This window comes from Gemmatimonadales bacterium, assembly GCA_019637315.1.
In the GTDB taxonomy this organism is placed as follows: domain Bacteria; phylum Gemmatimonadota; class Gemmatimonadetes; order Gemmatimonadales; family GWC2-71-9; genus SHZU01.
In genome coordinates this window covers 115,344-230,686 of sequence record JAHBVU010000002.1, presented here as the reverse complement: position 1 = coordinate 230,686, position 115,343 = coordinate 115,344, and the positions used below count along the sequence as shown (strand labels likewise).

Annotated in this window: 116 protein-coding genes and 1 tRNA gene (2 of these 117 cut by a window edge); 13 read left to right on the top strand and 104 right to left on the bottom strand. The window is 65.3% G+C overall.

Going from position 1 to position 115,343, the window contains the following annotated elements; genetic code table 11:
* The 40 genes from lptC to KF785_02805 form a co-directional block, all read right to left on the bottom strand.
* On the bottom strand, positions 1–168 hold the beginning of the coding sequence (gene lptC, locus KF785_03000; GenBank protein MBX3145714.1) for an LPS export ABC transporter periplasmic protein LptC. Its footprint begins 441 nt before the window's first position; only the first 168 of its 609 coding nucleotides appear in the window; its start codon is at positions 166–168; its stop codon lies off the left edge, out of view.
* The gene (locus KF785_02995) at positions 165–1,130 is read right to left on the bottom strand and encodes a KpsF/GutQ family sugar-phosphate isomerase (GenBank protein ID MBX3145713.1); all 966 of its coding nucleotides are present in this window, start codon (positions 1,128–1,130) and stop codon (positions 165–167) included. Before KF785_02995 ends, lptC begins: the two co-directional genes overlap by 4 nt.
* A 2-nt stretch (positions 1,131–1,132) precedes the next feature.
* Complete coding sequence (locus KF785_02990) at positions 1,133–1,681, bottom strand: HAD hydrolase family protein (protein MBX3145712.1); 549 nt, start codon at positions 1,679–1,681, stop codon at positions 1,133–1,135.
* A 1-nt stretch (position 1,682) separates the two neighbouring features.
* Complete coding sequence (gene kdsA, locus KF785_02985; protein MBX3145711.1) at positions 1,683–2,501, bottom strand: 3-deoxy-8-phosphooctulonate synthase; 819 nt, start codon at positions 2,499–2,501, stop codon at positions 1,683–1,685.
* On the bottom strand, positions 2,498–4,159 hold the full coding sequence (locus KF785_02980; protein ID MBX3145710.1) for a CTP synthase: 1,662 nt from the start codon (positions 4,157–4,159) through the stop codon (positions 2,498–2,500). Before KF785_02980 ends, kdsA begins: the two co-directional genes overlap by 4 nt.
* Complete coding sequence (gene kdsB, locus KF785_02975) at positions 4,156–4,911, bottom strand: 3-deoxy-manno-octulosonate cytidylyltransferase (GenBank protein ID MBX3145709.1); 756 nt, start codon at positions 4,909–4,911, stop codon at positions 4,156–4,158. Before kdsB ends, KF785_02980 begins: the two co-directional genes overlap by 4 nt.
* A gap of 146 nt (positions 4,912–5,057) precedes the next feature.
* Positions 5,058–5,816: a hypothetical protein gene (locus tag KF785_02970; protein MBX3145708.1), complete on the bottom strand. Its 759-nt coding sequence runs from the start codon at positions 5,814–5,816 to the stop codon at positions 5,058–5,060.
* A 110-nt stretch (positions 5,817–5,926) separates the two neighbouring features.
* Positions 5,927–6,832, bottom strand: coding sequence for a site-specific tyrosine recombinase XerD (xerD, locus tag KF785_02965; GenBank protein MBX3145707.1), 906 nt, complete (start codon positions 6,830–6,832; stop codon positions 5,927–5,929).
* The gene (locus KF785_02960) at positions 6,829–7,446 is read right to left on the bottom strand and encodes a DedA family protein (GenBank protein MBX3145706.1); all 618 of its coding nucleotides are present in this window, start codon (positions 7,444–7,446) and stop codon (positions 6,829–6,831) included. Before KF785_02960 ends, xerD begins: the two co-directional genes overlap by 4 nt.
* The gene (ispF, locus tag KF785_02955) at positions 7,443–7,922 is read right to left on the bottom strand and encodes a 2-C-methyl-D-erythritol 2,4-cyclodiphosphate synthase (GenBank protein MBX3145705.1); all 480 of its coding nucleotides are present in this window, start codon (positions 7,920–7,922) and stop codon (positions 7,443–7,445) included. Before ispF ends, KF785_02960 begins: the two co-directional genes overlap by 4 nt.
* 26 nt (positions 7,923–7,948) lie before the next feature.
* Positions 7,949–9,010 carry a dehypoxanthine futalosine cyclase gene (gene mqnC / locus KF785_02950; GenBank protein ID MBX3145704.1) on the bottom strand — a complete coding sequence of 354 codons (1,062 nt, stop codon included), beginning with the start codon at positions 9,008–9,010 and terminating at the stop codon, positions 7,949–7,951.
* Between the two features lie 39 nt (positions 9,011–9,049).
* Positions 9,050–9,907: a menaquinone biosynthesis protein gene (locus KF785_02945; protein MBX3145703.1), complete on the bottom strand. Its 858-nt coding sequence runs from the start codon at positions 9,905–9,907 to the stop codon at positions 9,050–9,052.
* 6 nt (positions 9,908–9,913) lie between these two features.
* Entirely contained in the window at positions 9,914–11,092 is a 1,179-nt protein-coding gene (mqnE, locus tag KF785_02940; GenBank protein MBX3145702.1) for an aminofutalosine synthase MqnE, read from the bottom strand.
* A gap of 85 nt (positions 11,093–11,177) precedes the next feature.
* On the bottom strand, positions 11,178–12,386 hold the full coding sequence (gene fabF, locus KF785_02935) for a beta-ketoacyl-ACP synthase II (GenBank protein MBX3145701.1): 1,209 nt from the start codon (positions 12,384–12,386) through the stop codon (positions 11,178–11,180).
* A 39-nt stretch (positions 12,387–12,425) separates the two neighbouring features.
* The gene (locus tag KF785_02930; protein MBX3145700.1) at positions 12,426–12,668 is read right to left on the bottom strand and encodes an acyl carrier protein; all 243 of its coding nucleotides are present in this window, start codon (positions 12,666–12,668) and stop codon (positions 12,426–12,428) included.
* A gap of 13 nt (positions 12,669–12,681) precedes the next feature.
* On the bottom strand, positions 12,682–13,425 hold the full coding sequence (fabG, locus tag KF785_02925; protein MBX3145699.1) for a 3-oxoacyl-[acyl-carrier-protein] reductase: 744 nt from the start codon (positions 13,423–13,425) through the stop codon (positions 12,682–12,684).
* Positions 13,422–14,354, bottom strand: coding sequence for an ACP S-malonyltransferase (fabD, locus tag KF785_02920; GenBank protein ID MBX3145698.1), 933 nt, complete (start codon positions 14,352–14,354; stop codon positions 13,422–13,424). Before fabD ends, fabG begins: the two co-directional genes overlap by 4 nt.
* Entirely contained in the window at positions 14,348–15,334 is a 987-nt protein-coding gene (locus KF785_02915; GenBank protein ID MBX3145697.1) for a ketoacyl-ACP synthase III, read from the bottom strand. The genes fabD and KF785_02915 overlap by 7 nt, the downstream gene beginning before the upstream one ends.
* Positions 15,335–16,342, bottom strand: coding sequence for a phosphate acyltransferase PlsX (plsX, locus tag KF785_02910; GenBank protein ID MBX3145696.1), 1,008 nt, complete (start codon positions 16,340–16,342; stop codon positions 15,335–15,337). It abuts the gene before it with no gap.
* Positions 16,343–16,347: 5 nt separating this feature from the next.
* Positions 16,348–16,527, bottom strand: coding sequence for a 50S ribosomal protein L32 (gene rpmF / locus KF785_02905; protein ID MBX3145695.1), 180 nt, complete (start codon positions 16,525–16,527; stop codon positions 16,348–16,350).
* Positions 16,528–16,536: 9 nt separating this feature from the next.
* A complete protein-coding gene (locus KF785_02900; protein ID MBX3145694.1) occupies positions 16,537–17,001 on the bottom strand; it encodes a DUF177 domain-containing protein in 465 nt (154 codons plus the stop codon).
* 62 nt (positions 17,002–17,063) lie between these two features.
* On the bottom strand, positions 17,064–17,495 hold the full coding sequence (gene ndk, locus KF785_02895; GenBank protein ID MBX3145693.1) for a nucleoside-diphosphate kinase: 432 nt from the start codon (positions 17,493–17,495) through the stop codon (positions 17,064–17,066).
* A gap of 42 nt (positions 17,496–17,537) precedes the next feature.
* On the bottom strand, positions 17,538–18,425 hold the full coding sequence (gene sucD, locus KF785_02890) for a succinate--CoA ligase subunit alpha (protein MBX3145692.1): 888 nt from the start codon (positions 18,423–18,425) through the stop codon (positions 17,538–17,540).
* Positions 18,422–19,561, bottom strand: a complete 1,140-nt coding sequence (gene sucC, locus KF785_02885) for an ADP-forming succinate--CoA ligase subunit beta (GenBank protein ID MBX3145691.1) — start codon at positions 19,559–19,561, stop codon at positions 18,422–18,424. The genes sucD and sucC overlap by 4 nt, the downstream gene beginning before the upstream one ends.
* A 105-nt stretch (positions 19,562–19,666) precedes the next feature.
* Positions 19,667–22,075, bottom strand: coding sequence for a UPF0182 family protein (locus tag KF785_02880; GenBank protein ID MBX3145690.1), 2,409 nt, complete (start codon positions 22,073–22,075; stop codon positions 19,667–19,669).
* Between the two features lie 5 nt (positions 22,076–22,080).
* Positions 22,081–23,451, bottom strand: a complete 1,371-nt coding sequence (locus KF785_02875) for a phosphomannomutase/phosphoglucomutase (protein ID MBX3145689.1) — start codon at positions 23,449–23,451, stop codon at positions 22,081–22,083.
* A gap of 87 nt (positions 23,452–23,538) precedes the next feature.
* A complete protein-coding gene (locus KF785_02870) occupies positions 23,539–25,041 on the bottom strand; it encodes an NADH-quinone oxidoreductase subunit N (protein ID MBX3145688.1) in 1,503 nt (500 codons plus the stop codon).
* Positions 25,038–26,603: an NADH-quinone oxidoreductase subunit M gene (locus KF785_02865; GenBank protein MBX3145687.1), complete on the bottom strand. Its 1,566-nt coding sequence runs from the start codon at positions 26,601–26,603 to the stop codon at positions 25,038–25,040. The genes KF785_02870 and KF785_02865 overlap by 4 nt, the downstream gene beginning before the upstream one ends.
* A gap of 9 nt (positions 26,604–26,612) precedes the next feature.
* Complete coding sequence (nuoL, locus tag KF785_02860) at positions 26,613–28,589, bottom strand: NADH-quinone oxidoreductase subunit L (GenBank protein MBX3145686.1); 1,977 nt, start codon at positions 28,587–28,589, stop codon at positions 26,613–26,615.
* Positions 28,589–28,885, bottom strand: coding sequence for an NADH-quinone oxidoreductase subunit NuoK (gene nuoK, locus KF785_02855; GenBank protein MBX3145685.1), 297 nt, complete (start codon positions 28,883–28,885; stop codon positions 28,589–28,591). Before nuoK ends, nuoL begins: the two co-directional genes overlap by 1 nt.
* Positions 28,885–29,445, bottom strand: a complete 561-nt coding sequence (locus KF785_02850; GenBank protein ID MBX3145684.1) for an NADH-quinone oxidoreductase subunit J — start codon at positions 29,443–29,445, stop codon at positions 28,885–28,887. Before KF785_02850 ends, nuoK begins: the two co-directional genes overlap by 1 nt.
* Complete coding sequence (locus KF785_02845; GenBank protein MBX3145683.1) at positions 29,445–29,942, bottom strand: NADH-quinone oxidoreductase subunit I; 498 nt, start codon at positions 29,940–29,942, stop codon at positions 29,445–29,447. The genes KF785_02850 and KF785_02845 overlap by 1 nt, the downstream gene beginning before the upstream one ends.
* Positions 29,943–29,967: 25 nt before the next feature.
* Entirely contained in the window at positions 29,968–31,191 is a 1,224-nt protein-coding gene (gene nuoH / locus KF785_02840) for an NADH-quinone oxidoreductase subunit NuoH (protein ID MBX3145682.1), read from the bottom strand.
* Positions 31,191–32,756, bottom strand: a complete 1,566-nt coding sequence (locus KF785_02835; GenBank protein MBX3145681.1) for a (2Fe-2S)-binding protein — start codon at positions 32,754–32,756, stop codon at positions 31,191–31,193. Before KF785_02835 ends, nuoH begins: the two co-directional genes overlap by 1 nt.
* Entirely contained in the window at positions 32,753–34,060 is a 1,308-nt protein-coding gene (gene nuoF, locus KF785_02830) for an NADH-quinone oxidoreductase subunit NuoF (GenBank protein MBX3145680.1), read from the bottom strand. The genes KF785_02835 and nuoF overlap by 4 nt, the downstream gene beginning before the upstream one ends.
* Positions 34,060–34,626: an NAD(P)H-dependent oxidoreductase subunit E gene (locus tag KF785_02825; protein ID MBX3145679.1), complete on the bottom strand. Its 567-nt coding sequence runs from the start codon at positions 34,624–34,626 to the stop codon at positions 34,060–34,062. The genes nuoF and KF785_02825 overlap by 1 nt, the downstream gene beginning before the upstream one ends.
* Complete coding sequence (gene nuoD, locus KF785_02820; GenBank protein ID MBX3145678.1) at positions 34,623–35,909, bottom strand: NADH dehydrogenase (quinone) subunit D; 1,287 nt, start codon at positions 35,907–35,909, stop codon at positions 34,623–34,625. Before nuoD ends, KF785_02825 begins: the two co-directional genes overlap by 4 nt.
* Entirely contained in the window at positions 35,906–36,532 is a 627-nt protein-coding gene (locus KF785_02815; GenBank protein MBX3145677.1) for an NADH-quinone oxidoreductase subunit C, read from the bottom strand. The genes nuoD and KF785_02815 overlap by 4 nt, the downstream gene beginning before the upstream one ends.
* Positions 36,529–37,146, bottom strand: a complete 618-nt coding sequence (gene nuoB, locus KF785_02810) for an NADH-quinone oxidoreductase subunit NuoB (GenBank protein ID MBX3145676.1) — start codon at positions 37,144–37,146, stop codon at positions 36,529–36,531. Before nuoB ends, KF785_02815 begins: the two co-directional genes overlap by 4 nt.
* Positions 37,137–37,502 (bottom strand): NADH-quinone oxidoreductase subunit A, encoded by a 366-nt coding sequence (locus KF785_02805; GenBank protein MBX3145675.1) that lies wholly within the window; start codon positions 37,500–37,502, stop codon positions 37,137–37,139. Before KF785_02805 ends, nuoB begins: the two co-directional genes overlap by 10 nt.
* A 354-nt stretch (positions 37,503–37,856) precedes the next feature.
* Here KF785_02805 and KF785_02800 point away from each other — a divergent pair, with 354 nt between their 5' ends.
* On the top strand, positions 37,857–38,435 hold the full coding sequence (locus tag KF785_02800) for a dCTP deaminase (protein ID MBX3145674.1): 579 nt from the start codon (positions 37,857–37,859) through the stop codon (positions 38,433–38,435).
* A gap of 14 nt (positions 38,436–38,449) precedes the next feature.
* Positions 38,450–39,202 (top strand): hypothetical protein, encoded by a 753-nt coding sequence (locus KF785_02795; protein MBX3145673.1) that lies wholly within the window; start codon positions 38,450–38,452, stop codon positions 39,200–39,202.
* 6 nt (positions 39,203–39,208) lie between these two features.
* On the opposite strand, the gene KF785_02790 is transcribed toward KF785_02795, so the two are convergent.
* A complete protein-coding gene (locus KF785_02790; protein MBX3145672.1) occupies positions 39,209–41,185 on the bottom strand; it encodes a hypothetical protein in 1,977 nt (658 codons plus the stop codon).
* Positions 41,186–41,298: 113 nt separating this feature from the next.
* On the opposite strand from KF785_02790, the gene KF785_02785 reads away from it, so the two are divergent.
* Positions 41,299–42,300, top strand: coding sequence for a toll/interleukin-1 receptor domain-containing protein (locus KF785_02785; protein ID MBX3145671.1), 1,002 nt, complete (start codon positions 41,299–41,301; stop codon positions 42,298–42,300).
* A gap of 6 nt (positions 42,301–42,306) precedes the next feature.
* Here the strand turns inward: KF785_02785 and KF785_02780 are convergent, their stop codons facing one another.
* The 32 genes from KF785_02780 to KF785_02625 form a co-directional block, all read right to left on the bottom strand.
* Positions 42,307–43,485, bottom strand: coding sequence for a hypothetical protein (locus tag KF785_02780; protein MBX3145670.1), 1,179 nt, complete (start codon positions 43,483–43,485; stop codon positions 42,307–42,309).
* A 5-nt stretch (positions 43,486–43,490) separates the two neighbouring features.
* On the bottom strand, positions 43,491–44,267 hold the full coding sequence (locus tag KF785_02775) for a succinate dehydrogenase/fumarate reductase iron-sulfur subunit (protein MBX3145669.1): 777 nt from the start codon (positions 44,265–44,267) through the stop codon (positions 43,491–43,493).
* 3 nt (positions 44,268–44,270) lie between these two features.
* Positions 44,271–46,184, bottom strand: a complete 1,914-nt coding sequence (locus tag KF785_02770) for a fumarate reductase/succinate dehydrogenase flavoprotein subunit (GenBank protein ID MBX3145668.1) — start codon at positions 46,182–46,184, stop codon at positions 44,271–44,273.
* Positions 46,185–46,189: 5 nt separating this feature from the next.
* Positions 46,190–46,798: a succinate dehydrogenase cytochrome b subunit gene (locus KF785_02765; GenBank protein ID MBX3145667.1), complete on the bottom strand. Its 609-nt coding sequence runs from the start codon at positions 46,796–46,798 to the stop codon at positions 46,190–46,192.
* Between the two features lie 80 nt (positions 46,799–46,878).
* Entirely contained in the window at positions 46,879–47,808 is a 930-nt protein-coding gene (gene mdh, locus KF785_02760) for a malate dehydrogenase (protein ID MBX3145666.1), read from the bottom strand.
* Positions 47,809–47,927: 119 nt separating this feature from the next.
* Positions 47,928–48,431 (bottom strand): tRNA (cytidine(34)-2'-O)-methyltransferase, encoded by a 504-nt coding sequence (locus KF785_02755; GenBank protein ID MBX3145665.1) that lies wholly within the window; start codon positions 48,429–48,431, stop codon positions 47,928–47,930.
* Positions 48,432–48,440: 9 nt separating this feature from the next.
* Positions 48,441–49,460 (bottom strand): GTP 3',8-cyclase MoaA, encoded by a 1,020-nt coding sequence (moaA, locus tag KF785_02750; protein ID MBX3145664.1) that lies wholly within the window; start codon positions 49,458–49,460, stop codon positions 48,441–48,443.
* Positions 49,457–49,909, bottom strand: coding sequence for a molybdenum cofactor biosynthesis protein MoaE (locus KF785_02745; GenBank protein ID MBX3145663.1), 453 nt, complete (start codon positions 49,907–49,909; stop codon positions 49,457–49,459). Before KF785_02745 ends, moaA begins: the two co-directional genes overlap by 4 nt.
* A 3-nt stretch (positions 49,910–49,912) precedes the next feature.
* Positions 49,913–50,161, bottom strand: a complete 249-nt coding sequence (locus KF785_02740; GenBank protein MBX3145662.1) for a MoaD/ThiS family protein — start codon at positions 50,159–50,161, stop codon at positions 49,913–49,915.
* Between the two features lie 118 nt (positions 50,162–50,279).
* Entirely contained in the window at positions 50,280–50,615 is a 336-nt protein-coding gene (locus tag KF785_02735; protein ID MBX3145661.1) for an integration host factor subunit beta, read from the bottom strand.
* A 75-nt stretch (positions 50,616–50,690) separates the two neighbouring features.
* On the bottom strand, positions 50,691–51,815 hold the full coding sequence (carA, locus tag KF785_02730) for a glutamine-hydrolyzing carbamoyl-phosphate synthase small subunit (protein ID MBX3145660.1): 1,125 nt from the start codon (positions 51,813–51,815) through the stop codon (positions 50,691–50,693).
* A gap of 40 nt (positions 51,816–51,855) precedes the next feature.
* Complete coding sequence (secG, locus tag KF785_02725) at positions 51,856–52,209, bottom strand: preprotein translocase subunit SecG (protein MBX3145659.1); 354 nt, start codon at positions 52,207–52,209, stop codon at positions 51,856–51,858.
* Between the two features lie 454 nt (positions 52,210–52,663).
* Entirely contained in the window at positions 52,664–54,613 is a 1,950-nt protein-coding gene (locus KF785_02720; protein MBX3145658.1) for an Ig-like domain-containing protein, read from the bottom strand.
* Positions 54,614–54,745: 132 nt separating this feature from the next.
* Positions 54,746–55,495, bottom strand: coding sequence for a triose-phosphate isomerase (tpiA, locus tag KF785_02715; GenBank protein ID MBX3145657.1), 750 nt, complete (start codon positions 55,493–55,495; stop codon positions 54,746–54,748).
* Positions 55,492–56,685, bottom strand: coding sequence for a phosphoglycerate kinase (locus KF785_02710; GenBank protein ID MBX3145656.1), 1,194 nt, complete (start codon positions 56,683–56,685; stop codon positions 55,492–55,494). Before KF785_02710 ends, tpiA begins: the two co-directional genes overlap by 4 nt.
* Entirely contained in the window at positions 56,682–57,698 is a 1,017-nt protein-coding gene (gene gap, locus KF785_02705) for a type I glyceraldehyde-3-phosphate dehydrogenase (protein ID MBX3145655.1), read from the bottom strand. Before gap ends, KF785_02710 begins: the two co-directional genes overlap by 4 nt.
* A 49-nt stretch (positions 57,699–57,747) precedes the next feature.
* Entirely contained in the window at positions 57,748–58,488 is a 741-nt protein-coding gene (locus tag KF785_02700) for a ComF family protein (protein ID MBX3145654.1), read from the bottom strand.
* Positions 58,460–59,254: a hypothetical protein gene (locus tag KF785_02695; protein MBX3145653.1), complete on the bottom strand. Its 795-nt coding sequence runs from the start codon at positions 59,252–59,254 to the stop codon at positions 58,460–58,462. The genes KF785_02700 and KF785_02695 overlap by 29 nt, the downstream gene beginning before the upstream one ends.
* Entirely contained in the window at positions 59,251–59,712 is a 462-nt protein-coding gene (locus tag KF785_02690) for a low molecular weight protein arginine phosphatase (protein MBX3145652.1), read from the bottom strand. Before KF785_02690 ends, KF785_02695 begins: the two co-directional genes overlap by 4 nt.
* Positions 59,712–60,362, bottom strand: coding sequence for an L-threonylcarbamoyladenylate synthase (locus KF785_02685; GenBank protein ID MBX3145651.1), 651 nt, complete (start codon positions 60,360–60,362; stop codon positions 59,712–59,714). The genes KF785_02690 and KF785_02685 overlap by 1 nt, the downstream gene beginning before the upstream one ends.
* Positions 60,359–61,066, bottom strand: coding sequence for a 2-C-methyl-D-erythritol 4-phosphate cytidylyltransferase (ispD, locus tag KF785_02680; GenBank protein MBX3145650.1), 708 nt, complete (start codon positions 61,064–61,066; stop codon positions 60,359–60,361). Before ispD ends, KF785_02685 begins: the two co-directional genes overlap by 4 nt.
* On the bottom strand, positions 61,050–62,408 hold the full coding sequence (gene radA, locus KF785_02675) for a DNA repair protein RadA (GenBank protein MBX3145649.1): 1,359 nt from the start codon (positions 62,406–62,408) through the stop codon (positions 61,050–61,052). Before radA ends, ispD begins: the two co-directional genes overlap by 17 nt.
* A 4-nt stretch (positions 62,409–62,412) precedes the next feature.
* Complete coding sequence (gene dnaB, locus KF785_02670) at positions 62,413–63,795, bottom strand: replicative DNA helicase (protein MBX3145648.1); 1,383 nt, start codon at positions 63,793–63,795, stop codon at positions 62,413–62,415.
* Positions 63,758–64,624, bottom strand: coding sequence for a uracil-DNA glycosylase (locus KF785_02665; GenBank protein MBX3145647.1), 867 nt, complete (start codon positions 64,622–64,624; stop codon positions 63,758–63,760). Before KF785_02665 ends, dnaB begins: the two co-directional genes overlap by 38 nt.
* Positions 64,617–65,810 carry a bifunctional phosphopantothenoylcysteine decarboxylase/phosphopantothenate--cysteine ligase CoaBC gene (gene coaBC, locus KF785_02660; protein MBX3145646.1) on the bottom strand — a complete coding sequence of 398 codons (1,194 nt, stop codon included), beginning with the start codon at positions 65,808–65,810 and terminating at the stop codon, positions 64,617–64,619. The genes KF785_02665 and coaBC overlap by 8 nt, the downstream gene beginning before the upstream one ends.
* Before the next feature lie 4 nt (positions 65,811–65,814).
* On the bottom strand, positions 65,815–66,042 hold the full coding sequence (locus tag KF785_02655; protein ID MBX3145645.1) for a hypothetical protein: 228 nt from the start codon (positions 66,040–66,042) through the stop codon (positions 65,815–65,817).
* Complete coding sequence (gene gmk / locus KF785_02650) at positions 66,042–66,713, bottom strand: guanylate kinase (protein MBX3145644.1); 672 nt, start codon at positions 66,711–66,713, stop codon at positions 66,042–66,044. Before gmk ends, KF785_02655 begins: the two co-directional genes overlap by 1 nt.
* Positions 66,683–67,546, bottom strand: coding sequence for a YicC family protein (locus KF785_02645; protein MBX3145643.1), 864 nt, complete (start codon positions 67,544–67,546; stop codon positions 66,683–66,685). The genes gmk and KF785_02645 overlap by 31 nt, the downstream gene beginning before the upstream one ends.
* A gap of 145 nt (positions 67,547–67,691) precedes the next feature.
* Entirely contained in the window at positions 67,692–69,548 is a 1,857-nt protein-coding gene (locus KF785_02640; GenBank protein MBX3145642.1) for a TonB-dependent receptor plug domain-containing protein, read from the bottom strand.
* Positions 69,545–70,153, bottom strand: coding sequence for a hypothetical protein (locus tag KF785_02635; protein ID MBX3145641.1), 609 nt, complete (start codon positions 70,151–70,153; stop codon positions 69,545–69,547). Before KF785_02635 ends, KF785_02640 begins: the two co-directional genes overlap by 4 nt.
* Positions 70,154–70,155: 2 nt before the next feature.
* A complete protein-coding gene (locus tag KF785_02630) occupies positions 70,156–71,640 on the bottom strand; it encodes a leucyl aminopeptidase (GenBank protein ID MBX3145640.1) in 1,485 nt (494 codons plus the stop codon).
* A gap of 51 nt (positions 71,641–71,691) precedes the next feature.
* A tRNA-Leu gene (locus KF785_02625) sits at positions 71,692–71,774 on the bottom strand.
* A gap of 122 nt (positions 71,775–71,896) precedes the next feature.
* Between KF785_02625 and KF785_02620 the strand changes: the two genes are divergently transcribed.
* Together KF785_02620 and KF785_02615 are read left to right on the top strand one after the other, a co-directional pair.
* Positions 71,897–72,457 (top strand): inorganic diphosphatase, encoded by a 561-nt coding sequence (locus tag KF785_02620; GenBank protein MBX3145639.1) that lies wholly within the window; start codon positions 71,897–71,899, stop codon positions 72,455–72,457.
* 115 nt (positions 72,458–72,572) lie between these two features.
* Positions 72,573–73,433 carry a carboxypeptidase regulatory-like domain-containing protein gene (locus KF785_02615; protein ID MBX3145638.1) on the top strand — a complete coding sequence of 287 codons (861 nt, stop codon included), beginning with the start codon at positions 72,573–72,575 and terminating at the stop codon, positions 73,431–73,433.
* A gap of 10 nt (positions 73,434–73,443) precedes the next feature.
* Here the strand turns inward: KF785_02615 and KF785_02610 are convergent, their stop codons facing one another.
* The 6 genes from KF785_02610 to KF785_02585 form a co-directional block, all read right to left on the bottom strand.
* Positions 73,444–74,019, bottom strand: coding sequence for a hypothetical protein (locus tag KF785_02610; protein ID MBX3145637.1), 576 nt, complete (start codon positions 74,017–74,019; stop codon positions 73,444–73,446).
* Entirely contained in the window at positions 74,019–74,993 is a 975-nt protein-coding gene (gene floA, locus KF785_02605) for a flotillin-like protein FloA (protein ID MBX3145636.1), read from the bottom strand. Before floA ends, KF785_02610 begins: the two co-directional genes overlap by 1 nt.
* Before the next feature lie 99 nt (positions 74,994–75,092).
* The gene (locus tag KF785_02600) at positions 75,093–76,421 is read right to left on the bottom strand and encodes an ATP-dependent Clp protease proteolytic subunit (protein MBX3145635.1); all 1,329 of its coding nucleotides are present in this window, start codon (positions 76,419–76,421) and stop codon (positions 75,093–75,095) included.
* Positions 76,422–76,471: 50 nt separating this feature from the next.
* Positions 76,472–77,005 (bottom strand): Spy/CpxP family protein refolding chaperone, encoded by a 534-nt coding sequence (locus KF785_02595; protein MBX3145634.1) that lies wholly within the window; start codon positions 77,003–77,005, stop codon positions 76,472–76,474.
* 10 nt (positions 77,006–77,015) lie between these two features.
* The gene (locus KF785_02590) at positions 77,016–77,546 is read right to left on the bottom strand and encodes a hypothetical protein (protein ID MBX3145633.1); all 531 of its coding nucleotides are present in this window, start codon (positions 77,544–77,546) and stop codon (positions 77,016–77,018) included.
* Positions 77,543–78,073 (bottom strand): RNA polymerase sigma factor, encoded by a 531-nt coding sequence (locus KF785_02585; GenBank protein MBX3145632.1) that lies wholly within the window; start codon positions 78,071–78,073, stop codon positions 77,543–77,545. The genes KF785_02590 and KF785_02585 overlap by 4 nt, the downstream gene beginning before the upstream one ends.
* 274 nt (positions 78,074–78,347) lie before the next feature.
* On the opposite strand from KF785_02585, the gene KF785_02580 reads away from it, so the two are divergent.
* The 4 genes from KF785_02580 (at position 78,348) to KF785_02565 (ending at position 82,757) form a co-directional block, all read left to right on the top strand.
* Positions 78,348–79,043: a hypothetical protein gene (locus KF785_02580; GenBank protein ID MBX3145631.1), complete on the top strand. Its 696-nt coding sequence runs from the start codon at positions 78,348–78,350 to the stop codon at positions 79,041–79,043.
* A gap of 98 nt (positions 79,044–79,141) precedes the next feature.
* Complete coding sequence (locus KF785_02575) at positions 79,142–80,542, top strand: amidohydrolase family protein (GenBank protein MBX3145630.1); 1,401 nt, start codon at positions 79,142–79,144, stop codon at positions 80,540–80,542.
* Entirely contained in the window at positions 80,539–81,780 is a 1,242-nt protein-coding gene (locus KF785_02570; GenBank protein MBX3145629.1) for an amidohydrolase family protein, read from the top strand. The genes KF785_02575 and KF785_02570 overlap by 4 nt, the downstream gene beginning before the upstream one ends.
* Positions 81,781–81,971: 191 nt before the next feature.
* A complete protein-coding gene (locus tag KF785_02565) occupies positions 81,972–82,757 on the top strand; it encodes an Ig-like domain-containing protein (protein MBX3145628.1) in 786 nt (261 codons plus the stop codon).
* 103 nt (positions 82,758–82,860) lie between these two features.
* Here the strand turns inward: KF785_02565 and KF785_02560 are convergent, their stop codons facing one another.
* The 5 genes from KF785_02560 to KF785_02540 all read right to left on the bottom strand — a co-directional run bounded on the left by KF785_02560 (position 82,861) and on the right by KF785_02540 (position 87,322).
* A complete protein-coding gene (locus tag KF785_02560; protein MBX3145627.1) occupies positions 82,861–83,217 on the bottom strand; it encodes a hypothetical protein in 357 nt (118 codons plus the stop codon).
* Positions 83,218–83,346: 129 nt separating this feature from the next.
* Positions 83,347–83,610 carry a 50S ribosomal protein L27 gene (gene rpmA, locus KF785_02555; protein ID MBX3145626.1) on the bottom strand — a complete coding sequence of 88 codons (264 nt, stop codon included), beginning with the start codon at positions 83,608–83,610 and terminating at the stop codon, positions 83,347–83,349.
* A gap of 2 nt (positions 83,611–83,612) precedes the next feature.
* Positions 83,613–83,927: a 50S ribosomal protein L21 gene (gene rplU, locus KF785_02550; protein ID MBX3145625.1), complete on the bottom strand. Its 315-nt coding sequence runs from the start codon at positions 83,925–83,927 to the stop codon at positions 83,613–83,615.
* 72 nt (positions 83,928–83,999) lie between these two features.
* Positions 84,000–85,571 carry an Rne/Rng family ribonuclease gene (locus tag KF785_02545; GenBank protein ID MBX3145624.1) on the bottom strand — a complete coding sequence of 524 codons (1,572 nt, stop codon included), beginning with the start codon at positions 85,569–85,571 and terminating at the stop codon, positions 84,000–84,002.
* 530 nt (positions 85,572–86,101) lie between these two features.
* Entirely contained in the window at positions 86,102–87,322 is a 1,221-nt protein-coding gene (locus KF785_02540) for an acyl-CoA dehydrogenase family protein (protein MBX3145623.1), read from the bottom strand.
* 166 nt (positions 87,323–87,488) lie between these two features.
* On the opposite strand from KF785_02540, the gene KF785_02535 reads away from it, so the two are divergent.
* The gene (locus tag KF785_02535; GenBank protein MBX3145622.1) at positions 87,489–87,971 is read left to right on the top strand and encodes a hypothetical protein; all 483 of its coding nucleotides are present in this window, start codon (positions 87,489–87,491) and stop codon (positions 87,969–87,971) included.
* A gap of 5 nt (positions 87,972–87,976) precedes the next feature.
* Here the strand turns inward: KF785_02535 and KF785_02530 are convergent, their stop codons facing one another.
* The 13 genes from KF785_02530 to aspS form a co-directional block, all read right to left on the bottom strand.
* Positions 87,977–89,359 carry an ATP-dependent DNA helicase RecQ gene (locus tag KF785_02530; GenBank protein ID MBX3145621.1) on the bottom strand — a complete coding sequence of 461 codons (1,383 nt, stop codon included), beginning with the start codon at positions 89,357–89,359 and terminating at the stop codon, positions 87,977–87,979.
* Between the two features lie 112 nt (positions 89,360–89,471).
* Positions 89,472–89,630: a hypothetical protein gene (locus KF785_02525; GenBank protein ID MBX3145620.1), complete on the bottom strand. Its 159-nt coding sequence runs from the start codon at positions 89,628–89,630 to the stop codon at positions 89,472–89,474.
* Positions 89,627–92,434, bottom strand: a complete 2,808-nt coding sequence (locus KF785_02520; GenBank protein MBX3145619.1) for a S8 family serine peptidase — start codon at positions 92,432–92,434, stop codon at positions 89,627–89,629. The genes KF785_02525 and KF785_02520 overlap by 4 nt, the downstream gene beginning before the upstream one ends.
* Entirely contained in the window at positions 92,421–93,950 is a 1,530-nt protein-coding gene (locus KF785_02515; GenBank protein ID MBX3145618.1) for an acyl-CoA carboxylase subunit beta, read from the bottom strand. Before KF785_02515 ends, KF785_02520 begins: the two co-directional genes overlap by 14 nt.
* Positions 93,951–94,124: 174 nt before the next feature.
* Entirely contained in the window at positions 94,125–94,532 is a 408-nt protein-coding gene (locus KF785_02510; GenBank protein ID MBX3145617.1) for a cobalamin B12-binding domain-containing protein, read from the bottom strand.
* A gap of 28 nt (positions 94,533–94,560) precedes the next feature.
* Entirely contained in the window at positions 94,561–96,276 is a 1,716-nt protein-coding gene (locus tag KF785_02505; protein MBX3145616.1) for a methylmalonyl-CoA mutase, read from the bottom strand.
* Positions 96,273–97,310, bottom strand: a complete 1,038-nt coding sequence (gene meaB / locus KF785_02500) for a methylmalonyl Co-A mutase-associated GTPase MeaB (GenBank protein MBX3145615.1) — start codon at positions 97,308–97,310, stop codon at positions 96,273–96,275. The genes KF785_02505 and meaB overlap by 4 nt, the downstream gene beginning before the upstream one ends.
* A 108-nt stretch (positions 97,311–97,418) precedes the next feature.
* On the bottom strand, positions 97,419–98,756 hold the full coding sequence (mgtE, locus tag KF785_02495; protein MBX3145614.1) for a magnesium transporter: 1,338 nt from the start codon (positions 98,754–98,756) through the stop codon (positions 97,419–97,421).
* Positions 98,753–99,958, bottom strand: coding sequence for an HlyC/CorC family transporter (locus KF785_02490; GenBank protein MBX3145613.1), 1,206 nt, complete (start codon positions 99,956–99,958; stop codon positions 98,753–98,755). The genes mgtE and KF785_02490 overlap by 4 nt, the downstream gene beginning before the upstream one ends.
* The gene (locus KF785_02485) at positions 99,955–101,163 is read right to left on the bottom strand and encodes an HlyC/CorC family transporter (GenBank protein MBX3145612.1); all 1,209 of its coding nucleotides are present in this window, start codon (positions 101,161–101,163) and stop codon (positions 99,955–99,957) included. The genes KF785_02490 and KF785_02485 overlap by 4 nt, the downstream gene beginning before the upstream one ends.
* Complete coding sequence (gene ybeY, locus KF785_02480) at positions 101,151–101,600, bottom strand: rRNA maturation RNase YbeY (GenBank protein MBX3145611.1); 450 nt, start codon at positions 101,598–101,600, stop codon at positions 101,151–101,153. Before ybeY ends, KF785_02485 begins: the two co-directional genes overlap by 13 nt.
* Complete coding sequence (locus KF785_02475; GenBank protein MBX3145610.1) at positions 101,572–102,525, bottom strand: PhoH family protein; 954 nt, start codon at positions 102,523–102,525, stop codon at positions 101,572–101,574. Before KF785_02475 ends, ybeY begins: the two co-directional genes overlap by 29 nt.
* A gap of 23 nt (positions 102,526–102,548) precedes the next feature.
* Positions 102,549–104,342 carry an aspartate--tRNA ligase gene (gene aspS, locus KF785_02470; protein ID MBX3145609.1) on the bottom strand — a complete coding sequence of 598 codons (1,794 nt, stop codon included), beginning with the start codon at positions 104,340–104,342 and terminating at the stop codon, positions 102,549–102,551.
* Positions 104,343–104,450: 108 nt separating this feature from the next.
* On the opposite strand from aspS, the gene rlmN reads away from it, so the two are divergent.
* The gene (gene rlmN, locus KF785_02465; protein ID MBX3145608.1) at positions 104,451–105,521 is read left to right on the top strand and encodes a 23S rRNA (adenine(2503)-C(2))-methyltransferase RlmN; all 1,071 of its coding nucleotides are present in this window, start codon (positions 104,451–104,453) and stop codon (positions 105,519–105,521) included.
* A 3-nt stretch (positions 105,522–105,524) separates the two neighbouring features.
* On the top strand, positions 105,525–106,889 hold the full coding sequence (locus tag KF785_02460) for a 1-acyl-sn-glycerol-3-phosphate acyltransferase (protein ID MBX3145607.1): 1,365 nt from the start codon (positions 105,525–105,527) through the stop codon (positions 106,887–106,889).
* Positions 106,890–106,894: 5 nt separating this feature from the next.
* Here KF785_02460 and KF785_02455 read toward each other — a convergent pair whose 3' ends face one another.
* Positions 106,895–107,866 (bottom strand): D-glycerate dehydrogenase, encoded by a 972-nt coding sequence (locus KF785_02455; protein MBX3145606.1) that lies wholly within the window; start codon positions 107,864–107,866, stop codon positions 106,895–106,897.
* A 47-nt stretch (positions 107,867–107,913) separates the two neighbouring features.
* Here KF785_02455 and KF785_02450 point away from each other — a divergent pair, with 47 nt between their 5' ends.
* A complete protein-coding gene (locus tag KF785_02450; GenBank protein ID MBX3145605.1) occupies positions 107,914–109,281 on the top strand; it encodes a DUF4147 domain-containing protein in 1,368 nt (455 codons plus the stop codon).
* On the opposite strand, the gene KF785_02445 is transcribed toward KF785_02450, so the two are convergent.
* From KF785_02445 to KF785_02420, 6 genes are all read right to left on the bottom strand, one after another.
* Positions 109,226–109,678, bottom strand: a complete 453-nt coding sequence (locus KF785_02445) for a LytR C-terminal domain-containing protein (GenBank protein MBX3145604.1) — start codon at positions 109,676–109,678, stop codon at positions 109,226–109,228. The genes KF785_02450 and KF785_02445 overlap by 56 nt on opposite strands.
* A 96-nt stretch (positions 109,679–109,774) precedes the next feature.
* Positions 109,775–110,743 (bottom strand): hypothetical protein, encoded by a 969-nt coding sequence (locus KF785_02440; GenBank protein ID MBX3145603.1) that lies wholly within the window; start codon positions 110,741–110,743, stop codon positions 109,775–109,777.
* A 195-nt stretch (positions 110,744–110,938) separates the two neighbouring features.
* Positions 110,939–111,502, bottom strand: a complete 564-nt coding sequence (locus KF785_02435; GenBank protein MBX3145602.1) for a hypothetical protein — start codon at positions 111,500–111,502, stop codon at positions 110,939–110,941.
* Complete coding sequence (panC, locus tag KF785_02430; GenBank protein MBX3145601.1) at positions 111,502–112,362, bottom strand: pantoate--beta-alanine ligase; 861 nt, start codon at positions 112,360–112,362, stop codon at positions 111,502–111,504. Before panC ends, KF785_02435 begins: the two co-directional genes overlap by 1 nt.
* A gap of 2 nt (positions 112,363–112,364) precedes the next feature.
* Positions 112,365–114,440, bottom strand: a complete 2,076-nt coding sequence (locus KF785_02425) for a GAF domain-containing protein (GenBank protein MBX3145600.1) — start codon at positions 114,438–114,440, stop codon at positions 112,365–112,367.
* Between the two features lie 8 nt (positions 114,441–114,448).
* Positions 114,449–115,343 carry the 3' portion of an HD domain-containing protein gene (locus KF785_02420; protein MBX3145599.1) on the bottom strand. Its footprint extends 575 nt past the window's final position, so 895 of the gene's 1,470 nt are visible here — the last part of the coding sequence; its start codon lies beyond the right edge, outside the window; its stop codon occupies positions 114,449–114,451.

Sequence of the window (115,343 nt, the reverse complement as noted above, 5' to 3'; positions counted from 1 at the left end):
CGTCATCTTGGTCATGAACTGATCCGAGCTGTCGACAACCTGCACCGTCTGGGTTGCCCGGATGCCCGTCGACTGGCAGGCCGCGGCTCCAAACGCGACCAATGCCGCCGTAGCCCATCCAGGAATCCCGATGCGCACCTGAGGTTTGTTGTTGCGACCTGGCATCATACGGCGCCTGCCCTCATCAGATCGTGCAGATGAACCATGCCCCTCAGTCCACCGGCCTCATCAACCACCGGCAGCGCCATGATGCCGTACCGCTCCATGACACCCACGGCCGCCGCACCCAACTCGACCGCCGTCGTCGTCTTTGGGTCCGCGGTCATGACGCCGCCAACGGTCCGCTCCCAATAGTGATCATCGCTTCCCGCCAGGCGGGACAGATCACCGGCTGTGAGCACACCTACGAGCCGCCCCTCGTCGAGCACGGCCGCAATACCGCGCTGGTGCGCCAGCAGCTCCGCGGCCCGCCCCATCCGATCCGTCGGCCGAAGTGAGGCCCCCGGTGGCAGCATCACGTCGCCAACCCGCAGGAGGAGCTTTCGCCCGAGCCGCCCACCGGGATGGAGCGATGCGAAGGCATCGCGCGAAAATCCCTTGGCCTCGAGCAGCGCGACCGCCAGAGCATCGCCCAGCGCCAGTGCCACCGTCGTACTGGCGGTCGGCGCCAGATCATGGGGGCAGGCCTCCTCGGACACGCCGCCATCGAGCACGACGCTTGAGGCACGGGCCAGGGTCGACTCGGCTCCGCCGGTAATCGCCACGATCGGAACCGCCCGCCGCTCCAGCACCTCGAGGAGTCCGAACAGCTCCTCCGTTTCCCCGCTCTTGCTGAGCAGGATAGCCGCATCCTTGGGGCCGACGATCCCCAGGTCGCCGTGCAGGCTGTCGGTCGGGTGCAGATAGTGCGCCGGTGTTCCGGTCGAGGTCAGAGTCGCCGCGATCTTCCGGCCGACCAACCCCGACTTGCCGACACCCGACACAATGACCCGTCCCTCGGTGGCGAGCAGCAACGCGACCGCAGCAGCAAAACGCTGATCCAGCCGCTCAGCGACCCGGCGGACCGCATCCGCTTCCAGCAGCAGCACACGTTTGCCGCCGGCAACGCTCTGCGCCGTGCGGTCCGTCACCGTCACTCCGCCTCCCGCGCTGCGCGATATCGGGCCAGCACCGCGTCCCACTCCCCACGGGCCCGCAACAGGGCCTCCACCACTTCGCGCACCGCACCACGTCCGCCCGGACGGCTCGTTACCCAAAGCGCGGTCTGCTTGATCTCGTCGACGGCGTTGGCCACCGCGATCGGCAGCCCGACCCGCTCCATCACGCCCAGGTCCGCCAGGTCGTCACCGACGAAGGCGGTGTGCGACCAGTCGAGCCCGAGCTCCGCCAGCATGGTCTTGAGGGCCGGCACTTTGCGGGCCCCGGAATCCTGCACCAGGATCGGAATCTTGAGTTCCTGGGCACGCAATGTCGTCGCCTCCGATTGGCGACCACTCAACCACGCCACCGCAATGTCCGTTTCCCGCAACAACACGAGCCCGAGCCCGTCCTGCACGTCGAACTGCTTGAGCTCGGCCCGCCGGCCATCGACCGGGCCGAGGTAGATCGCGTTGTCGGTCAGCACGCCATCGACATCGAGCACGAGGAGGCGAATCTGCCGAGCCAGCGAAGAATCGATCACCCTAGGCGCCCCGCGCCGCATGCCAGACGGCCACTGCGCGTCGAAGTAACGGCTCGAGCTGGTCGAGCGGCCACTGCGTCGCCGCATCGCTCAAGGCCCTTTCGGGGTCCGGATGCGTTTCAATGAAGAAACCGTCCGCACCAGCCGCCGCAGCTCCCAGAAGAAGCGCGGGAATCGACTCGCGGGCCCCACCGCTGGTACCCTGCGGTCCCTGGCCGGGGCGCTGTACCGCGTGGGTCGCATCAAACACGACTGGTACGCCGGCGGCCTCCCGCATCCGCTCAAAGCTGCGCATGTCGACCACCAGATCACCGTAACCGAAGAAGCTGCCCCGTTCGGTGACTGCAACCTCGGCCGCGCCCCCTGCGCCCCGCTGCACCTTGGCGACCGCTCCGGCCATGCCCGCCGGATCCATCCACTGCCCCTTCTTGACGTTGACCGGCTTGCCCGATTGCCCGCAGGCAACGAGCAGATCAGTCTGCCGACTCAAGAAGGCCGGAACCTGGAGCAGATCGACTCCCTCGGCGACCGTGGCAACCTGCGCAGTCTCATGCACGTCGGTCAGGACCGGCAGCCCCGTGGCGCGCTTCACTCGGACGAGGGACTCCAGCCCTTCTGCCATCCCGGGACCGCGTGCCGCATCGACACCCGAGCGGTTGGCCTTGTCGAAACTGGCCTTGAAGCAGACCGCGAGACCGAGCGATTGGCCTATCCGCACCAGACGATCCGCCACGGCGAGCATCACGGCGTCCGACTCGACCGCGCATGGCCCGGCAATCACGAAAGGTTGCCCGTGGCCGCCGAAGCGCCAGCTGCTCACGTGGCGCCGTGGGCGACCCGCGTTTCCGGCGTCCGCTCGGGAACGCCGAACGCCCGCAGCTTGGCCGCCCCGATGAACGCAGCAAAGAGCGGGTGCGGTCGCGTCGGACGCGACTTGAGCTCCGGATGAAACTGGCAGCCAACGAACCACGGGTGGTCTCGCAACTCGATGATCTCGACAAGACCACCATCGGGCGAAACCCCGGACAGCCGCATCCCATACTCCGCCAGCACGTCGCGGTAGGAGTTGCTCACCTCCCACCGATGCCGGTGACGCTCGCTGATCTCGGTGGCACCGTACGCCTGCGCCGCAAGGCTCTCGGGCCGCAGGCGGGCCGGGTACGCACCGAGCCGCATGGTCCCACCGAGGTCGCTCACATCACGCTGCGAGGCCATCAGCGAAATCACCGGCGCCTCGCACTCGGGCTCGAACTCGGTACTGTTGGCGTTCAGGTGACAGACGTTGCGGGCAAACTCGATGATGGCAACCTGCAGGCCCAGGCAGATACCGAAGAACGGCAACTGGTTTTCCCGCGCCCATCGAACGGCCTCTACCATGCCTTCGACGCCCCGGACGCCGAACCCGCCCGGCACCAGCAGTCCATCGAGGCCCGCCAGGGCACGAGCGGCGGACTGCTGATCGGTGAAGCGATCGCTCGAGAGCCAGTGAATGTCGACGCCGACGCCGTTGGGAATGCCGCCGTGGAGCAACGCCTCCTGAACCGACTTGTAGGCATCGTGCAAGTCGGTATACTTGCCGACCACACCGATTTTGACCCGCGCCGGCGGATGGATGATCGCGTCAACCATGGCCCGCCACTCGGTCAGGTCGGGCTCGTGGGTTTCGAGATGCAGACGATCGCAGACCTCACGATCGAGGCCCTGATCGAAGAAGGTGATCGGAATCTGATAAATCGAGGCCACATCCGGGCTCTCGATGACACAGCCGAAATCGACGTTGCAGAACAACGCAATCTTGCGTTTGATATCCGCACCGAGCGCGTGGTCGCTGCGGCAGATCAAGATGTCGGGCTGAATTCCGATCTGCATCAAGTCACGAACCGAGTGTTGGGTCGGTTTGGTCTTGAGTTCGCCGGCCGCGGCAATCCACGGCACCAGCGTCAGATGGATAAAGAGAGCGTTTTCACGGCCGACTTCCTGCCGGAACTGCCGAATGGCCTCGAGGAACGGAAGCGACTCGATGTCACCGACGGTGCCGCCAATCTCGGTGATGACGACGTCGTGTCCTGGCGCGCTCCGCCGAACCGCCGCCTTGATCTGATCCGTGATGTGCGGAATGACCTGGACCGTCGACCCGAGGTATTCGCCGCGCCGTTCTTTGGTGATGACAGTCTGGTAAATCCGCCCGGTCGTAATGTTGTTCTGCTGCGAAAGCGAGCGGTCGATGAACCGCTCGTAGTGGCCCAGGTCGAGATCCGTCTCCGCGCCGTCGTCGGTCACGTAGACCTCGCCGTGCTGGAACGGTGACATCGTGCCCGGGTCAACGTTGATGTACGGATCGAACTTCTGGAGGGTCACCGATAGTCCCCGTTGGACCAGCAGGCGACCGAGCGAAGCAGCAGCGATTCCCTTGCCGAGCGAGGAGACCACGCCGCCCGTGACAAAGATGTACTTCGTATTGCGTGGCGTTCCGGTCATCGCGTGGTACCCTCGGTTGCAAGTGCGTTGATCCAATGTTGTTCGGCCCTGGCCAGGTCTTCCGGCGTATCGACCCCGGGCTGGCATGCGTCCGCAAGCTGTGCAACACCGACCCGGAGCCCGGCTGCCAGGGCGCGAAGCTGCTCCAGCCGTTCGACCTGCTCGAGCATGACCGGCGGCGATGTGACCCAACGAACCAGGGCATCGCGGGTATACCCGTAGATCCCAACGTGCTGCCAGTAGCGCGCAAGCTCCGCATCGACGGGATCCCGAACGGCAGGAATCCGTGCCCGGGAGAAGTACAGCGCCCGCCCCCGGTCGTCCATGACGACTTTGACGCGGCTCGGATCGTCTGCATCGTCCGCAGCGAGCGGTGAGGCTGCCGTACCGACGTCGTCGCCCTGCGCGAGCCGAGCCAGCGCGCCACGCACCGCGAGCGGCGACAGGAACGGTTCGTCACCCTGGAGGTTGAGGATCAAATCGAATCGGGCAAAATCCGGGCGGCGGGCGATCTCGGCCACCCGCTCGGTGCCCGATTCGTGAAGTGGGGAGGTCAGCGCGGCACGCCCCCCGGCCCGCTCCACCACTGCATGAACCTCCGGGGCGTCGGTGGCCACAACCACCTCGTCGAGCAGAGCCAGACCGCAGACCCGCTCCCACACCCGAACGACGAGGGGCTTGCCTCCCAGGGGCTGGAGCGGCTTCCGCGGCAAGCGGGAAGAGCCCAACCGAGCCGGGATGACGCCAAGCACGGGCATGGCTCACAAAGTAAGAGCGCGGCCGACCGTTGTCAAAAGTCGTGCCGCGCCAGAATTCTACTGGTGAAAATTCGCTAAAATATAGCGAATCAACAGGTTAGAAGCAAGATGCCGGGTCGAAAAACCTCCCGATCCGGCCGCTACGGGGTCGGGCCGCTGACCTTGGTCTGGACCTGAACGCGGACCTTGGCCGCCGCCTCACCTGCCCGGGCCGTGGCTTCCTCCATGGCCGCCTCGGTAATGGCCGTGGTCAACTCTGCCATTTCCGTCTGGAGTGCCTCGATCCGCGCCGAGAGAGCCGCCCGATCGGCCGCGTCCTCGGTGCGACCCAGCTCACGACCGAGAATCCGCATGCTGTCGCCGAGCTGACGCATCCGGCGCGCGTCGTAGCGGGCGGCAGATCTGGTGTTGATCTGCTGGTTCCGAATGTCCTCGGCAACCTGGCGAGGCAGTACCAGGGGAACAGCCCGCGACTCGACCCACTTGCCGTCGTCCCCGCGCGTCTGGACAATGATCTTGCCAAACTCCTGCATCGTGCTGTCGAGAGAAACGCAGCGGAAACTGCTGCGCTCGTTCAGTCGAGTCGGATCGTCAACGGTGGCGTGGCACCCGTCCAGCCGGCTCAAGACCGCGAGGTCCGAAAGCCGGACCGTGACATCGACACCTTCGAGTCGATTGGGCGCACTTCGATGGAAGACGGCATTCCGGAACGTACCAGCACGAGCGCCATCGAACGTAAATGGCACGAACGGCAGCGGAACGGTCACGTCGGATGCCGATTCGACCACCCGGACGACCTCCCGTTTCCCGGCTCGCACGATGCTGATGGCCGCGAAGCCGATCACGAAAATGACCAGCGCCTTGCCGGCAATCTTGAGCCAGTATCCTTGCATGTTCATACGGCCGAACCTCCCTGTCCTCATGGACCGGATGGCGAGGGGTTGCTGTTGCTATATGTAACGTAGTACCACACCGGGAAGTTTCACAGCCTCGGACCCCGCCCGATCCATCATCCCCGGGGATGAAACTGTCGGTGCACGGTCCGAAGGTACTCCCTGTCCACATGGGTGTAGATCTGCGTCGTCGTCAGATCGGCGTGTCCGAGCATCTCCTGGACTGCCCGAAGATCAGCTCCTCCTTCGAGCAGGTGGGTGGCAAAGCTGTGGCGGAGGATGTGAGGGGTGACCCGCTCGGTGATGCCGGCCCGGGTCGCCGCCTGCTTGACAACCCCCCAGGCCCCCACCCGGCTGAGCGGCTGCCCTCGCGCATTGAGCAGGACCCGCCCCTCGGTCCGGCCCCGATCGAGACTGGGCCGGAGTGCGTTGAGGTAGACGGACACCGCGGCAACCGTCTTCCGGCCGATCGGGATCAGGCGCTGTTTGTTGCCCTTGCCAACCACCCGAATCAGCTGATCGGAAAGCAGCAAGTCCTCGAGGCCGAGCCCGACGAGTTCAGAGACCCGTGCGCCCGCTCCGTATCCCAGTTCCAGCAGGGCCCGATCGCGCCATCCCATCGGATCATCGAGACCGGGCGCGGCCAGCAACGCCTCGATCTGGCTGACGGACAGGACGGTCGGGAGCTTGCGCCCACGCCGCGGCGTCTCGAGACGATCGCTGGGATCCTCGGTGACGGTTCCCTCGCCGAGCAGGAAGCCGTAGTAGGTGTGAATCGCCGAAACGTGACGACGGATCGTGGCGGGACTCGCGCCGGTGTCCTTGAGGGCAAAGACGAAATCGCGGAGATGGACCCGAGTCACCGCTGCCAGGGTAACAACATCCTGCCCAGCCAGAAACCGGACCATATGCCGGAGGTCGCGCAGATAGTTGTCGATCGTATGCGGGCTGGCCCCGGCCTCCAGCGCCAGGTAGTCGCGAAAACCCTCGAGCCCGAAGCTCCGCTCGAGGGTGTCGTTCATGCCGCTTTTCGCCGACGGCGCCAGAGAACGAAACCGACGGCGAGTATCGCCGCAATCAGTATGGCGACAACGCCAAGCGTCTGGATCAGGCGATTGATGACCCGGACAACCGTTTCCCATTCGTTGCCGATCCGGGTGCCGATCCAGGTGATCAGTGCGTACCAGACGGCGTGGGCCAGCGCAACTGGAACCAGAACGACCCGAACGGGGAGGCGGTTGAGTCCTCCAAACGGCGCCACCACCGAGCGGAAGCCCGGCAGCAGACGCGTAATGAAGAGGCCGACCATGCCGTAGCGACCGTACTCCTTGAGGAGGAAGGCCATTGCGTCCGGCGGCAGCAGGATCCTCCCGATCCGCGATTCGACGAACCGGTCGCCAAACTTGCGAACCAGGTAGTACACGGCCGTCGTCCCGGCCATGCCTCCAGCCCAGGCGGTCAGAAATATCGTGATCGGGTCGTAGTTGCCATCGAAAGAGAGAAACCCCGCCAGGGCGACCAAAAGATCGGACGGCGCGGGGGGAAAGAAGTTCTCGACGAAACAGGACAGCGCCACGAGCCCATACACGACAAGCGGCGGCCAGCCGGCAATCGACTGCAGGATTGACTCGATCATCGGCCTCGGGCCACCGTTGCGACGGCCATGACGGCCACGCCTTCTCCACGTCCGATGAACCCCATCCCCTCGTTGGTCTTGGCCTTGACCCCGACCCGTTCAACCGGAATCCCAAGCCGCCGGGCAAGTGCCTCCGCTATTGCGGCCTTGAACGGACCGAGTTTGGGAGTCTCGAGCACCACCGTAACGTCGAGGTTGCCGGGGACCCACCCGGCCGCGTGCAGCCGTCCGACGACCTGGTCGAGCAGCGCCATCGAATCGGCGTCACGCCATGCGGGATCAGTATCGGGGAAGAGCGTTCCAATGTCCCCGAGGCCTGCGGCCCCAAGCAACGCATCGATGACGGCGTGCGCAACGGCATCGGCATCGGAATGACCGGCCAGACCGTACCGGAACGGAATCCGTTGCCCGGCAAGCAGCAGCGGTCGTCCTTCGACGAAGCGATGGGAGTCGTACCCGAACCCGACACGCACCATGGTGTCCTGCTGTGACTCCGTTCGGCTCAGGCCGCGGTTCCAACCAGCTCGGCGGGCGGAATGATCGAGTAATCCTGTCGCCGTCGATGCGCCCGGTAGCCAGCATCCGTGATGGCGCGCTCCATTTCCCGCAAGGTCGCGCGGTAGGTCGTACCGGCAGAGGAAACCACGTTCTCTTCCATCATCAGACTGCCAAAGTCGTTGGCGCCGAACCGCAGCGCTACCTGCCCCACCTTGAGCCCCATGGTCACCCACGACGACTGCAGGTTGGGAACGTTGTCGAGAATGATTCGCCCCATGGCAAGGGTGCGGAGGTACGACACCGCGTCGGTCTTGACCAGATGCGCAAGCTCCGTTCCATCTGGCTGCAGCGGCCAGCAGATGAACGCCGTAAACCCTCCGGTTCGCCGCTGCACCTCGCGAACCCGAAAGAGATGCTCGATTCGATCGGCGGCGGTTTCCCCCAGCCCATACATCATGGTGACCGACGTCTTCATGCCCTGTCGGTGCGCCTCTTCCTGCACACCGAGCCATTCGTCCGTCTGGGCCTTCTTCTTGGCAACCTGCTGGCGAATCTCGTCGACGAGGATCTCACCGCCTCCGCCGGGAATACTGTCGAGTCCGGCAGCTTTGAGTTCCCGGACGACATCGGCAACCGGCATCCGGAACCGCTCGCTGAAGAAGACGACTTCCGACGGCGAGAAGCCGTGAATGTGAATCGGGTGATGGCGCTTGATATAGCGCATCAGCTCGAGGTACCACTCGAACGGGATGTACGGATTGTGGCCGCCCTGCAGCAGGATCTGCACGCCGCCGATTGCTTTGCACTCCTCGATCTTCTCCCCGATCTTTTCGAACGGGAGAACGTACCCCTCGTTGTCCTTGGGCCGGCGGTAAAACGCGCAGAACTTGCAGTCGGCGACGCAGACGTTGGTGTAGTTGATGTTGCGATCGACGATGTAGGTCACCACCTCATCGGGATGGTGCCGATAGCGCTCGGCATCGGCCAGGCGACCGAGCTCGAGCAGCGGAGCCCGCTCATAGAGATCGAGGTAACTCTTGAACTCGGCTGAATTGCGATCGACCATTACCGCGAGCATCCTTTCGCACCGGCCGCCCGGGTCGGGCTAGGCCGCACTGATGAACGAGAGCGAGCCATCCGGAACCAGCCCGTCCTGTGCCAGCCGACGAAAGAAGTCGGTCAGGCCGGCCAAATGACGGTACGAGAGCGCGTAGTCCAAGTCCCCCAGGTAGTCCCGAGTCACGCGGCGATCGATCCCGGTTGCATCCGCGGCCAAGTCGGCCAACTCATCGAGTCGGGCCAGCCCCCAGGCCCGAGATGCCAGCAGGCTCTCGTGGACCCGCTGCACTGCGCCACGATCCGCTTCGCGGCGCGCGGCCCAGACCGCAAAGACAAAGGGTAACCCGGTCCAGTCTTTCCAGGCCTGTCCCAAGTCGGTCATGTAAGGATAGCGACCCTGGTTGGCCAGCATCAGACAGGCGTCACCGATAACCAGAACGGCTTCATGGGGGAACCCCGCCAGCACATCGAGATCATTGGGCTCGGCGCGCACGGTCGCGAACTTGGGCCGAACTCGCCAACGGTGACGGCAGAGGATCTCGAGCAGCAGCGAGGAGGTCCGGGACGAGGCGGTGCGCAGCACCGTCGCGCCATCGAGTTCATGCACCGGCCGACGACTGAACAGGGCGACGCTGCGCACCGGGCCATCGCAGCTGATCGCCAGATCCGGCAGCAGATGATACGCCGCCGCGTCCCGGGCGTACTCGACCGCCGAAATGACGCTGACCTGCAACTCGGCGGCCGCGAGCAGGTCGTTCAACTCGGCCGCGGTCGCGGTGACGAGTTCGGCGTCGATCGGCACGACGCCGCGATCGATGCCGGTGTAGATCGGATAACAGTTGATCCAGGGAATCCGTCCGAGGCGGATGCTCGACCGCGCCGACGTCAGAGGAAGATCCGTCATCGGCCGTCAGGCTGCGTGGGTTGCCGGCGCTGCACCGGGCACCGGAAGATCGTCGAACGTCTCCCGAACCGGCTGGTAGAAGCTGTCACGCTCGACCGGGCGCTTGCCCGCCCCGCGAATCAACTCGACCAGCCCGTGATACGGCAGATGCATTTGGGTCCGGGCCCCCGCCTCGTGATAGACCCGCTCATACACGACGGTACCTTCGACATCGTCGCACCCGAAATCAAGCACCACCTGCGACATGAACGGCGTCACCATCGGCCAGTGCGTCTTGATATGGTCGATGTTGTCGAAGAAGAGCCGCCCCACGGCGATATTCTTGAGGTCTTCATACCCGGTCGTCGCCGATCCGGTCCGGTCGAGTTCTTCGCCGAGATCGTTGTGATCGGGGTGGTACGCGAGCGGGATGAAAGTCAGGAAACCACCGGTCTCGTCCTGCAGTGTGCGCAGCATTTCGAGGTGCTCGACCCGATCGGCCGCAGTTTCGACGTGCCCGTACAACATGGTGCAGTTCGACCGGATCCCCAGCCGGTGAGCCGCCCGGTGCACCTCGACCCACTCGCGACCGGTCAGCTTGCGTTCGGCAATGGTGGCCCGGACCGCCGAACTGAAGACCTCCGCCCCGCCACCTGGCATGGTGTCGAGACCGGCCTCTTTGAGACGGACGAGCACGTCGTCGATCGATGTCTTCTCGATCCGGGCAAGGTGCGCAATCTCGACCGCCGTCAGCCCCTTGATATGTACCTGCGGGTGCCGCTCCTTGAGCCCCCGAAACATCTCGGCGTAGTACTCGAGCTTGAGTTTGGGATGGAGGCCGCCGACGATGTGGAACTCACGAGTGGGCGGCACCGTCGGCTGCGCAGCTTCGTGATAAACCTCGTCGAGCGTCCTGGTGTAGGCCCCGTCCTCTTTCGGTAGCCGCGCAAAGGAGCAGAAGACGCAGGTCTTGCGCAGCACGCAGACGTTGGTCGGATTGATGTGCTGATTGGCCGAGAAGAAGACCCGGTCGCCATTCTTGCGACGATTGGCCCAATCGGCCAGGGCGCCGAGACTCAGGATGTCGCTCGTCTCATAGAGCGCAACGCCATCAGCGGGCGAGAGTCGCTGGCCGGCAAAGACCTTCTCCGCGATGGGCCGGAGTGCCGGATCGCGAAATCGGGCTGGGTTGGGGGCATCGGCCATGCTATCTCCTGTCACCAAAAACACTTAGGCGGCGCAGCCAGTAATCTAGCTACGCCGCCAGGCCGGGGCGAGTTGAGCCCTTCCGCTACTCCCGATAAGCGCTGACGGCCAGGGTCACGTTGTGGCCCCCGAACCCGAAGGAGTTGGATAGCGCCACGTCGATCGGGCGCTCGACCATTTGGTTCGGCGCCGAGAACAGGTCGCAGTCCGGGTCGGCGTCCGTCTGGTTGATGGTGGGCGGAATCTGCCCGGTGGTTGCCGCCAGCAAGGCAACCCCGAACTCCACCGCCCCAGCCGCCCCCAGCAGGTGGCCGGTCATCGATTTCGACGATCCGAAGATCAGATTTCTGGCATGGTCACCGAACACCTGTTTGACGGCAGATGTTTCGGCGACGTCGCCGAGCGGTGTGGACGTTCCGTGCGCATTGACGTAGCCCACGCGGGCGGGATCGACGGCGTTGTCGGCCAGGCAGAGTTGCATGGCGCGGCGGGCCCCTTCCCCATCGGGCGACGGGGCGGTCATGTGGTGGGCATCGCCGCTCAGCCCGTAGCCGAGCACTTCACCGATGATGGTGGCCCCCCGCTTGACCGCGTGATCCAGACTCTCCAGCACCACCATGGCGCTGCCGTCGCCCAGAACGAAACCGTCGCGACCGCGATCGAAGGGTCGGCTCGCCAGCTCCGGCGCGTCGTTCCGGGTGGACAGTGCCTTCATGTTCTGGAAGCCCGCAATGGCTAACCCGGTGATGGCTGCTTCCGAGCCACCGGCCACAATGCAGTCGGCTCGACCGAGCCGGATCTGGTCGTACGCCTCACCGATGGCGTGCGCCGACGAAGCACAGGCCGACACGGTCGCGAAATTCGGCCCCTTGAGGCCATACCGGATCGACACGATTCCCGCCGCGATGTCCGGAATGAACATCGGAACGAAGAAGGGCGAGACCCGATCCGGCCCCTTCTGGAGGTAGGTCAGGCACTGCTCCTCGAACGTCATCATTCCGCCGATGCCACTGCCGATGATGACGCCGCTCCGCAGCGGATCGGGGAACTTGCCCTCGAGCCCAGCCTGCGTCACCGCCTGGTGCGCTGCAGCGAGCGCCAGCTGCAAAAAGAGGTCGTACCTTCGGGCCTCTTTCCTGTCCATGTACTGCAGCGGGTCGAAGCCTTTGACTTCGCAGGCAAATCGTACCTGCAGCGGACTCGGGTCGAACTTGGTGATCGGCGCAGCGCCGGACTTCCCGGCCAGCAGGTTGCTCCAGCTCTCCTCGGTCGAGAGGCCCACCGGCGTGAGCATGCCCAAGCCGGTGACCACCACACGGGTCGGCGCCGCCACCTATTTGTTCCCCAGCTTCTCCCGGAGATACCGCAGGGCATCGCCGACCGTCTTGAGCTTCTCGGCTTCCTCGTCCGGAATGTCGATGTCGAACTCTTTCTCGAACGCCATGACCAACTCGACCGTGTCGAGGGAGTCGGCGCCGAGGTCCTCCATGAAGCTCGCCGTTTCGGTAAGCTTTTCGCGTTCGACGCCCAACTCTTCGGCGATGATGTCTTTGACCTTTTCTTCCATGTCGCTCATGTCATCCTCAGAGTTAAATGACCATGCCCCCGTCGACCACCAGGACCTGTCCGGTCACATAGCGGGCAAGATCGGAAGCGAGGAAGAGCACCGCACCGGCAATATCGGCGGGCTGCCCTAACCGACCCAACGCGATTTGGGATAATAACGCGGCTTGCGCCTCGGCTGGCAAGGCAGCCGTCATGTCTGTCTCGATGAATCCGGGTGCGATACAGTTGACCAGCACACCCCGACTGGCATACTCCTTGGCCACCGACTTGCTGAAGCCGATCAATCCGGCCTTGCTGGCGGCGTAATTGGCCTGGCCCTTGTTTCCGGTCAGCCCGACCACGCTGGTGATGTTGATAATCCGGCCCGCCCGGCGCTTCATCATGCCCTTGATGACCGCCTTGGTGGTGTGAAAGGCACCCTTGAGGTTGGCGTCGAGCACTTGATCCCACTCCTCGCCGCTGAGGCGGAGGAGCAGATTGTCGCGGGTGAGCCCCGCGTTATTGATCAGGATGGAAATCGGCCCGAGCGCCTGTTCGGCCTGGGCAATGGCCGCCTCGACCTGTGCCGCATCACTGACATCGCAGCCGACACCAACCGCGCCGTCCCCAAGCGTTGCCGCAACCGCGCGAGCCTGCTCGGCATTACGGCCGACCACCGCGACCCTGGCACCGGCGCTGCGCAGCGTCCGAGCCAGCTCGAGACCAATGCCACGAGTACTGCCCGTGACGAACGCCACCTGGCCGGTCAGATCGATTGCGATACTCATGCGAGGAACTTCTCCACTTCTGCCGCGGTTCCCAGGGTCACACACTGGGCTCCGGGCACGATCCGCTTGACCAGTCCGCTGAGGACCGTACCGGGCCCGAGTTCGACGAAACGAACCGCCGGGGCGAGGCCCGCGAGCACCTGAGCGGACTCGACCCAGCGAACCGGCGCGGTGAGTTGCTCGACCAGCAGCCGGCGCGCTTCGGCGGCGGTCGTGACAGGACCGGCAACGGCGTTCGCCACCACCGGATACGCCGGATCCGCCATGGCGACGTCCGCCAAGGCTCGGGCCAAGCCTTCCGCCGCAGGCGCCATCAACGGCGAATGGAAGGCGCCGCTCACGTTGAGGGGCAGCACTCGCTTGGCGCCCGAGGCCTTGGCGGCGTCGCCGGCACGAGCGACCGCCTCCGGATCGCCGGAGATCACGGTCTGCTCCGGGGCGTTCAGGTTCGCGGCAACCACGACGCCACCGCCCGCCGCAGAAGCCTCGGCACACAGGGCCTGGACCTGGGCACCGTCGAGGCCGAGCACGGCCGCCATCGCCCCGGGACGGGCTTGTCCGGCCTGGTGCATCAACTCACCCCGCCGGCGAACCAGGCGGGCCGCATCGACCGCGCTCAGGGCTCCAGCGGCGTGATAGGCACTGTACTCGCCCAGGCTGTGACCGGCGGCGCCGACGACGGGCCCCAACCGCCCGGCTACCACGGCAAGGACGGCCGCGGAGTGGGCCAGAATGGCCGGCTGCGTATTCCGGGTCTCGAGCAACTCCGCCTCGGGGCCGTCCCACATGATCCGCGTCAGGGGAATCCCGAGCGCCTCTTCGATTTCCAGCAGCACGGACCGAGCGGCAGGAAACCGTTCGGCCAGGTCGCGCGCCATGCCGATTTTCTGGGCCCCTTGGCCCGGGAAGATCAGAACGTCAGCTACCATCGGATCACCACGGCTCCCCAGGTAAAGCCGGCTCCGAACGTCACCAGCAGGACAATCATGCCGGGCTTGAGCCGCCCTTCCTGCTCAGCTTGCGCCAGCGCCAGCGGAATCGACCCCGACGAGGTGTTCCCGTAGCGATCGATATTGATCATCACTTTGTCGAGCGGAACGCCTGCTTCGGCGGCGGTGGCGTGAATGATCCGGATGTTCGCCTGGTGCGGGACCAGCAGGTCGATGTCTTCCGGTCGCACCCCCGCTTTGCCCAGCGCCTGATGGCATGCCTGCGCCATCCGGCGGACCGCCACTTTGAACACCTCGCGTCCGGCCATCCGGATCGTGTACAACCCTTCGCGGACGCCGGCTTCGGTCGGCGGCTGCGACGAACCGCCCTCTGGAATGTATAGCAGATTCGCCAGCGAGCCATCCGCACCAATCGAGGTCGCGAGAATCCCGCGCTCGTCGGTGGCCGGCACCAGCACGGCAGCGCCAGCGCCATCGCCGAAGAGAACGGCCGTGTTGCGGTCGGCAAAGTTGGTAATCGAACTGAGCCGATCGCCGCCGAGTGCCAGAACGTTCCTGCTTGCTCCGCTTGCGATCAGCCCCTCGGCGACCGTCAGCGTATAGAGCCAGCCGGGACATGCCGCGACGATGTCGAAGGCCGCGGCGGTCCCGCCGCCCAGCTTGGCCTGCACCTCGCACGCGGTCGAGGGGAGCCGGCGATCCGGCGTCACCGTGCCGCAGGCGATGGTGTCGATTGCCGAAAACGGCAAACCGGCGCGGCCGAGAGCCGTCAGCGAAGCCTCGACGAAGAGGTCCGACAACGCTCGGTCCGCAGGAAGGCGTCGCCGCTCACGAATGCCGGTGCGCTCGACGATCCACGCATCGCTGGTATCCAGGGTCCGCTCGAGATCGGCGTTGGTGACCACCTCGATCGGCGCCGCGGCGCCGACCCCGGCAATCCGGGCGATCGGCTGGCGCATCTAGGCTTGGCCCAACGCCTCGTGACCCGCGAACTCGAGACCGATATGCTGATTCAGGCCGCGTTCGACCGCATGGACCGCAACTCGAATCGCATTCATGATGGCGTTGGAGTTGGAACTCCCGTGACAGATCACCGAGAGCCCTTTGACGCCCAGGAGCGGGGCGCCCCCATATTGAGAATAGTCGAGCGACCGGAAGGCCCGCTGCGCAGCAGGCAGTTCCCAGAGGCCCTCTCCGTCTGCCAGATGACGAATCAAGCCGAGCACCGATTCATAAAACTTGAGTACCACGTTGCCGACGAAGCCGTCGCAGACGACGACATCGACTCGGCCCCGTTTCGAGTGTCCGGCCAGAATGTCCCGGCCTTCGATGTTGCCAAGGTAGGTGAAACCGCTGGCATGTTTGAGCAGCTCATGCGCCTCTTTGACGATGGCCGTTCCCTTGCCTTCCTCTTCGCCCACGTTGAGCAGGCCGACGGTCGGGGAGCGCCGGTTCAGAACGTCGCGCATGTAGATCGAGCCGAGGCTGGCAAAGCCAAGTAGCTCACGAGCCGAGCAATCGAGATTGGCGCCCGCATCCAGCATCAGAACGGGGCCGTCGACGCTGGGCAGCAGGGTTCCGACGGTGGCCCGCTCGACCCCCGGATGGAGGCCAAGCACGATCGTGGACGCGGCCAGGACCGCACCGGTATTCCCGGCGGAAACGAAGGCATCGCTCTGGCCAGCCGCTTGAACACCCAGTCCGACCACGATGCTGCTTTTCCGCTTCTTGCGCACCGCCTCGAGGGGCTTCTCACCCATCCCGATGACCTCAGGCGCATCGACGACGAGAAGCCGGCTCCGATCGACGTCGGGATGACTGGCAAGGGCTGCCTCCAGCTGGTCGGCGGGGCCAACCAGCTGAACGACGAATGTGGGGGGCAATTCCGCCAACGCGCGAACCGCGCCTTCGACTTCCGTCAAAGGGGCGTGATCGCTGCCCATCGCGTCGACGACGACGCGAACCACGTTCGTCAATCCTCGACCGGGAGACGCTTCTTACCGGCGTAGTACCCGCACGATCCGCAGACCCGATGCGGGAGGCGCGGCGAACCACACCGGGAGCATGCCTGCAGCGCCGTGGAGGCGGCGGAATGGTGACTGCGGCGCATCCGCTTGCGCGACTTCGAGGTCTTTCTCTTCGGTACTGCCATGGGATTCCCCTAGGGTGACACGGGCCCGCACCGGCAGGGGCCCTGGTTCAAGTCTGCTCCACAGTGCGGACACAACCCCGCACAATTCTCGCGGCACAGCGGGTACGCCGTGAGCGCGAGACCCAGCTCCTCGCGGACCGCCTTGGAGACGTCGACGTGCGTTACCGGCTCCTCGAGCAGGTAGACTGTCGGATCGTCTTCCAGGTCCGGATTGGCCGAAAACAGCGCCTCGATGGGCGTATCGACCGCCTGGATGAACTCCGTCAAACACCGGCGACAGGTTGCCTTCACCTCGCCACGGATCCGGCCCCGCCATCGGTAATCATCCCGACCGCTGGCCTCGAGCCGACCGGAAACCGCCACGGGCCCGGCAAACTCGAGCCCCAGCCCTTCCCAGAGCGGCGCCGTCGGCGCGAGCGACCCGACGGTCTCGACCGGCCCCCGATGGAGCTCCCGAATATCGATTCGGAGCATAGCCCTTAAAGCTATTCCAGGTGCGGGGTTACGGCAAGCCGAACCGAGGTACCAACCTCCCCCTACCCCCAGAGCCCCGCGCGCTCGGATTCGGAGAAGAAAAAGGCAATCTCGCGCGCGGCGTTCTCATCGCTATCCGAACCGTGCACGGCGTTCTTACCCTTGGACTCCGCGTAGAGCTTGCGGATCGTTCCGGCCGCCGCTTCGGCTGGGTCCGTGGCGCCGATCGCGGCTCGGAACGCGGCAACCGCATCATCGCGTTCGAGCGCCATGGGGAAGCACGGCCCGCTGGACATGAAGTCGACCAGCTCACCGTAGAACGGCCGTCCTCGGTGTACCTCATAGAACGCCTCGGCCTGAGCCCGGGAGAGGCGCACCAGGCGACCGGCGCGAATCGTGAAGCCACGCTGCTCGAGATTGGCCACGATGTTGCCCAGGTTGCCAGCCGCAACGGCGTCCGGCTTCACGATTCCCAACGTCTGACGACCTGCCATGTCTTCTCCCTGACGATACTGTCGATCGGATGCCGACCGGGCTTAGCGCCCGGCCTTGGCTCCCAGCTTTTCGTTGACGAGACGAACCACGTCGACCGGGCGTTCCATCACCCCGATCCCGGCAGCCTTGAACGCTTCGATCTTTTCCGCCGCCGTGCCTGACGACCCCGAGACGATGGCACCGGCATGACCCATCCGCCGACCCGGCGGCGCGGTCTGCCCGGCAATGAAGCCGATGACCGGCTTGGTCAGATTGGCTTTGACGAAGGCGGCCGCATTCTGCTCGTCGGTTCCCCCGATTTCGCCCATCATGACGATCAGATCGGTATCCGGATCGTCCTGGAAGGCGCCCAGCACATCGATGAAGTTGGTGCCGATGATCGGATCGCCGCCGATGCCAACGCAGGTGCTCTGGCCGATGCCGTTCTTGGTGAGCTGGTTGACGACCTCATACGTCAGCGTACCGCTACGCGACACGAGCCCCACCCTGCCAGGGGCGCAAATCTGCCCAGGAATGATGCCGACCTTGGCCACGCCCGGCGTGATCAGGCCAGGACAGTTCGGCCCGATCAGCCGGGCACCCCGCTCGCGAACGAAGGGCATGATCCGGGTCATATCGAGGACCGGCACGCCTTCAGTGATACAGACGATAAGCTTGATCCCGGCGTCCGCCGCCTCGGCAATGGCGCCTGCGGCCATCATCGGCGGCACGTAAATCACGGAGGTGTTGGCCCCCGCATCGCGGACCGCTTCCGCGACGGTATTGAACACCGGCACCGAGCCCTCGAACGTCTGGCCGCCCTTGCCCGGAGTGACACCGGCGACGAGGTTGGTTCCATACGCCAGCATCTGCTTGCTGTGAAACGAGCCGTCGCGCCCCGTAATGCCCTGCACCACGAGGCGAGTCGCCTGATTGACAAAGATGCTCATCGTGCCTCCTGCGCCAGCGCGACGGCCTGCTTGACGGCTTCGTCCATATCGTTGAGTGCCGTCATGCCGGCGCCGGTCAGAATCTGCACGGCCTCTCTCTCGTTGGTCCCGGTCAATCGAATCACGATCGGCACGTTGACGGCAAACTGCTTGGTTGCCGTCACGATGCCGTTGGCAACGTCGTCGGTCCGGGTAATGCCGCCGAAGATGTTGAAGAGGATGACTTTGACGGCCGGATCGCTGGTGATGATGCGCAGCGCGTTGACGACCTTTTCCGGATTCGAACTTCCGCCAATGTCGAGGAAGTTGGCCGGATCGCCGCCGTAGTACTTGACCAGATCCATCGTGGCCATGGCCAGACCAGCACCGTTGACGACACATCCGACGTTGCCGTCGAGCTTGATGAAGGTCAGACTGGCTTGCCGTGCAGCTACCTCGCTCGGCTCCTCGGCGCTCTCATCGCGCAACGCCGCCAAGTCGGGACGCCGATCGAGCTCGTTGTCGTCGATCGACACCTTGGCATCGAGGGCCAGCACCTGACCGTCCGGTGTCGTCACCAGCGGATTGATTTCGGCAAGCGAGGCGCCCGACTGCATGAACACCTGATACAGCTGTTCGATGATGCGAGCGGCCGCGCGGACCTGCTTGAAATCAGAGTAGAGCGAGAGGGCGAGCGCGAGCGACTGGTGCGGAAGGACACCGTAGCGCGGATCGATGGCCAGACGGTGGATCTTTTCCGGCGTTTGTGCCGCGACTTCCTCGATGTCGATGCCGCCCGCCGAGCTGACCATGAACAGCGGGCGCTGGGATTCGCGATCGAGCAGCAGACCAACGTAGCTCTCGGATGCGATTTCGGCCGCCGGCACGACGAGCACACGCTCGACCACCAGCCCCTTGATCGTCATTCCCAGAATCTTCTCGGCGTGGGCCCGCGCTTCATCGGCACCCTTGGCGAGCTTGACACCCCCCGCTTTGCCCCGGCCGCCGGCATGGACCTGGGCCTTGACGACGACCGTTCCTCCCAAGCGTGCCGCAATGGCCGCAACTTCGTCCGGCGTGGTCGCGACGCCGCCGTCGGGCATCGGAATGCCAGCCGCTCTGAATAAGTCGCGACCCTGATATTCGTGAAGGTTCACGTTCCGCTCATCTCATGTGACAATGGACCGTCGGAGGTCGAGCCCCCTGGGCCCGACATGCGGCCCAAAAGTAGCTCATCGGGTAAGCCTAAACAATACCAACACTTACGGCGTAGTCTGCAGGCTCCGAGCGGCCCGGATCAACTCCCGAAGTGCGGCGAAGGCACGACCGAATTCCTGGAGGTCGCCCCGGGCCAGCGCGGCGTCGGCCCGCTCGAGCCAGTAGCGGGCCCGGTCGAGCCGGGCGATCGGATCGCTGACCAACGCATCAGGGCCGAGCTCGCCTCGTAAGTTGCGCCAGGCTTCCTCGTACGTCCGCTGCCCACCGAGCCGTTGTCCCATTGCCACGTTGACAAGGACGATACCGCCCCGCGCATCGGGACCCAAGGCATACCCCGGCTGATAGGCGATCAGGGTATCGCCGATGGCGCCGAAGCGGATGGCAGAGAAGGTCAGCTCGGAACCCGCAGCCCGGACCGAATCGCGAAGCTGCTGAAAGAACGGGAAGCGCTCCCAGCGGGCCTGAAGGTCACGTGGCGCACCAACCGCCAGCGCGCTGTCGACGTTCAGAAACGCTGCTGCTCCAGTCGAATCCGGAATCTGGAGGAGGCCCGCCAGGCGCTGCCCGTTGCTGCGAACCAGCGGAACGAGAAAGGGATGATCGATCGTTCCCTGCATCTGCGGAGCAACCAGAGGATATGATTCCCGATTCCCGGACGCGACTGCAAGGTCGAGCCAGGCCGGTCCCGAGAGCACCTGCGCCTGCGCAGCGGCGGCAAGTGGCGGAACCCCGATCAGCGAGGCCAGCGCGTGAGGCACCTGCTCGGCCGGCTCGACCAGCGGCGCCGCCACGCGAGCCCAGGCCAGGGCTAGCGGATCGGCATCGCGACGAAGGTGCACGCGAGCCTGCCCGCCGTCGGCCCGAACCACACCGACAAAGGCCGCTTTGAGGTAGCCGACTTGCCCTGAGCGCCAGCGGACCAGCCGGCTGACGGGAAAGCGCGGCACGGCGAGATATCCGTCGACGATCCAAATCAGTCCGCCGTCGACGAGAACGGCCCGGGGGCTCTCCCATTCGGCAAACGGCGCCACCCCTGCCAACCGAATCAGAGGATCCAGTTTCCAGGCGACCCGATCCGACGTTTGCGCGCCAAGCAGTTCGCCGGCCTGTAATGACCAGGCCAGTGCCAGACGTCGCGGCGCGCTCGACAGAGCCACTCCGGAGGCATTGGGAGACACCACATACTCGGGTGCCCCGGGGCGAACATCGTGTCGCGCAATCGTCTCCAGTGGGTACGCACCTGGGGTGACTTCATCGCTGCCCGGGCGCAGCGAGACAATGCCGCCTGAGGGGCCGATTCCGTCATCGGGTACGGCCAGCAACTCAGGCTCGACCGCAGTGCTCCGCGTCCGGATCACCACCCAGGCTGGCCAGACCGAATCGGACCGGACGATGGCGCCCGGCCAGGCGTCAACGGTGCCGCCGGTGTCGGCACGAGCCAGGCTTGCCAGCGACGCGCGATCCCAGAGGGACGGAGCGACCGCAGGGATCGTGGCCGGCCGAAACCGGGCAAGGCGGACCCCGACTGCTACCGAATCGACCCGTCGAAGCACCTGCAATTCAGCTGCGGCGAGCGGTGTGTCGGTCGTTCGGGAGCGGACCAGAATGCTCCCCCCTAGCGTGGCGAGGGTCAGACCGACCCACCCGCCAACCGCCACGATCGGACGGAGGCGAATCGCCCAAAGCAGCGTCAGCAGCGCGGCGAGCATCGCGAGACCGGCGATGACCTGGCTGACCGTAGTGCGCAGCAGGTACTCCGCCGGTCCCATCCGGGCGCTGTCGACGGCGGCGAGCCTGAAGGGCTCGAGGGCATAGCCCCACGCGATCAGCAGGGCGGCCAGAACGAGCAGTGAGGCGATCTGGCGGCGCGCCCCGGACAGCAGCCTGATCCGGCGCGCCTCCAGGCGCAGCAATCCGCCAGCCGTAGCCAGCAGCACAACACCAATCAACGCAGGAACCACCAACCCAACGGCCCTGGTATAGAGCAACTCCCAGAGCGGCAGCCCAGCCGCAAACACGCCGAGATCGACGCCGAGCAGCGGATCCGCGACACCAAGTGTCAGGTCCTGCCCGCTGAGGAGTACGATATGGAGCCACTGCCCCGTTCCGCCGCCGACACCGACGCCGACGACGGCCCCGAGCGCGATGACGAGTTGATAGAGAAGCCGTTCAGACAGGTGAGCAAACGGGCGCGGAACCGCGCCACCCTGCTTGACGATGGATCGAGCGATCCAGGCGAAATGCCCCGCAAACCAGCCGACCGCGACCGCAAGGCCGATCAACTCCAGCCCGGCTCGGTACAGCGCGAACCGGGTACCGACCAGGGCGGCGGCCTCCGAGACGCTGGCTTCCCAAAGGCGCTCCGTGGCAAACACCGCCATCCAGCGTCCGAGGACGAGTACGACCACAGCAACCGCACCGGCCCACACCAGGCGGCGCCGACCGGACGGCATCAAGACTACCCCTCAATCCCTCGTTGCCTGAGCCAGCTGCGCATCTCGTCCTGGTAGCGATCGCGAGCGGCTTCGCTGGTCGCTTCGAAGCGCATCACCAGCACCGGCTGAGTATTGGACGCCCGCAAGAGCGCCCACCCGTCCGGGTAGGCAATCCGAACGCCATCAATGGTGTTGACATCGTACCGCGACCCGAAATATGCCGCAGCCTCCTCGACGAGGCCGAACTTGACATCGTCGGGGCAATCGACCCGAATCTCCGGAGTCGCATACGTCGTGGGCAGGTCCGCAAGGTGACGATGCAGCCCGGGGGCGCCGGCGGCCACGATCTCGAGCAGGCGGGCCGCGGCAAACAACGCATCGTCGAAGCCGAGATAGTCGCCGCCGAAAAAGATGTGGCCGCTCATCTCGCCTGCGAGTGGCGCGGCAAGCTCTTTCATCCGCGCTTTGATGAGCGAGTGACCGGTCTTCCACATCTCCGGACGCGCCCCCGCGTCCCGGAGCGCCTGGGGCAGCACCTCGGAACATTTGACGTCGAAGATGACCGGGACGTCTCGGCCAAAGCGACGGACTGCATCCCGACCCAGCACAACCAGCAGCTGGTCGCCGTAGATAATGGTGCCGTGCTCATCGACCGCGCCGATCCGATCGCCGTCGCCATCGAAGGCCACGCCCAGTTCTGCCCCGGTCCGGCGGACCGCCAGCACGAGATCCTCGAGGTTCTCCGGTACGGTCGGGTCGGGATGGTGGTTCGGAAAGGTCCCATCGGACTCGCAGAACAGCGGCGTGACCTCGCAGCCGAGCGCCGTCAACACTTTCTCGGCAATCAGGCTGGCAACGCCGTTACCGCAGTCGACCACGACGTTGACCGGCCGTGCCAGAGTATGTCGACTGACAATGGCATGAGCATAGGCATCGAGGATCGAGCCGTCGACCCGCTCACCGCCCTCCCCTGTCCTCCATGTCTCGGCGACAATGACGTCGTGCAGGTCGAGGATGGCCTCACCGTGGATCGCCTCACCGGCGAGCACCATCTTGAACCCGTTGAATTCCGGCGGATTGTGCGAACCGGTCACTTGGAGCCCACCATCCGCTTTGAGGTGATGGACCGCGTAGTACAGCGCGGGGGTGGGCAGCATCCCGACATCGATCGCCGTTCCGCCAGCTGCGGCAATACCTGCTCGAACGCCGCGCGCGAGCGCATCGCCGGACGGGCGGTTGTCCCGACCAACCGCGACGACCGGAGCGCGACCGAGCTTGGACCAGCCCGCTGACGCAAAGGCGCGCCCGAGGGCGCGCGCAAAATCCGGAGTCAGCTCGCGATCGACCAGACCGCGGACGTCATACTGGCGAAAGATGTTCTTCGGTATCTGCATGGAACGGTGCTCACCCCCGCAAGTAACAGGTCGTGCGGGAGGTCGGGGCGTGGGGCGGGCCTGATGCCCGCCCCATCCGGCCCTCCGCTATTTGCTGACGCGATCCAAGGCCGTACCGGCAAACGACTTGGCGCTGGTATCCGAGCTCTGAATCACCGAGCCAGGCAGCACACCGAAGAGCAAGACCAGGACCACGCCAACGGCGACCGTCCAGCGAACCGGGGCCGGCAGCCTGACATGATCGTGCTGATCGGTCGTGACCGGCGACTTCATGTAGATCGCCCGCACCACCGGAAGGTAATAGCCGACCGACACGATACTGGTGAGCACCAGAATGACGGCCAGGAAATACTGATGTTCCGCCACCACGGCTGACAGAATTGCCCACTTCCCGATAAAGCCGAAGGTACCGGGAAAACCGAGCAGAGAGAACATCGCCACGCTGAGCGCAAAAGCGACCCCCGGCCGCTGCGCCGCCAGACCGGCAATCGAGTCAAGCGTGACTTCGCGCTCGCCCCCGCGGCCCAGCACGCTCAGGATCCCGAAGGTGACGAGGCTGGTGATGACATACGCCGCAAGATAGAGCAACGTGGCGCTTGCACCAGCCTGGCTGCCGGTCCAGATCGCGGCAAGGATGTAGCCCGCATGTGCAATGGAGCTGTAGGCGAGCATGCGCTTGAGTGACCGCTGCGCCAGCGCCACCAGGTTGCCCAGGATCATCGACGCGGCCGCCAGCCCGCCAACCAGCGGCTGCCAGCTGTCGATTTCGGTGCCGAAGCCGACCATCAGGAGGCGAACCAACGCAATGAAGGCCGCGGCCTTGACCGCAGTGGCCATATAGGCGGTGACCGGCGTGGGCGCCCCGTCATAGACGTCCGGGGCCCACATGTGGAAGGGAACCGAGGCGACTTTGAAGCCCATCCCGACCAGGGCCAGCGCGATGCCAATCGCAGCAAGCGGCGTTACACCGTGTGTGGCGATACTGGCCCCGATGGCGGTCAAGGCCGTCGATCCGGTCGCCCCGTAGATCAGGGCGATGCCGTACAAAAGGAAGGCCGATGCGATGGCTCCGACGAGGAAGTACTTGAGGCCGGACTCTGCGGAGACCACGCTGCGCCGATTGAATGCCGCCAGGACATACACCGGAATCGACATCACCTCGAGCCCGAGGAAGAAGACGATCAGGTCCTCGGCGCCGGCCAGGAACATCATCCCTGCCGTTGCCATCAGCAGGAGGGCATAGTACTCCGGCGCGATCAGCGACTCGCGCTCGTTGTAGTCGAGCGAGAGCAGAATGGTCCCGGCGCTGGCCACGAGAATGATGGCCAGAGCGGCAAAGCGATACCCATCCAGCGCAATCATATGGGGCGGACCGATCGGGGTCGCTCCCGACTGCCAGAGCGCCGCCAGGGCCGCTAGGGCCGCCACGATCCCGGTCAGGGAGATCCAGCCTGCCAATCGCGAGTCGGCAGCCGTCTGATGCCGCCAGGCGTTGACGAGCAGCACGACCAGGCTTGCAGCAATGACGACGAGTTCCGGCAACAGCGCCAGCATCACACCGGCGGGCGTCGCGAGGTCGAGGCCGTTCATCGGTTTACGCTCCCAACGGTAATCGGCTGCGCGCCGTCGATCGGGGCACCGCCCTTGGCGCGCATAATGTACTGCTTCGCCGCGGGTTCCATCCGGTCGAGCACGGGCTTCGGATAGAGGCCCATCCAGATAATGCCGAGGATGAGGGGTGCGAGAACCAGCAGTTCGCGCCGATCGAGATCCCGAATCGATTGATTGGCCGGCTTGTCGAGCGGATTGAAGATCATCCGCTGCAGCGCCCACAACAGATACGCCGCAGCGAAAATGACGCCCGTCGTGGCCAGACCTGTGGCGATCGGAAACGCCTTGAACGAGCCGACCAGAACGAGGAACTCGCCAACGAAGCCGTTGAGTCCAGGCAGTCCGATCGACGCCAGCGCAACCAGGGTCAGCAGGATACTGAAGACTGGCACCACCTTGGCAATGCCGCCGTAGTCGCTGATTTCCCGCGTGTGCCTGCGCTCGTACAGCATGCCGATCAGGAAGAAGAGCGCGCCTGTCGAGAAACCATGACCGATCATGACCATCAAGGCGCCCTGGACGCCCTGCACCGACGCAGCCCAGATCCCGAGCATGACGAAGCCGAGATGACTGACTGAGGAGTAGGCCACCAGTTTCTTGATGTCGGGTTGGACCATGGCGACGAGCGCGCCGTAGATGATCCCTATGACCGCAAGCGTGACGACCGTCGAAGTCACGAAGTCACTGAAGGCCACGCTCGGGAAGAACGGAATCGCAAAGCGCAGGAATCCGTAGGTTCCCATCTTGAGCAGGACGCTGGCCAGAATGACCGACCCGGCGGTTGGCGCCTCGACGTGCGCATCAGGCAGCCAGGTGTGAAACGGGAAGATCGGCACCTTGATGGCAAACGCCAGGAAGAACGCCAGGAACAACAGCGGCGCCGCCCGGGTCATGGCCGCCCCGGTCGAGTACTGCAGGAGATGGAAGTATGAGAACGAGACGGTGCCACTCGAGACGGCCGCGATCCGGACCATCACGATGATCGCCACCAGCATGAGCAGCGAGCCCGCCATGGTGTAGATGAAAAACTTGAGGGTGGCGTAGAGCCGGTTCTTGCCGCCCCAGATCCCGATCAGGAAGTACATCGGGATCAGCATGACTTCCCAGAACACATAGAACAGGAACATGTCGGTGGCGACGAACACACCGATCATTCCCGTGGTGAGGATCAGCAGCAGCGCGTAATACGCGGGCTCGCGCTGGGTGATGTAGTTGTAGCTGCCCAGCACACAGAGCGGCATCAGGAGGGTGCTCAACAGCACCATCATGAGGGAGATGCCGTCGATCCCGACGGCGTAGGAAATCCCCCACTGTGGAATCCACGACACGGTGGACACGAGTTCCATGGTTCCGGTGCTGGTGTCGACGGACCACCAGAGGCCGAGCGACAGCACCAGTTCCACGACCGTGACCAGCAACGCGAGCCGCTTGGCCAGTGCCGGAGTGCTCAGGAAGACGGGAATCGCGGCCAGCGCCGGAACCAGCAGCAGCGCGTGCAGGATCCAGGTGTTGTACCCGATCGAGTCGAGAAAGTTTTCCATGGCGCGGCCTTACCGGTTCACGGCGTGGAGGAGCCAGACGGCGCCGACCACAAATACAAGGACGTAGAAGCCGAGCTGGCCGGTCTGCAGCCGACTGCCCAGCCAGCCGATCCCGCGGGCCAACCCGCCGGAACCATTGACACCCAGGCCGTCGATGACGCCCTGATCGAAGAACTTCCAGAGCAGATACCGTGAGCCGCCCACGAGAGGCCGAACGATGAGCGCCTGGTAGATCTCGTCGACGTAATACTTGTTGAAGAGGACCTTGGCAAAGCCGACTTCTTCCGGGGCCTCTTTCGCCACCGGAATCGGCTTCGCAAGCGTCGTCCGATAGCCCGCGTAGAGTCCGGCCGCCGCGATCACGATGGCCAAACCGATCAGGATGTACTCGACCGCGCCATGCGGATGCTGCGCCTGCATGAACACGGTGGCGGGCGCCAGGACCGGCTCGAGCCAGCTCTCGAGCACGTGGTGCGGACCCGTCGGCCAGAAGGCCGGCAGGTTGAGCACACCGCCGATGACCGCCAGGATCGCCAGCACGACCAGGGGACCGGTCATGACCCCCGGCGCCTCGTGCAGATGCTCACGCTCCTTCGCGCCAGTGCGGTTGTCGCCCAGGAACGTCATCGCGACAAGCCGCATCATGTAGAACGCTGTGAGCAGTGCCGCCAGCGCACCCATGGCCCAGAACACATAGTAGATCGGATTCTCGGCCGCGCGACCGAAGGCAGTCGCGAGGATCTCGTCCTTGGAGAAGAAGCCTGAGAAGGGCGGAACGCCGGCAATCGCCAGCGTTGCCAGCAGCATCAGGATGAAGGTGGCCGGCATGTACTTCTTGAGACCGCCCATGTTCCGCATGTCCTGCGCATCATCGTGACTGTGGGTCGCATGATACGCATGGTGCATGGCGTAGATCACGCTGCCCGATCCGAGGAAGAGAAGCGCCTTGAAGAATGCGTGGGTCACCAGATGGAACACGCCGGCCGTATACGCGGCCGACCCGACTCCCATGAACATGTAGCCCAGCTGGGAGACCGTCGAATAGGCCAGGACTTTCTTGATGTCGTACTGCCGCAACGCAATCGACGCCGCAAAGAGGGCGGTCAGCGCACCGACACCAGCCACCACGGTGCTCGACAACGGAGCCATCGCGAACAGAACACTGGTCCGGGCAATCAGGTACACACCGGCCGTGACCATCGTGGCCGCATGGATCAGCGCGGAGACCGGGGTCGGACCCGCCATGGCGTCCGGCAGCCAGGTAAAGAGCGGAATCTGCGCCGACTTGCCGGTGCAGCCCAGGAACAGAAAGAGCGTAATCGCAGTGACCACGCCGCCGCCGACCAGCAGGCCACCCGGCGCCCGCTCGGCGATTTCGCGGAACTCCAGGGTACCCAGCGACCAGAAAATCAGGAACATCGCAATCAGAACGCCCAGGTCGCCAATCCGGTTGACGATGAACGCCTTCTTGCCCGCGTCTGCGTTGGCCTTGTCCTGGTACCAGAAGCCGATCAGCAGGTAGGAACAGAGGCCGACGCCCTCCCAGCCGATAAACAGCACCGGCAGACTCGACCCCAGCACCAGCACCAGCATGAACACGACGAACAGATTGAGGTACGCGAAGAACTTGGCGTACCCGGGATCCGACGACATGTAGCCGACGCTGAAGATGTGGATCAGACTGCCGACGCCCGTGATGACCAGCAGCATCACGAGTGAGAGCTGGTCGACCTGCAGAGAGAGGCCAAGATCGAGGGCGCCGGTTGCGATCCAGGTCCACAGCGTCACGATCACCGGGCCTTGAGCCGGCTGTCCGGCGTAGCCGACGAACACTGATGCCGCGACGGCAAACGCCGCCAGCAGCACACCGGGGCCGACGAGCGTGACCAGCCGCTTCGCGTCAGGCTTGACCAGGGCGAGCGTGCCATTCACCAGGAACCCGGCGAACGGAAGCGCGATGGTCAGCCAAATCCAGGAGGGATTCATCAGCCTTGCAGCAGGTTCATGGTCTTGAGGTCAACCGACCGGGTATGCCGGAAGATCGCGAGAATAATGGCCAGTCCAACAGCCGCCTCGGCAGCCGCGACCGTCATGACGAAGAAGACCATGACCTGACCGGTAAAGCCGTGCGCGTTCGACAGCGCCACAAACGAGAGATTCACCGCGTTGAGCATCAGCTCGACGCACATGAACAGCACGATCGCATTGCGGCGGATCATGACTCCCACGACACCAATCGTGAAGAGGATCGCCGAGAGGATGAGTGAGTGTTCCAGGAGCATCAGAGCTTCCGTTTCGCGAGCACGACCGCTCCCACCGCCGCGGCCAGCAACAGCACGGACGTGAGCTCGAACGGCACGAGATAGGTTCGGAACATCGGCGAAGCCACCGCCGCAACCGCATTGGTGAACGACTCAACCGCATGGACCTCAGCCGCGCCCGGCAGTGCGGCGGCCGGCCCTGACGCGCCGGGAACGGTGCCGAGAGCGGCAGCGAGGCTGGCAGCGGAGGTGCCCCGCACCGCAACGAGCGCAGCAATCAACACAACCCCGAGCAGCGCGGCCACGCCGACGATCGGCCCCTTCTTGAGATCCGACTCCTCGCCACGCCCGAGGTTGAGCAGCATGATCACGAACAGAAAGAGCACCATGATGGCGCCGGCATACACCAGGACTTGCATTGCCGCGATGAACTGCGCGTTGAGCAGGACGTAGATCCCGGCCAGCGCAAACATCGTGGAGACGAGCCATAGCGCCGCCGGCACCGGACTCTTCCTGGTAATACACAGGAGCGCCGAGGAGACGGCGAGAACGGCCAGCGTGTAGAAGACGAATTGGACCATTACTGCCCCCGCGGATCAGCGGGATCCCAAAGCGACGACACCGGATGCGTCTGCGATGTCAGCCGCTCGAGATCATAGACGAACCGGTCCCGGCTGTACTCGGCATTCTCGTAATGAACCCCGACGTGAATCGCCTCTTCGGGACAGACTTCCTGGCAGTAGCCGCAGAAAACGCAGCGGAACTCGTCGATCTCGTAGATCAGCGGGTAGCGGTTGCCCTCTTCGTCCTCGCCGGGCACCAGCTTGATGCAGTTGGCCGGGCAGATCTGCGGACAGAGGCCGCAAGCCACGCATTTGGACCGCCCTTGCTCGTCCGCCAGCATCCGGTGCGTACCCCGCCACCGCGGAGAGAGCGTGTAGCTGCCGCGCTCATCTGCCGTACTCCGCTCTTCCGGGTACTGCATGGTGACTTTCGTGCGGAACATGCTCTTGAAGGTCAATGCCAGCCCCTTGAGCGTCGCGCGGACGTAGCTCGTCTCACGCTCCGGGCGCTTCATGACCTTGACGCCAATCGCCATATGCTCAGCCCCTCGCCGTGCCGATGGAACGGCGGAACGATCCCGACACCAGCGTACCACGGTCGAGAATGAAGAAGATCACGTAACACGCGACCACGTTGACACCCAGGAAGACGAGCGACTTGACCAGCGGGCTGGTAATCCCGGCCACACTTTCGACGCCCCAGATCAGCAAAGCGACGGCAATGATGTATACCAGCGCGAGCGGGATCATGAACTTCCAGCCGAGCGACATCAGCTGATCATAGCGGAATCGCGGCAGCGTCCACCGGATCCACATGAAGAAGAACACAAAGAAGGTCGTCTTGAGGAACATCATTGCGGCCGTCGCCACCGTTGCGGCCACCGATCCGCCCTGATCCCAGCTTGTAAACGGGATATCCCAGCCGCCGAAGAACAGCGTTGCCATCATCGCCGACATCGTCAGGATGTTGGCATACTCGGCGATGAAGAACATCGAGAACTTCATCGCAGAATACTCGGTGTGATACCCGGCAATCAGCTCGGACTCCGCTTCGGGCATGTCGAACGGCAGCCGGTTCGTCTCGGCAAACGCCGCGACCATGAAGACGAAGAAGGCGACGGTGAGCTGGAGCGCAAACCAGGAAAACGGCCCGGACTGCTGGGAACTGATGACCTGGGAGAAGGTCGGGTTGCCGGCCACGAGCAGCACCGGCACCAGGCTCAACCCGAGTGCCACCTCGTAGGAAATCATTTGGGCCGTGGCCCGGAGGCCGCCCAGCATGCTGTACTTGCTGTTCGATGCCCACCCCGCCAACACGATGCCGTAGACACCCAGCGACCCGATCGCAAAGACGAACAGGAAGCCGATCGGGAGATCGATCACCGACAGCGGCATCAAGCCGTGGTACGAAACAGCACCGATCAACGGGAGCTGCCAATCGAAGTCGACCTGAATCGGCGCACCCCACGGAATGACCGACCCGAGCAGCAGCGCGGGAATGAAGGCCATGGCCGGCGCGAGGATAAAGAGAAAGCGATTGGCCTCCTCCGGATAGGTCTCTTCCTTGACGATGTTTTTCAGGCCATCGGCCGCAGGCTGCAGCAAACCGGCCCAGCCGACCCGGTTGGGCCCGCGCCGATTCTGCATCCACGAGCAGACCTTGCGCTCCATCCAGGTCATCATCGCCACGCCGACCATTGTGACCGTGAAGACCACGAGCATCTTGAGGGACGACAGGATCAGCAGCCCCTTGGTTTCGGGCATCATCGTGCAGCCTCCGCCGTCCGGCCGACGACTCGGCCGACAAAGCCGAGATCCTGATAGGTGAGGTCATCGAAGGTAGTCACGGCCTGCGTCAGCTCGGCAAAGGCATCGGCGGCCGTGGCGGGCAGCGAACCGCCGTCCAGCTCGGCCGCGGCGCTCGCGCCGATCCACCAGGTCGGCCGCGCCATGCCCGGAGCACCCTTGGCCTGGAAATACCGCTGCACCCGCTGATCCCGATTGACGTAAGTGCCGTTCTCTTCAACCATGGTGGTCGTCGGCAAGACGAGACTGGCCCGCTCGAGACGGTCGTCGTCGACCGTGCCGATCAGCACGACGGCCCGAGCACCGGCCACGACGGCCAGTTCCTGCTCATCGAGTTCCGCATCGAGCACGAGCACCAGATCGGCTCGCTGCGCAGATGCCACTCCGGCGGCCCACGCTGTCGTGTACCCCAGCAACTGGGCGCCGTTGAGATTGGGAACCCGTTCGGCGCGGAGCGACAGGTCGGGCACGCCGGCGAGCGGCGCTTCCGGGCCCGTCGGCACTTTGACCACTGCCGTCACATCGGCCCGGCGGACCAGCCGCGCCACGGTGCCGAGCGCCTCGGTGGAGGCCCGTCCCGACGCGAGCACGGTAATCGATTTGGCATCCCGAACCAGCCCGGCCAGCCGCGCGATCGCCCCGTCCCAATCGATTGGGGCCAACCGGGCCCCGTCGCGCACCAAGGGAACCTCGATCCGATCGCCGCGGTTCATCCAGCGGTAGTCGAGGCGTCCCGTATCGCACATGAAATGGCGATTGACCTCGAGGTTGGGCCGTGGCCGCAAGCGCACCACCACTTCGTCCCGGGTGTCGACCATGATGTTGCAACCCTGAGTACACCCCGGGCAAATGCTCGCCGTCTTGTCGAGATCCCAGGCCCGGGCTTTGTGCAGGAAGTCCTTCGAAATCAGCGAGCCGACCGGACAGAGGTCGACCACGTTACCCGACCAGGGATGACTCAAGACATGGTCGGGGTCGATCCCGATGAAGGCGCGATCGCCCCGCTCCGAGACGTTGAGCACCGGATCATCGGCGACATTCTCCATGAAACGGACGCAACGGGTGCAGAGGATGCAGCGGTTCGGCACATACAGCACATCGGGGCCGAAATCCTCGACCGGATTGAACCGCTTGGCGTAATCGGCGTAGCGGGTACCCGGCCGTCCTTCCTGGAAGACGTAGTTCTGGAGCTCGCATTCGCCGGCCTGATCGCAGATCGGGCAATCGAGCGGATGATTGATCAGCAGAAACTCGAGCACCGCCTCGCGCGCCTTTTTGGCCGCGGCGCTGTTGACGTGAATTACGTTGCCGTCGGCCACCGTGGTAACACATGCCGGCAGCAGCTTGGGGGCCTTCTCGACCTCGACCAGGCACATGCGGCACACCGCCGGCGAGGGCAGCGACGGATGGTAGCAGTAGTGCGGGACCAGCACGCCCGCCTGCTTGGCAGCTTCGATGATCGAGGTGCCTTTCGGCACGGACACCGACACACCGTCGATCGTGACGTTGACGAGTTCGCTCATACGCCCGCCAGGGCCGGCGCCTTGGCCCGACTCAGGTACGCTTCAAATTCTTCAGGGAACTTCTTGATGCCACTGACGATCGGCGCCGCGCACGAGTCGCTCAGCACGCAGATCGTCTTGCCCGTCATCTGGTCCGACAGGTCGAGCAGCAGGTCGAGATCGGCTGGTTTGCCCTCGCCCTTGAGGATTCGCTCCAGAATCTTGGTCGTCCAGGCCGTGCCCTCACGGCACTGGGTGCACTGCGCACACGACTCGTGCGCATAGAACTTGGCAAGTCGGTAGATCTCATAGACGAGATCGGCCGAATCGTCCATCACGATGAAACCGGCCGAACCGAGCATCGACCCCTGCTCGATGATTCCCTCATAATCGCAGAGGGCGGCTTCGGCTTCGGTGGCCGTCATGATCGGGACCGACGAACCGCCGGGAATGACAGCCTTGAGCCGGCGTCCCGGCCGCATGCCCCCGGCCAGATCGTGAATCAGATCCTTCATCGGGAAGCCCATGGTGATCTCGAAATTGCCAGGCTTCATGACGTGCCCGCAAACCGAGAACAGCTTGGTGCCGGTGCTCTTCGGATTGCTGAGGCACAGCCCCTTGTACCAGGCAGCGCCGCGATTCAGAATATGGCTCACCGCCGTCAGGGTCTCGACGTTATTGATCGTCGTCGGCATTCCGAAGAGGCCCGATTGGGCGGGAAACGGTGGCTTGATCCGCGGATTGCCGCGTCGCCCCTCGATCGAGTTCATCATCGCGGTCTCTTCACCGCAGATATACGCGCCCGCTCCGCGATGCAGCACGATGTCGATCCGCTTACCGGAGCCGAAGACGTTTTCACCGAGCGCGCCTTTCGCATAGGCTTCGGCAACGGCGGCCCTCATGATGTGCCACGGCTCGGTGAACTCGCCCCGGATGTAGATGTAGCAGCGCTCCGCACCAATCGCGTACGCCCCGATGGCGCACCCTTCGATCAGCTGGTGCGGAGTCCACCGCATGATCTCCCGGTCTTTGAAGGTGCCGGGTTCGGACTCGTCGGCGTTGCACACCAGGTAGTGGGGCTTGCCGTCGCCCTTCGGCATGAAGCTCCACTTGAGTCCGGTCGGAAACCCGGCCCCGCCTCGACCGCGCAGCCCCGAGGCTTTGACCTCCTCGATGATCGCGTCGGGCGTCATGCCGAGCGCTTTCTTGAGCGCCTGATAACCGCCCCGCTTGATCCAGCCGTCGTAGGTCCGTGCCTCGGCGTCGCCGAAGTACTCGGACAGCACGACCGTTTCCTTGGGGTGCGGACGATGCGGAAAACCCATTAGGAATACCTCGCCAGCAGGCCGGGGACCTGCTCCGGCGTGACGCTGTCGTGGAAGTCGTCGTCGATCAGAACCGGCGTCGCAAAACCGCAGGCGCCCAGGCATTCGACCTCGACGACCGTGAAGCGGCCGTCGGGACTGGTCGCTCCGACTTCACCGCAGCCCGTTTCGCGAACGATGGCCTCGAGCACCTGGTCGGACCCGCAGAGATGGCACGGCGAGGTACCGCAGACCTGGATGAAGTGTCGACCGACCGGATGCAGGTGATACATCGTGTAGAAGGTCGCCACACCGCGAATGTACGCGGGCGACAGCTCGAGTACGGCGCCAATCTCGTCGATGGCGTCCGGCGAAATCCACCCTCGCCGCTCCTGCACGATCCAGAGCGCCGGCAGCAGGCAAGCCCGCTTGGTGGGATACTTCGGGAAGAGGGCCTGGAGTTCAGCCAGCGCCTCTCCAACGAAAACCGGCTCATACGGTTGCTCCGCATGAGCATGTCCGTGTCCATGCCCCGACGCCACACCACCCAACTGGTGCAGCACCGGCCGAGAACCGGGAGCGCTCATCGGTCGATCTCTCCCATCACGATATCGACACTCGCGTTGATGGCAATGACGTCCGCCAGGAGCGACCCTTCGCAGAGCCGCGGCAGACAGGCCAGGTTGATGAACGACGGCGGCCGGATTCGCCAGCGCACCGGCTTGGCGGTTCCGTCCGAGACGAAGTAGTACCCCAGCTCGCCCTTCGGGTTCTCGATGCCCATGTAGCACTCGCCCGGAGGCGCGGCAACCCCTTCCATCACCTGCTTGAAGTGATGGATCATGGCTTCCATGTCGCTCATGGCGGCCGACTTGGGCGGCAGAATGACCCGATGGTCCTCCGCGTTGAGGGGCGCCCCCTTGAGGCGAGCGAGCTTGTCGAGCGCCTGCGAGAGAATCCGGGTCGACTGATACATCTCTTCGAGCCGAAGCATGTACCGATCGTAGATATCACCGTGCTCACCGACCGGTACGTCGAAATCGTAGTCCTCATACCCGAGGTACGGGCGATCTTTGCGGACATCGTACGCAACGCCGCTGGCCCGGAGCATCGGGCCGGAGAGGGAGTAGTTGATCGCCTCTTCGGCCCCGATCACGCCGACGCCCTGGGTCCGACCGCACCAGATCGAGTTGCGGCTGAACACCGCATCGACCTCGTCGAGCGTCTTCGGGAAGGTGTCGCAGAACTGCCGGAGCCCGGCTTCCCAGCCCTCGGGCACATCGGCCATCATGCCACCGACACGGGTCAGACTGGTCGTCAGCCGTGCACCGGTCCAGGCCTCCTGCAGGTTGTAAATCCGCTCGCGCTGGTAGAAGAGCCACAGGAAGGGCGTGAAAGCGCCCAGGTCGATGCCGGTGGTTCCCAGCCAGACGATATGGGAGATGATTCGGCTCATCTCGCACGCGATCACACGGAGCACCTGACACCGCTCCGTGATCTGAATCCCCATCAGTTTCTCGGCCGCCAGCGCGAGGCAGACATTGTTCGCCATCGGCGACAAGTAGTCGGTCCGATCGGTCAGTGGGATGATCTGGTTGTAATGGCGGTACTCACCGAGCTTCTCGAAGCCGGAATGGAGATAGCCGACATGCGGAATACACCGGATCACCGTTTCGCCGTCGAGCTCGAGCACCAGGCGCAAGACGCCGTGCGTGGCCGGATGCTGCGGCCCGATGTTGACCAGCATGTGCTCGGCGCCGAGGTCATCGCCGGAAGGCTGTCGTGAGACACCGAGCGGCAGCTGGGTCGGGCGGCCCTGCGGGTCGATGCTGGGAGTCGAAAGGGCGACTTCGAGCGTACGCGTCGTCATCGGACTTCCCCCCGCTTCCCGGCCGCGAGCCGGCGCTTCATATCATCCGGCAGTTCGTCGAAGGCGTCGACGATCGAAAGTTCTTCCAGCGAATAGTGCGCTTCCGGGTTGGCCGCCAGCGCCTGCCGAGTCTGCTCCGCCCTGGTGAAGTTCCCGCGGAGCGGAAAGTCTTTGCGCAGCGGGTGCCCCTCGGCGTAGGTATCCCACATCAGGATCCGACGAAGGTCGGGATGACCCTCGAAGCGGATGCCGAACATGTCGTACACTTCGCGCTCGAGCCAGTTGCAGCCCTTCCAGAGGTCCCAGACCGACGGCACCGTCAGCGCGCCGTCCTTGTCGAGCGGAACCTTGACCCGGAGATCCAGCTTGCGACCCAGCGAGCGGAGCTGATACACCAGTTCGAGCGGATGCTCGGGATCGCGGTAATCGACCGCGGTGATGTCGGTCAGATAGTTGAAATCCTGCCCCGGCGTCTCTTTGAGCCAGGCCAGCACCGCGTGCAATCGAGACGCATCGACGCCTACGATGGTATCACCGCAGCTCACGGTATCGTACAGAATGGCCGAGCCGAACTCGGCACGCAGCGCGTCGATCGTGGACGCGAGGGTTTGGGCAGCCGTCATGCGGAGCGGGTTTGGTGGACCGAGTTGCCGAACGGCTCCGAGACCTCGTCGATCTTGGCCGGCGGGATATAGAAGCCCTTGTCGTTGACCAGGAACTCCTGCCGCAGCGAGGGATCTTTCATCGCCTCGCCCATGATCTTTTTCTGGAGCAGCATGATTCCGTAAAGCAGCCCTTCAGGACGGGGCGGGCAACCCGGAACATAGACGTCGACCGGAATGATCGTATCGATCCCCTGCACCATCGAATAGGTATCGAAGATACCGCCGCTCGACGCGCAGGCACCCATCGAAATCGACCACTTGGGCTGAGGCATCTGATCCCAAACCCGCCGAATGATCGGGGCGAGCTTGAACGGCAAGCGCCCCGCACAGATCAGCACGTCGGCCTGGCGCGGCGAGAAACTCTGCCGCTCCATACCGAAGCGCGCCAGATCGAACCGCCCGGCCGCCGTCGCCATGAACTCGATGGCACAACAGGCCGTGCCGAACGGCATCGGCCACAACGAATTCGACCGGGCCCAGTTGACCAGAAAATCAAGCCGGGTCGCGACGTAATTCGGGGATTCGCCCGGCAGCTCCGTGCTGTCGTGACCAGCGGGAAGTGTCAATCCCATTGCAAGGCACCTCGCTTCCACACGTACACATAGCCGACACCGAGAATCCCGACGAAGATGAGAATCTCGATCAGCAGCAGCCCTGTGATGTCCTTGAACTGGCTGAACGCCACAGCCCAGGGAATCAGGAACACGGCCTCGATGTCGAAGATGATGAACAGCATCGCGACCAGATAGAACTTGACCGAGAACCGCTCGCGCGTGTCGCCCAAGGCCGGAATGCCGGACTCATACGGCGCCACCTTCACGGCGGTTCGACGGTACGTCGAGAAGATGTGCGACACTCCGAGCATCATGATCGCGTTTGCTGCCACGAAGGCGATCAAAATGAGGAGGGGAGAATACGACCGAAGCATAGGCGTCCGAGCTAGATGGTCTTCTCGATGCGATCACGCGGCCGGAAAACATCGTGAAAAGATTCACGATGTAGCCTGGGAATCTAACCGGGCGGCCGGACGACTTCAACCCGAACTCGGGGCTTATAACTCATGATACAGAGCGGATTTACACGATCAATTCCGACTGAACTTCTAGTCTTTCCCGAGGAAGCCCTTCACCCGGTTCCCGGCGCGGATCCCGGGCCCCCGAAGCGCGCACGATCAGGACGGGTCGCGAGACCATCGCTCATCGCTATATTCCCCCCCTCGGCGACTGCGATCAGCGAAACCTGCAGGGCGCCCAATCCCCCTTTTAACACGGAATCGCTACGGATGTCCATCAAGTCAGACCGGTGGATTCGCCGGATGGCCGCCGAGTACCACATGATCGAGCCTTTCGTCGAGAACCAGGTCCGCCAGGTCGACGCGCAGGGTCGGAAGGTCATCTCCTACGGCGTCTCGTCCTACGGCTACGACATGCGGGTCGCCCCGGAGTTCAAGATCTTCACCAACGTGTTGTCGGCCATCGTCGACCCCAAAGAGTTCGACTCGCGAAGCTTCGTCGAGTTCGAGGGTGACGTCTGCATCGTCCCGCCCAACAGCTTTGCGCTGGCCCGGTCGGTAGAGTACTTCCGGATTCCCCGAAACGTACTGACCATTTGTGTCGGCAAGTCGACCTATGCCCGCTGCGGAATCATTACGAACGTGACCCCGTTCGAGCCGGAATGGGAAGGGCACGTGACCCTCGAAATCTCCAACACTACCCCCTTGCCCGCCCGGGTCTATGCCAACGAAGGCATCTGCCAGGTGCTCTTCTTCGAGGCGGACGAGGACGATATCTGCGAAACCAGCTATCGAGACAAAGCCGGGAAATACCAGGGACAGAAGGGCGTCACCCTACCCCGACTCTGAGCGAGTACCCGGCCATGAGCTACCAGTACGTCGATCCTGCAATGCCACGAGCCCTCGTCTCGTGGCACAGCCCCGCGCTGGGCATCGAGATGCCACTGGTTTCGTACGGCAACCGTGGCCAGCCCGTGCTGCTCTTTCCGACCGCGGCCGCCGATTACCTCGAGTGCGAGCGGTTCTTTCTCATCAAGTCCGTCGAGCCGGCCATCATGGCTGGACGAATCCGGGTGATCTCGATCGAGAGCATCAATCGGTATGCCTGGATGGATCGCGCCCTGCCGGTCAAGGAACAGGCTCGACGGCAGGCGCTCTACTCCCGGTATGTCGAGGACGAAGTGGTTCCCTGGATTCGGCACGCGGCCGGCGATCCCGGGGTTCGACTGATTGCCTCGGGAGCGAGCTTCGGCGCGTTCCACGCGGCAAACGCGGTCTTTCGTCGGCCCGATCTGTTTTCCGGCCTGATTGCGATGAGCGGATTCTACGACCTGGCACCCGACTACCTGCGCGGCTATTCAGACGACAACTGCTACTTCAACAATCCGTCCTGGTTTCTGACCGACCTCGGTGGTGAGAGCTTGGGCCGGCTGCAAACGGATTGCCGTATCGTGCTCGTTACCGGTCAAGGTGCCTACGAGGCGCCGGACTGCTCCCGCCGATTTTCCGCCCTGCTGCATCAGAAGGGGATTCCGCACACCCTCGACCTCTGGGGCCATGACGTCGATCACGACTGGCCCTGGTGGCGCAAGATGCTGCCCCACTACCTGAGCTGAGAGTCCTCAAACCCGCTGCAACGGTCGGCTCACGGACGCCGTCCGCCAGTTTCCGAGTTCACTCTCCATGATCCGGCTGGCGCGAAGAGCCGCGATACGCAGCGATCGGCTGTCCGTTGCGACGGCAGCATCCATCGCCCGCTCGACTTCGCCTAATCGAATCGCGATGTCGGCTGACCGAAGCGCCGCGGCGGACAAGTCCGATTGACCGACCCAGCCGTGTAAGGCCGCCGCCCGGGCCGGAAAGAACACCGAGAGAACCGCCAGGACGGCGGCGAGGGCCAGCTCGCGCGAAGCCAGGGCTTCCGCACTCCCTCCGAGCCCGCCTGCCAGCCAGTGCGGAGCCCCGACGACGTGAAGCAGTGCAACGACGGCTGCCGCTCCGAACAGCCAGTCCGTCCGAACATGTACCGCGTGCGAGACGCGGCGATACCGAGCAGCGAGCCGTGCGTGATAGGCCCGTTGTGCCGGGATTTCTTCGCTGCGGAGGAAACGCCTGCATGCCTCCGCGTGCGCCGCGGAGTACTGCCCGAAGCCTAAGCCGAGGTCCCGAACCAGCGCCCGGTAGAGCCACCCGGTCCAGCAGGCACGCGGGTCGCCGGGCGCGAGCTCGACCGGCAGACGCGCCGCCGATGAGGTTGCCCCGATCGGCCACAGGAAAGCGAGGTGACGAACTTGCTCAGCAAGCAGGCGATAGTCGATCCATTTCTCGTGAAACCGGCGCCGCTTGCCCCAGAAGGTAAGGCCAAGGATGCCCAGAATGACGCCCAACTCGAGCCAGGCAAAGACGAGGGCCAGCGGCGAGTGTGCGCCATGAGCAATCAGCCCAGCCACTGCGGCAACGGCGGCAACCCACGCCAAGCTGAATATCACAGTATAGGCCGAGCGGTACCGATCGGCGTAGTACTGGCCGAGCAAATCGAGGCGGCCGTGCAGGGGCGCGAGTCGCTCCACCACGCGGGACACCAGCTCGGATGGGGCCAGCTGGCCGCCGAAACGTGCGTACCAGGCACTCCGTGCCGCTGCGGTATAATCGGCTGGCAACTGCGGGCGCCCCCAGAAACGAATCACCCGGAACCATAGGGGCATCGTCGGCTTGAATGCGGCCGCCGCCCGGCTCTGCAACTGCTCGAAATGCTCGACGAACAGTTGAAACGCTTTTCCGAGATATCCGCGGACCGGCCGCTCCGCCCAAAACGCCTCGCGTGCCTCGGCGTCTGCCTGGCCGCTCAGTCCCGACTGGTCGGGTGCCTTGATGAGACGATCGATCCGAGCCCAGAGGCCTTGAAGCCCGAGGGAAACCCCCTCGTCCGGCTGACTGCCCTCCTCGAGCCAGACCCGCTCCGGCCGGCTCGGATCGATCCGAACGATGGGGATTTCCTCGCGGCGTGCCTCGGCGAGCAGATTGGCCGTCCCCCCCGGTCCGCGCCCGCCTTGCCCGTTCCAGATCACGATGAGGATGTCGCTCTGAGAGAGCACGGCGTGACCGAGCGGCTCGTAGGCGTCGTACCGACCCGGCGCACCGTCCGTTTCGATCACTGCCGTCGCCAGACCGAGCAACTCGTCAAACTCAGTATCCGCCCCAGGTCGAGACCAGGAAGGCGCCGTCCAGCTGCCGTCAAAGTCCTTGCGGTACTCCTCGCGGGCATACGGTAGAACGGCTGTCAGCTGGTACCCTTGCCGCAGCCCGCTTCTCGCCACGATCCGATCGGCTCCTTCGGCCAGCCCGGACACGACAGACAGGCGTGCCGCGGCGCCAACCTGGTAGCCGTTGCGCGGGTCCTCGGCAAGAGCCCGAAGGTACGAAGCAAGCGATGCCAGGACGGGCTGCACGGCATTGACGAGCCCAGCTTCGAGCGATCCTGCGGCAGCCAGACCGGCCACCCCGGCGGCCGGCCCGGCCGGCTGCAGCCGGTCCCACCGATGCCCGATGACGCCGATCCGGAAAGCCAGAACCGGACGGCCTGGAGGGGCTGATGGCATATCGAGTACGCCTCCCGAGAGTGCCCAGAGAATTGGAGGCTCCCGGACCGAGCCGTCAAGACCCACCCCTCTCGACGCTCGAATGCGGCGGCGGTATTGTAGGAGACCTCACTATGTCACACGCGGTCTTCGTTTCGTATTCCAGCCACGATCAGGCAACGGCTGCTCAAGTCGTCGCCGAGCTCGAGGCGGCTGGGATCCGATGCTGGATTGCCCCGCGCGACATCAAGGCGGGCGACGTCTGGGCTCACGCCATCGTCGACGCGATTGCCGCTGCGCGCGTCTTCGTTCTGGTATTCTCAGCCCACGCCAACCGGTCGGGGCATGTGCTCAATGAACTCGACGCCGCCGTCCGCCGTGGTGCCACCGTCATCCCGGTTCGGATCGAGAACGTGATGCCCGATCGCGCCATGGAGTATCATCTCCAAAGCCGCCACTGGCTCGACGTCCTGGAACCGAATCGCCCGCAGGGGTTGGCCAACCTCAAGCAGGCCATCTCGACCGTTCTGGGCGACGGGAGCCGTCGGGTCGACGAGCTGACCAGAATTGGACCGCTGCCCCCTCCTCCCCAGCCCCCCCCGCGATCGGTACGGCGGAGTCGGCTTCCCTTGCTGGCGGCACTTGGTGTTGCGTTGCTTGCGATGGCCGGGTTCGGGTTCTGGCGCCTGGCCGCGGCGCGGGCCGGTCCGGTCTTCACACCGTTCGATTTCCGCGCGAGCACGGCGGGGTCGGAATTCCGCACCACGATTCGTCCGACCCGGCTTCGCTTCTTCGAAGGTCCGCAGCAAACGCCCGTGTTCAATCAGCGACGGTACGGACTGCGCTTCACCGCTGCCCAGACTCGCTACATCTATACCGAGGTGACGCTCGAGCTCGATCCGCCCGGTCGACCGATCTATGTCCCCCTCGCCTGCACCATTTACGGACCGACGGCCGACAACATCGAAGCCACCTTTACGCTCGGAAACCGGATCGCTGGTGACGCCTCGAGCTGGTACAACAGCTACGGCTGGGGTCGCGACCCGGCTGGCGCCTGGAAACCGGGATCATACCGGGCGGAGTGCCTCTACGGCCAAAAGGTCGTCGCACGCGCCGGCTTCGAGGTCTTGGAATAGCTCGAGTCAGGGGGTAAGGCGGTAGATCAGCAGCGCGGGGTCAGGCGGGTTCTTCGCCGCAAAAAGGTAGAGCTGGCCGCCGATCCGGGCGAGCGAACCGGTATGGAGACCCGCCGCGACAGACACGCTGGCTTGGAGGGCCGGCTTGGACGGATCGGCGAGATCGTAGACCTGAAAGCCCGCGCCTGGCAATCGCTCGGTTGTCACGACTAGTGTCCGTCCATCGTCACTCACTTCGAGATCACTGACCGTCCGGACATCCGCAACGCGAACCGAGTCGACCAGCACGGGCGCGCCTGCTCCGGCAACGCGCCAGACATTGATGACGTCGCCGAAGCCGGTACCATTCCGGGCCGTTCCGCCCCAGGTCCCGGTATAGGCGTACTGGCCTCGAACCCAGAGATCCGACCCCCAACGATTGGGCAGGTTTCGCCCACCGCCCTGCGGCTGGAGCGTCACCGGATCGAGTCGCCAGAAGCCATCAACCATGTCGTTGACCCAGAGCGACCCGTTAGCGAGCATCACCCCCCATACGTAGCTGCCGAAGGCAGCACCACTCGGCGTTCGGGCAATGATTCGGCTGGTGAGATCGCCTGCCAGCGTTCCTGAGACATCGATGGCAACGACACCCGCGTTGTACCAGGCGGCGTAGAGCACCTGACGAGCTTCGTCCATCCAGAAGTTGTGCACCCCGGCACCCGGAATGCGCAGCGAAGCCACCTCTCGCGGCTGGGCAAGGTCGGCAACGTCAATGACGTAGAGATCGCCCGAAGCAGAAGAGAAGAGCGTTCCGGGCCCTTCCTGTCCGACGAAGACATAGCGCTTCTCCCCGGACACGGGGTTGTGGAACCACCAGGCATTGTGAACCGCCGGACCGCCGGGAACACCGTTGCCGCTGGGCACGATTCGGCTGATCTCGACCGGGCTGGATGGCGATCCGCCACGCCGACCATCGCCGACGTCGAAGATGATGAGGCCGGTGTTCCACGCCGAGACGAAGGCCAGACCGTCGCGCACGAAAGTGTCGTGAATGCCGTACTCGGGAGGAATCGGAACCGTCGCGACCAGTTCCGGATTGCGGGAAATACCAGGATCAGGATCCGGATCGGTAGGCGAACGAGCGCATCCCACGGGGGCCGCTGCGATCGCCAGGAGGGTGACGATCGCCAGCGGGCGGCTCGGCACGGCGCCTATGCGCCGTCGCTGCCGTTCCGCGCGTCGTTGCGGGCCAACGCCGACCCTTTGACGAAGTCCGCGTTCATCCGGGCAATCGCCCATACCCCGATCTCCTTCGGGCAGGCGGCTTCGCATTCACCATAGTTGCTGCAGCCACCGAACTCTTCGATATCCATCTGCGTGACCATTGCAAGGGTCCGCCGATACCGCTCCGGCTGCCCCTGCGGCAGCAGCCCGAGATGGCTGACCTTGGCGCCGACGAACAGCATCGCACTGGCGTTGGGACAGGCCGCCACGCACGCTCCGCAGCCGATGCACTGAGCCACGTCCATCGCTCGATCGGCCGCCTCTTTCGAGATCGGCACCGAGTTGGCGTCCGGTGCGTTGCCGGTCGCGACGCTGACATAGCCGCCCGCCTGAATGATCCGATCGAGCGCCGAGCGGTCGACCGCGAGGTCCCGCACGATCGGGAAGCCGCGCGCACGGAACGGCTCGACCGTGACCGTGTCACCGTCGGAGAAGGACCGCATATGGAGCTGGCAGGTGGTGGTCGCTTTGTGCGGACCATGCGGCACCCCGTCGATCACCATGCTGCACATACCGCAGATACCTTCGCGGCAATCGTGATCGAACGCAATCGGATCACGCCCCTCCTCGATCAGCCCTTCGTTGACGACGTCCATCATCTCGAGAAACGACATGTCGGGACTGACATCGTTGGCGATATGGGTCTCGAATCGGCCCCCGCTGTTCGGGCCTTCCTGGCGCCAGACTTTCAGAGTAATTCGCATCGGCTACTTGTAGCTGCGGGTTGCAAGCTTGACGTTTTCGAACTCGAGCGGCTCCCGATGCAGCGCTGGAGCCTGGTTGTCGCCCCGATACTCCCAGGCGGCAACGTAGCAGAAGTTCTCATCGTCCCGCTCGGCCTCGCCGTCGGGGGTCTGATGTTCGGTTCGGAAATGGCCGCCGCACGACTCCTCCCGGTGGTGAGCATCGCGGCACATCAGCTCCGCAAACTCCAGGAAATCAGCCACCCGGCCGGCCTTTTCGAGCGCCTGATTGAACTCCTCGCCCCGCCCGGTGACCCGAACCGAACGCCAGAACTCCTCGCGGAGCCGGGGAATCTCCGCCAGCGCATGCTGCAGGCTTCCGGCGGAGCGTGCCATCCCGCAGTCCTCCCACATGATCCGGCCGAGTTCGCGGTGAAATGAGTCGACCGTGCGGTTGCCGTTGACGTCGAGCAACCGACTGATTCGCGCCGCAGCATCCCGCTCCGCAGCCCGCGCCTCGGCGCCATCCGCGCGCCAGGATCCGGGTTTGACCCCCGCGAGGTAGTTGCCGATGGTGTACGGGATGATGAAGTAGCCATCGGCGAGTCCCTGCATCAGCGCGCTGGCACCGAGGCGATTCGCCCCGTGATCCGAGAAGTTGGCCTCGCCCAGAACGAAGAGTCCGGGCACGCTGCTCATCAGGTTGTAGTCGACCCACAACCCGCCCATGGTGTAGTGAACAGCCGGGTAGATTCGCATCGGGACCCGATACGGATTCTCACCGGTGATCCGTTCATACATGTCGAACAGGTTGCCGTAGCGCTCGCGAATCTTGTCTTCACCGAGTCGACGAATCGCATCGGCAAAGTCGAGGTAGACACCGAGTCCGGTCTCTCCGACACCGCGGCCCTCGTCACAGACTTCCTTGGCCGCGCGCGACGCGATGTCCCGGGGGCAGAGGTTCCCGTAGCTCGGATACTTGCGCTCGAGGTAGTAGTCGCGCTCGGACTCCGGGATGTCGCTGGCCGCCCGCTTGTCGCCGTGGGCCTTGGGAACCCAGACCCGACCGTCGTTACGAAGCGACTCACTCATCAGGGTGAGCTTCGACTGATAGTCGCCGCTCATCGGAATGCAGGTCGGGTGGATCTGGGTATAGCACGGATTGCCGAACGCTGCGCCACGCTTGTAGGCCCGGAAACTGGCCGTGACGTTGGAGCCCTTCGCGTTGGTCGAGAGATAGAACACGTTGCCATACCCGCCGGTGGCGAGCACCACGGCGTCGGCAAAGACCGACTCGACGTTGCCCGTCACCAGATTGCGGGTCACGATTCCGACGGCCCGGCCGTCCTCGACGATCAGGTCGAGCATTTCGGTCCGGTCGTGCATGGTGACCGTACCGGCCGCAACCTGACGCTCGAGCGCACTGTACGCACCGAGCAGGAGCTGCTGGCCGGTCTGCCCGCGGGCGTAGAAGGTCCGGGAAACCTGCGCACCACCAAACGACCGATTGGCAAGCAAGCCACCGTACTCGCGGGCAAATGGCACGCCTTGCGCCACACACTGATCGATGATGTCGACACTGACCTGGGCCAGACGGTAGACATTGGCCTCGCGGGCCCGGAAGTCGCCGCCCTTGACCGTGTCGTAGAACAGCCGGTAGATGCTGTCACCGTCGTTCTGGTAGTTCTTGGCTGCGTTGATCCCGCCCTGCGCCGCGATGCTGTGAGCCCGCCGCGGCGAGTCCTGAATGCAGAAGCAGCGAACCCGATAGCCCAGCTCGCCAAGCGAGGCGGCGGCCGCCCCGCCCGCGAGGCCGGAGCCGACGACGATGATCGAGTATTTCCGTTTGTTGGCCGGGTTGACCAGCTTGAGGTCGAACTTGTGCCGATCCCATTTCTGCTCGATCGGCCCGCTCGGGATCCGTGCGTTCAATTCCATGTCAGTTACCGAACCATCCCGAAGACGATCGCCAGCGGCACCGCCGCAAACCCAACGGGAACCACAACCGACAGCAGCCAGGCGAGCTTCCGCCGAGTCGGATTCAGATTGGGGTGGTTGGCTCCCACGGTCTGGAAGAGGCTCCAGATGCCGTGATGGAGGTGAAAGGCCAGCGCAAGCATGGCGACCACATAAAACACCGCAACCCAGACAATGGAGAAGCTGCGTACCACGTTCTGGTACACGTCGCCGCGCACGAATTGCGCAGCAAGAACATCTCCAGTGGTGAGGTGAAGAATATGAAAGACGATGAAGACGACGAGCAGCACGCCACCGATGCGCATCCCGCGTGCCGACCAGGTCGAGGCCTGGGCTTTGAGCCCGGCATACCGCTCCGGACGCGCCGCTCGAGCCAGCCGCGAGAGCGTGTAGGCTGCGTGAATGTGGAAGATTGCGGCTACCAGCAGGATGACCCGCACGGTCCAGACCAACGGCAGGTTGCTCTGGAGCATGTGGGCGTAGTCGTTCATGGCCTGCTGGCCCCGGAAGACCAGCAGGTTACCGACCATGTGAACGACGATGTACCCGACCAGGATGATCCCGGTTACCGCCATGACGATCTTGCGGCCGATCGTCGAAGCGTAGAATCGAAGCAGCCAGTTCCCCGCTGGCGCAGGTCTCGCGCCCGCGACCGTCAAAGGCCGACGACGGTCTGGAGCGATCGAACCTGCTCAGCCGAGGCGTGCAGGTCCTTTCGCTCCTGCTCGGTCAGCGTCACATCGATGATCTGCTCCAAGCCACCCCTCCCCAGCTTGCACGGCACGCCGCAGTAGACGTCGGTGAGCCCGTACTCGCCCTGCAACCAGGCCGCACTCGGCAGAATCCGCTTCTTGTCGAGCACGATGGCCTCGACCATCTGAACCGCGGCCGCACTCGGTGCGTAGTAGGCCGAACCCGTCTTCAGGTGCTTGACGATCTCGGCGCCCCCATTCCGGGTCCGGTCGACGATCTTCCCCAGGGTATCGGCATCGAGCAACTGGGTGATCGGAATGCCCGACACGGTGGTGTAGGAAATCAGGGGGACCATGGTATCGCCGTGACCGCCCAGCACCATCGCCTGGATGTCCTCGACGGACACATTGGCCGCTTCGGCCAGGAACATGCGGTACCGAGCCGTGTCCAGCACACCCGCCATGCCGAGCACCCGCTCGCGCGGGAAGCCGCTGGCCTTCATGGCGACGTAACACATTACGTCGAGCGGATTCGACACCACGATGATGATCGAGTTGGGTGCCACCCGCGCAATCTCGGCCGAGACGGACTTGACGATTCCCGCGTTGGTCTTGACCAAATCGTCCCGGCTCATCCCGGGCTTCCGAGCTATGCCCGCGGTGACGACAAAGAGCTCGGAGTCGCGCGCGGCCTCGTAATCGTTGGCCCCATAGATCCGCGCGTCGTAGCCTTCGATCGGGCCCGACTGCCACTGATCCAGCGCCTTGCCCTGCGGCACGCCCTCGACCACGTCAACCATCACGATGGTCCGAGCGAGGTTCTTCTCTGCCAAACGTTGAGCGGCAGTGGCACCTACGTTGCCAGCGCCGACGACAGTAATCTTGTTGAACATAGGCCTGTAATTTTCTGTGAGGTCGGTCGGCAAGTCAGCAATCGGCCTCGGCAGGCCGATCGGTCCGACACGGCGGAAACATAGTAATACGAATAGGTTGGTCCAAGGGACCGAGGCGCTTACTTCGCTCGCCGCGAAGATCGAGAAGGACCGGCCGGAGCGACCCCTTCCACCCCCAGCTGACGAATCCCTTCGTAGAGCACGATACCCACCGCGGTTGCCAGATTGAGGCTCCGAACGCCCCGGCCCGGCATTGGGATGGTATAGCAGCGATCCGGGTGCTTGGCCAAAATCCGATCAGGCATGCCGCCAGTCTCGTTCCCGAACACGAGACAGCTGTTGGTCCGGTACGGCGCCTCCCAGAAGGGCCGTTCCGCCCGGGCCGAGAAATAGAGGCAGCGCTCCCGACTGATCGCGTCGCGGAACCCGAACCAGTTCGCGTGAACCCAGAGGTCCACATGGGGCCAGTAGTCGAGCCCGGCCCGGCGAACCTGCGCGTCGTCGACGGAAAACCCGAGCGGCCCGATCAAATGGAGCGCGACATCGGTGGCGGCGCACAGACGTGCGATGTTCCCGGTGTTGGGCGGGATCTCCGGCTCGATCAACGCGACGTGCAGGGTCACGGGCGGCCGCTAGCCTCCGCGCGTGTGCATTTCGCGTCGCGGATCGGCGCGCAGGCCATCCAGCGCGTAGAGCGCGCCCCGACGCGGCTCGGCCAGCCGGTTCTCCGCGCCGCGATCCATCCGAGCCTGCCAGACTCCGGTGATCAGCAGCCGGAGGTCGCCGTCGGTTGCCCCATCGCGAAGCGGTGTCCTCAGGTCGAGTCCGTCGTCGGCGTAGAGGCACCGGAACCAGGTGCCGTCCGCCGTGATTCGGCTCCGGTCACACTTGCCGCAGAAGGGGGCCGTGGTCGACGCAATGATTCCGAAGACGCTCCCATCCTCCAGCCGGAACTGCTCGGCCGGCGCACCGCCGCGGCCGTCGAGCGCCACCACCGGACCGAACGCCTCGGCAACGACCCGAAGAATCTCCTCGCGGGGCACGACCGCCCCTTCGCGCCAGCCGGTCGCGCCGCCCACATCCATGTATTCGATGAACCGCAATTCCAGGCCCCGTTCGCGCGCGTAGCTGAGCAGCGGCACCACCTCATCATCATTGTAGCCGCGAATCACCACCGTATTGAGTTTGACGCTGAATCCGGCTTCGACAGCTGCGGCGATGCCCTCGAGAATGGCGCTATGACGGTCGGATCGGGCAAAGAGCTTGAGACGGGCCGGATCCAGCGTGTCGAGGCTCACGGTAATGCGGCCGAGACCGGCTGCCGCCAGTGCCCCAACCTGTTCCGCCAGCAGAATCCCATTGGTGGTGAGCGCGATGTCCTGGATCTCAGGGCGCGCCGACAGCAGCGCGACCAGCCGGTCCAGATGCTGCCTGAGCAAGGGTTCGCCGCCCGTCAGCCGGACCTTGCGCGCGCCCAGACCGGCAAAGACGCCAGCGAGACGATCGAGTTCCTCGAACGTCAGGATCGAGGCGCGGGGCAACCAGACATAGTGATCGTTAGGCATGCAGTAACCGCACCGCATGTTGCAGCGGTCGGTTACCGACAACCTGAGACTGCCAAGCGGCCGCCCCAGCGCGTCAAGCAGGCTCATTCGTGCGGCAATTGGGTCAATACCGGGTACGCACCACTCGATGATGTCGGATCGACCCATACCTCGGCGCCATCGTCGTACCGTTCACGTTTCCAGATCGGAAGCCGGGACTTGATTTCCTCGATCACGAATCGGCACGCGACAAAGGCGTCATTGCGATGCCCGCTGGCCACGGCAATGGCCACGGCCGCATCGCCGACCGAGAGCAAGCCAAGACGGTGAGTTGCGGCGACGCGAACGGACCAGAGTCCCTCTGCCTCCGCCACGATCGACCGCAAACGTTCCGCAGCCATTGGCTCGTACGCGGTGTACTCGAGTTCCGTGACGGTGCGTCCGTCATGATGGTTCCGAACGATACCGAGGAAGGTGGCAACCGCGCCGCGATCGGGGCCCTCGACGTTGCTGATGAGCGCGTTCAGGTCGATCGGCTCACGGGTTAAGGGGTCCATGGTTTACCCTCCGGCCATAGGTGGAAGGAACGCGATCTCGTCACCTGGCTTCGGCGCGTAGTCCATCTCGACCTGCGCCAGGTTGACTGCGACGAAAGGACGGAATGGAAGGGTAGCGCCTCCCGGAAGGCCCCGAACGTAAGTGACGAGATCACCGATAGTTGCGGCAGCCGACATCGGCACCTCGAGTCGATCGGCTCCGAGGACGTCTGCATACCGCGCAAACATGAGTACGGTGAGTGAAGAGTTCATAGTCAGATAATGTGCGTCATGGGGTCGGACGGCAAGGCGTCAGGCCGCAGGGCATGAAAATGGGGTCGGCGTGCCATGACGCCGACCCCGCAATCGATCGAAGGGCGACACTCGAGCGTCAGCCGAGGTCCTCGCTGCGAAGGTTCGGACTTTCGTCGCTTTCCTCCGCGACCAAGGCCCGTAACTCCTTGCTGGGCTTGAACACAGGCACGGGCCGCGCAGCCACTTCAACCGGATCGCCGGTGCGCGGATTGCGCGCCATACGCGTCTTCCGACGACGGATCTTGAAGGTCCCAAAGCCGCGGACTTCGATGTTGTGCTGTTCTTTGAGCGCCAGCTTGATCGAGTCGAGAAACGCATCGACGACGCGAGCGCAGTCCTTCTTGGAAATGAGCGGTCCTGCCGTGCGAGCCATCGCCGCAGTGACCTGCTCCACTAGATCGGCCTTCGTCATGCTCCCCCCTTCAGGGTCACAACGAGCGTCGACCCCCGACAGAATCGACGCTGCTTGGCGACCGATACTATGGCCTTAACCCTTGTGTGTCAAGGGGTTAACGGTTTGTGAAGCCATCAGGGTCAGAAATTCCTGGAAGTGCGGGAACGCGTCATGCGGGCCCGGAGCAGCCTCCGGATGGTACTGAACGGCAAAGATTGGGAGCTTGCGATGGCGCAGTCCCTCGACGGTGCCGTCGTTCAGGTTGATGTGCGTCACGGCAACATCTGGCGCCCCCGGAACCCCGTCAGCGCCCCCCTCGACCGCGAACCCGTGGTTCTGGGAGGTGATCAGCACCCGCCCGGTTGCGAGATCCTGCACCGGGTGATTGCCGCCCCGGTGACCATAGGGAAGCTTGACGGTACGACCTCCGAACGCCCAGCCCAGGAGCTGGTGCCCCAGGCAGATGCCAAACGTCGGAACACCGGTGCCCGTCAGCGCACGGATGTTCTCGATTGCCTGGTTCAGGGCTCCCGGATCGCCGGGGCCGTTGGAGAGAAACAGCCCGTCCGGCTTCTGAGCCAGCACATCTTCCGGGGGCGTATTTCCGGGCATGACCGTTACCCTGCAGCCGGCTTCCACGAGCATCCGGACGATGTTGCGCTTCATGCCGAAATCGAGCGCCACGACATGGGGGCGCTTGTCGCTCCCCTCCTGGTAGACCTCGCGAGTGCCCGCCGTGGACGCAAGGTCAAGTCCGGCCATGCCCGGCGAGCCCAGGAGTGCCGCGCGCAGATCGTCGGTTGGTTCGAGTCCGGCCGCAATGACACCCCGCATCGCTCCGCGCTCCCGCAGGTGCCGGGTCAGCCGCCGGGTGTCCACGCCTTCCAGAACCGGAATGTCGGACTCAGCCAGCCAGTCCGAGAGGCCTTTGGTCGCACGCCAATTCGAGTGGGTCTGCGACAGTTCGCGGACCACGACACCGGCAATCTGGGGCCGGGCCGACTCCAAGTCGATCTCGTTGACACCGTAGTTCCCGATCATGGGCGCCGTCATCACGACGATCTGACCGATGAAACTCGGGTCGGTAAACGTCTCCTGATACCCGGTGTGGTTGGTGGTAAAGACCACCTCCCCGTAGGCCGGGCCAAGGTCATATCGGGTGGTGCCGGCGAACCAGGCGCCATCCTCGAGCAACACAAACGCGGGGCGCTCGGTCATCCGAGCGCCCCGGTCATAACAAACAAGTTCACCATCTCGCCTAGTTCGTGGCCGGAGGAGTGATAGGAGCGGGCGTCGTCGCCGGCGCTTCGCCAATGGGCGGGGCCGTGATCGGTGCCGGCGCATTCCTGAGCTGCTGCTGCACCGCGGAGGTCCCAACGGTGTTGCCGCCTGCCATGAAGGACAGAACCAGCGCGAGGAACATGAAGATGCCCCCGGTCCACCAGGACAGCGTATGCAGCAACGTGACCGCTTGGCGGCCGCCCATCACGAGATCGGTCCCTCCACCGCCAAGTGAGGCGAGACCGCCGCCCTGGCCAGCCTGGAGGAGCACGACGACGCCGAGCAGAATGCCGTCGATGACGAGGAGTGTGAGAATCAGTCCGTAGAGCATCGTTCGTCTTGGAAAAAGCCCTCTAACATAATGCCCGGAATAGAGTTCCGTCAACCGGACCCGATGCCGCCCGACACCGGGTCTGTCCGGAACCCTGGCGGGCCCGCCATCGACCCGGCCCACAGGCGTGCGGCCAACCGCCAGTCGGTCGTCAACTCGGGTACAACCACTCGAGCAGCGGAGGTCACCATGGCTGTCTGTGAAGTATGCGGCAACGACTATGCCCGATCATTCGAAGTAACGGATGAAAGCGGAGACCGCCACGTCTTCGACTCGTTCGAATGCGCCATCCACCGTTTGGCACCCGTTTGTGCCCATTGCGAGTGCCGGATCATCGGACACGGGCAGGAAGCGGATGGCGTGATCTACTGCTGCTCGCACTGCGCCCGACAAGCCGGTGTCCAGGGCGTTTCGGACAACACTGAAACACCAACTCCCCGCTGAGACACGACCGTCAGGGCACCGGCCGCTGCGGAGTGAGCCGACCGACCCAGAGCCCGCTGTTCATGTCCGTCGCGTAGACCACGCCTCGGTGCGGCGTTGCACCCCACGTCATGGGGATGTTGGGCCGGAAACCATCAGGCGACGCGGCCCAGATCGAGCCGATCTCACGGCCCTGCCGCCGTAAGTTGCCGCGCAGTTCCCCACTCATGTCGACGACCCGGACGCCAGCCTCGAAGTTGCCGACATACATCACGTCGTTCTCGACCCAGACATTGTGGCTGCCGTTCTCGGGAACGTGATACTCCGCCACTTTCCGTGGATTCAGAATGTCACTGACATCGAGGATGTGGAGCCGCCCCAGCGTCCGGATCCGATCTCGGGCATCGCTGTCGAAGAACTGCGGGAAGACCTCGTCTCCCACGACGAGATAGTCGCGGAATCGGAAGACGGTATGCGTTCCCGCCAGCATGTCGGGCGGGTAGTAATCGGTGGTACTGTAGGTGTAGCGACTGACGAACTGCGGCTTGTCCGGGCTCCCTCCTCGGATCCCGTTACCGACGTCGAGGATGATGGCTCCGTCCTTGAAGTAGGCCAGGTACGCAAGGCCGTCCTTGACCTGGAGGTCGTGCAGGTAGCGGCCGACCGTCGTGCCGGTCGACTGATCGACCGCGAGGTGGCTGTTCTCGACGGACCAGCGGCTGACCTCCCGTGGATGCTTCGGATCGCGGAAATCGACCACGATCATTCCGCGCGAACCATCATCGGTGAGATAAACGTAGTGACCATCGACATAGGCACTGTGCACACCTGACGTGACCGTCGCGGTGTACTCGGAGAGTACCTTGGGGCGAAGCGGATCGGCCAGGTCGAGAAAGACGATTCCGTTCTTGCGCGACGAGGCTCCCTGCCTGGTAATCACGCCGATGGTGCCATCGGCGTTGGTGGACACATCGTTGACGATGCGCGCATCGACCATGACCGAGTCGACCAGTCTGGGCGAAGCCGGATCACGGATGTCGAAGCTGTAGACCCGGTCGGCAATGGTGCTGACATACAGCACGTCGTTGATCGCCCAGTGTTCCGCGGCTTGCAACTCGCTGAAGACGACCGAACCGACCGTCTCGAATGTGACATCATGCTCACGCTGCCGCACCACGATCGACGCCGCCGACGCGACGGTGCCCGCCACCGCCGTGACGACATAGGTGCCTGACTCCTCGGCAACGAACCCTCCGTCCGGATCGACGCGGGCTCCTCCGCCGCCGCTCACACTCCAGAGAACCGGGACCTCGCCCGCACTGCGTCCGTCGCGAGCAGTCGCCTCGGCCCGGAAGCGCACGACGTCTCCGGTTCGGGCCATGCGTGGTCCGGTCACCGCGACCGCCGCGACCGGATTGGGCAGGACCCGGATGCTGATCTCGCCCCGCGCGCCATCTGCCTGACCCGTGATGACCGCCGTGCCGGGCGCCACACCACGGACGACACCACCCGCATCGACCGTTGCGATTCGCGGGTCGGACGACCGAAAGGAGACCGACACGTCATGCCGGGGCTCCCCATCCTCGGTCGCGGCAACACCCCGAACGAGCGTGACGCCCCCGGCCAGGACGTCGCTCGACCCGCTACTCATCACCACGTTGGCAGGCCGCTTGGGCAGGATCACGAGCTCGGCCGAACCGACCTTGTTCCCGACCCGGGCCAGCACCCGTGCCGTTCCCTGTCGGAAGGTGCGCACCGTGCCGTTCTGATCGACCGCAGCGACTTCAAAAGGGCCGACCATCCAGAGCGCCGAGGCGCCGGGAACCACCCGACCGGCCGAGTCGGTGACTGTCAGGGCAAGTTGAAGCGAATCACCGGCGCGCGCCGTGACACGGCCCGGAGTGATCTCGACCGTCGCCACTTGCGCGACAAGCGCGAATGGCGTGACGGCCACCAGACTGGTGAGAAGAACACGACGCATCGGGAGGGCTCCAGTCGTGCGGATCGGGGTGCAGTGACGTTCGAACGAGCGAGTATACGTCTCGCCGACCCGGCTCGACAAGGGCGAGAATCGGGCGCGACTCGAGCGGTCAGCGACCTCCCCTTCGGCACCTCAGAGGCCAACCCCGACGATGACCCGCCACCCCGCGGCATCGAGGCTCGCCCCGCCAACCAGGACGCCGTCCAGCTCGGCCTCGGCAAGCAGGGCCACGGCATTGGAAGCGTTGACGCTTCCTCCGTAGAGAATCCTGGGTGCTGCGTGGCCAGCCGAAACCAACTCGGCTCGCAACACAGCGTGAACCCGGGCCGCATCCTCAGGCGTCGCATTCCGTCCGGTGCCAATGGCCCAGACCGGCTCGTACGCCAGCACGACCTGACTGACGTGAGCAGGTGCCAAGCCGCGAAGCGCGGAGCGTAGCTGGCGCAGCACGACGGCATCGGTCTGGCCGGCTTCACGTTCCGCCAGCGTCTCGCCGACACACAGCAGCGGTACCAGTCCGCCTGTCAGTGCCGCTCCCACTTTCCGGGCCGTGTCGTCCTCGGACTCCCCGAAGACATGCCGCCGCTCCGAGTGGCCGATCAGCGTCAGCCGTGCGCCCGCTCCCTGGGCCAGCCGGACCGAGGTCGCCCCGGTGTAGGCGCCTTTCGGCTCCCAATAGATATCCTGCGCGCCTACCACAATTTCCGGCCGACCCTCGAACGCCTTGGCGGTGGCTTCGAGACTCACCGCACTGGGGAAAAACCAGTATGACCGGCCCTGCACCGGCGCAAAACCCTCCAAGAACGTTCTGGCAAACCCGCGGGCCTCATCGGGCGTCAGGTGCATCTTCCAGTTGGCCGCAAAGACGAGTGGGCGACTCATGCGACCTCGTCCAGCGCGGCCACGCCCGGCAGCACCTTACCCTCGAGAAACTCGAGTGAGGCTCCCCCGCCAGTCGAAACGTGGGTGACCTGGTCGGTCAGCCCCGCCTGAGCAACGGCAGCCGCCGAGTCACCCCCGCCGATGACCGTGACCGCGCCGCGGCTCGTCGCGGCGGCGACGGCGTGGGCAATGGCCAGGGTTCCCTGATCGAAGGGCTTCGTCTCGAAAACTCCCATCGGACCGTTCCACACCACGGTACCGGCGCCGACGATCCGCTCCGCAAAGCTTCGCGCCGTCGCGGGGTCGATGTCGAAAACTGCGAAGCCAGGCGGTACCGATTCGCGCGGCACCGTGAGCGTGGTAATGCCTTCCCTCAGATCAGGCGCGATCACCCCGCCCTTCGGCAGCACCAGCTTGTCGCCGGCGCGGTCGATCAGCGCACGGGCCAGTTCGACCCGATCGGCCTCAACCAGCGAATTGCCGGTTTCCAGGCCCATGGCGCGGAAAAAGGTGCAGGCCATGGCGCCACCGATCAGGATCTCATCGACCTTGGGCAGCAGTGCATCGATCAGATCGATCTTCCCGGAGATCTTGGCACCGCCGAGCACGGCGACGAACGGACGTTTCGGTTGATCGAGGGCGTCACCGAGATATTTGAGCTCGGTTTCCATCAGAAAACCGGACACCGCGGGCTTGAGCAAATGCGCGACAGCCTCGGTCGACGCATGCGCCCGGTGGGCCGCACCGAACGCATCGTTGACATAGAAATCACCCAGCGCAGCAAAACGCTTTGCCAGCTCCGGATCGTTCTTTTCCTCGCCGGCATAGAACCGCGTGTTCTCGGCCAGTGCCACACCGCCCCGCGGCAACCGGCGCGAGGCCTGCGCTGCTGCCTCGGAGGTCGGATCCTCGAGCAGACTGACCGGCACGCCCAGCAGCCGCTCGAGCGGCCGGATAATCGGCCTGATCGAGAAGGCGGGGTCCACCTTGCCCTTGGGCCGCCCGAAATGGGTCAGCAGCACCACCCGAGCACCCTTCTCCCGCAAGTACCGGATGGTCGGCAGGGCGGCACGAATCCGGGTCTCGTCCGTGACGGCGCCATCCTTGACCGGGCAATTGAAATCGACCCGGACCAGCGCCCGCTGCCCGTCCAGCCACGCCGGATCGAGCGATGCGAGAGTCCGCTTCATGCGCCGTGCGTTCCGATGTACTGCAACAGGTCGACGCAGCGGGCCGAATACCCCATCTCGTTGTCGTACCACGAGGAGACATGGACCATGGTGCCGTCGAGCACCTGCGTCGAAAGCATGTCGATGGTGCTCGAGGCCAGGTTGCCGGTGTAGTCGACCGACACGAGCGGCTCATCGCTGACGGCCAGCACGCCCTTGAGCGGGCCCGACTCCGCGGCAGCCTGGAACGCGGCATTCACCTCGGCCACTGAGGTCGGCTTCTCGACGATGCAGGTCAGATCGACCAGCGATACATCGGCCGTCGGAACCCGGAGTGCAATCCCGTCGATCTTGCCCTTGACCTCGGGAATCACCAGCGCGGTTGCCTTCGCGGCACCCGTGGTCGTCGGAATGATCGACAGCGCGGCCGCCCGGGCCCGCCGCAGATCCTTGTGCGGCAGGTCGAGAATCTGCTGGTCGTTGGTGTAGGCGTGCACCGTCGTCATGTAGCCGCGCTGAAATCCGAAGGTATCACGGATCGTCTTGACGACCGGCACCAGGCAGTTGGTGGTGCAACTCGCATTCGAGATGACAAAATGTTTGGCCGGATCGAACGCGGTGTGGTTGACTCCGTACACGACCGTGATGTCTTCGTTCTTGCCCGGAGCCGAGATCACGACGCGACGTGCACCGGCCGCGAGATGCTTGGCCGCGCCGTCCCGATCGGTAAAGTGACCGGTCGACTCCAGCACGACGTCGATCCCGAGCTCTTTCCACGGCAGCTTTGCGGGATCCCGTTCGGACAGCACCCGCATCAGCTTGCCATTGACGACGATGCCGTTCTCGGCGGTCTCGACGGTGCCCGGGAACTTGCGGTGCACCGAGTCGTACTTGAGCAGGTGGGCCAGCGTCTTGGTATCGGTCAAGTCATTGACCGCCACGATCTCGAGTTCAGGGGTTCCCTCTACCGTCGCCGCCCGCACCACATTGCGGCCAATCCGGCCGAACCCGTTGATTGCCACTCGAATCGCCATGTCGTCTCCTCGAACTTCCGCTAAATGATCGTCAGATACCTGCTCGGTCTCACACCATCCTGCTCACGGCGGCCAGTGGCAGTTCCGCGCGCCCGAAGGTCACGGCCGACACCTCCACCGCCCCACCCTCCAACAAAGCATGCGCAGCTTCAACCAGCGTCGCACCCGTCGTGAATACGTCATCCACCAGCACGACACGCGACGGCACCGCGCCGGTCGTGGCGAAGGCGCCCGCCAGGTTGGCAGCGCGCTCTTCCGGCGTCAGCGTGGTCTGGGTCCGCGTATGCCGAGTCCGCACCAGGCAGGAACTGACCCGCCCTCCTCGGCGCCCGAGCAGCGCGGCGGCCAGCTCGGCGCTCTGATTATAACCGCGCGCCCGAAGCCGTGTGGCCGACAGGGGAATCGGCACCAGCGTCGGTCGGTCGGCGAGGGGCTCGAGCGACAGCATGGCCTCGGCGAGCGACACCGCGATCCGGCGCCACCCCTCGTACTTGAGCAAATGCACCGCCCGACGCGCGCTGGCTTCCAACCAGACAGCGCTCTGCACCCCTCGGAACCCGTCGGGCCAGTCCCGGCAGATCCGGCAATCCGCATCGAGGTCGATCGGCTGTCCGCACCGAACGCACCGCGGCTCCGGCAGTCGGCGCCACCGCAACCGGCATACCGCGCAGACGAGCGGGTCGGCAATCGGGCTGCCGACCGGGTCCTGACACAGCAGGCACGCGCCGGGAAGCACCCAGCGTTCGAGGGCAATCAGCCCCTCAGACCAGGTGGCGGTCCAGGGCGGCACGCATGACCTCGACTGGGGCCGGAACTTCAGGATACCAGCGTTCGAACGCCCGAACCCCTTGCCCAAGCAACACGTCACGCCCGTCGCACGCAGCGATCCCGCTGCTCTGCAAGGCGCGAACCCAAACCGTGTACCCCGGGCGATAGACCAGATCGAGCGCGACCGCTCCGGGCGGAACCTCCGCCGGCGCCAGCGGCATCGCATCGGGTTCGGCCAGACCCAGCGGGGTGCAGTTGACCACGAGACCGATCCGTCCATTAGCGCGCCGGGTACCCCGCTCCTCCAGCTCCTGCGCGAACCGAGCCGCACGCTCGGGTGACCGCGATCGAACCCTGACGCCAACGCCGAGCTCGCGGGCAGCCTGCGCGGCACCCGACGCGCTGCCGCCGGTACCCAGCACCAGCCAGTCGCCCGACGGAGCACCAAGCCGCTCCCAGGCATACCGAATCCCGGCCGAGTCGGTTTCGTCTCCCACGACGCGGCCCTGCTCACCCCAGAAAGTATTGCACGCCTCCAAGGACCGCCCGTCGGCACCCCGTGCTACCTGCGCAGCGACTGGCTTGTGCGGCACTGTCACATTGCCACCGCCCCCGGCCAGGGCCAGGCCCCGCATCAGCCCGGCCACGTCCTCCGCAGCGCAGCAGAGCGCGACATAGACCGCATCAAGACCGAGCGCGCGGAACGCCGCGTTGTGCATCGCCGGCGACAGGGAGTGCTGCACCGGATTGCCAAGCAACGCAAAGGTTCGGGTCCGCGCCGAGATCATGACCCGACAGAACCAACGATCCGGGCCAAGATGGCCGGCATCATGACCTCGAGCTCCCGCAAGGTCGCCCGATACTCTTCGACCGCGCCGCCGAACGGGTCGCCAACTTCTGCCTGAGCCCCTGCAAGGCCGGCATACTCTCCCAGCAAGTGAGCCCGACTGCCGCCGCCGAGTTCCCTGACCCGACCGAGATGCGGACGGGACATAGTGAGCACGAGATCGGCCTGATCGACCAGCTCCTTGGTCAGGAGCCTGGCCCGATGGGCCGACAGGTCGAGGCCACTTTCCAGCGCCACCAGGTAGGCACCTTCGGAGGCCGGCGCGCCATCCCACGCCCCGGTCCCCGCCGATTCGACCTCGACGCCGCTGTGGCCAGTCAGCAACAGGCCCTGTCGGATCAGCGCCGCAGCCAGCGGGCTGCGACAGGTGTTGCCCGTACAGACGATGAGAACCCGCATCAGGGTGCCAGCCTTCCTACCGCGCGACGGAGCTCGTCCCGGGGAATCGCGCCTTCGCGAATCAGGGTCGGCACCGATGTGGTACAGTCGACCAGGGTCGACGGCGGCACGTTGCCGAGGACGCCACCGTCCAAAACGATGAGCTGACCGCCCAGGACGGCCGGCGCAAACAACTCGGCCAGCTTGGCGGCGCCCGGAGCAGGCGGACCGCCAGAGCGATTCGCGGACGTCGAAGTGATCGGCTGGTCGAGACGGGCAATCAGGCGTGCCATGCCCTGATGGGAGGTATGCCGCACGGCCACGCCGCCTTCGGCGCCACGCAGTCGCTCCGGCAAGCGACCCTCGCCGCCCTTGAGCACCAGCGTCAACGGTCCGGGCCAGAAATGGTCCGCCAAGGCCCGTGCCGACGCAGTAAAGACGAGGCCCGCCCGCTCCGCCATGAGGCGGCTCCCGATCAGCAGCAGAAACGGCTTCCGCTCGGGACGTCCCTTGAGTCGCGCGAGGGCATCGAGCCCGTCATCGGTCGCGAACGAACCGAGTCCATAGACCGTCTCGGTCGGGTAGCCGAGCAAGCCACCCCCAGCCAGGTGCGGACCAACGACCGCAGCGGCGGCATCAACCTCGTCGTCGTCGTGAAACGGCAGGATCACCTTTCCCCCCGAAGCAACGCTTCCGCCAGCGCAAAATCATCCGGCGTGGTCAGCTTGAAATTGGTGGGGCGGTCGGGAACGAGCACGACGGCGAGTCCTTGGGACTCCACCGCCTGCGCATCATCGGTCACCGTAACCCCCGCCGCCCGCGCCGCCGCGAGCCCGCGGCGCAGCACCTCTGTGGGAAACGCCTGAGGGGTCTGCGCCCGCCACAACCCCTCGCGCGACACCGTTTCAACGATGGCCGGCTGCCCGGCCGGTCCGACCCCAGACCGCTTGATCGTATCCGACACCGGCACAGCCGCGACTGCCCCCCGCCCGGCCCTTGCTTCGAGGATGACCGCATCGATCACCGCGGCATCGACGAACGGTCGTGCGCCGTCATGAACGACGACAACCGCCATTGTCGCCGTCAGCTGCGAAAGCCCCTGCTCGACCGACGCCATTCGTTCCGCCCCTCCAGCCACGAGCGTCAGGCGGTCGCCAACCAGTGGAGCCAGCCACTCCGGCGGCGCAGACACATCCGCGTGCGGCAAAACCGCGACGATCCGGTCGACCGCCGGATGAGCCAGAAACGGCCGGAGCGCCCGCAGCAGGACGGGCACCTTGCCCAGCAGTCGATACTGCTTCGGGTCGCCGGCGCCGGCGCGGACGCCACGGCCCCCCGCCACGACGATGACGCCGACGTCACGCCGCGAGGACATGCACCAGCTCATCGATGTGATCGAGCGAAACACACTTGATACCCGGCGACTCGCCGTGACGACCTGACCCGTAGGCCCGACGGAAACCGAGTCGGCCGGCCTCGGCGAGCCGCCGATCGATCCCGCCGACCGGGCGGACCTCCCCGGCGAGGCCGATCTCGCCGAGAAAGAGCGCATCGGCAGGCGTCGGTTGATTCAGGAGGCTCGAGACCAACGCTGCGGCAACCGCCAGGTCCGCACCCGGTTCGGTGAGTCGCACTCCGGCGCTCACCTGCACGAAGACATCGAGCGCGCCGAAGTTGTGTCCGCCCCGACGCTCGAGCACCGCAAGCAGCACCGCCAGACGTTTCGGGTCGAGCCCGGTGGCCACCCGCTGCGGGGTCCCGTATCCCGAAGGCGCAGCCAGCGCCTGGACTTCGACCAGCACCGGCCGCGTACCCTCCATCAGGGCCGTGACGGCGCTACCGCTCGTCGTGGTCGAACGGGCCTCCAGAAACAGCGCCGACGGATTCGGCACGCCGGTCAGCCCCCGATCCGACATGGCAAAGACGCCCAGCTCATCGACGGAACCGAAGCGGTTCTTCGTCGCGCGCAGCAGGCGATAGTTGAGCGACGTCTCACCTTCGAAGTAGAGCACGGTGTCAACGATGTGCTCGAGGGTCTTGGGGCCGGCGAGCATGCCGCCCTTGGTGACGTGACCGACGACCACCACGCTGACGCCGGACTCCTTGGCAAAGCGCATCAGCCTCGCGGCCGATTCCCGGACCTGCCCCACGCTGCCGGGCGCACTCTCCAGCGCGTCGGTAAAGACCGTCTGGATCGAATCGAGGATGAGCAGATCGGCGGCAACCTCACGGGTCGCTGCCAGAATGGTTTCCAGATGAGTCTCGCCGAGCACCAGCACCCCGCGAGCGTCTTCCGCGAGCCGATCGGCACGGAGCCGGATCTGCTCAGCAGATTCCTCGCCGCTGGCGTAGAGAACCCGCCGCCCGCTCTCCACCAGCCGGGCAGCAGCCTGGAGCAGCAGGGTGGACTTGCCGACGCCCGGCTCCCCGCCGATCAGCGACATCGATCCGGGAACGACGCCACCACCGAAAACGAAATCGAGTTCCGGGATCCCGAGCGACCATCGTTCGAGGCGCTCTCCTGCCACGTCGCCGAGCGGACGAGGGCGCCGGTCGTCCGGCAGCGCACGCTTCGCCACTGACCGTCGGACCGGGCGAGCCTCGGTCGGCTCTTCCGCTACCGAGTTCCAAGCGCCGCATGCTTCGCATCGCCCGGCCCATTTCGCGTGCTCGTGTCCGCATTCAGCGCAGCGGTACACCGATCGGGGCTTGGCCATTGCGCTAATACCCCGACGACGCCGGTTCCCGGTTGGAGAAGTCCTCGAACCGGGTAAACTCCCGATGGAACCGCAAGTTGATGTCTCCCGTCGGACCGTTACGATGCTTGGCCAGAATAATCTCAGCCAGGCCGCGCTTCGATTCGTCCTCGCGATCGTAGTACTCAGGTCGATGAATGAAGATCACGACGTCGGCGTCCTGCTCGATGGCGCCCGAGTCGCGCAGGTCGGAGAGCTGCGGACGCCGATCGCCGCCCCGCTGTTCCGACGCGCGCGACAGCTGCGACAGCGCCACGACCGGCACCGACAGCTCACGCGAAAGCGCCTTGAGCGACCGCGAAATGTCCGAAACTTCCTGAACCCGGTTCTCGGCGTACTCCGGGCTGCGCATCAACTGGAGATAGTCGACAATGATCATGCCCAGATCCGACTCGGCCTTCAGTCGCCGGGCCTTGGAACGCATCTCGAGCAGCGTGATGGCCGGCGTGTCATCGATCCAGATCGGGCACTGCTGCAGAATCCCGGCGGCGCGGGCCAGGTTGGTGAAGTCCCGATCCTTGAGCATGCCGCGCCGCACAGCCTGGCTGTCGACCCGGGCTTCGGCGCACAACATGCGCTGCACCAGCGAGTCCTTCGACATTTCCAGCGAAAAGATGGCGACCCCGCTGCCGTGATGCCCGGCCTCCGTGGCGACGTTCAAACAGAATGCGGTCTTACCCATCGACGGACGCGCAGCCACGATGATGAGCTCCGAGGGTTGAAACCCCGAGGTCAGCTCGTCCAAATCTGTGAAGCCGCTCGGCACCCCGGTAATCTTTTTGCCGCTCTTCTGGAGCGTTTCGATGCGCTCCATCGTCGGCCACAACATCTCTTTGATCCGGGTGAACCCGTCCTGCTTGCGCTCCTGAGAAATCTTGAAGATCCGTCCTTCGGCCTGATCGACCAGTTCGCCGGAGGACAGCTTGGCATCGTACGCTTCGGTGATCGTCTGCGTCGACGCCTCGATCAGGCGCCGCAGAATTGCCTTGTCTTTGACGATCCGGACGTGGTGGTCGAGGTTCGCAGCCGTCGCCACCGCGTCGACCACCTCGGCCAGGTACTCCATCCCGCCGACGGCTTCGAGATCCCCGCGCCGCACCAGCTCGTCCCGCAGCGTGATGTGGTCGACGACGACCCGCTGCTCCGTCAGCGCCACCAGGGCACGGAACAGCCGGCGATGCGACTCACGATAGAACATCGAGTGGTCGAGCGATTCGACCGCGCGAAGCGCCGCGTCCTGATCGAGGATCATGGCGCCCAACACCGCTTGCTCAGCTTCCTGACTCCAGGGCGCGCCCCGGAGGGTCTGTTCAACGGTCAACAAGTTGTCGGGCGATGCGGACGTCATCCCAGGTGGGTTTCTTCCAATTCGGGTTCCTGAGGAGCGCGGCCGGGTGGTACGTCACCACCAGCGGTGTCCCCTGATACGAGTGCACCTGGCCGCGCAAATCGGTCAGTGAGCGTTTGACCTTGAGCAATGCTTCGGCGGCCGTGCTCCCGAGAGCAAGAATAACCTTCGGTCGGACCAGCCGTAACTGGGCGTCGAGGTAGGAGGAGCAGGCCGACATTTCGTCGGGCAGCGGCTTGCGATTCTGCGGCGGTCGACACTTGACCACGTTGCAAATGAACACTTCCTCGCGCTCGAAACCGATCGCCGCCAGAATACCGTTGAGCAACTCCCCGGCACGACCAACGAATGGCCGTCCGGTTGCGTCTTCCGTCTGGCCCGGCCCCTCGCCCACGAGCATGAGCTGGGCTTTCGAGTTCCCCTCTCCTGGAACCGTCTGGGTTCGCGTCTGCGCCAGGGCGCACTTGGTACAGCCGGCAACGACGCGCGCCACGGCGTCGAGCGTGGTCCAATCGGCAGGAGTCGTCCCCAGCAGCGGTGGCTCGATGACGAGCCCCGGTCCAGGAATCGGCGGGGCGCCAACGCGCCAGTCGCGAACCCCCGCTGCTCCGGCAGGCGCTGCGGCGCCCGCCGGCGTCTCGGCCCCGGTACCCGCCGGGAGCGCGGGAGCGGCCGGGCGGGTTCGCCCCTCTTCCGGCGAGGACGGCAGCGACGGCTGCACCCCTCGTGCTGGCCTGGCCAAGAGGTCGGACAGGGGCATGCTGGCAACCAAATCCGGTCCACCGAGCTCGACCTGTTGCCGGAGATACCGGCGCCGCAGCTCATCCAAGCCGCACCTCGATTGCATCCAGGATTGCCTCCGCCACAGCACCCTTCGACTGCAGCGGAACAGACTGTTGCCCCCCGTCGCGGTCGACCAGGGTGACCCGGTTCGTATCCACCTCAAAGCCGGCCCCCGGCTCCGTGGCATCGTTGGCCACGATCAGATCGAGTCCCTTGCGCGCCAGCTTGGCAGCTGCCTTCGCGACCGCATCGCCGGTTTCCAGCGCAAACCCCACGATCAGCGCCCCCGGCTTTCGCACCGCCTTGGTGCCCAGGAGGATATCCGCCGTCGGCTCGAACTCGAGGGTCAGCGTTCCCTGTTCACGCGGACGCTTCTGATCGGTCGGCGCAACCGGCCGGTAGTCAGCCGGCGCCGCCGCCATGACGAGCACGTCCGCCGCAGGCAGATGGCGACGCACCGCCGCATCGAGCTCGGCCGTCGACTCGATCCGCTCGACCGTGACGCCGTCGGGATCGGGCTCGGCGCCCGGCCCCGCAAGCAGCGTCACCTCCGCCCCGCGAAACCAAGCCGCCTCGGCGATGCGGTACCCCATCTTCCCGCTCGATCGATTGGTCACCACCCGCACCGGGTCGATCGCCTCCCGGGTCGGGCCGGCGGTGACCACGACGCGGCGACCCGACCAGGCAGCGCTCTTGCGCATCAGGCGGGCAGCATGGCGCACGATCACGTCCGGCTCGGTCATCCGTCCGGGGCGATCAGCGGGCCCCTCTGCCAGCGGCCCCGTGTCCGGTCCGACGATCGTCATGCCGCGATCGATCAGGCGCCGGAGATTGTCCTGGGTGGGCGCGGCGGCGTACATGGCGTCGTTCATGGCCGGCGCCAACAGCACCGGTTTGGTCGTCGCCAGCACGAGGGCCGTCAGGAAGTCGTCGGCCATGCCATGGGCCAGCCGCGCAAGCGCATGCGCGGTGGCTGGAGCAACGATGATCAGGTCGGCATCACGCCCGAGTTGGATATGGGCAAGGGCGCGGTCCGGCTCCCAGAGCGAACTGAGCACCGGTCGGCCGGAGAGGGCTTCGAAAGTGAGCGGCCGAACGAACTCCGCCGCTCCCCGGGTGAGCACCACATCGACCTGCGCCCCGGATTCGACGAGGTGGCGAACGAGGTGGCAGCTTTTGTAGCATGCAATGCCACCCGTCACGCCGACCACGACGTGACGGTCGGCCCACATGGCGTCAGACCTCGGTCCGACGGCGGCGAAGCTCACGGAAGGTCAGTTCACCGGAGGCCAGCTTCCGCAGTGCCAGCGTGGTCAGCTTCTTGTAGGAATGCACGGTTTCGAGCTGTGCCTGCTTCTCCTTCGGCAACTCGTTCACCATGCGCGCAAAGCGCGCGGCAACCAGAATGCTCCGGTACTTGGTTCCGGCGTGCCTGGCCGCTTCGGTCGGGGTAACGATCTCCATCAGCTCCTCTTTTCCTCTAGAAAGACTGGCGCCAGCTCCTGGCGCAACTGCTCGATCACACTCGTCAGGTTGAGCAGCCGTTCGGGACGGCGGGCCTCGAGATCGAGAATTGCCGCCACCTGCGCCACGGCCTCCACCAGATCGTCGTTGACGACGACGAAGTCATATTTGTCCGCCTGCCCCAGCTCTTCAGAGGCCACCGCAAGGCGCCGCTGCACCATTGCCTCCGATTCGGTATTCCGGCTGCGCAAGCGCTGCACCAGCGCACCTGCCGATGGCGGCAGAATGAAGACATGCACCGCGTTCGGAAAGCGCCCCCGAAGCTGCTCGGCTCCCTGGACGTCGATGTCGAGCACGACGTGCCGGTCCGACGCCAACCCACGCTCGATCTCCGCGCGAAGGGTCCCGTAGCGGTACCCGCCGTACTCGGCCCACTCGAGAAACTCGTCGTCCGCAACCCGGCGAGCGAATTCGTCCGGGGAAAGGAAGTAGTAGTGCTCGCCTTCCGTTTCACCCTCCCGGACCGGTCGCGTCGTCGCGGAAATCGAGTAGACGAGATCGTCCCGACCGGCCAGCAGGTGCCGCGCAATCGTCGACTTGCCGCCTCCCGAGGGAGACGAGAGCACCAGGAGAAAGCGTCTTACTCTAAGTTCTCGAGCTGTTCCCGGAATCGCTCCAACTCCCCTTTCATCTCCACCACGAGGTGCTGGATCGCGGCGTCGTTGGCCTTCGATCCGATGGTGTTGACCTCGCGACCCATTTCCTGGGCCAGAAATCCGAGCTGTTTACCGGCTGGTTTCTCGCCGCTAAGCACCGCTCGACAGGCGCTGCAATGCGCGTCGAGCCGGACCAACTCCTCCGTGATGTCGAGCCGTTCCGCCAGAAATGCGAGCTCCTGACTCAGCCGCTGGTCATCGACGGCGCGGCCATCGAGCAGCGTCTGCACCGCATTCCGCAATCGGTCTCGCTCCCGAACCAGCCGCTCCGGCGCCAGCCGGCGGACCGCGTCCGCTTGCGCAGCAAGAGCAGCGACCCGCGTCTCGAGCTCCGCCAGCAGGGCCGCCCCTTCCCGAACCCGGGTTTCCCGAAGCGCTGCAATGGCCCGCGCAAGCACGGCCTCCACGGCCGCCCACTCGATGGCGGGCGCCTCGTCGGCTGCGGCGTACAGATCGGGCTGCCGCGCCACCAAGTCGAGGGTGATCTCGCTGCGGGGTCGCCCCGCGGCGTCGGCAATGCTCGCCAGCCGAGCGACCGCCGCCGCGACTCGGGCCGGATCAGCGGCCTGCGCACGCTCGGAAACCGTAGCCTCGAGCCAGCGAATCGAAACGGTGACGTGCCCGCGCTCAAAGTCGCGGCGCAGCCGCTCGCGTACCTCAGTCTCGAACGCGCTGACGTCGCCCGGGGCCTTGAACGACATGCTCAGGTACCGGTGGTTGACCGACTTGAGTTCGATGCGGATTGCCCCGCCACCGACCGAACCCTCTGCGGCACCGAAGCCGGTCATGCTTTGCGCCAACGGACCTCCTGAAATCACGTGCCAGGCCTAGCCCTGAAATCTACCGGATTACGACCGCCGAAGGTAGGCCGCCGGTCCGGCCCCGGGGATCGAGCTATCCGACGCTATGGCAAGCGGTTACAGGCGGAGGGGATCAGTTTGAGAACTCCCAGCGAACCCCAAAGGTACTGGCAATCCGGAGCATCGCGAGATCGGGAACGTAGCCCAGCCGGCTCGCCTGGGAGTTGGCCTGGTCATAGTAGGCAACGAAGTCGCCAATCTTGAGCTGAATGTGGGCCCGAAAGAAGGTGGCGCCCTTGAGGGTGATGAGATCACCGTCGGCCGTGCGACCGGCGGTACCGGTGCCCCACGACTCCATGCTGCCCTGCAGTTTGAGGGCAAAGATGCCGCTCCGGAATGTCGGCAGAAACCGGCTCTGCAGCGTGGCATTGACGATCGAGTGGGTCGGAGGTTGCGCCTCCGGGCGGCCGTTGATCGGATTGCTGTACCAGCCGTCGATGCTGAACCACTGAAACGGGGCGATCCGCCCCGATACTGTCAGCCAGTTGGTCTCAGCACTGGGGCCGATCGACCGGATGCCAGGGTAAAGCGGGAATGCCGACGGCGCGTACCCGCTGGTACGCCAGTAGCCCGCTTCGGCCCAGAGACGCGAGCCACCCAGCGCCACCAGCCCGCCCAGATCGGTCAGGTCCTGCGCCGCTTCGTCCAACCGGGCCGGCGAGGCCACAACCTTCCCGCTGCGCACCTGGCCGGTGGCGCGAAAGCCGAGTGGCAACGCAATGCCGGCACGACCAGTCACCCACTGGCTGACCCGGTCCTGCTCGTGCTGGCGGTAGACACCTTCCGCGCTGAGCGTAATGGGCCCGACTGGATTGACCCCCAGGCTGGCCCGCACGTCGATCGGCGTCCACCGGGTCCGGTGCCAGGCGGTCGCATCGAAGCTCGCAGTTCGGCTTCGCAGCCCCAGTTGCGCACCAAACTGCCAGAGCGCCTGATCGATCCACCGGATATGACCGTCGGGTGAACCAAGCGATAACGCCGTCGAATCCTCGGACCAGCTGCTGTAGCCCGCCAGCAACGCAGCTCGCAGCCCCAGTCCGTCGTTGCGAGGCTGAAAGACCAGGCTGGCCTGGGCATCGGTGCGGCTGCCGTCGATGCCAAGCGACAGCGAGTCACCCAGCGTCTGCCCTCCGGGACTGACCGCCCGAATGACGTCCCGGGTGAACCCGCCGCGGATCACCTGCGCCATCGCTTTCCACGGTCGCCGCTCGGGCGCATAGCTCAGCTGCAGCCAGAGCTGGGTACTGCTGTAGGCCCCCTGATCACCGGTGCGCAAGGGAATCGCAAGGTGGTCCGCAGCTACTACGAACCCAAATCCGCCCCGACTCCGCCGCTCGAGCGAGCCCAGGTAGCGAGCAATGTCGTAGTCGCCGCTGCCGACCCCAACCCGGGTGCGGGGCGGCAAGCGATCGTACTGTCGGGTGAACAGATGGATCCGCAACTGCCCCGGCAACCGTTCGATCTCGACCCGGTCGAAGAAGCTGAGCGGAAGCAGCGACGGATCGATGCTGATACTGTCCGCGCCAAGCGGCACCAGAGGAAAGCCGTCGATCAGGTACTCCGCCGAGGCCATCCCGCGCCCCTGGTAGTACAGCGGCTCCGGCCGGCCGACCCAACCGCCCCTGGCGAGGTAGACACCGGGAATCTTGGTGATCAGGTCCGACACCGTCTGCGCCGCGTGCCACTCGACGGAATCCCGCTCGATCACACGCCGCGCCAGCGCCGGAAGGAGCCCGGCTCGGCCCAGCCGGGGATAAACGGGCACCCGGACCCGACTCTCCTCGTGGGCGCGGAGAAACATCGCCGAGTAGTCGGTGGTATCCGCTGCGGCCAGGCTGTCGGCCGGAAGTGAGTCGGGCACCTGCGCAGAGAGCGGCCCGACAACGAGCCACACCCCAAGCGCCAGGATCAGGCCGCAGTAACGGCTCATGGCGCCTCCTCGCCCGGCGGCTCCAGCCGGTACCGGGCATCGCCGTCCGGTCCGCGGTCTGTCAGCGGCACCCGGTTGCGTGCCCCGACCCGGACCAGAAGATCGAGCCGGTTGTCCGTATCCGTCGGGATCTGGAGGGACCGTCGGGGCACCACGACCTCGAAACGGTTGCCTTCGAAGGTGGCATCGAGCACGGTAATCGTTCGGGCCGTGACGGCCACCAGGCCGACCTTGCCGAAGCCATTGTCGCGGAGGTCGAGATAGAACTCCCCACCCAGCGCGAACGGGTTGACCGGGGTTGCCGGATTCTGATCGACATCGAAATGGATGAACCCGTCGAGACCGTTGGCCAGGCCGTCACTCCAGCGGGAAATCGGATCGGCAAACTCGAGGGTGACACGAACCGACGACGCCTCGACCCGTCCGGACACGCCAATCAGATCGATGGCGGGCACGTTGTCCGGGTTGGAGGTTGCGGCGGTCGTGTCGCCCACGGCATCCTCGAAAGCAAAGTCGAAGGCGACTTCGGTTGTGGCGCCAGTTGGGTTCGAACCGCACCCTGAGGCAAGGCCGACCAGCAGCGCACCGACCAGCAGACGATACACCGTTAGGCACCTGCCCGACGGAAGAGCAGTTCCGTAAAAAGGCGAACCCCGAAGCCCGTGGGGCCCTTGGCCAGAGCGGCATCATCACGATCGGTGTACGCGGTGGCCGCAATATCGAGGTGCGCCCAGGGATAGCCCTCGACGAACTCGCGAAGGAACCAGCCGGCGGTAATGCTGCCAGCCAAGCGGCCGCCGGAATTCTTGACATCGGCAATGTCCGACTTGATCAGCTCACGATACTCATCCCAGAGCGGCAGTTCCCAGGCCCGCTCGTGCGCATCCCGCCCGGCGGCCAGCACGTCCTGAACCAGGCCGGCGTCGGAGCCCATGACACCGGCAGCCGTCTGACCCAGCGCAATCCCAATCGCGCCCGTCAGCGTGGCGATGTCGACCACCCACGCCGGCTGGTACCGCCGGGCGTAGGACAGCGCGTCCGCCAGCAGCAGCCGTCCCTCGGCGTCGGTGTTCACGACCTCGATCGTCTTGCCGAAGTGCGCGGTGACGACATCCGCCGGCCGATACGCAGTAGCCGACGGCATGTTCTCGGCGGAGGGAATCAGACCGATAACGTTGAACGGAGGTTTGAGGCGGCCCAACACCTCGAAAGTACCCAGCACGGCCGCCGCACCGGACATGTCGTACTTCATGTCCTCCATGCTTTGTGCGGGTTTGATCGAGATGCCACCGGTATCGAAGGTAATGCCCTTGCCCACCAGGACGGCCGGCGCCCCGGTGCCACCCTGATACTCGAGCACGATGAATCGCGGCTCGTTGGCCGAGCCCTGGCCGACCGCCAGCAAGGCACGCAAGCCCTCGGCGGCCGCTTGAGCGGCATCCAGGACCGTCACGCCGAACCCGTGACGACCGGCCAGGATCCTTGCCTCTTCCGCCATGCGCTCAGGCGTCAGAACATTCGGCGGCAGAATCTGAACCCCGCGGGCCAGTCGGTGGCCAGCGCCAACAGCCTCACCCAGACGCACCCCGGCCGCCGCCGCGTCCCGATCGGCCGAGGGGGCCAACAACTCAACTTTCGTGAGTGGGGCCTTCGGCTGTTCGGGTGGACGCTTCAGGTCAGGGTAGTGCCAGGATCCCTGCGCTGCGCCCTCGGCGAGCGCCTGGTAGAGCTGCGCGGTGGGCAAGGCTCCCTGATGCTCGGCCGCGACTGCAATTGCTGCGGTTCCAGCACCCAGAATCCGCGCCCGTTTGGCACCGACGGCCGCCCCGCGGCGCCAGGCCGCCCGCCCCGGTGCCTTACCGAGGCCGACCAGCAGGACGCGGTTCAGCTCGCCATTGGGGTAGACCGCTGCCGTCTCATCCTTCTTGCCGGTAAAATCCCCGCTGCCGAAGACGCGTCCCAACGCCCCACCCAGCCGGTCGTCGAGAGCACTCAGCGACCCGGGCAGGCCGCCCTCGCCGGTCAGGACGATAAGTAACGGGCCACGGTACTCGTGGGGGAGTGTATCAGTCAGGATAGTGGTCAAAGACATGCGGGGGGGTCACCGGTGGCTGAGATGAGGACGACCGTTGGAGACCTGCAGTGCCCGAGGCGAGAGTCGAACTCGCACGGGGTTGCCCCCGGTGGATTTTGAGTCCACTGCGTCTGCCATTCCGCCACTCGGGCAAGGCCGGCAAATATGCCAAGGCCCCCAGCTTCGGGCAAGCGATTCCCATGGCCAGGAGTCCTGCCCGACCCGCCATGAGCTTAGATTCGGAGCTCACTCTCTGCGAAGCCATCACGTGCCGATCAATCCCCGAAGCCCCGTCCATCTCTGGCACGATGTTCCGACTGGCCCAAACCCGCCGGAAATCGTCAACGCCCTGATCGAGATTCCCAAGAACGATCAGAACAAATACGAACTGGACAAGGAGCTGGGCATCTTCCGTCTGGATCGGGTGCTCCACAGCGCGATGCACTACCCCGGCGACTACGGGTTCCTGCCCCGCACCCTGGCCGAGGACAACGACCCGCTGGACGTCCTCGTCGCGATGACGGAACCGGTCTTTCCCGGCTGTCTCATCGAGGTCCGCCCCGTCGGCGTGTTCAAGCTGGTAGACAAGGGCGAAAACGACGAAAAAATTCTGGCCGTACCGCTGGCCGACCCCTGGACCCGCGAAATCCACGACCTCGACGATCTGGCCCCACACACCCTTCGCGAGATCGAGCATTTCTTTCTTGTCTACAAGGAGCTCGAAGGGAGCGGACACCGCCGCCAGGAGAGCCTCGGCTTCGGCAACGCGGCAGTCGCTCGCCAGATCATCCTCGACTGCATGCAGCGCTACGAAGGCCAGTACGGTACCAGATAGCCCAGCTGGCGCGCGGAGGGCTCGGGCCTGGCGCGCCGGGGCCGGCGTGCTAACTTGATCATGGTGCAAATGGCCAGCCCCTCCGACCGTCACGGTCCGAACCTGGGAGCTTTCCATGCCGGCATTGAACGACCTGGCAGCGTCCGTTTGTAGCGGAACGGTTTGCTGCCGCACCAAGGGCCACACCACGAGGACCTGGCTCGCAGGTGCGGTTGCCGTGCTCCTTGCGATGGGGGTTCACGATCTTTCGGCCCAGGCCGTGCTCAAGGGCCGGATCAGAGCCGCGCAGTCGGAAACGCCGCTGGCGCTGGTCGAAGTCCTGATCGAAAATCTGCAGAAACGGGTATGGACCAACGATTCCGGCGATTTCCGGATCACCGGAATTCCGATTGGTTCGCATCAGCTGCGGGTGCGGCGGGTCGGTTTCGAGGGCGCGGTCGCTACGCTCACGGTCAAGAGTACGGACAGTCTCGACATCGACCTGGCTCTGAATGCCTGGGTGCCGGAACTGGAGCCGATCTATGTCCGAGCACCCCGCCGGTCTCGAAGGGCCGCTGAGATCGAGGCGAAACAACGGTCAGGATTCGGACGATTCCTGGCCCCGGACGACCTGCGCAACAATGAGCATCGACAACTGTTCGACCTGGTTCGCCAGCTCGGCATCGAGGTTCTTACCAGTCCGTCAGGCAACAATGCGTACGCCATCGGCAATCGCACGCCCACCTTTGCCAATCCCTCCACGAGGTGCCGGATGTCGCTCTGGATCAACGATGTCCGGGTGGAAGACCCGGATCTCACCAGGTATCGTGTCTCGGAACTCGAGGCAGTCGAGATCTACCGCCGCGCCTCGGAAACTCCGGTCCGTTACAGCGTCACAGCGACCGAGTCGATGACGCCGCCGATTTCTCCCGATGCTGCCCCAACGCCGGGCGGCGAGGGGGTCTGCGGCGTCATCGTCCTCTGGACCCGCGAGTAGCAACCGCTCGCTAGGCCTCGTCGCGGTTTCTGAGCGCCAGCGGCTTGCTCAGGATCTCGTGCCAGATGAGCAGGTGTCGAAGGTTGGGTCGAGCCGCCGGCACGGCCGAAGGTGCGGGCACCGGCTCGGCCCGAATCCGCCGATCAAAGGCCTTGTGGTCTTCGGGCCGGTGGGCTCGCGCCCGCGCCTCGGCCCACTCGACCCGACGCTGCACGACCGATTCCGCCTCTGCGTCGTAGTCGAGGACGACGCGCTCGGGTCGAGCAGTAACAGTTTCGAGACTCCGAATGGTAGGAGTCACCTCGAGCGACTCGTCCTCTTCATCGAAGCTGTCATCGTCAGGGACGGGCCGCGGCAGACGGCCCTGCTGGTGCCCGGAGGGTGCCGTCGTCCGCCCCTCCCGCTGCTGTCGCATCCCCTCCATGGCGCGACGGATCTCCTCCATGAGATCGTCGCGACTCTCCGTCTCGAACGCCTCGTCTTGCAGGTCGAGTTCGCGTTGGGCCTGTTCTCGCTGTTTGCGCTCGGAGGCCGATTTCATCAGGCTGCCGACCGCAAACAGCACGAGAAGGAGCAGGACTTCCATCAGTTACCGAGCGGTCCTGCGGACGACGAGGTGCCCGTCTCGGTCTGACCCGCGATGGCCTGACGCATCTGGGTATCGGCCTCGACATTGCGAATCCGCTGATAGTCCATCACGCCCAGCACACCCCGCCGAAACGCCTCCGCCATAGCAAGCGGGATCTCGGCTTCCGCAGCAACCAGCTTCGCCCGTTCCTTCTGCACCAAGGCTTTGTACTCCTGCTCCATCGCGACAGCCAGCGCGCGACGCTCCTCAGCCTTGGCCTGCGCAATCCGCTTGTCGGCCTCGGCCTGGTCCGTCTGCAATTCGGCACCGATGTTCTTGCCGACGTCAACGTCGGCAATGTCGATCGAGAGGATCTCGTAGGCAGTGCCCGCGTCGAGCCCCTTGGCCAGCACCGTCTTGGAAATCATATCGGGATTCTCGAGCACGGCCTTGTGCCCGGCTGCCGAACCGATCGTGCTCACGATGCCCTCGCCCACGCGAGCCAGAATGGTTTCCTCGCCGGAACCGCCGACCAGCCGGTTGATATTGGCGCGCACCGTAACCCGCGCCAGCGCCAGCAACTGGATTCCGTCCTTGGCCATGGCAGCGACTTTCGGGGTCGTAATGACCTTCGGATTGACGCTCACCTGCACCGCCTCGAAGACGTCACGCCCGGCCAGGTCGATTGCCGTTGCCTGCTTGAAGTCCAGGGCGATACCGGCCTTGCCGGCCGAGATCAGCGCATTAACCACGCGCGCAACGTTGCCGCCGGACAGGTAGTGGGACTCGAGCTGATCGGCGGTGAGGGACAACCCCGCCTTATGCGAGTTGACCAGCGAATTGACGATCGAGGCCGGATCCACCCGTCGAAACCGCATGAAGAAGAGTTGGAGAAATGACACTTTGACGCCAGACACCAGGGCCTGGAACCAGAGTCCGATCGGCACGAAGCGAAAGAAGACCGACAGCAGCACCAGGCCGCCAACGATCATTGCGACCAGCAATCCAAGTCCGACAGCGTCCTGATCCACGCGTTCCCCCTATCAATTCGAGTATTCCACTGGGCGACACAACGGCCGCCCGGCCTGCTGCTACGGCGCGACCGGATCCTGTGCCGCCCGAACAATGTGCCGATACGACTCGGCCCTGATCACGGCCACGGTCGTGCCAGCGGCGACGAACTCACCCTCAGTCACAACATCGATTCGCTCTTCGTCGATCGCGACGACACCTGACGGACGCAGGTCGGTTACAGCTCGCCCGGTTCGCCCGATCAAATCCGGACGTGGCGGTGCCGCAATGTAGCCGCTCTGACTGCTCAGATGCTCGCCGTCGAGTGCCTTGCCAAACCACCGGCTGTTGGGCAGGTGCCGAATCCACGCGAACGCCACCGCAATCGTGATGACCAGCGCGGCAACCAGAATGGCAATTGCCTGAATCAGGTCGGCCCCGGTGGGAATACCGCTCACCATGGCCATGACGATCGAGGTACCGACCAGCCCCATGCCAAGTAAGCCGGCCACACCGAATCCCGGGAGCAGAAAGACCTCCACGCCTATGGCGGCCAGACCCAACACGAGCAGGATGACCTCTTCCCAGCCGGCCAGACCGAGCAGGGCGCCGGAGCCGAAGAACAGCCCAAGCGCGCCGAGACTGACGACGCCGCCGAGTCCGAAAGCGCCCGACTTGATCTCGAAGACCAGACCGAGCATGCCGAGCGACAGCAAGAGGGGTGACACGACGGGATGGGTCAGGAAGCGCACTAATCGCTCAGCCCAGTTAATCCCCACCTCCTCGACGACCGGGTTCGCGGCGCCGATGGCTGCGGCGACGGCGTCGAGCGACCGCGCCGTGTCCTGGGCGAAGCCATGCTGCAGCGCCTCACCCGCCGTGAGCGTGAGCAGCACGCCAGCCGGTTTGACGCCGGGCACTTCGATCGACTCGTCGACCATGCCTTCCGCCAGACGCGGATCGACGCCGCGCGACTCGGCGAGCGCACGGAACGCGGCGCGCATGGCGCTGACCATCTTCTCGGACGCCTTGGTCCCTTCACCGTCGACCGGCGTTGCCGCGCCGACCACGCCGGTGGGCTGCATGTAGATGCCTTTCGCGGCAAGCGCGATCATGGCGCCGGCGCTGTAGGCTCGGGGATTGATGAAGGCATAGACCGGAATCGATGCCCCCTGGACGGCATCGACGATCCGCTCGGCCGCGTCGACCCGCCCACCCGGCGTGTCGATGTCGAGCACGACTGCCGAGGCCTTGGCCGCCTCGGCCGTCTTGATGGCGCGCGCCACATAGGGCGCGAGACCGTTTTCGATGACCCCGGTGATGGGAACTCGATAGATCACCGGACTCTGGGCCGACGCCACGGCTGGCATGACGCCGGCCAGACAGACCGCAAGGGCAAAGACTCGCACGGTTCACCTCTCCTCTGGTGAGAGGTGAAATCTACACCCGTGGGGCCCTTTCAGGGACGATTTCGCATCCGCTGATGAGCCGCTGGTCCACCCCGCGCGCCGCGAACATCCCGCACACCCTGGACCAGCCGCTCACGCAGAAGGAGGTAGCGGGCCCGTTGCACCGGTGAAAGCACCCCGGCGAGCGCCTGCTGCTCCTCCTCGAACGACTGCGCCTGCGCCGAGCGGTTTCGGACCAGATTGTCGATCAGACGGCTGACCGCCTGGTCGTCTGCTGCGACGCCCGGCTGCATCTGTCGCTGCAGCTCGACTCGGGTCTGGCGGCCTTCCTGAAGCAGGGTCCGCCGCCTGGACGCCGTGGCAGCGAGGATCTCACGCACCTTGCCTGCCTGGGCGGAGTCGAGCTGCAACTCCGTGCTCAGCCGGCGAAAGAATCGGGCTTCGATTTGCTGGCGCGCGCGCTCGATCCGCTCAGGATCGGGTCGGGTCCACCCGGAATCCGGCCGGTTCGGACGATTGGGCCGGTCCTGCGCAACCATCGGAACGGCAAACAGGGTCCCGGCCAATACCAACCAAAGCATCATTCGCATTCAGTCATCCCTCCCAGGAGCGCAGCAAGCGATCCAGTTCTTCGTTAGTGAGATCGGCCAACCCGGGGTCTCCCCCGCTCCCGATGTCGTCAACCTCCAGTTGTACCATGATTTCTTCGAGCTCGGCACCAGTAAGTCCTTCCAACTCGGTCAGCAGCATCTCCGCCTGAGGCAGCGACAGGCCCCGATTCGGGGCGCCGTCGTCTCTCCCCACGCCGATGGCCAGGGCCAGGGCCGCGGCAGCCGCCAGCCCCGCCGCCAACCAGCGAACCGACCGCGACCGGGGCTGGCGCCGTTCGGTGACGGAACCGGAAACCGGTGTCCCCTCGGCCCGAAGCCGCTCCAGGACGCGGCTCGCCACCACCTTCGGATCCAATCGTGGTGCCTGACCGCCCAGCCGCCCGACCGCCACGACCACGAGCCATTCACTGGTACAGGCTGGACAGGTGCCCAGATGGCTGGACTCCGGCGCGGTCCATTCGGCTCCAGCCGCCAACGCCGGCATCCGTTCCGACAAGTCCTCGCAGCGCATCATGTCACGGCTCCCTTCAGTCGCCGCACCGCGTGGTGGTAATGCACCCGGGCCGCACCCGGGGTCGTGCTCAGCGCCAGCGCGATCTCGTCGTAGCCCAGCGCCTGCTGGGCCCTGAGCAGGAACACCTCGCGCTGCAGTCGCGGCAGCTCAGCCAGCATACCCTCGATCCGCCCGGCCAGTTCACGCGCTCTCATCTCGCCCTCGGGATCGGCTGCCGCCGCAAGCTCCTCGTCCTCGATCGGGACCAGCGTGAGGCGCCGGTTGGCCCGGGCCCGATCCCGCGCCAGATTGACTCCGATCCGAAACACCCAGGCCCGAAACGACCCGTGCCCCTTCCAGCCTTGCGCCGATCGGAACGCCCGAAACAGGCTTTCCTGAACCAGATCCTCAACCTCGCCCGGGTCAGCCCCGACGGTCGCCAGGTATCGGGCCAGCGGCGGGGACAGTCGCGCCACCAGCTCGGTTGCGGCCGCCTCGTTTCCCGCCAGGAACTCGCGGATCAGGTCATCGTCAGTGAGCACCGTCATCGGTCGCACCAGGAAAGACGGAACTGCAAGGCGATTGTTAAGACGGAGGCGAAACGAGTCATATTCCTTTGCTTTGCTGCGACTTACAGCGCCACAGACAAGGTGATTCCTCGGGTAGGACCAGGAGATGTGACAGATCTATCCCTCCGGTGCCCCCGCCTGTGCCGCACGATCGGACATCCCTGGCCTCAGACCGGCACTGCCGGTCATCAGCGCTTTCGATTCCGAGTGGCTAGATTGAACCGCCTTCGGCCCCCATCGAGGTCTCCTCAGGATGCGTATCCTCATTGCGCTGGCGCTTGCGGCCCCGATTGGTGGCAGCGCAGCGGCTCAGGCCCTCCCCGTCCGCATTGCCCAGCTGACTACCTCCAGAGACAGCTTTGCGATCCTGGCCAACGGTATTCCGCTCGGCACGCTGGTGACGGCCGTTGAGGCCACCGCATCCGGGGTTCGCCTTCGCGAGCGGAGTCGCATCGATGGCTTGGTCGAGCAGGAGACGACGGTGGATCTGGACCGCCACGGCACCGTGGTTCGGGTCCGGCAGGCCGGTACGGTCCAGGGCGAGCCTACCACCATCGAACTCGACTACCATGCGACCGGCGTCAAAGGGCGCGCCAACACCGTCGGCCCCAACGGCCCGGTCAGCATCACCATCGATACCACGTTGGCCGATCCGGTTGTCGATGACAATGCGATTCAGGGCCTGATCCCTGCTCTGCCTTGGACAGCCAGCAGCCGCTGGACCTTTCGGGTCTTCAGCGGTGGGCAGAACGAGGCTGCCGTGAGGACACTGCAGGTTACCGGGACCGAGCCGGTAACCCTTGGATCCGGCCGCAATGTCGAGGCCTTCCGGGTTGATCTGGCGGGAGGACCGCAAACAGCCAACTTCTGGGTGTCACAGCAAGCGCCTTTCCGCCTGCTCAAGATCGCCATTGCGGGCACCCCCATCGAGATCGTTCGGGTCGAGTAGGAACGCCCGTACGTCCGCGAGCCACTCCCGCGTCGCCGGATGCGGTCGGTTCGACCATTCCAACACCAGGATTGAAGAGAAAGAGGAGGATGATGGGTGTGAGACCTTATCTCGTTGCGTCAGCGCTCGTGTTTGCCCTTGGCGCGCACGAGGCCGTCGCCCAGGCCGCGTCGAGCCCGAGCGCGGAAACGTTCCGCGATACCTTGAGCATCGACCGCAGCCAGTATCCCTCGACCTACCAGCGGCGGCCCAACCCGGCCGTGGTGATCCGGAACGCGACCATCATGACCGCGACCGGCCGGGAACTCACCAACGCATCGATCCTCTTCCAGGACGGCAAGATCGTCGCCGTCGGCGACGTCGGCACCGTGCCGGCCGGAGCACAGGTCATCGACGCTCAGGGCAAATACGTGACGCCCGGCATCATCGATACCCACAGCCATATCGGTGTGTACGCCGCCCCCGGCACCGCGGCGGAGAGCGACGGCAACGAGATGACCAATCCGAACACGGCGGAGGTCTGGGCGGAGCATTCGTTTTGGCCGCACGATCCGCAGATTCCCCTGGCCGTCGCTGGCGGAGTGACCGTTGCACAAATTCTCCCCGGATCGGCCAACCTGATCGGGGGTCGCTCGGTTACCGTTCGGTTCGTACCGGCGCGGACCGCGCAGGAAATGAAGTATCCCGGCGCTCCCTACGGCGTGAAGATGGCCTGCGGTGAGAATCCGAAGCGGGTGTACGCCAGCCGCGGTCCCTCGACCCGGATGGGCAATGTCGCGGGATACCGAACCGCCTTCATCCAGGCGGAGCAGTACCGGCAGCGTTGGGACAAGTGGCTCAAGGACCGTAAGGGCGATCCGCCGGCGCGGGACCTCCGACTCGAAACGCTGGCTGGCGTGCTGCGCGGCGAGATCTCGGTGCAGAATCACTGCTACCGGGGCGATGAGATCGCCCAGATGCTCGATGTCGCGCGCGAGTTCGGATTCACCATTCGCTCGATTCACCACGGCGTCGAGGCCTATAAGGTGGCCGATCTGCTCGCCACGGCGGGAACGGCCGCCTCGGTCTGGTACGACTGGGGCGGTTTCAAGATGGAAGCCTTCGACCGCGTCACCGAAAACCTCGCGCTCCTGACCAAGGCTGGCGTTCGGGCGGTGCTGCACACCGACAGCCCGGACGGGATTCAACGGATGAACCAGGATGCGGCCAAGGCGATGTACGCCGGGAACCGCGCCGGCATTCCGGTCAGCCGCGACCAGGCCCTCCGCTGGATCACCGCCAACCCCGCCTGGGTGCTCGGCATCGACCGGGAAACCGGTACGCTCGAGGCCGGCAAGCTCGCCGACGTAGTCCTCTGGTCCGGCGATCCGTTCTCCGTCTACACCAAGGCGGAGAAAGTATGGAACGAGGGCTGGCTCGTCTTCGACCGCTCGGATAAGAACCGTCAGTACCAGACCGACTTCAACTTGGGGCAGACGGCTCCGGGAGTGGGACGATGATGCGCCGCTCAACACTTTCGCTTGCCGCGCTGGTGGCCCTCGGGGGTACGGCAGCCGCGCAGACCGTAGCCATTACCAATGGCACCGTGTTTCCGGTGTCGGGGCCCAAGATCGAACGCGGCACGGTTGTGATCACCAATGGCCGAGTTACCGCCGTGGGCGCCAATGCTGCGGTACCGGCGGGGGCGACGATCGTCGATGCTGCCGGTAAGTGGGTCACACCCGGCCTGATTCATTCGGACGCCGCTGCAGGTACCGGGATCGGCAGCCTGCAGGGATTCGGTGAGGCCGCGAAGCAGGGACAGATCAACCCGTCGTTCGATCTGACACTGGGCATCGACCCCGAGGCCATCTCGATTCCGCTCGCCCGAACCGGAGGTATTACCACGGGCATCCTGCTGCCGAACGGTTCCTTCCTGCCAGGGGTCGCCGTTACGGTCGACTATGCGGGGAGCCGAGTCGACGACATGATCGTGAAAGCTCCATCGGCGCTGCTGATCAACCTGACGACCGGCAGCCGAGGCGCGGGCGGCGGCACCCGCGCCGGAACGATCGCGGCGCTCAAGGCCCTCTTCCGCGACGCGCTCGAGTACGACCGGCGGCGACTCGAGTACAACCGCGCGGCGACACAACAGTTCAGCGCACCTGTCGAAGAACTGGCCGCGCTCCTGCCCGCGCTTCGTGGCGAGGTTCCGGTCGTGATCGCGGCGAACCGTCGGATCGACATCGAGAACGCACTCCGGCTCGCCCGCGAACATCGGCTCCGGCTCGTCCTGCTTGGTGCGGTCGAAGGATGGAAGGTGGCGGAGGCGATTGCGGCCGCGAAGGTTCCGGTCATCGTCGGACCGACACAAGACATCCCGAGCTTCGACGGTCTGGGCGCGCGGCTCGACAACATCGTCTTGCTTCGCGAGGCCGGTGTCGCCGTCATCATCGCTGGCAGCGATCCCGGTGGTGAGCGGGGCCTTCGCTATGCCGCCGGCAACGCCGTACGCAACGGGCTCTCCTGGGATGACGCGCTCCGGGCCGTGACCCAGGCGCCCGCGCAGGCGCTCGGCCTGCCCCAGTACGGCACGCTTGCGGTTGGCAGCATCGGCAACGTCGTGGTCTGGTCTGGCGATCCGTTCGAGCTTTCGTCGGCGGCGGAAAAGGTGTTCATTCGCGGCACAGAAACGTCCCTCCGAACCCGCGAACACGAACTCCGCGACCGCTACATGACGGTGCCGCCGGTTCGCTAACCTCTGCCTCACCCTTCGTGGTCGTCGAAGGGGCTCGAACCCAGGTTCGGGCCCCTTCTGCCACCAGCCCTTCCGGCTGATCCGAAATGGAGGGATATTTCGGGTGGTACTGTTGACCCGTCCCGGCGTCAGGTACTCCCGCCTGACGCCCGCAGTTCGCACAGCGGCACTCTCAGAGAGGCGGCTTGACCATGCGTGATTGCGATCGCCGTACCAGTGGCCGTGATTCGGTCCGTTCAACCCCGGCTACCATCATCCTTACTGCCACCATCCTGACCGGGTGCGGCGGTGGCGGTACCGGGCCCACGCCTCCCCCACCGCCTCCGGCACCCGTTGCTGTGGCCAGCATCGTGATTGCACCCGACACGACGGTTCTGGTACCCGGAGGGACCCGACAGTTCATCGCCACCACGCTCGATGAAGCGGGAAACGCCTTGACCGATCGAACGGTCATCTGGGCAGCGACAACCCGCGCCGCCACGGCCAGCACATCAGGACTCGTAACGGCACTGTCCCCAGGGACCGGCTATATCACCGCGACCTCCTCTGAAGGACTGGAGACTCAGGCCATGTTTACCGTGCTCGATGGAGCAGTGATCGGTGCCAACGGTGGCGCCGTCACCGCGGCGTCCGGGGCGGTCGCACTCTCTGTACCGGAAGGGGCCCTGACGCAATCGACTACCATCACGATCAAACCCGAAGGGACACCGCCGGCCAGCAAACGCCTGGTCCCCGGAACAGCCTACGAATTCGGACCCGATGGCGCCACGTTCATGCAGCCAGTTACGATCAAGCTGCGGTATGGTGTACTGGCTGCAGCCAACAAAGACCAGAATCGACTCCGCCTCCATCGATACGTGAATTCGGGGTGGGTCGAGGTACCTGGAAGCACCGTCAATGTGGTGGAACGCACGGTGACGGGACAGGCTTCGGCGTTCAGCACCTACGCGATCCTGGAACTGCCGCCCGCACCTTAGCCCCGTCTCCAGCTGTATCGACAAACCGGCCAGTAAGCGAACTGCCTCCAGGATGAGCGTAGCTGCTCAGCCCGGAGGCAGCTCGGGTCCCGATGATCAGTCACTAGGTGCGCTGGGAGTCCGGCGGGATGATCTCAGCCTCGGCCGTTTCCGCAGCCGGCGCCGGCTGCTCGTCGACCCGGACGTTGTCATCGTCCAGCCCGTCGAGTTCGCGGTCAATCGTGGCAATCTTGGCGCTAACGTCGTCCATCTGGGCAAAGAGCGCGTCGATCTCACCCTGATTGACTTCGCCACCACGGTCCTTCCGGTACACCAGCATGCCGAGCTTGTAGGCCACTTTGCTCCGAACCGCCACCAGGCTCGAGCGCTCGACGTGGAGCTTGCTCGACGCCACCGCATCTTTCACCCGGTCACCGAGCTGGTCCAGCTCGGTCCGAAACCGATCGAACACTGACGACATACGGTGCCTCCCTTGGCGATCCTGAAACCTTCGAACCCAGCCCCACAACGAAGGAAGCTACGGCACGGTTTCAAAACGAAAAAGGGGTGACCGAATGGTCACCCCTGGCAGTTCCGGAGCGGAAGCGGCTCAGTTCGCGAGGGCCGGGTAGACCGACACCTGCTGCTTGCCCTTGGCCTTCCACTCGAAGGTGACGACGCCGTCCGCGACTGCGAAGAGGGTGTCATCGTTGGCCCGGCGGACGTTCTTGCCCGGGTGGAACTTGGTGCCACGCTGGCGGAGAATGATGTTGCCAGCCACGACCTGCTCGCCGCCGAACCGCTTGACGCCCAGGTACTTCGGATTGGCGGTGCGTCCGTTTCTCGAGGAGCCCGCGCCCTTTTTATGTGCCATGATCAGCCTACCTTGACGGCGGTAATGCGCACGTCGGTATACTTCTGCCGATGTCCCGTCTTGCGGCGATAGTTCTTCCGCCGCTTGAACTTGAAGACGTAGATCTTCTCACCCTTCGCCTGGCCGATGACTTCCGCCTCGACGGCCGCGTTCGCCACGAAGGGCGTGCCAGCCTGAACGGAGTCACCATCGGACGTCAGCAGCACCTCGTTGAAGGTGACCTTGCTGCCCGGCTCGGCTTCCATGAGAGGCAGGCGGACGGTATCGCCCTCCTGCGCCTTGAACTGATGCCCTAAGGCTTTGAAAATCACGTACATCGCCGACGGTCCACGTTATGAGAAAGCCCCTAAGTGTATCAGGACGAACGGGATAGAGCAAGCCCCCGCCGGTCAGGCCACCGCGTACACTTCAGTCACGTCCCTGCCCCCCGGCTGACTGACCAGCCGGAACTCATCCTGATGCACCGTCGGGTCGTCCCGAAGCTCGATTTCGACCCCCAGGAGTCGGGCCAGCCCGGTCACCAGCTTGGGCTCCTCTTCCTTGAGGTAGAGCGCGACTTCGGGATGGAGCCGAACCCGGATCTGCCGCTCGCGCTGCTCGTTGGCAACCCGTTTGAGCGACCGTTCGATCCGCCGACTGACGACCTCGGGCGTGAAGACGCGACCGGTACCGTGGCACTGATGGCACTCGGTCGTCATCGTCGACCAGAGTGACCCGCGGACCCGCTGTCGCGTCATTTCCACCAGACCGAGATCGGATACCGCGAGCGCCTTGGTACGGGCTCGGTCGCGGCCCAGATGGGTCCGGAGCTCCTGCAGCACGCGGTCGCGGTTACCCCGAGACTCCATATCAATGAAGTCGCAGACGATGATGCCACCGAGATCCCGCAAGCGCAGCTGGCGAGCAATTTCCCGCGCGGCGTCCAGATTCGTCTTGAGGATCGTCTTCTCAGGGTCCTTCTTGCCGGTGTATCGACCGGTGTTGACGTCGATCGAGACCAGCGCCTCGGTCGGCTGAATCACCAAGGAGCCACCCGAGGGCAAGTCGACCCGCGGCTTGAACAGCCCCTTGATCTCGGCCTCGATTCCGAACTTGTCGAAAAGCGGCACTGACTCCGCATACAGACGAGCCCGTCCCATCAGCTCGGGATCGACCTGCTCGAGGTACTGCTCGATTTCCTTGTGAATCTCTTTGGAGTCGATCCAAAGGCCATCGACCTTGTCGGAGAAGACGTCGCGAATCAGCCCGCGGGTCAGGCTGGCCTCTCGCTGCAGCAGCGCCGGCGCCTTCCGGACATAACCCTGCTTGCGCTTGATCTTTTTCCACTGATTGAGCAGCGATTCGACTTCACGCTCGAACTGATCCTCCGTGACGCCTTCGGCCACGGTGCGCACGATCATGCCGCCGGCATCTTCGGGCAGCAGTCGCGTCACCAGTTCTCTCAGCTTGGCGCGTTGCTCACGACTTTCGATTTTGCGACTGACGCCGACCCGCGAGGCATACGGCATGTAGACCAGGAAGCGACCCGGCAGCGAGATCTGCGCAGTGACCCGGCATCCCTTGGTGCTGATCGGCTCTTTGGTGACTTGGACAGGGAGGATCTGCCCCTTCTTCAGGATCTCGGCAATGTCGGGCACCGCCCGGCGACCGGCCTCCCGCTGGCGCGGTTCACCGTTCTTCCCGTTGCTCTTGGCCCGACCGTTCTCCTCGGCCTGAACTTCGTCGACATCAGGAATGTCGTCGGCGTCGTCCTTGTCGCTCGGCTCCTCGTCTTCGTCAGGCTCGAGCAGATCCGAGGCGTGGAGGAAGGCGCTCTTCTCCAAGCCGATGTCGATGAACGCGGCCTGAATGCCCGGCAGCACGGCATCGACCCGGCCCAGGTAAATGTCGCCGACGATGCGGCGCTGATCGGGACGATCGAACATCAGCTCGGCGAGCCGGTCGTCCTCGAGAATGGCCACGCGGGTCTCCCGGGGGCCACTGGAAATGAGAATCTCGCGCTTCACGCGATGGGTCCTTTGCGATCCGCCCCAGCTCGTCATTCAACAACGGGTCTGGCAACGGGGTCGCGATGGCAAGGGTGGATGCCCCGACTGCAACTGCTCGGGGGCACAGACGTCTTCCGGGATCGGTCGCGCGGGAGTCCCAGCGAAGGGACCGCGCCGAGCCGGGCAGCAGGCCGTTGACGAGACGCCGACTCCACCGCCGGACCCAAGCGAGCACGGACGGCTCAGCCTCGGTCCGACCAGCGGTCGGGTTCTCGAGAGGCAACGGGGACCAACTGCCGCGGGCCCGATCGACGACTCGGACCCGGAGGAACCACAGGAACAATTGATACAGGCGAGCGACGATCAGCCCGGCCGAGGGCCGTCCGGGCTGTGAGGTGAGATGACGATCTGCCTCGCGTCGCATGGGCTAAATATATGACGCCCCCCGGTTTACGTGCGAGCCGGGGGGCGCCTTATTGCCCGAATGTTTCAGATCGAAACAATCAGCCGTCGACCACGCTGCCAAGAATGTGGCGTGCGATCACGATCCGCTGGATCTCGCTGGTGCCTTCACCGATCTCACAGACCTTGGCGTCGCGCATCATCCGCTCGACCGGGTACTCGGCCGTATAGCCGTATCCGCCGAAGATCTGTACGGCCTCGGTGGTGGCTCGCATGGCCAGTTCCGAGCAGAACAGCTTGGCCATCGCCGCCTCCTTCTTGAACGGCTTGCCGGCCTGCTTGAGCCGAGCGGCGGTGTAGAGCAAGTGCGTGCCCGCTTCGATTTCCATGGCCATGTCGGCCAGCTTGAAGCTGATGCCCTGGAAGCTGCCGATGTAACGTCCGAACTGCTTGCGGGTTCCGGCGTACTCGAGCGCCGCCTGGTAAGCGCCCTCAGCGATGCCGAGCGAGAGGGCGGCAATACCGATGCGTCCGGCATCGAGCGTCTTGAGAAAGTTGACGAAGCCGCTGCCCCGCTCGCCGAGCATATTCTCTTTGGGAATGACAGCATTGTCGAAATGGAGTTCGCGCGTGTCGCTGGCGCGCCACCCCATCTTGTCTTCCTTCTTCCCGGCGCGGACGCCCTCGATCTTCGGCAGGTCTGGCGCATGCCCCACACCGAGTTCTCGGCACTGATCGAGATCGACCGTGTCCTTGGTCACGATGAAGCTGGTAATGCCGCGGTGACCCTGGCCGGGATCGGTGCGCGCGGTGACCGAGAAGATTTCGCCCACACCCGCATGAGTGATGAAGATCTTGGCGCCGTTGAGCAGGAAGTGATCGCCCTTGTCCTCGGCGGTGGTCGCAGTGCCTCCGGCGTCACTGCCTGCCCCGGGCTCGGTCAGGCCAAAGCCCCCCAGGACCGCACCTGACGCCAGCAGCGGGACGTAGCGCTCGCGCTGCGCCTGGGTCCCGAACTCGACGATCGGCGAGGTGCCGAGGTTGGTGTGCGCGCTGATGGTCAGGCCGTGGGATGCGTCGACCTTGGCCATCTCATGAATGGTGATGTAGTAGGCAATCTGATCGAGGCCGGCCCCTCCCAATTCCTCAGACCACGGTACCCCGAGCATTCCGAGCTCGCCCATCCGCTTGATGTTTTCCCAGGGGAAGGTGGAGGTCCGGTCCAGTTCACGGGCCACCGGGGCCACGTGCGTTTGGGCAAATTCGCGCACCATTTCGCGAACCTGGTGGTGCTGTTCGGAGAAATACAGTGAATCGTCCATGGGGCCCGGGCTAAAGGGGTCGGAAGGAGTGCTTGCCGTTTCTTGGCCATTTGGCCAAGAGCGGCGCGGCACAAATATAACCGGAATCTCCCGCAGGCCACCCCCCGGGTTCAGGTTTCCCGGGAGGCCCGGTTAGCTTCGACGTCCCTTTCGTGGAGCGTTGCCCGTGGCAGACCTCGACCGGCTCAGCAGCCGCCTTGCCGTTCTGGAAACCCGGATTTCTCGTCTTCGGGTCGTTGCCATGCTGTCCTTCGGGGTGGCCGCAACCGCCGTCGGACTGACGCTGAGGGGTCAATCGGACACGATCGTGGAGGGTCGGCTCTGGCTGGCCAAGGACGATCAGGGACGGACCCGGGCCATGTTCGGGGTTACCAACGACGGGGTGGCGCTGACCATGTACGACTCGACGGGCCAGATGCGGCTCGACGTCGGCCTGACGCAGCACGGCGCGCCCGGGCTCGTCATGCTCACCAATCGCGGCGAGCCGGCGCTGACCCTCAACCTGTCCGAGGGATCCGGCCCAACGGTACGGATGATCGACCCGGCAGCGCAGACTCGGCTCGAGCTGGGGCCACGACTACCCGGCGCCACGCAGTTCGGGCCAACGGTTCCGCCCGACACTTCGATTGCCCGGCGGGTCGAGCCCTGACACCCTCACGGGCGACAACTACAGACATCGCAGCCTGAGCAGCGGACCGACCGTTCGCCGAAGTATTCGAGCAGCGCCGCGCGACGGCAGCGGCGTTCGCGTGCGTACCTGTCGACAGCCGCGATCCGGCCTTCGGCCGCCTTGCGGCGACGAGCGATTCGCACCCACGGATCGGCTTCGGTTCGCGCTGCGATTTCCTGGTGAAGCCGGGATACCGACGCCGCCACATTCTTGGGGAGGGTGGTCAGCATTGCCCGATCGCGCCCCGCCCGCTCGATCAGCCCCCGGGGCGGAAAGGTGACATCGAGGGCGCGTCTGGGCAGCTCGGAATCGGATGGGTGGTAGAGGAGCACACAGCGCGATGGGTTGCCGTCACGCCCCGCCCGCCCCGCCTCCTGGTAGTACGATTCCGGCGTCGGCGGCATCGTCCAATGGACGACGAGGCGGACGGTCGGTTTGTCGATGCCCATTCCAAATGCACAGGTAGCGACAACCACCTCGATACGGTCCTCCAGGAACGCCCCCAGTACCTCGGCACGCCGTTCCTTGGTCAGCCCGGCATGGTAGGCAACGGCGCGTTTGCCCCGCTCTCGCAGGACCCGGGCCAGTGCCTCCACCGTGTTCCGGGTCGCGCCATAGACGATCATCGCACCGGGTACGTCCCGGGTCAGCTCGAGGAGTGTGCGAAGGCGGTCACGCTGATCCTTGATCCGGACGACTCCGAACCAAAGGTTCCGTCGATCGAACGAGGCGACGTGCCGGTCGAACCGACCGCCCTGATGCGCCCCCAAGCGGAGCAACCTGGCAATCGTGTCGCGGACTTCCGGGGTGGCGCTGCCGGTCAGGGCGACCGCGGCCGGATTCCCCAGGGCGCTCCTGAGGCGACCCAGACCGAGATAGGCCGGCCGAAAGTCCGGTCCCCATTCAGCGATACAGTGCGCTTCGTCAACCGCCAGGAGCGACACGTGCTGGCCTGCCTCGGCGAGCTCCTCGAGCAGTCGACGATGCCGCTCGGGCGCGACATAGAGAAGGCGCAGGCGGCCTTCCGAAAGTTCTTGCCGCGTCTGACTCTGTTCCTTTGCCGTCTGCAGGCTGTTGAGTGACCGGGCAGGAAGCCCGCGACGGCGCGCGGCGTCGACTTGATCCTGCATCAGGGCCAGCAGCGGTGAGATAACGATCGTGACGCCACCGAGCACCATGGCCGGTACCTGGAAGCAGACGGATTTGCCCGCGCCGGTCGGCAGCACGCCAAGCGTGTCGCGCCCTGACAGGACGGACCGAATGACGCGTTCCTGCGGGGCACGAAACGCCGAGTAGCCGAAGTGGCGCTCGAGAACAGCCACAGCGGTGTCAAGCGAGGGCGCCTGGGGTGGAGCGGCAGAGCTCATGACAGGCGGACGTTGTCGCTCGACCCAAGTCGGGAGACAACCCAACCAACGCAACCTGGTATCCGAATATCCCGCAATTGCCGGCGAGGCGATTGCGTCGGGCTCAGTGCCCTTACGGCTCTTTACCGCGCAGGTAGATGCGAATCAGGAGGGAAATGATCAGCGCAGCCATCGCTACCCAGACGATGGTCCGGTTCGCGGTGGCCGCACCCAAGGCGGCGAGGCCGAAGCCAACGACCGCGAGACCCATCCGAAACTGCTGGATGGTCATGGCATGATCGGGCCGGTCGGAGCCGGGAGCCGGACCTCGTTGCCCCAGAGCTCGCCGTGCACGTCGACCACCAGCTGCGCCAGCGGAAAAAACCCGTCGCCCAGGCGCCATGGTACCGCACCGATGGGAAATCGAATCGAGGTCGTCGCCCCGGATGCGACCGCAAACTCGGCTCCGGCGGGAATCTCGACGAGCACGGGAGACTCAGCGTAGAAGCGGATCGAGATCGTGGCATTCCAGGTCGGTTCGGCCGTGGGATCCGCCAAGCCAGGCAGCAGCACGATGTCGACATCCCGATCCATGCCGACGTCGTCGAGTTCGAGGGTGACCTGCCCCAGCGCATAGTTCATCGGGTCGTGACCCAGGATACGGTCCTCCCTATCGACCACACTGAGACCAAGATCGGTGAATGCAGGCCACTGCTCACGCGGCAGCCTCATCGTCACGACCATCCGCCGGGCCCAACTCGGCATCCGCACCGGAATGCGGCGTTCCGCCGATCCACGCTGACTGAAGACGACGCCTCGCTCCGCACCTACCAGCCCGAACATGGCTGTTCCCGTCACCTGCGCTCCCGTCGGATTGGTCAGACTCGCCACGACACTGTCGCCGCGCACCCGCTCGGCGCCGAGCGACAGGGGCGCGCGTACCACCCGCATGTCAACCGTGGCTCCAGCGGCAGGCGGCGCAACTGCGACCACCTCGTAGGTACCTGTCACGATCTCGCGCCCGTCGAGCTCATAGCTGGCCGCCTGCGGACTCGGCCCGCCTCGCCGGCCGTTGTCGATCCGAAACGGCTGCCCACCCGGCTCGTGCAGGAAGGCCAGCACCTCCTGCCCCGCCGCAGCCGTGGTTACCTCGACCCGAAACGGCCGGCCCGAATCGGCCGGCACCATGATGCGCTGGGCCGCACCCGCGGCAATCGAGGTGCGGACGAGGAGTCCGGTGTCCGGCAGGGCGAACGGCGCCGCCAGCGTAGCCGGCACCGTCAGCAGCGGTCCGATGGTCGTATCCGTGGCCCATCCCGTGATGACGCCGTTAAGGACACCGGCACCCCGAACGGCGGATGCCCTAACGGTCACATCGAACCGCGTCGACGGCGGCGTCAGCTGGACGGCGGGCGGCGCCACCAGCCACGCAGCATCACTCACGAGTCGAATCCGCCCGCCGAGGCTGCCGCGAACTTCGACGCCGATGGTGGTATCGCGGGTGCGCCCCGGCTCGATGAATCGAAGAATGCCTCCACCGGGCACACCGCCAACCAGCGTGCGCACCGCCGCCATGGCCGGAAGCCTGCGGAGCACTTCGTCCGCCGCGATGACATCGAGCAGGCCGGCTCCCTGATCCGGCCGCGCCGCGCCGGGCATCGGCCGACCGGTGGCGCGGACCGCCTGCTTGATCTGCGCGGCGGTCCAAGTTCGCTTCTCCTGCACCAGACCCGACAGCAGCAGCGCGAGGGCACCAGCCGCGTGCGGTGACGCCATGCTGGTGCCACTCTTATCCTCTGATCCGGTGTCCCAGCGCGGCACCGTGGAGAACGCGATGCCCGGCGCCAGGATATCCGGCTTGGCGACTTCGCCGCCACGCGAGCTGAAGAAGGCAACCACGTCTCCCGCCGCAGCGCCGGTAAAGGCGGGCGGGATGGTGGCGCCGACAGACAAAGCGCGATCAGCGGATCCCGGGAATCCCATGGTCGAGAGTCCAGGGCCGTCGTTGCCTGCGCTCGTGGCAAACAGCACTTCCGGATTGGCCGCCAGCAGCGAATCGACAATCGCATCGATCCGGGCGGCGCCCTCGCGCTCATTGCCAACGCCGAAACTCATGTTGAGCACCAGAGGAAGGCGCCGTTCACGAGCAAAGCGGATGGCGTAGTCGATGGCCCGAACCATGGCGCCGGTAACTGAGATTCCGCCGTGCGCGTTGTTCGAGATCTTGAGACCAAGCACTTGCGCACCTGGCGCAACGCCGTCGAAACCATCGACCCCGTACAGCATGTGGCCCGCGGCTATCCCCGCCACATGGGTTCCGTGGCCGCTGGTGTCGAAGAACAGGTCCAGGACTGGCGCTGTGTCCGTGCCGGAAAAGTTGACGGCGACTGCGAGCGGACTGGGTCGGCCGCTGGTAGCCCAGCCGAAGGTTTCACGCGCGGCCAGGAAGTCGCGCACCGGCCGTTCGTTGGCGAGCGAGCCGTCGCCGTCGGTATCGGCAAAGAGTACCCACCCGTCCGGCGCTCTGCCGATCACGACGGCAAGCGTGTCTCCGTTACTGCCGTTGCCGTTGAGGTCGCCGGCAGGCATATCGCCCAGCGGCCGTTCGCGAAGCAGACCGGCCAGCACCGTCCCCGGCGCGACCATCCCGGCCACCCGCTGCATGCCGAGCAACTGGATGGTCCCCACCAAGATGGTGTCGCCCCGAATCGACGGCGCACTGAGCCTGACCCTACCCTCCCCGGAGAAGTCGCGCAGATCGAGAATCTTGCGGTCGCCGGTGGAGGTGGTCAGCAGGCCGGGTACGGCAGCATCGACACCGCTGTCCAGAATCCCGATCAGAACTCCCCGCCCGTCGTAGGTCGGATGACTCTGTCGATAGGCCCAGACGTTGGTCGAGGCCAGTGGCATCAGCCCGCGCCGGGCAGCCTCTTCTGGAGGGAGAATCGGCTCGGCGGGCGGTGGTGGTGGAGCGACTTCAACCCGAGGTGGTGGAACCCGGCCGGGATCCATCGTCGGTCGGGGCGCTTCGACGGGCGCCGGGCCACAGGCAAGCGCGAAGAACGCCGCGCCCGCCCAGACCCTAGACACTCGCATGATCGAGGGTCGGAAGAACAAAGGGGCCGATGTGGGGGCCGGCGAAGTTGGCCGAGGTGCGGACCAGGAAGGCAAGCAGGTCACGAGTCTCCTCCGGCGTGATGATAGCGTCGACCTGGCCCCGAGCCGCCGCATGGCGCGCATCGAGGTCCCGATCATAGTCCGCGCGCATCTGGGTTACCGCAGCCTCGACCTCGGCCGGGACCGGGGTGCCCGCCTTCTTGGCCTTCTCGATGGCCGGACCATGCACGGCCATGATGGCGGCCTCGCCCTCCATGACACCCATCCGACCGGTCGGCCAGGACAGAATGAAATCGGGGTCGAAGCCCTGACCGGCCATGGCGTAGTACCCGGCGCCCGAGGCGTGATTGACCGTCAGGACGATGCGCGGAACGACGGCAGTCGCCATCGCCTCGACAAAGCGAGCGCCGGCGCGGATGATACCCGAGTGCTCCGCCTCGGGCCCGACCATGAAGCCGCTGACGTCCTGCACGAACAGAATCGGAATCCGTTCGCGGCTGGCCGTCTCGATGAAGTAGGCGACTTTCTCGGCGCTCTCGGTGTAGATGATTCCGCCGAACTTCGGTCGCTCGCCAGGCTTGCCTTTGATGATGCCGCGCTGATTGGCAATTACAGCCACCGGCCAACCGCTGATCCGGCCATGACCACAGATCATTTCCGCGCCAACCGCGGGCTGAAACTCATCGAGCTTCCCGCCGTCGAGCACACACTCGAGTATCTGCCGCATGTCGTAGGACATGCGATGATCCTGCGGCAGCAGATCGTAGAGTTCCTCGACCGGCCGGGCCGGTGGCTGGGCATCTACGACGTGGTGGGAGAGACCCGGCAAGCGCGGCAGGCGGGCAATGTACTCGCGGATCTTGATCAGGCACTCGGGGTCGTTCGCGGCCATGTAATGGGCGACGGCACTGACTTCCGTGTGGGTCCGCGCTCCGCCCAGCAGCTCGCCATCGACGACCTGACCGGTCGCCCCTTTGACCAGGTTGGGGCCACCGAGCCCCATAAAGCTGGTGCCGTCGACCATGAAGATCACGTCTGACAACGCGGGCAGGTAGGCACCGCCGGCTACACAGCTACCCATCACCGCGGCGATCTGCGGCACATGCAGGTACCGCCGCATGATGGAGTTGTAATAGAAGATTCGCGCCGCTCCGTACTGGCCCGGGAAGACGCCGCCCTGGTAGGGCAAGTTGACACCGGCGCTGTCGACCAGATAGATGATCGGGATACGCTGCCGCATCGCGATCTCCTGGGCCCGGAGAATCTTGCCGATCGTCTCCGGCCACCACGAGCCCGCCTTGACCGTCGCATCGTTCGCGACGACGACGACTTCCCGTCCCTCGACCACTCCGACGCCGGTAATGACACCGGCCCCCGGCGCCTGACCATCATATCGGTCGTAGGCCACCAGCAGTCCGGTCTCGACCCAGGGGCTGCCCGGATCGAGCAATGCCGCGACCCGTTCGCGCGGGGAGAGCTTGCCCTGCGCATGCATTTTTGCCACCCGCTCGGGGCCGCCACCAGCACGAAGCTTGTCCGCGAGGGTACGGTATTCAGCGGTCAGCTCCCGCAAACGGGACCGCTTGGCCGAGTCGGCCGGGCCAGAGGGCTTCGAAGACTTGGTGGTCAAAACAACGTCCTGATTCGACGGAAAGTGAGAGGAACTGCGTTACCGATCGAGGTGTTCGGCAGCCCAGCCATTGATATAGTCGACCAGATCGGACAACGGGGTGCCAGGCCCGAAGAGCTTGCCGATTCCCTGGCGATGCAGTTCGTCCGCATCATCGGCGGGGATGATCCCGCCGCCGGTAACGAGGATGTCGGGTCGACCGGCCTCGACCAGCAGTTTGCGCACCCGGGGGAAGAGGGTCATATGCGCACCAGACAGAATGGAGAGTCCGACGACGTCGACGTCCTCCTGCACGGCGGCCGTTGCAATCATCTCAGGCGTCTGATGCAGGCCGGTATAGATCACTTCCATACCGGCGTCGCGGAGCGCGGCCGCCACGACTTTGGCGCCGCGATCGTGGCCGTCCAGGCCGGGCTTGGCCACCAGCACACGAATGGGTCGAGACATGGTTTCAGCTTCAGGCATAGGGAGAGCTCTAGAAGAAGACCGGCTCACGATACGCGCCGTATACTTTCTCGAGCGCGTAGCGAATCTCGTACAGCGTACAGTAGGAACGAGCACAGTCGAGCATCGCTGGAATCACGTTCTGATCCTCACGCGCGGCCTGGGTCAGCGTGTCGAGCGAACGGGCAACCTGTTCGTTATCCCGCTCGGCACGCAACCGCCCCAGCCGCACTCGCTGCGTTTCATCCGCCTCGGCGCCGATCCGAAGCAACTCAAGCGGGCGATCCGGCTCGTCTTCGACAAAGGCATTGACGCCGACCACCGGCCGGTGGGCCGAATCGACTTCGTCCTGAAACCGTGATGCCGACGCCGCAATCTGGCGCTGGAACCAGCCCTTCTCGACCGCGGCAACGACTCCGCCCTGGGCGTCGATCTCGGCAAAGAGGCCTTCGGCCTCCCGCTCCATCGCATCGGTCAGCGCTTCGATGTAGTACGAGCCGCCCAGCGGATCGATCACGTTGGCAACCCCGGTTTCGTACGCCAGGATCTGCTGGGTCCGAAGGGCAATCCGTACCGACTCTTCGGTTGGAAGCGCCAGGGTTTCGTCGAAGGCATTGGTATGGAGCGACTGGGTGCCCCCCAGCACGGCCGCCATGGCCTGATAGGCAACGCGCACCACATTGTTCATGGGCTGCTGGGCGGTCAGACTGACACCGGCAGTCTGGCAGTGGAACCGCATCTTCATGCTGCGATCGTCGCGCGCACCGTAGCGATCGCGCAGCCGGCGGGCCCAGACGCGGCGGGCCGCGCGCATCTTGGCGATTTCCTCGAAGAAGTCGTTGTGCACGTCCCAGAAGAACGACAGGCGCGGTGCGAAGCTATCGACCGCGAGTCCGCGCTGCATGCCGTGCTCGACGTAGCTGAAGCCGTTGGCAAGCGTAAAGGCCAGCTCCTGCGCGGCCGTCGCGCCCGCTTCGCGGATGTGATATCCCGAGATCGAGATGGTATTCCACTTCCCGGCGTGACGAGCGCCCCATTCGAACATGTCGACCACGATCTTCATGGCGTGTTCGACCGGGTAGAGCCAGGCGTGCTGCGCCTGGTACTCCTTCAGCATGTCATTCTGAACAGTGCCCTGCAGCTTCTGGAGGTCGACGCCCTGCTTCTCGGCCGCCGCCAGGTAGAAGCACCAGAGCATCGAGGCCGGACCATTGATGGTCATCGAGGTGGAGACCTGATCGAGCGGAATCCCGTCGAAGAGGGTTTCCATATCGGCCAGGCTCGAGATGGCCACGCCACACTTGCCGACCTCGCCCTCCGACCTCGGATGATCGGAGTCGTAACCCATCAAGGTCGGGAAGTCGAACGCGACCGACAGACCCGTCTGGCCGCGTTCCAGCAGGAACTTGTATCGCTTGTTGGTGTCGATCGCGGTCCCGAAGCCGGCAAACAGCCGCATGGTCCACAGCTTGCCGCGATACATCGTGGGATGGATGCCCCTGGTAAAGGGGAACTGCCCCGGCAAGGCGCCTTCCGCGCCAAGCGTGTCGACCAGATCGCCCGGCGTGTAGACGGGTTCGACGCTGCGTCCCGAAATCGAAGTGAAGTTGCCGTCTTTCCGCAGTGGCAGGCGGCCGTACTCGGCCCGCCACCTCTCGACTTCGCGCGTCAGTGCCGCCAACTCGCGCTCGCGCTCGGCGAGCCGAACCGCGAGATCCGCGGCCGAGGGTCCTTGCGTGTCCGTCATACCCGGGCTCCCTCCTTCATGCCAGCGACCACCTCGGCCGCCAAGTCATAGGGACTGATCCGACCGGCCACCATATCGTCGGTGTGCCGCTCGATGATGGCGTTGGTTTCCGACTCATTCCAGATCCAGCGTTCGACGGCGCGGCTGATGACCTCCCGGGCACGCAGCTGCAGGCGACGACGGCGTCGGGTAGCCAGTTCCCCCGTCGTCTCCATACTCGCACGGTGCCGCCCGATCGCATCGGCAACCTCGACGATACCGGTTCCCTCGGCCGCCGTGGCGAGCAGCACCGGCGGTTCCCACGCAGGGGGCCCATTGGGAGCTGTCTCAACCGCGCCGACCGACCGCAACGACGCGCCATGATGTGACTTGATGCGACGGAAAGCGTTGCCCTTCCGGATCCCGAGCGTCACGTCGATTTCCATCTGCAACTTCCCTGCCCCTGGCCGGTCCGCCTTGTTGACGACGAACACGTCCGCGATTTCCATCACGCCCGACTTGAGCGTCTGAATGCCGTCGCCCGATTCCGGGACCAGCACCAGGATGGTGGTGTCGGCCATCTTGGCAACGTCCAGCTCCGACTGGCCGACGCCGACCGTCTCGATCAGGATCCGATCGAAGCCAGCCGCATCGAGCACGTCACAGGCTTCGCGCGTCGTGGTTGCCAGGCCACCGAGCGAGCCACGCGTCGCCATCGAGCGAATGAAAACGCCTGGGTCGAGCGCAACCTGTTCCATCCGGATTCGGTCACCGAGCAACGCCCCACCTGTGAACGGACTGGTCGGGTCAACGGCCACAATGGCCACCGTCAGACCCTGCTTGCGGTAGTGGGCCGCCAGCTGATGGGTCAGCGTCGACTTTCCCGCCCCCGGGGGCCCGGTGATCCCGATCCGATGCGCCCGCCCGAGCTTGGCATGGATCGACCCGAGGAGCTGCTCAAACCCCGGCCGGCCATTCTCGACGATGGAAATCGCGCGCGCGAGGTGCGCGGGCTGGGACAGAGAAAGATCCTGGGGCAACGGAGTACCGGCCATGCTCTCAAAGTCGCACCCCGGGGGACCCACCGCAAGTTGCTGCCAGACCACGAATTACGCGCGAATTTCGCCCGGCGCGAACCGCCCGTTTGGCCGCTGAGCCCCGGGTCAGAGCAAGAGCGCCGTCGACAGGCCGAGCAGGAGAAAGAAGCCGCAGATGTCGGTAAGGGTGGTGACGAACACCGAGGAAGCCAGCGCCGGGTCGACGCCGACCCGCTTGAGCAAGAGCGGGATGAACGCGCCCGCGAATCCGGCAACGACCAGGTTCGCGTTCATGGTGATGAAGACGGCAACTCCGAACAGCGCGTTGCGCTGGATCAGCCCGGCCCCTGCTCCCGCCAGGATGCCAACGACGAAACCATTGGCGGCCCCCACTGCCAGTTCCTTCCGGATCACGCTGCCGAACTGATTGAAATCGATCAGGCCGAGGGCCAGCCGTCGGACGTTCACGGCCAGTGCCTGGGTCCCGGTATTACCGCCCATACCGGCGACCATCCCCATGTAGGCGGCCACAAAACTGATCCGCTCGATCGTCGTATCGAAATACAGCGGCACCATGGCAGCTACGTACGCCGTTACCATGTTGACGAGCAGCCAGGGTAGTCGGCTGCGCACCGCTTCCGTCCACCCTGCGCGCAGGTCTTCGTCTGCCGAGACACCACCGAAGCGAAGCATATCCTCGGTGGCCTCGGCCTCGCCAACGTCGAGTACGTCGTCGAAGGTGATGCGCCCAAGCAACCGATCATCGGCACTTACCACGGGGATGCTCGACACATTGTACCGCGCCATTAAGCGCGCGACTTCTTCCTGGTCGGTTTCGGGACGAACCGTGACTTCGTGCTCCTCCATCGCCTCCCGAACCGGTCGTCCGGGTGACGAAAGCACCAGCCGTTTGAAAGTCATGACGCCGACCAGTCGCCCGAGCGGGGTCACCACGTATGCCTCCGAGAACTCTTCGACCTCCTCGGCCTGCTGCCGGATTTCATCGAGCGCCTGCCCCACGGTCGCCGAGTCGAGTACGGTGACCACCCGGGTGGTCATCAGACCACCGGCGGACTCCGAGTCGTACTGCAGCAGCTCGACGACCTCGTCCCGTTGTTCCGGATCACCGACGTGCGCGAGGATCCTGGCGCGGTCTTCCGGTTCGAGATCCGCCAGCAGGTCGGCGGCGTCGTCGTCGGGCAATTCCTCGACGATCCCTGCCGCCTGGGCCGGCTCCAGCGCCGCGAGCGTTTCGCCCGCATGCTCCTCCGCCGGCATTTCCCAGAGCGCCGACCCTGACAACGAGGCGGGCAGCCGTTTGACGATCGCGATCCGCTCATCATCGGCAGCCGCGGCCAGAACGTCAGCAAGGTCCGCAGGATCGAGTTCGTCCGACCGTGCCAGGAACTCGTCGATCCGCCCCGTCCGCCAGAGCGCCAGCAGCTCTTCCGCGGCGTTCTTCACGATCCGGGCGGGTCGAGGGTGATGGGATCGGCCCCGATCCGGCGAACAACGAGCCGATCGATCCGGGTGGGCGAGACGGCCAGGATATCGAACTCGAGTCCGCTCAAGCGAAGCCGCTCGCCGGCGCGCGGAAACCGCCCGAGCAACTCGACCAGCCGCCCCCCGATCGAACGAGACGGCCCATCCGGGAGGACCACGCCAAAGCGCTGTTCGACCTGATCGAGACTGGCGCCGCCGTCGGTCTCGAACGGCTGCGCACTATCCGGGATCCGGCGCTCGGCGGTCTCGTCGTTCTCGTCGAAGATCTCGCCGACCATTGCTTCCAGCAGGTCTTCCAGGGTCACGATCCCCAAGGTCCCGCCGAACTCGTCCAGCACGACGGTCAGATGCCGGCGTTCCCGCTGCATGTCGAGCAGCACATCGCCCGAGGTGCGACTGGCCGGCGCCGCCCCGATCGGGCGGACCGGCACGGGATCGGCTGGCGTGATCTTGAAGAGGTCGAAGACGTGCACCATACCGACGACATCGTCGATGGTGCCGCGATAGACCGGCAGGCGGCTGTAGCCGCTCTGCACGAACGCAGCATGGATCTCGTCGTACTGGGCGCCTTCGGGGATGGCGGCGAGGTTGGTCCGTGGCGTCATTACCTCACGGATCGGTCGCTGCGCAAAGGTAATCACGTTGCTGACCATCACCAGCTCATCCGTTTCGGTCAGCGCCCCTGCCGCGCCTTCACGCCAGAGGGCCCGCACGTCGGCCACGGGACGCTTCTTGAGCTCCGGCAGCACCCAGGCCACCATACGCGACCAGGGTCGGAGAATCGGTCGGAACAGGTCGGCTGCGCGGCTGGCGCGCTGCGCGGTCAGCCACCGGGGGAGCACGTAGCCGCTCATCAGCACGAAGGGCAGCGCAACGCCGATCAGGAGGACGAGCACACCCCAGAGCGGCAAATCACCGGTGATCCAATCGACCAGACCGGACAAGCCCACGGCCAGCACGGCAATACCCAATCCGGTGGTCGCGGTGGCGGCGGCCAGCTCGCGCTCGGCATCGCGCAGCCAGTCGAGGGATTCGGCCGCTCCGCGGAGTCGGCGGGACACCGCGTCGGCCAGATCGGCTCGGCTCACGGTAATCAGCGCGGCCGAGGCCGCGACCCCGAACACGGTCAGCACAAAGCCGACGGCGACGGCAGCCCAGATCATGCCCCTGCCTCCGGGGACGGCGTCGCCGAGGGCGCGGCAAGAATCCGCCGTACGGTCACCCTGCGCACCCGGCGGCGGGCCACCTGGTCGATCGTCAGAACGTACTCGCCGGCGATGAGCGAATCGCCCGCACGGGGCACCCGCCCGACCAGGGCGAGGACGAGGCCTCCGACCGTTCCGACGTCCTCGCGGTCGAAGTGATGATCCAGTTCGGCTTCCAGGTCGGCGAGCGGAACGCTGCCCTGGACAATCCAGGCGCCTTCGGGCGTCGGCTGGATCGGGACCGCTTCGTCGGTGTCGTATTCGTCCTGAATCTCGCCCACGATCTGCTCGAGTACATCTTCCAGCGTCACGATCCCCGCCGTACCGCCGAACTCGTCGACGACCACCACCAGATGAGCGCCGCCGCGCTGGAAGTCGCGCAGCTGGCGGTCGAGGCGTTTGGCCTCCGGGACAAACTCGACCTGGCGCACCAGAGAGTGCCAATCGGCAGCTTCGCGATGCCCGGGACTGGCGAGCAGATCCTTGGCGTAGATCACGCCAACGACATTGTCCGGATCGCCGTCGACGACCACCAGACGGGAATGCTCGGCAGCCCGAAGCGTCTCGAGCAGCTGCGCGCCAGTGGCTGAGAGATCGACCGTGAAAACGTCCATCCGCGGCGTCATGACCTCCTCGACGGTCATGTCGCGCAGACTGAAGACGCCGGAGAGACGGTCGCGCACATCGTGGTGAGAGCTGCGCGCGGAGGGGAGTTCGTCGAGCGGACGACCCCCGCGATCCGCCCAGGCGACGAATCGCAGCATCGGCGCGAACACGGCCAGCGTGGTCGTGGCGATGCGGCCATCGACCCGGACGAGATCCGGCTCATTGCTGGCCCAGAGGCGCGGCAGCAGATCGCCCACGACCCAGACGAACAGCACGCCAAGTGCCAGTCTGACCAGCGCCTGTGGAAACGGCCAGGCCCACCAGGCAAGCGCCAGCCCGGCAAAGAATGCCGCGATCATCATCAGGGCGAGGTGAGTCACATGGAGGGCGCGGGCCGGCGAAAGTTGTCCGGCGTCCGCGGCACCGGTCGGCGCCAGCAGCCGAGGCAGGCCAACATCGCCTTCGGAGGCAAGACCGATCAGCGCCGCCCACAGCGTGAACATCCCCGCAAGCAGCGGGGCGACTCCGAGTTGCAGCGCGGCGATCAGACCAGACACGCGAGGTATCGCTCCTGTCTCCGCCACATCGGCGACCGAACCCGGCGCTCGTCGTCGGGGTGATCATGGCCTGCGACATGCAGCGTTCCGTGGATGACGAGCCGCAGCAGCTCTTCGCGCAGTGACAGACCGCGTGCCGCAGCTTCGGCCTTGGCAACCGCCCGGCAGACGAAGATGTCTCCGACGAGACTGCCGTCCCGTTGCGGCAAGGCAAAGGCGAGGACATCCGTCGGCCGATCGTGGCCCTTCCAGCGACGATTGAGCGCTCGCATCCGGGTCGGTCCGAGGAACGTGACGGCAATGGCAGCCTGAACCCGCTCGCGCTGGAGTACCAGCCGGACCGCAGCCTCGACTCGACGCCGCGCGAGCGGGGCGTGATTGCCCCGCACCACGACGGGGGCGGGCGGCTCAGCCGCTCTGGTCTTCCGCGTAGGCACGAATGATCTCGCGAACCAGCCGATGGCGGACCACGTCGGCTTCGGTCAGGTAACAGAAAGCGAGGCCGTCGATCCCGAGCAGGATCCGCTCGATCTGAATCAGCCCGGAATCCTCGCGTTTCGGAAGGTCGACCTGGGTCTTGTCGCCCGTGACAACGACTTTGCTGTTCACGCCCAGGCGGGTCAGGAACATCTTCATCTGCGCACCTGTCGCGTTCTGGGCTTCATCGAGGATGATGAACGCGTCCGCCAGGGTGCGCCCGCGCATGTAGGCGAGGGGGGCGATCTCGATGGTCCGGCTCTCGATGGCCTTTTGCACTCGATCGTGCGGCATCATGTCTTCGAGCGCATCGTAGAGCGGGCGCAGGTACGGATCGACCTTGGCCTGCAGATCGCCGGGCAAGAACCCGAGCGACTCACCAGCTTCGACGGCGGGGCGGGCCAGGATGATCCGACGCACCCGCTTCCGGGCCAGCGCCTCCACGGCCTTGGCTACAGCAAGATAGGTCTTCCCGGTACCCGCAGGTCCAATCCCGACCACGACATCATGCTGCGCAATGGCCTCGAGGTAATCGCGCTGCCCCTGGGTCTTGGGAAGAATGGCGCGCCGGACCCCGGGCAGCAGAATGCGACCCTCACCCGGAGCTGCCAGGTCAGCGGGCAACGCCCCGTCCTGCACCATCCGGACGAGCATGTCCGGCGCGACCTCCTCGCCCATCCGCACCAGGTCGACGAGTCCCTGCACCACAGCCCCGGCGCGTTCGACCTGCTCAGCCGGACCACTTACCGTCAGCACATCGCCGCGAAGCGCCGCGCGAACGCCGAGGATGCGCCCGAGTTCGACGAGGTTGGCGTCGTTGACCCCCGCCAGCAGCAGCGGATCCGCGCCTTCGGTACCGAATCGCTGGACGGTCTCGTCCGCCATCTTGGTCCGTTTCTCCGTCTGCACTACGACCGGCCCGGGCCGGCAACGGTGATCGACAACGCCTCGAGATCTCGCGGATTGACCCGTGTCGGAGCGCCTTCGAACAAGGCGCGCGCGGCCGTCGTCTTGGGAAAAGCAATCACATCCCGCAATGAGGTCGCCCCGGCCAGGAGCATGGCGACCCGATCGAAACCGATCGCAAAGCCCCCCATCGGCGGCGACCCAGCCCCCAGCGCATCGAGTAGAAACCCGAAGCGTCGGCGCTGCTCATCGGCGTCGACACCGAGCAGCGCAAAGACCCTGGCCTGCAGCGCGGGATCGGTAATACGGATCGACCCGCTCCCCAACTCGTTCCCGTTGTACACGGCGTCGTAGTGGATCGCCCGGCAGCGTCCCGGGTCGGTTTCCAGAAACGGAATGTCGTCCGGATGCGGCGAGGTGAACGGGTGATGCACAAAAATGTGCTGGCCGGTCTGGGGATCAGGCTCGAAGAGCGGGAAATCGACGACCCAGAGAAAAGCGTGCGGTGTCGTAGGCGTCAGACCGAGCCGCTGAATCACCGCCATGCGCACCGCGTGGAGCGCGGGCGAGGTCACCGTATCCGCACCAACCACCGCGAGGAAGGCATCGCCGGGTTGCCCGGCAAGCGTTGCCAGGAACGATGGGCCTACGGCCTTGGCGCCCTGCCCTTCCCAGCCATCCGCACCCCGCTTGAGCCAGACCAGCCCTCCGGCCCCGGCGCCCTTGGCCACAGCCGTCAGGGTATCGAAGTCCTTCCGAGCAAGCGCGGTGGCTTCCGGAACGATCACGCCACGGAAGCGGCTCCCGTTCTGCCCCGCCTCGGCCAAAAACGGGGCCCGATCGGCGCCAAGGGCCGCGGTGTAGTCGGCCAGTTCGAGGCCGTAACGAAGGTCCGGCTTGTCGATCCCGAACCGCTCCATCGCCTCCGCGTGTGAGAGTCGAAGAAACGGCCGCGGAATGGCATGGCCTGATTCGTCCCAGAGCGCCACCAGTACCGCCTCGATGAAGCCCATCACGTCCTCGGCGTCAACGAACGACGCTTCGAGATCGATCTGGGTAAACTCGGGCTGACGATCGGCGCGGAGATCCTCGTCCCGGAAACAGCGCGCGATCTGAAAATACCGGTCATACCCGGCCACCATCAGCAGCTGTTTGTAGATCTGCGGCGACTGGGGCAAGGCATAGAACTCTCCCGGATGCACGCGCGAGGGCACCAGATAGTCACGGGCGCCTTCCGGGGTGGGCTTGGTGAGGATCGGGGTCTCGACTTCGAGAAAGCCAAGCTCAGTGAGGGTCTGGCGCGCGCGCTGCGCCAGCCGGTGGCGCATCACGAGATTGGCCGTGAGTTCCGGACGCCGGAGGTCGAGAATCCGGTGCTTGAGGCGCAGATCCTCGGCCGCCAGTTCCTCGTTCTCTTTGCGAGCCACAGGAATGATCGGCGTTTCGGCCGGGCCGACGATGGTGAGGTCGGTGACATACACTTCAACCTCGCGGGACGCCATCGACTCGTCGCGGGCCGGGTTGGGGCGCAGCTCCACCCGTCCAGTGGCCAGAACGACCGTTTCCGCCCCGGCCATGCCGGCGCGAGTCATCACCTCGGGTGACGTCCAATCAGGGCTCAACGACAGCTGCACGATCCCGTCGCGGTCACGGAGATCGATGAAAATCAGTCCACCCAGGTCCCGTCGGCGGTGCACCCAGCCGGCCAGACGAACAGTTGCTCCGAGATGGGATCGATTGAGGGAACCAGCGCGGTGAGTTCGGAGGGCCGTCTCGACGGCAGGATCTTTCGCCATATCCGTGCAAACGTAACGCCCCAGCACGGCCGGCGGCAAGCGATTGCGACACGGTAAGTTAGCTCGTTTCCCGGGCGGGACCGTCGCTGATCCGGTTACCTTTCATCCATGGCTGATTCGATCCTGGACCTGGCACCATCCGAGGGCTACGCGCGGGTGGAGCGGTGGGTCCGTGAGCGCGGTCTTCCCAGCTACCGTGCCGAGCAGATTGCGCGACGTCTCTGGCTCAACCCGATCGGCGCCTGGAATGACGCCACCGAACTTCCCGCCAGCCTCCGAGTCGATCTCGAGACAGCCCTGCCCCTGACGAGACTCGAGGTAGCGTCGCACCAGGTCTCGCAGGACGGAACCCAGAAGTACCTGTGGCGTCTGGCCGATCAGGAGGCGATCGAGTCGGTGCTGATCCCGAGCGGGACGCGCCGGACGCTCTGCATCTCGTCACAGGCAGGCTGTGCACTTGGGTGCGTCTTCTGCGCCACCGGGCGGATGGGGTTCCGCCGCAATCTCACGCCGGCCGAGATCGCCGCCCAGGTGCGGGAAATCGTGATCCGGAATCCGGCGGACAAACCGACCAACATCGTATTCATGGGCATGGGTGAACCCCTGCTCAACTGGCCGGCGGTGTCCACGACGCTGTCGATCCTGAATGACGAGCGTGGTTTCGGCATCGGGGCGCGACATATTACGGTCTCGACGGTCGGCATCGTACCGGGTATGGAAGCCCTGCGCCAGCGCCCCGAACAGTTTCGCCTGGCCATCTCGCTCCACTCGCCCCACCCCGAGGAGCGTCTCGCGCTGATGCCGATCGAGAAGAAGTACCCGCTAGCCGAGGTCATCGAGGCGGCCAGGAAGTTCGGGCGACGGGTCACCTTCGAGTACGTCCTGATCCAGGGGCGCAACGACCGGGACGCGGATGCCGATGCACTGGCGCACCTGGCCCGCTCTCTTGCTGCGCATGTCAACCTGCTGCCGCTCCACCCGGGCGGTTCGCCGGGTCTGACTCCCAGCTCGGGCAACCGGATTCGTGCCTTTGCCGATCGGCTTCGGTCCGTCGGCATCGAAGCCGTGGTGCGCCGGAGCCGCGGGCTCGACATCAACGCCGCCTGCGGCCAGCTCTACGTCGAACTCGAGGCCAAGCGGCGGCGAGACGCGACGGCGGCGGTCGGGCGACCCGGCTGAGCCATGGTCCGCTCCACCCTGCAGGCGTTTTTCACCTGGGTGCTGGAGCTGTTTTTCCGGCGGATCGAAATTGCCGGGCTCGAGCACATTCCGCCCCACGGCCCCGTCCTGTTCGTCATCAACCACCCCAATGCGTTGATCGACCCGCTGCTGGTCCTGTGCTACGCCCCACGACCGGTTTCCTTTCTTGCCAAGGAGCCGCTCTTCCGGATGCCGGTGATCGGTTGGTTCGTACGCGCCATGGATGCGATTCCCGTCTTTCGTACCCAGGACGCCGCGGACATGACCAAGAACCGTGCGACCTTCAAACGGGCTCGCGAAATCCTCGAGCGCGACGGCGCGATCGCGATTGCGCCCGAAGGCGCCAGCCATAGCGAGAGTCGGCTCCGCCCCTTCAAGACGGGAGCAGCCCGGATTGCGCTCGGCGCAGGCACGGCAGCCCCGGTGGCCATCATCCCCGTGGGCCTCGACTATAGCGACAAGATGAAGTTCAGGAGTTCGGTTCTGGTGTACTTCGGTGAACCGTTGCTGGTCGACCCCGGAATGCTGCCGGCCGACGGCGAACCCGCCGGCACCACGGCCGCCGACCTGACTCGCGCCATCGAGGACCGACTGGCATCGGTGGTCGTCCAGGCGGATGAGCACGAGGCGCTCCACCTGGCTCGACGGATCGATCGGGTCATCGCTGCGGATGCCTCCGACGCAAAGGCCTGGAGGCTGGACGATAGCTGGGCAGTTCGCCGCCGCGTCGTGGAAGGGCACCGCGCCCTCAAGCAGCACGATGCCGCGCTGCTCGAGCGGTTCGTGCGACGCTTGGACCGGCTCGAGCGCGCCTTTCAGCTTGCTGGCCTCGATCCGTCCGGGAGAGCCCGGCCAAAACCCCGCGCACGCCATCTCGCCGGGGCGATCGGGTGGCTGATCTTCCGGATCCTGATCTTCATACCGCTCGCCCTTCCCGGCCTGCTGATCCACCTGCCCGCCTACTGGATGGTCGATCGGACCGCGCACTACCTGACGCGGGACCATCCCGACGCACGCGCCACCGTCAAAGTGATCGGTGCCGCCCTGTTCTACCCGATGACTTGGCTTCTGATTGGATGGCTGGTCGGGCGCTCGGTGGGACTCGAGTGGGGTCTCCTTGCCGCCCTGACCGCGCCGTTCGCAGGGTTTGCGGCCATCAAACTGGCCGAACGATCCGACCGCTTTCTGACCGCAACGCGCGCACTGGGATTTCACCTCTTCGAGCCCGAGCACTACCAGCGGCTCCATCGAGAAAGAGCCCAGCTGCGGAGCGATCTGCTCGACCTGGCCCGCCGACTCGCGCAGGAGCCGCCGCCAACCAGCACGGCGCCAGCTGAACCCGCATAGGCCCTTCAGACGACGCGATGCGGCGGGGCCCGCCCGCCGAAAAACGCCTCGAGGTTGTCGACCGCCATCATGCCCATGGCAGTTCGGGTCTCCTCGGTGGCGCTGCCCAGGTGCGGTAGCAGCACCACGTTGTCGAGCTCGAGGAGCGCTGGGGGGACATCGGGCTCGTGAACGAAGACATCGAGACCGGCGGCGGAAAGCCGCCTCGACGCCAGCGCCGCAGCAAGAGCCTGCTCGTCGACCAGGTTGCCCCGGGCGGTGTTGATCAGTACGGCCTCCGGCTGCATCAGGCCCAACCGGCGCGCGTCCAGGATTCCGACGGTGTCGTCGGTCGCCGGCAGATGAAGGCTGACGATCTCGGCGCGCTCGAGCAGCTGATCAACCTCACAGCGCACCGCCCCAAGACGGGCGGCGACCTCCGGCGCCAAGGGGGTTCGGCTGGCGTACAGGATCGACATGTTGAAGCCGTGGCGCGCCCGCGCGGCCACCGCCTGCCCGATCCGCCCCATCCCGATGATCCCCAGTGTCCGGCCCGACACTCGACGGCCGAGGTGATGGGTCGGGCGCCAGCCCGTCCACTGCCCTCGCCGCAACAAGCGTTCCCCCTCTCCCAGGCGTCGCAGCGTCATCAGGATCAGGGCGAGCGTAAGGTCCGCGGTGCAATCGGTCAACACACCGGGGGTGTTGGTGACCACGACACCAGCACTGCGGGCTGCCGCGAGATCGATCCGGTCGACACCGACGCCAAAGTTTGCCACGATTCGAACCCTCCGACCCGCCGCTCGGAACACCGCCGCAGGTACCGGGTCGGTCACCGTGGTGAGCAGGCCATCGAACTCGCCGGCCCGACTGACGAGTTCGTCGTCCGCGATGGCACCATCGTCCCGATTCCACTCCACGTCGAACTCGGCTTCGAGGCGCGCTTCGACGGTGCGCGGCAGCCGATGCAGGCACCAGATTCTGGGGCGATCCGTCACGTCTCTTTCCTCCTCGCGATCGACACGAGACACGATATATTGGCGCGGTGCATCAGACCCTCGACCGGCTCCGCGCCGATGCGGTCGCAATCTATGCCGCCGCCGTTGCCGGGGTCGAACCGCGCCGGGCGGTGACTCGCGCCTTTGCCGGCACGCCGCCTCCCAACCCCGCACGCATCATTGCCCTCGGGAAAGCTGCGTATCCGATGGCAGCCGCTGCGGTCCAGCATTTCGACCGCCTCGAGGTTCCGATCCAGGGCGGCCTGGTCGTAACGCCAGACGTCGGAGACAGTCCAGACCCTCGGCTCCAGCGGGTCACCGGCGATCACCCGGTGCCCGGCGCTCGGTCTCGCGCGGCCGCCGCTGCGCTGGGCGAGGCGCTGGCTCGTGTCACCCATCATGACGATGTCTGGGTCCTGATCTCCGGCGGAACCAGCAGCCTGGTCGGGGCGCCGGTGGAGGGCATGTCCGAGGTCGAGTACGACCTGCTGATGCGGGCGCTCGCGCGAGCCGGCCTGCCGATCCACGCCCTCAACCGCGCTCGGAAACGCTTCTCGCGCTGGGGAGCCGGTCGCCTGGCCGCCGCGTGCGGCGGCGACAGGATCCGGCTGTTCCTGCTGTCGGACGTGCCCGGCGACGATCCTGCCGATATCGGCTCAGGCCCCTGCGCACCAGACTCAGCCTCGGCCGCAGAGATCCTCGCGCTGCTTGCCAGCCTGGGCGGCGATGTCGGCGTGCCCGAGGCCGCCATGCGGTATCTCGAGCGAACCGTTCGGGGCGTCGTGCCTGAAACCCCGAAGCCGGGTGACTCGATCTTCGATCGCGTCACGACCCGGATCGTCGGCTCGAACGCTGTGGCTCTCGACCACGCCGAGGAGCGAGCGCGCGCCCTGGGCTACCAGGTTCGGCGCCACCCGACGCCAGTCACGGGCGAGGCCGCCGCCGTGGGAGGTGAGCTGATCCGGAGCGTGCTGGGCGACGACCCGCAGCCCGGAACCGCGTGGATCGGTGGCGGTGAAACGACCGTATCGCTTGGTGCGCATCACGGTCAGGGAGGTCGCTGCCAGGAACTGGCCCTGGCAGCGGCTGCCGGTCTGGCCCGTCACGCCGATCGATATCGGGCCACCGTGCTGGCCGGCGGTACTGACGGTCGCGACGGGCCGACGGATGCCGCTGGGGCCGTGGTCGACTCGCGAACCTGGGACGCGATCCGTCACGCCGGGATCGACCCCGAACGGGCCCTTGCCAGGCACGACGCCCACCCCGCCCTGGCAGCGGCCGGAGCGTTGCTCCGCCCGGGGCTGACCGGAACCAACGTGATGGATATCATAGTCGTGCTGGTTGGCGATCGACCGAGCCTCAGAGCGGCAGGCGACCAGCCGGAAGCCGGTAGTCCGCACCAAGCAGGATCGTAAGGTCGACCCGGCGGGTGCTGTCCGCCTCGACCGTGACACGTTTGGTGCCGACCATCCGGGCAACCGGGCGCCCACGCTCCGGATCCACCCCGCGCCGGATGATGACGGTCGTCGAGTCCGGCCGACGATCGGTCGAACCGAAATAGACCACATCGACGCCCTGCTCCCGCAACAATCGGGTCACCTGTCGTGCGAGACCCTCGCGACCCGTTGCGTTGATCACCTCGACGACCACGCCGCGTTCGACGCCGGCGGCCTGGTTCACCATCGCGATGCTCGGACGGGGTGCGGGGTCGCGCGACTGCCGCTCGCCCCAAGCCCACCTTCCGCTCAGGACGAGTCCAGCAGCAATCAGCAAGCCCGCGACGATCAGACCGATTCGGTGCGTTGGTTCCATAGACTGACGGTCGGCTCTGGAGTGCCCTTACCCTGCCGATAATAATAGCCCGTGCGCAAATCGCCGGCGCCAGGCTGCGATGTCGTCCGGGCGCCCTCAGTGGGTGGGGTTGGCGTATGCGATACCGTCGGGGCCGGCTCCGACCGCAAGCTGCCGTCGCACCGTGTGGGCGCGGAGGTCGAGTTCAGCCACCTGACCCGTCCCGGCAAGGGTGATCCATGCGACCGACCCGTCGGGCGCGACGGCAACGCCCATCGGGCCGCCGCTCACTCGCACCGTTGCCAGCTTGGCACGCGTTCTCGCGTCGATCACCTGCACTTCCTCTTGCTGCGGATTCGTGACGACCGCCATGGCGCCGTCGGGGGTGAAGCCGATCCGGTACGGAAAGCCGCTGGTCTGCAGCGAGTCGACGACCTGCCACCTGGCCAGGTCGACGACGTACACCTTACCGGTATTGTTGCTGCCCAGCCAGACCTGGTCGTTTGATGGCGTGATGTTGATCGCTTCGGTCATGGTGCCCACCTTGAGCACTCTGGGCTCGCCCGGCGTGTCGAGATCCATGGCGCTGAGCGTACCGGGCACAACGTTGGCCGTGAATCCGCGTTTGCCATCCCGCGAGGCCACGACCATGTGGCTCAACGCCTGCCCGGTGGGCACCGTTCGCGTGATGGTCCCTCGAGCGGCGTCGACGAGCACCACAGCCTGACTCGCCTCGGACGAGATGGCCACCGTAACGTTGTCCGGAAGGAACCAAACGCCGTGCGGGCGCGGGTTGGCAGGAAGGGCGATCGTCCGCGCCACTGTCAGGCTCCGAAGGTCCACGACCGTGAGCGACGAACCCGGCGTCTGGGCCCCGTAGTCAGTCACGACGGCCCAGCGTCCATCGGCTGATGCGGCCACCTCGTGCGGACCGGTGCCGGTTGGCAGTGTGGCGAGGACCTGGCCCGACACGAGCGCCACCACCGAGACGGTGCTGGCGGGCTTGTTGACGACGACCAGCACCGGTCCGGCGGGTTGCGGGGTCGCGGTGGTCAAGGTCGCAAGGACGGCGGCAAGGAGGATCATGGGTTCTCCCGAGACTGCGAACGAGTGCCAGTGCGGCCCCCGGCCGGGTGGAGGCAGAGTTCAAGCCGCGACGGCACCTCTCTCTACGGTTCAACCCGCTTCCCGGTGTCGTCAGACTGCGATCAGGTCAGGGGAACGCTCATGCCCCGCAGCGGTCGATTGTCAGGACGGCACAGCCGAGCCGCGTCGGGCAAGTCAACCCGAAGCGGCCAGATGATTCCAGAGGCGAACCGTCGGCTCAGGAATGCTCCATCCCTCACGCACGAGGTAGCTCAAGCGGCGGCGCACCACGTCGCGGAAGACGGCGTCGGGATCTCTTGGGAATCGTTCGGCCAGCGCCGCGCGCTCCTCACGGTCGAATGAACGGCCCGGTTCGAGAAAATCCGCCGCATACAGGACGCGGCCGACCGGTTCCCATCCTGCGTACCCCACGGAGTGATAGCGCACCGCATCGAGAATGCCCTGATCCCGCTCTCCCTCCCGCTCGGCTCGATGCGCGGCTGCGGGGCCGTGGAGAATATCGAGCAACGTCACCCCGGCAGTCTCACCCCCCTCGGCGACCAGGACCGCCGGCTCTGCATCGCGCAGGGCGTCGTGGAGCCACACCGCCCGCAGCCAGCGGAGTCGTTCATCTGGCGCGATGCGCATGGCCTCGGCCCAGCCCTCGACCAGGTCGGAAACGCGGCGGATGTGCTCGAGGCGGCGTTCGCCAACGCAGGCCCAGGCCGGAAGCCGGGGGTCGCTAGCCGTGTGATACATCAGGCGCCACCGAGGTGCTGACCCAGCGCTGCGTTATCGATCAGACGGGTCGTCCCTACCCGGGCGGCGATCAGGACAACCGACGTGGCATCAGCAAACCGCGGCGTCTCCAGGGTGACCGGATCGACCAGGGCGACATATTCGACGGCCACGCCCTGACCCGCCTCCAGGACGGCGCGCCCAACCGACCCGAGCCGACCCGGGTCGGATTCCCCTGCCACCCAGGCCTGCTGGATCTCACGAATGGCCGCCGAGAGACGCCGCGCCTCGAGGCGATCAGCCGGAGTCAGATAGGCATTTCGACTGCTGAGCGCCAGGCCGTCAGCCTCACGGACCGTCGGTACCACGACCAGATCGATCGGCCAGTCGAGATCATGAATCATTCGTCTGACGACCGTCACCTGCTGAAAGTCCTTCTGGCCGAACACGGCCGCATCGGGAGCGACCTGATTAAACAGCTTGGCCACGACGGTCAGCACCCCGACAAAGTGCCCTGGGCGGGCCGCGCCGTCCCAACGAATCGCCAGACCGCCCGGTTCGACGGTAACTTGGGCTGGCTCCGGGTACATTTCCTCTACGGTCGGTGCGTAAAGCAGATCGACGCCCCGAGTCTCGAGCAGTGCGCGGTCCCGTTCGAGGTTGCGCGGGTACCGCGCCAGATCTTCGTTGGGCCCGAACTGCAGCGGATTCACGAAGACGCTGGCCACCACCCGATCGGCATGCGCGCGGGCCGCGTCGACCAGCGCCAGATGCCCCTCGTGGAGCGCGCCCATGGTCGGAACCAGGGCCACACGCTCACCGTGACGGTGCCAGACGCGGACGGCTTCGCGGACCGCCTTGACGGTTTGGATCGTCTGCATCGTCAGGTCTCCACCGCGAAATGGCGGGCCAGCTGTTTGAGGTCGGCCGCAACCCGCTGCAGCTCACTCAGCGCCGCCTCGAGGTCGGCCTGACCGCGGGTCGCCTCGCCCGCCTGGCGGGCCAGCGACTCTGTCTCGCCGCGCATACGCACCGAGGCCTCCGCCAGCTGGCGGATCTGATCGGCCAGCCGCCGACTGCCCTGCTCCTGCTCCGCCTCCGATTCGGCAATGGCTCGCGCGTGTTCACCGGCCTCGATCGTCGCGTGAACGATGGCATCGAGGGCGCGGGCCGCCTCGGTGCTCATCTGCCCGACACCGGCCACCAGCTCCTGGCCGCGTGCCATCTGATCGCCGATGCCCGCTGTCTTCCGGACGATGTCGGCGACCAGCCGGCCGGCCTGTTCACTGGTATGGCCGCTCTGAATCGCGAGCTTCTGGATCTCCTGCGCGACGACCGCAAAGCCGCGCCCGCCGTCGCCGGCCCGAGTCGCCTCGATCGAGGCGTTGAGTGCAATCAGGTTGGTGAGTTCGGCCAGTTCCTGAATCGAGTCGAGCAGACCCTGGATCCGAGCGTTGGTTTCGCCGAGCGAGGCCACCTGGCGCGAACTGTCGGCAACGAAGCCCTGCACCTGCAGCAGGCGCTCGATGGCCTCCTCGATCCCGGAGCGGTGCTTGGCAGCGTCGGCGGCAGCCCGCTGACTGACCCGGGCGGCCCGAGCACCGGCCGAGGCCGCCCGCTCCGCGCGCGAAGACAGCTGGGTCGTCGCGTCGAGCCCGGTTCGGGCAAAGGCCTCCTGGGTCGCGGCTTCCCGGCGCATGTTCTCGGACGCTGCCGCCAGTGCGTTGGCCGAGGCACGGAGCGAGTTGACGGCCCGGGCCAGGGCCTGGGACTGCGAACCGATCTGGTCGACGGTTTCGAACAGCGGCCGCCGCAGTTCGGCAATGTGAATCGCGGTGGAAATCTGGGTGGCGATCGCCGCGATGGCCGAGAGGTCGCGCGAGCGATAGTGATATCGCTTGTGATGTTCGAGTTCCAGCGTGCCCAGCGACTGATCGGCAAACCGGAGCGGGTGGATCACGATCGACCGGACATCCGGCGACGTGGTCAGCCCCGGGCGCTGCCGGGTGTCGTCGACAATCGCGGGTTCCCCGGTCTCAACCACCTGCTGCCGCAGCGCATTGAGCCCGGCATCGGGAGTGCGTCGTCCGGGCCGGCCGCTCTCGGCCCGATAGGCAAGCACCGGTTCAGGAGCCCCACGATAGACTCGGAAATCACCCCAGTCGAGCAGTCGATAGGCGAGTTCTTCCAACTGCTCGAACGAAAGGCGCAGGCTGACGTTGCTCGTAATGGTCGACTGCATCATGTGGACCTTATTGAGGTCCTCGGCCGCAATCGCCTCTTCCAGCAGCAAGCGGGTCAGATACCCCAGCACCCCAAGGGCAACAGCCACAGGAATCCACCCGACCGGCGACAGCGCGGCAATCGCCCACACCACGACCGCCGTCGCAAGCACCGTCACCAGGTAGGAGACGACTTCCCAGCGGAGCAGGAACGATCGGTCCTCGGGCGTCAGCTTGCTGCGCAAAAGCAGCGAGAAGTAGAACAGCAACCTGCTGGCAAAGAAGTATGCCGCACTGAGCGCGGCGGCCGCCGGGAGAAACTCGAGGTGAATGCTCGTGAGCCCGGTGGACTCGAGCACCAGGGCATAGAACCCGAAGCCCACCGCGAAGGCAATCACTTCTCGTCCGGCGTTGACCAGCGCGGCCCAGCCGGTCTTACGTAGCACACCCCAGTCGGTGAGGATGACCCCGGCAAACAGTCCAAGCACGGCGGTCGAGGGTGCTGCGGTCACAGCAGCGGCCAGCGCCGCCACGCCCGTCTGGGTCAGGTAGGAAAACTTGCTGAGACGAACCGGCGCGGCGCGAAGAATCAGGAGGCTTGCAGCGATGGCCAGGCCCACGAGAGGCGCGTCGAGCCAGCGCGGATCGAGCACCAGGGTGGCCACGACCGTGGTGGTTCCCAGATAGACTAGGGCCCGGGCGTATCCGCGAGCTACGGTGTCGGCGCCGGCGGCCATGGCTCAGCTCAGACGAAGAAGTCGCCGGGCACGAGCCCGTATCGATCAGGGCTCGTCACCTTGACGATCGACCGAACGAAATTGCCGGCTGCATCGGTTTCCTGCAGATCGACGGCGAGCCCCGGCGGCGGAACGACGCCGCCATTGGCGTCGATCGCGATGCGCACTTCCGGACGATTCAACTGATCACGATCGGTCACGGTCGACGCTACGATACCGACCTCGAAGGTGTCCAGGATGACGCAGGTCCCGATCGGGTAGACTCCGATCAGGTTGATCAGCGCCTTGACGATCATCGGATCGTAGCCGCGTCGCGGGTTGTTCCACATCTCCTTCAGGACCTGGTCGGGCTCGATCGGGGTCGTCTGATAGCTGCGCCGTGTCGTGGCGGCATCGAATCCGTCAGCGACCGCCACGATTCGCGAGAACAGGCCGAGCGCCCGGGGCCGGACGACACGGGGATACCCTGAGAGGTCGACCTTCATGTGGTGCTCGTACGCCACCAGAATCGGCCGGTACGGAATCTCGTCGTATCCGCGGAGGCTGAACAGCGTCATCGCCCCACGCCAGGGATGCGCCTGCATCTCCCGCCACTCGAACTCCTCCAACCCAGTCGTCTTGTTGGTGATCTCGATCGGCACGCGGGCTTTGCCGATGTCGTGGAGCAGCGCGGTCATGCCCAGATCATAGAGCTGCAGCTTGCTGAACCCGATCTTCCGGCCCAGCGCCACGGCAAAAATGCAGACGTTGACCGAATGCATGAAGGTGTACTCGTCATAGTCGCGAAGCGTGGTCAGGCCGATAATCGACGTCTCATTGTTGAGTACCTGGTCAACGATCATCTGGACCGCGCGCTTGACCTTCTTGAGACTCGAGGTCCGCCCCATCCGAATCGAGTTGACG

Coding starts and splice junctions, on each gene's coding strand:
- KF785_02800 (MBX3145674.1), top strand. CDS start 37,857: ATGTCCATCAAGTCAGACCGGTGGATTCGCCGGATGGCCGCCGAGTAC.
- mqnC (MBX3145704.1), bottom strand. CDS start 9,010: ATGGTCGATCGCAATTCAGCCGAGTTCAAGAGTTACCTCGATCTCTAT.
- KF785_02475 (MBX3145610.1), bottom strand. CDS start 102,525: ATGGCGGACGAGACCGTCCAGCGATTCGGTACCGAAGGCGCGGATCCG.
- KF785_02690 (MBX3145652.1), bottom strand. CDS start 59,712: ATGCGGGTTCTCATCGTCTGTACGGGCAACACCTGTCGCAGCCCGCTG.
- KF785_02785 (MBX3145671.1), top strand. CDS start 41,299: ATGTCACACGCGGTCTTCGTTTCGTATTCCAGCCACGATCAGGCAACG.
- fabF (MBX3145701.1), bottom strand. CDS start 12,386: ATGCTCACGCCGGTGGGCCTCTCGACCGAGGAGAGCTGGAGCAACCTG.
- KF785_02870 (MBX3145688.1), bottom strand. CDS start 25,041: ATGAACGGCCTCGACCTCGCGACGCCCGCCGGTGTGATGCTGGCGCTG.
- KF785_02695 (MBX3145653.1), bottom strand. CDS start 59,254: ATGATCTCGGCGCGGACCCGAACCTTTGCGTTGCTTGGCAATCCGGTG.
- KF785_02585 (MBX3145632.1), bottom strand. CDS start 78,073: ATGACGGTGCTCACTGACGATGACCTGATCCGCGAGTTCCTGGCGGGA.
- KF785_02560 (MBX3145627.1), bottom strand. CDS start 83,217: ATGTCGTCAGTGTTCGATCGGTTTCGGACCGAGCTGGACCAGCTCGGT.
- KF785_02520 (MBX3145619.1), bottom strand. CDS start 92,434: ATGCGAGTGTCTAGGGTCTGGGCGGGCGCGGCGTTCTTCGCGCTTGCC.
- KF785_02835 (MBX3145681.1), bottom strand. CDS start 32,756: ATGAGCGAACTCGTCAACGTCACGATCGACGGTGTGTCGGTGTCCGTG.
- KF785_02440 (MBX3145603.1), bottom strand. CDS start 110,743: ATGATCCTCCTTGCCGCCGTCCTTGCGACCTTGACCACCGCGACCCCG.
- KF785_02510 (MBX3145617.1), bottom strand. CDS start 94,532: ATGTCTCGACCCATTCGTGTGCTGGTGGCCAAGCCCGGCCTGGACGGC.
- KF785_02720 (MBX3145658.1), bottom strand. CDS start 54,613: ATGCGTCGTGTTCTTCTCACCAGTCTGGTGGCCGTCACGCCATTCGCG.
- KF785_02435 (MBX3145602.1), bottom strand. CDS start 111,502: ATGTATCACACGGCTAGCGACCCCCGGCTTCCGGCCTGGGCCTGCGTT.
- KF785_02525 (MBX3145620.1), bottom strand. CDS start 89,630: ATGACCATCCAGCAGTTTCGGATGGGTCTCGCGGTCGTTGGCTTCGGC.
- nuoD (MBX3145678.1), bottom strand. CDS start 35,909: ATGACGACGCGTACGCTCGAAGTCGCCCTTTCGACTCCCAGCATCGAC.
- KF785_02595 (MBX3145634.1), bottom strand. CDS start 77,005: ATGATGCTTTGGTTGGTATTGGCCGGGACCCTGTTTGCCGTTCCGATG.
- KF785_02610 (MBX3145637.1), bottom strand. CDS start 74,019: ATGGAAGTCCTGCTCCTTCTCGTGCTGTTTGCGGTCGGCAGCCTGATG.
- xerD (MBX3145707.1), bottom strand. CDS start 6,832: ATGAACGACACCCTCGAGCGGAGCTTCGGGCTCGAGGGTTTTCGCGAC.
- KF785_02490 (MBX3145613.1), bottom strand. CDS start 99,958: ATGATCTGGGCTGCCGTCGCCGTCGGCTTTGTGCTGACCGTGTTCGGG.
- KF785_02970 (MBX3145708.1), bottom strand. CDS start 5,816: ATGAACATGCAAGGATACTGGCTCAAGATTGCCGGCAAGGCGCTGGTC.
- ndk (MBX3145693.1), bottom strand. CDS start 17,495: ATGGCAGGTCGTCAGACGTTGGGAATCGTGAAGCCGGACGCCGTTGCG.
- KF785_02930 (MBX3145700.1), bottom strand. CDS start 12,668: ATGAGCGACATGGAAGAAAAGGTCAAAGACATCATCGCCGAAGAGTTG.
- KF785_02590 (MBX3145633.1), bottom strand. CDS start 77,546: ATGATGCGCTGCGAGGACTTGTCGGAACGGATGCCGGCGTTGGCGGCT.
- radA (MBX3145649.1), bottom strand. CDS start 62,408: ATGGCCAAGCCCCGATCGGTGTACCGCTGCGCTGAATGCGGACACGAG.
- nuoH (MBX3145682.1), bottom strand. CDS start 31,191: ATGCCCGAAACCAAGGGGCTGCTGATCCTGTCGTCCCTCAAGATGCTC.
- rpmA (MBX3145626.1), bottom strand. CDS start 83,610: ATGGCACATAAAAAGGGCGCGGGCTCCTCGAGAAACGGACGCACCGCC.
- KF785_02945 (MBX3145703.1), bottom strand. CDS start 9,907: ATGACGGATCTTCCTCTGACGTCGGCGCGGTCGAGCATCCGCCTCGGA.
- KF785_02790 (MBX3145672.1), bottom strand. CDS start 41,185: ATGCCATCAGCCCCTCCAGGCCGTCCGGTTCTGGCTTTCCGGATCGGC.
- aspS (MBX3145609.1), bottom strand. CDS start 104,342: ATGGCGAAAGATCCTGCCGTCGAGACGGCCCTCCGAACTCACCGCGCT.
- KF785_02900 (MBX3145694.1), bottom strand. CDS start 17,001: ATGCTCCGAATCGATATTCGGGAGCTCCATCGGGGGCCGGTCGAGACC.
- coaBC (MBX3145646.1), bottom strand. CDS start 65,810: ATGTGGGCCGACCGTCACGTCGTGGTCGGCGTGACGGGTGGCATTGCA.
- moaA (MBX3145664.1), bottom strand. CDS start 49,460: ATGAGCCTGCTTGACGCGCTGGGGCGGCCGCTTGGCAGTCTCAGGTTG.
- KF785_02745 (MBX3145663.1), bottom strand. CDS start 49,909: ATGGACCCCTTAACCCGTGAGCCGATCGACCTGAACGCGCTCATCAGC.
- KF785_02775 (MBX3145669.1), bottom strand. CDS start 44,267: ATGCGAATTACTCTGAAAGTCTGGCGCCAGGAAGGCCCGAACAGCGGG.
- KF785_02915 (MBX3145697.1), bottom strand. CDS start 15,334: ATGCGCCAGCCGATCGCCCGGATTGCCGGGGTCGGCGCCGCGGCGCCG.
- KF785_02570 (MBX3145629.1), top strand. CDS start 80,539: ATGATGCGCCGCTCAACACTTTCGCTTGCCGCGCTGGTGGCCCTCGGG.
- KF785_02795 (MBX3145673.1), top strand. CDS start 38,450: ATGAGCTACCAGTACGTCGATCCTGCAATGCCACGAGCCCTCGTCTCG.
- rplU (MBX3145625.1), bottom strand. CDS start 83,927: ATGTACGTGATTTTCAAAGCCTTAGGGCATCAGTTCAAGGCGCAGGAG.
- KF785_02655 (MBX3145645.1), bottom strand. CDS start 66,042: ATGGAGATCGTTACCCCGACCGAAGCGGCCAGGCACGCCGGAACCAAG.
- KF785_02880 (MBX3145690.1), bottom strand. CDS start 22,075: ATGCCGTCCGGTCGGCGCCGCCTGGTGTGGGCCGGTGCGGTTGCTGTG.
- KF785_02825 (MBX3145679.1), bottom strand. CDS start 34,626: ATGAGCGCTCCCGGTTCTCGGCCGGTGCTGCACCAGTTGGGTGGTGTG.
- KF785_02845 (MBX3145683.1), bottom strand. CDS start 29,942: ATGAAGCGCCCGGAGCGTGAGACGAGCTACGTCCGCGCGACGCTCAAG.
- nuoF (MBX3145680.1), bottom strand. CDS start 34,060: ATGGGTTTTCCGCATCGTCCGCACCCCAAGGAAACGGTCGTGCTGTCC.
- carA (MBX3145660.1), bottom strand. CDS start 51,815: ATGACCGAGCGCCCCGCGTTTGTGTTGCTCGAGGATGGCGCCTGGTTC.
- meaB (MBX3145615.1), bottom strand. CDS start 97,310: ATGGCCGGTACTCCGTTGCCCCAGGATCTTTCTCTGTCCCAGCCCGCG.
- KF785_02565 (MBX3145628.1), top strand. CDS start 81,972: ATGCGTGATTGCGATCGCCGTACCAGTGGCCGTGATTCGGTCCGTTCA.
- KF785_02460 (MBX3145607.1), top strand. CDS start 105,525: ATGGTCCGCTCCACCCTGCAGGCGTTTTTCACCTGGGTGCTGGAGCTG.
- KF785_02505 (MBX3145616.1), bottom strand. CDS start 96,276: ATGACGGACACGCAAGGACCCTCGGCCGCGGATCTCGCGGTTCGGCTC.
- tpiA (MBX3145657.1), bottom strand. CDS start 55,495: ATGAGTCGCCCACTCGTCTTTGCGGCCAACTGGAAGATGCACCTGACG.
- KF785_02850 (MBX3145684.1), bottom strand. CDS start 29,445: ATGGTCCAATTCGTCTTCTACACGCTGGCCGTTCTCGCCGTCTCCTCG.
- KF785_02980 (MBX3145710.1), bottom strand. CDS start 4,159: ATGACCGGAACGCCACGCAATACGAAGTACATCTTTGTCACGGGCGGC.
- KF785_02645 (MBX3145643.1), bottom strand. CDS start 67,546: ATGACCGGCTTCGGTGCCGCAGAGGGTTCGGTCGGTGGCGGGGCAATC.
- KF785_02640 (MBX3145642.1), bottom strand. CDS start 69,548: ATGAGCCGTTACTGCGGCCTGATCCTGGCGCTTGGGGTGTGGCTCGTT.
- fabD (MBX3145698.1), bottom strand. CDS start 14,354: ATGGTAGCTGACGTTCTGATCTTCCCGGGCCAAGGGGCCCAGAAAATC.
- KF785_02630 (MBX3145640.1), bottom strand. CDS start 71,640: ATGTCTTTGACCACTATCCTGACTGATACACTCCCCCACGAGTACCGT.
- KF785_02515 (MBX3145618.1), bottom strand. CDS start 93,950: ATGCATGCGCAGGGCAAGCTCTCCCCGCGCGAACGGGTCGCGGCATTG.
- secG (MBX3145659.1), bottom strand. CDS start 52,209: ATGCTCTACGGACTGATTCTCACACTCCTCGTCATCGACGGCATTCTG.
- KF785_02710 (MBX3145656.1), bottom strand. CDS start 56,685: ATGAAGCGGACTCTCGCATCGCTCGATCCGGCGTGGCTGGACGGGCAG.
- KF785_02580 (MBX3145631.1), top strand. CDS start 78,348: ATGCGTATCCTCATTGCGCTGGCGCTTGCGGCCCCGATTGGTGGCAGC.
- mqnE (MBX3145702.1), bottom strand. CDS start 11,092: ATGGCCGATGCCCCCAACCCAGCCCGATTTCGCGATCCGGCACTCCGG.
- nuoK (MBX3145685.1), bottom strand. CDS start 28,885: ATGCTCCTGGAACACTCACTCATCCTCTCGGCGATCCTCTTCACGATT.
- mdh (MBX3145666.1), bottom strand. CDS start 47,808: ATGTTCAACAAGATTACTGTCGTCGGCGCTGGCAACGTAGGTGCCACT.
- fabG (MBX3145699.1), bottom strand. CDS start 13,425: ATGAGTATCGCAATCGATCTGACCGGCCAGGTGGCGTTCGTCACGGGC.
- nuoL (MBX3145686.1), bottom strand. CDS start 28,589: ATGAATCCCTCCTGGATTTGGCTGACCATCGCGCTTCCGTTCGCCGGG.
- KF785_02765 (MBX3145667.1), bottom strand. CDS start 46,798: ATGGCGGTAACCGGGATCATCCTGGTCGGGTACATCGTCGTTCACATG.
- rlmN (MBX3145608.1), top strand. CDS start 104,451: ATGGCTGATTCGATCCTGGACCTGGCACCATCCGAGGGCTACGCGCGG.
- KF785_02530 (MBX3145621.1), bottom strand. CDS start 89,359: ATGAGCTCTGCCGCTCCACCCCAGGCGCCCTCGCTTGACACCGCTGTG.
- KF785_02815 (MBX3145677.1), bottom strand. CDS start 36,532: ATGACGGCTGCCCAAACCCTCGCGTCCACGATCGACGCGCTGCGTGCC.
- KF785_02735 (MBX3145661.1), bottom strand. CDS start 50,615: ATGACGAAGGCCGATCTAGTGGAGCAGGTCACTGCGGCGATGGCTCGC.
- KF785_02445 (MBX3145604.1), bottom strand. CDS start 109,678: ATGGAACCAACGCACCGAATCGGTCTGATCGTCGCGGGCTTGCTGATT.
- dnaB (MBX3145648.1), bottom strand. CDS start 63,795: ATGACGTCCGCATCGCCCGACAACTTGTTGACCGTTGAACAGACCCTC.
- gap (MBX3145655.1), bottom strand. CDS start 57,698: ATGGCGATTCGAGTGGCAATCAACGGGTTCGGCCGGATTGGCCGCAAT.
- ispD (MBX3145650.1), bottom strand. CDS start 61,066: ATGTCCTCGCGGCGTGACGTCGGCGTCATCGTCGTGGCGGGGGGCCGT.
- floA (MBX3145636.1), bottom strand. CDS start 74,993: ATGATCGTTGGCGGCCTGGTGCTGCTGTCGGTCTTCTTTCGCTTCGTG.
- ispF (MBX3145705.1), bottom strand. CDS start 7,922: ATGGTGCGTGTCGGGTTCGGGTACGACTCCCATCGCTTCGTCGAAGGA.
- nuoB (MBX3145676.1), bottom strand. CDS start 37,146: ATGGGATTGACACTTCCCGCTGGTCACGACAGCACGGAGCTGCCGGGC.
- rpmF (MBX3145695.1), bottom strand. CDS start 16,527: ATGGCAGTACCGAAGAGAAAGACCTCGAAGTCGCGCAAGCGGATGCGC.
- KF785_02865 (MBX3145687.1), bottom strand. CDS start 26,603: ATGGAAAACTTTCTCGACTCGATCGGGTACAACACCTGGATCCTGCAC.
- panC (MBX3145601.1), bottom strand. CDS start 112,362: ATGCAGACGATCCAAACCGTCAAGGCGGTCCGCGAAGCCGTCCGCGTC.
- sucD (MBX3145692.1), bottom strand. CDS start 18,425: ATGAGCATCTTTGTCAATCAGGCGACTCGCCTCGTGGTGCAGGGCATT.
- KF785_02540 (MBX3145623.1), bottom strand. CDS start 87,322: ATGGACGATTCACTGTATTTCTCCGAACAGCACCACCAGGTTCGCGAA.
- KF785_02615 (MBX3145638.1), top strand. CDS start 72,573: ATGCCGGCATTGAACGACCTGGCAGCGTCCGTTTGTAGCGGAACGGTT.
- KF785_02770 (MBX3145668.1), bottom strand. CDS start 46,184: ATGGAATTGAACGCACGGATCCCGAGCGGGCCGATCGAGCAGAAATGG.
- KF785_02805 (MBX3145675.1), bottom strand. CDS start 37,502: ATGCTTCGGTCGTATTCTCCCCTCCTCATTTTGATCGCCTTCGTGGCA.
- KF785_02425 (MBX3145600.1), bottom strand. CDS start 114,440: ATGGCCGCCGGCGCCGACACCGTAGCTCGCGGATACGCCCGGGCCCTA.
- KF785_02875 (MBX3145689.1), bottom strand. CDS start 23,451: ATGCAGATACCGAAGAACATCTTTCGCCAGTATGACGTCCGCGGTCTG.
- KF785_02960 (MBX3145706.1), bottom strand. CDS start 7,446: ATGATCGAGTCAATCCTGCAGTCGATTGCCGGCTGGCCGCCGCTTGTC.
- KF785_02740 (MBX3145662.1), bottom strand. CDS start 50,161: ATGAACTCTTCACTCACCGTACTCATGTTTGCGCGGTATGCAGACGTC.